The sequence below is a fragment of the Xanthomonas campestris pv. asclepiadis genome, assembly GCF_020784175.1.
Taxonomy (GTDB): Bacteria; Pseudomonadota; Gammaproteobacteria; order Xanthomonadales; family Xanthomonadaceae; genus Xanthomonas; species Xanthomonas campestris_D.
In genome coordinates, this window is sequence record NZ_JAJGQM010000005.1 from 1 (window position 1) to 113,763 (window position 113,763).

101 protein-coding genes, 1 tRNA gene, 1 other RNA gene and 3 pseudogenes are annotated in these 113,763 nt (G+C 65.3%); 47 read left to right on the forward strand and 59 right to left on the reverse strand.

From position 1 onward, the window contains the following. Positions 1-343: 343 nt before the first annotated feature. Together LL972_RS03770 and LL972_RS03775 are read left to right on the forward strand one after the other, a co-directional pair. Positions 344-673 (forward strand): hypothetical protein, encoded by a 330-nt coding sequence (locus LL972_RS03770; protein ID WP_228326461.1) that lies wholly within the window; start codon positions 344-346, stop codon positions 671-673. A 429-nt stretch (positions 674-1,102) separates the two neighbouring features. Further along, positions 1,103-3,310, forward strand: coding sequence for a hypothetical protein (locus LL972_RS03775; protein WP_228326462.1), 2,208 nt, complete (start codon positions 1,103-1,105; stop codon positions 3,308-3,310). A gap of 171 nt (positions 3,311-3,481) precedes the next feature. On the opposite strand, the gene LL972_RS03780 is transcribed toward LL972_RS03775, so the two are convergent. Together LL972_RS03780 and ssrA are read right to left on the reverse strand one after the other, a co-directional pair. Next, a complete protein-coding gene (locus LL972_RS03780) occupies positions 3,482-4,807 on the reverse strand; it encodes a site-specific integrase (RefSeq protein ID WP_228326463.1) in 1,326 nt (441 codons plus the stop codon). Between the two features lie 308 nt (positions 4,808-5,115). Further along, positions 5,116-5,512: a transfer-messenger RNA gene (ssrA, locus tag LL972_RS03785) on the reverse strand. A 133-nt stretch (positions 5,513-5,645) separates the two neighbouring features. Here ssrA and LL972_RS03790 point away from each other — a divergent pair. Continuing rightward, positions 5,646-8,102, forward strand: a complete 2,457-nt coding sequence (locus tag LL972_RS03790) for a S8 family serine peptidase (RefSeq protein WP_228326464.1) — start codon at positions 5,646-5,648, stop codon at positions 8,100-8,102. A 154-nt stretch (positions 8,103-8,256) separates the two neighbouring features. Here LL972_RS03790 and smpB read toward each other — a convergent pair whose 3' ends face one another. Further along, on the reverse strand, positions 8,257-8,760 hold the full coding sequence (gene smpB, locus LL972_RS03795; RefSeq protein ID WP_039520446.1) for an SsrA-binding protein SmpB: 504 nt from the start codon (positions 8,758-8,760) through the stop codon (positions 8,257-8,259). 60 nt (positions 8,761-8,820) lie between these two features. Here smpB and LL972_RS03800 point away from each other — a divergent pair, with 60 nt between their 5' ends. Together LL972_RS03800 and LL972_RS03805 are read left to right on the forward strand one after the other, a co-directional pair. Then, on the forward strand, positions 8,821-9,252 hold the full coding sequence (locus LL972_RS03800; protein ID WP_016901567.1) for a type II toxin-antitoxin system RatA family toxin: 432 nt from the start codon (positions 8,821-8,823) through the stop codon (positions 9,250-9,252). A 2-nt stretch (positions 9,253-9,254) separates the two neighbouring features. Beyond that, entirely contained in the window at positions 9,255-9,530 is a 276-nt protein-coding gene (locus tag LL972_RS03805; RefSeq protein WP_228326465.1) for an RnfH family protein, read from the forward strand. 267 nt (positions 9,531-9,797) lie between these two features. Here LL972_RS03805 and LL972_RS03810 read toward each other — a convergent pair whose 3' ends face one another. Continuing rightward, complete coding sequence (locus LL972_RS03810; RefSeq protein ID WP_039528130.1) at positions 9,798-10,193, reverse strand: outer membrane protein assembly factor BamE; 396 nt, start codon at positions 10,191-10,193, stop codon at positions 9,798-9,800. A 104-nt stretch (positions 10,194-10,297) separates the two neighbouring features. Here LL972_RS03810 and fur point away from each other — a divergent pair, with 104 nt between their 5' ends. Beyond that, the gene (fur, locus tag LL972_RS03815) at positions 10,298-10,708 is read left to right on the forward strand and encodes a ferric iron uptake transcriptional regulator (RefSeq protein ID WP_016901564.1); all 411 of its coding nucleotides are present in this window, start codon (positions 10,298-10,300) and stop codon (positions 10,706-10,708) included. Between the two features lie 131 nt (positions 10,709-10,839). Here the strand turns inward: fur and recN are convergent, their stop codons facing one another. Then, positions 10,840-12,504 carry a DNA repair protein RecN gene (gene recN / locus LL972_RS03820; RefSeq protein ID WP_228326466.1) on the reverse strand — a complete coding sequence of 555 codons (1,665 nt, stop codon included), beginning with the start codon at positions 12,502-12,504 and terminating at the stop codon, positions 10,840-10,842. 116 nt (positions 12,505-12,620) lie between these two features. Between recN and hrcA the strand changes: the two genes are divergently transcribed. The 6 genes from hrcA to LL972_RS03850 all read left to right on the forward strand — a co-directional run bounded on the left by hrcA (position 12,621) and on the right by LL972_RS03850 (position 20,014). After that, positions 12,621-13,673: a heat-inducible transcriptional repressor HrcA gene (gene hrcA, locus LL972_RS03825; RefSeq protein ID WP_184359121.1), complete on the forward strand. Its 1,053-nt coding sequence runs from the start codon at positions 12,621-12,623 to the stop codon at positions 13,671-13,673. Between the two features lie 99 nt (positions 13,674-13,772). After that, positions 13,773-14,291: a nucleotide exchange factor GrpE gene (gene grpE / locus LL972_RS03830; protein WP_010366360.1), complete on the forward strand. Its 519-nt coding sequence runs from the start codon at positions 13,773-13,775 to the stop codon at positions 14,289-14,291. A gap of 142 nt (positions 14,292-14,433) precedes the next feature. Next, a complete protein-coding gene (gene dnaK / locus LL972_RS03835; RefSeq protein WP_228326467.1) occupies positions 14,434-16,359 on the forward strand; it encodes a molecular chaperone DnaK in 1,926 nt (641 codons plus the stop codon). A gap of 159 nt (positions 16,360-16,518) precedes the next feature. After that, positions 16,519-17,649 (forward strand): molecular chaperone DnaJ, encoded by a 1,131-nt coding sequence (gene dnaJ / locus LL972_RS03840; RefSeq protein ID WP_039511676.1) that lies wholly within the window; start codon positions 16,519-16,521, stop codon positions 17,647-17,649. A gap of 332 nt (positions 17,650-17,981) precedes the next feature. Beyond that, the gene (pdxY, locus tag LL972_RS03845) at positions 17,982-18,890 is read left to right on the forward strand and encodes a pyridoxal kinase (RefSeq protein ID WP_228326468.1); all 909 of its coding nucleotides are present in this window, start codon (positions 17,982-17,984) and stop codon (positions 18,888-18,890) included. Continuing rightward, positions 18,887-20,014, forward strand: coding sequence for a prephenate dehydrogenase (locus LL972_RS03850; RefSeq protein ID WP_228326469.1), 1,128 nt, complete (start codon positions 18,887-18,889; stop codon positions 20,012-20,014). Before pdxY ends, LL972_RS03850 begins: the two co-directional genes overlap by 4 nt. Positions 20,015-20,286: 272 nt before the next feature. Here the strand turns inward: LL972_RS03850 and LL972_RS03855 are convergent, their stop codons facing one another. From LL972_RS03855 to LL972_RS03925, 15 genes are all read right to left on the reverse strand, one after another. Further along, positions 20,287-20,499: a hypothetical protein gene (locus LL972_RS03855; RefSeq protein ID WP_047128489.1), complete on the reverse strand. Its 213-nt coding sequence runs from the start codon at positions 20,497-20,499 to the stop codon at positions 20,287-20,289. Between the two features lie 148 nt (positions 20,500-20,647). Further along, on the reverse strand, positions 20,648-22,051 hold the full coding sequence (locus LL972_RS03860) for a TolC family protein (protein ID WP_228326470.1): 1,404 nt from the start codon (positions 22,049-22,051) through the stop codon (positions 20,648-20,650). Next, the gene (locus tag LL972_RS03865; protein ID WP_228326471.1) at positions 22,048-23,142 is read right to left on the reverse strand and encodes an efflux RND transporter periplasmic adaptor subunit; all 1,095 of its coding nucleotides are present in this window, start codon (positions 23,140-23,142) and stop codon (positions 22,048-22,050) included. Before LL972_RS03865 ends, LL972_RS03860 begins: the two co-directional genes overlap by 4 nt. Then, positions 23,126-24,814 carry an ABC transporter ATP-binding protein gene (locus tag LL972_RS03870; protein WP_228326472.1) on the reverse strand — a complete coding sequence of 563 codons (1,689 nt, stop codon included), beginning with the start codon at positions 24,812-24,814 and terminating at the stop codon, positions 23,126-23,128. The genes LL972_RS03865 and LL972_RS03870 overlap by 17 nt, the downstream gene beginning before the upstream one ends. A gap of 88 nt (positions 24,815-24,902) precedes the next feature. Continuing rightward, positions 24,903-25,802, reverse strand: a complete 900-nt coding sequence (locus tag LL972_RS03875; RefSeq protein ID WP_228326473.1) for a hydrogen peroxide-inducible genes activator — start codon at positions 25,800-25,802, stop codon at positions 24,903-24,905. Positions 25,803-25,903: 101 nt separating this feature from the next. Beyond that, complete coding sequence (locus LL972_RS03880; RefSeq protein WP_228326474.1) at positions 25,904-27,673, reverse strand: ABC transporter transmembrane domain-containing protein; 1,770 nt, start codon at positions 27,671-27,673, stop codon at positions 25,904-25,906. Continuing rightward, complete coding sequence (locus LL972_RS03885; RefSeq protein ID WP_228326475.1) at positions 27,670-28,272, reverse strand: IMPACT family protein; 603 nt, start codon at positions 28,270-28,272, stop codon at positions 27,670-27,672. Before LL972_RS03885 ends, LL972_RS03880 begins: the two co-directional genes overlap by 4 nt. Before the next feature lie 152 nt (positions 28,273-28,424). Next, a complete protein-coding gene (locus LL972_RS03890) occupies positions 28,425-29,018 on the reverse strand; it encodes a TIGR00730 family Rossman fold protein (RefSeq protein WP_228326476.1) in 594 nt (197 codons plus the stop codon). 160 nt (positions 29,019-29,178) lie between these two features. Then, on the reverse strand, positions 29,179-30,621 hold the full coding sequence (gene lpdA, locus LL972_RS03895; protein WP_228326477.1) for a dihydrolipoyl dehydrogenase: 1,443 nt from the start codon (positions 30,619-30,621) through the stop codon (positions 29,179-29,181). A 111-nt stretch (positions 30,622-30,732) separates the two neighbouring features. Continuing rightward, complete coding sequence (sucB, locus tag LL972_RS03900; protein ID WP_228326478.1) at positions 30,733-31,959, reverse strand: dihydrolipoyllysine-residue succinyltransferase; 1,227 nt, start codon at positions 31,957-31,959, stop codon at positions 30,733-30,735. A gap of 41 nt (positions 31,960-32,000) precedes the next feature. Then, entirely contained in the window at positions 32,001-34,829 is a 2,829-nt protein-coding gene (locus LL972_RS03905) for a 2-oxoglutarate dehydrogenase E1 component (RefSeq protein ID WP_429002109.1), read from the reverse strand. A 180-nt stretch (positions 34,830-35,009) separates the two neighbouring features. Continuing rightward, positions 35,010-35,933, reverse strand: coding sequence for a GNAT family N-acetyltransferase (locus tag LL972_RS03910; protein WP_228326480.1), 924 nt, complete (start codon positions 35,931-35,933; stop codon positions 35,010-35,012). Next, on the reverse strand, positions 35,930-37,408 hold the full coding sequence (locus LL972_RS03915) for a JmjC domain-containing protein (RefSeq protein WP_228326559.1): 1,479 nt from the start codon (positions 37,406-37,408) through the stop codon (positions 35,930-35,932). Before LL972_RS03915 ends, LL972_RS03910 begins: the two co-directional genes overlap by 4 nt. A gap of 416 nt (positions 37,409-37,824) precedes the next feature. Beyond that, positions 37,825-39,192, reverse strand: coding sequence for an adenylosuccinate lyase (purB, locus tag LL972_RS03920; RefSeq protein WP_228326481.1), 1,368 nt, complete (start codon positions 39,190-39,192; stop codon positions 37,825-37,827). A 36-nt stretch (positions 39,193-39,228) separates the two neighbouring features. Continuing rightward, positions 39,229-40,551, reverse strand: a complete 1,323-nt coding sequence (locus LL972_RS03925; RefSeq protein WP_104648400.1) for a hemolysin family protein — start codon at positions 40,549-40,551, stop codon at positions 39,229-39,231. A gap of 289 nt (positions 40,552-40,840) precedes the next feature. Here LL972_RS03925 and LL972_RS03930 point away from each other — a divergent pair, with 289 nt between their 5' ends. Next, complete coding sequence (locus tag LL972_RS03930; RefSeq protein ID WP_228326482.1) at positions 40,841-42,247, forward strand: class II fumarate hydratase; 1,407 nt, start codon at positions 40,841-40,843, stop codon at positions 42,245-42,247. A gap of 135 nt (positions 42,248-42,382) precedes the next feature. Here LL972_RS03930 and LL972_RS03935 read toward each other — a convergent pair whose 3' ends face one another. The 7 genes and pseudogenes from LL972_RS03935 to LL972_RS03965 all read right to left on the reverse strand — a co-directional run bounded on the left by LL972_RS03935 (position 42,383) and on the right by LL972_RS03965 (position 46,878). Then, positions 42,383-42,805, reverse strand: coding sequence for a hypothetical protein (locus tag LL972_RS03935; protein ID WP_228326483.1), 423 nt, complete (start codon positions 42,803-42,805; stop codon positions 42,383-42,385). A gap of 204 nt (positions 42,806-43,009) precedes the next feature. Further along, positions 43,010-43,540, reverse strand: a pseudogene (locus LL972_RS03940) (DUF2884 family protein). 34 nt (positions 43,541-43,574) lie between these two features. Further along, on the reverse strand, positions 43,575-44,399 hold the full coding sequence (locus LL972_RS03945; RefSeq protein ID WP_228326484.1) for a GIN domain-containing protein: 825 nt from the start codon (positions 44,397-44,399) through the stop codon (positions 43,575-43,577). Between the two features lie 10 nt (positions 44,400-44,409). Continuing rightward, positions 44,410-45,396, reverse strand: a complete 987-nt coding sequence (locus tag LL972_RS03950; RefSeq protein WP_228326485.1) for an ABC transporter permease — start codon at positions 45,394-45,396, stop codon at positions 44,410-44,412. Continuing rightward, positions 45,393-46,268: an ABC transporter ATP-binding protein gene (locus LL972_RS03955; protein ID WP_228326486.1), complete on the reverse strand. Its 876-nt coding sequence runs from the start codon at positions 46,266-46,268 to the stop codon at positions 45,393-45,395. Before LL972_RS03955 ends, LL972_RS03950 begins: the two co-directional genes overlap by 4 nt. Next, positions 46,265-46,627: a GntR family transcriptional regulator gene (locus LL972_RS03960; protein WP_003483692.1), complete on the reverse strand. Its 363-nt coding sequence runs from the start codon at positions 46,625-46,627 to the stop codon at positions 46,265-46,267. The genes LL972_RS03955 and LL972_RS03960 overlap by 4 nt, the downstream gene beginning before the upstream one ends. Positions 46,628-46,629: 2 nt before the next feature. After that, entirely contained in the window at positions 46,630-46,878 is a 249-nt protein-coding gene (locus tag LL972_RS03965; protein ID WP_205391858.1) for a hypothetical protein, read from the reverse strand. A gap of 135 nt (positions 46,879-47,013) precedes the next feature. Between LL972_RS03965 and LL972_RS03970 the strand changes: the two genes are divergently transcribed. From LL972_RS03970 to LL972_RS04000, 7 genes are all read left to right on the forward strand, one after another. Beyond that, positions 47,014-47,571 (forward strand): glutathione peroxidase, encoded by a 558-nt coding sequence (locus LL972_RS03970; RefSeq protein WP_016901532.1) that lies wholly within the window; start codon positions 47,014-47,016, stop codon positions 47,569-47,571. 90 nt (positions 47,572-47,661) lie between these two features. Beyond that, entirely contained in the window at positions 47,662-48,633 is a 972-nt protein-coding gene (locus LL972_RS03975) for an FKBP-type peptidyl-prolyl cis-trans isomerase (protein ID WP_016901531.1), read from the forward strand. Between the two features lie 24 nt (positions 48,634-48,657). Further along, positions 48,658-50,007, forward strand: coding sequence for a UDP-glucose dehydrogenase family protein (locus LL972_RS03980; RefSeq protein ID WP_024939343.1), 1,350 nt, complete (start codon positions 48,658-48,660; stop codon positions 50,005-50,007). Beyond that, positions 50,000-50,236 (forward strand): SlyX family protein, encoded by a 237-nt coding sequence (locus LL972_RS03985; RefSeq protein ID WP_024939344.1) that lies wholly within the window; start codon positions 50,000-50,002, stop codon positions 50,234-50,236. Before LL972_RS03980 ends, LL972_RS03985 begins: the two co-directional genes overlap by 8 nt. A gap of 18 nt (positions 50,237-50,254) precedes the next feature. Then, positions 50,255-50,992 carry a DUF2058 domain-containing protein gene (locus LL972_RS03990; protein WP_323134202.1) on the forward strand — a complete coding sequence of 246 codons (738 nt, stop codon included), beginning with the start codon at positions 50,255-50,257 and terminating at the stop codon, positions 50,990-50,992. Positions 50,993-51,351: 359 nt separating this feature from the next. Continuing rightward, complete coding sequence (locus LL972_RS03995; RefSeq protein ID WP_228326488.1) at positions 51,352-52,074, forward strand: transporter; 723 nt, start codon at positions 51,352-51,354, stop codon at positions 52,072-52,074. Between the two features lie 105 nt (positions 52,075-52,179). Continuing rightward, positions 52,180-53,364, forward strand: coding sequence for a LacI family DNA-binding transcriptional regulator (locus LL972_RS04000; RefSeq protein WP_228326489.1), 1,185 nt, complete (start codon positions 52,180-52,182; stop codon positions 53,362-53,364). Here the strand turns inward: LL972_RS04000 and LL972_RS21605 are convergent. Next, on the reverse strand, positions 53,353-53,475 hold the full coding sequence (locus tag LL972_RS21605; protein WP_255438075.1) for a hypothetical protein: 123 nt from the start codon (positions 53,473-53,475) through the stop codon (positions 53,353-53,355). The genes LL972_RS04000 and LL972_RS21605 overlap by 12 nt on opposite strands. On the opposite strand from LL972_RS21605, the gene fucP reads away from it, so the two are divergent. The 3 genes from fucP to LL972_RS04015 are packed head-to-tail and all read left to right on the forward strand — an operon-like array spanning position 53,465 to position 56,924. Further along, the gene (gene fucP, locus LL972_RS04005; RefSeq protein WP_429002111.1) at positions 53,465-54,688 is read left to right on the forward strand and encodes an L-fucose:H+ symporter permease; all 1,224 of its coding nucleotides are present in this window, start codon (positions 53,465-53,467) and stop codon (positions 54,686-54,688) included. The two genes, LL972_RS21605 and fucP, sit on opposite strands and share 11 nt — an antisense overlap. Further along, positions 54,685-55,671, forward strand: coding sequence for a carbohydrate kinase family protein (locus LL972_RS04010; RefSeq protein WP_228326490.1), 987 nt, complete (start codon positions 54,685-54,687; stop codon positions 55,669-55,671). The genes fucP and LL972_RS04010 overlap by 4 nt, the downstream gene beginning before the upstream one ends. Continuing rightward, on the forward strand, positions 55,668-56,924 hold the full coding sequence (locus tag LL972_RS04015) for an AGE family epimerase/isomerase (RefSeq protein WP_228326491.1): 1,257 nt from the start codon (positions 55,668-55,670) through the stop codon (positions 56,922-56,924). Before LL972_RS04010 ends, LL972_RS04015 begins: the two co-directional genes overlap by 4 nt. Here the strand turns inward: LL972_RS04015 and metH are convergent. The 3 genes from metH to LL972_RS04030 form a co-directional block, all read right to left on the reverse strand. Continuing rightward, the gene (metH, locus tag LL972_RS04020; RefSeq protein ID WP_228326492.1) at positions 56,866-59,619 is read right to left on the reverse strand and encodes a methionine synthase; all 2,754 of its coding nucleotides are present in this window, start codon (positions 59,617-59,619) and stop codon (positions 56,866-56,868) included. The genes LL972_RS04015 and metH overlap by 59 nt on opposite strands. 169 nt (positions 59,620-59,788) lie before the next feature. Next, positions 59,789-60,934: a homocysteine S-methyltransferase family protein gene (locus tag LL972_RS04025; RefSeq protein WP_228326493.1), complete on the reverse strand. Its 1,146-nt coding sequence runs from the start codon at positions 60,932-60,934 to the stop codon at positions 59,789-59,791. Further along, positions 60,931-61,926 carry an ArsR/SmtB family transcription factor gene (locus LL972_RS04030; RefSeq protein ID WP_228326494.1) on the reverse strand — a complete coding sequence of 332 codons (996 nt, stop codon included), beginning with the start codon at positions 61,924-61,926 and terminating at the stop codon, positions 60,931-60,933. The genes LL972_RS04025 and LL972_RS04030 overlap by 4 nt, the downstream gene beginning before the upstream one ends. A 122-nt stretch (positions 61,927-62,048) precedes the next feature. On the opposite strand from LL972_RS04030, the gene LL972_RS04035 reads away from it, so the two are divergent. The 3 genes and pseudogenes from LL972_RS04035 to LL972_RS04045 all read left to right on the forward strand — a co-directional run bounded on the left by LL972_RS04035 (position 62,049) and on the right by LL972_RS04045 (position 65,203). Beyond that, positions 62,049-63,197: an acyl-CoA dehydrogenase family protein gene (locus tag LL972_RS04035; RefSeq protein ID WP_115049039.1), complete on the forward strand. Its 1,149-nt coding sequence runs from the start codon at positions 62,049-62,051 to the stop codon at positions 63,195-63,197. Between the two features lie 53 nt (positions 63,198-63,250). Next, positions 63,251-63,335, forward strand: a pseudogene (locus LL972_RS21745) (acyl-CoA dehydrogenase family protein); the annotation flags it as partial. 344 nt (positions 63,336-63,679) lie between these two features. Further along, on the forward strand, positions 63,680-65,203 hold the full coding sequence (locus LL972_RS04045) for a platelet-activating factor acetylhydrolase IB subunit (RefSeq protein ID WP_228326496.1): 1,524 nt from the start codon (positions 63,680-63,682) through the stop codon (positions 65,201-65,203). A gap of 226 nt (positions 65,204-65,429) precedes the next feature. Here LL972_RS04045 and LL972_RS04050 read toward each other — a convergent pair. Then, positions 65,430-65,516, reverse strand: a tRNA-Leu gene (locus LL972_RS04050). A gap of 121 nt (positions 65,517-65,637) precedes the next feature. On the opposite strand from LL972_RS04050, the gene rnr reads away from it, so the two are divergent. The 4 genes and pseudogenes from rnr to LL972_RS04070 all read left to right on the forward strand — a co-directional run bounded on the left by rnr (position 65,638) and on the right by LL972_RS04070 (position 73,271). Beyond that, entirely contained in the window at positions 65,638-68,202 is a 2,565-nt protein-coding gene (gene rnr / locus LL972_RS04055; protein ID WP_228326497.1) for a ribonuclease R, read from the forward strand. A gap of 137 nt (positions 68,203-68,339) precedes the next feature. Continuing rightward, positions 68,340-68,813, forward strand: a complete 474-nt coding sequence (locus LL972_RS04060; RefSeq protein WP_228326498.1) for a GFA family protein — start codon at positions 68,340-68,342, stop codon at positions 68,811-68,813. A 248-nt stretch (positions 68,814-69,061) separates the two neighbouring features. Beyond that, positions 69,062-69,814, forward strand: a complete 753-nt coding sequence (gene rlmB / locus LL972_RS04065) for a 23S rRNA (guanosine(2251)-2'-O)-methyltransferase RlmB (protein WP_024940443.1) — start codon at positions 69,062-69,064, stop codon at positions 69,812-69,814. Positions 69,815-70,230: 416 nt separating this feature from the next. Continuing rightward, a pseudogene (locus LL972_RS04070) lies at positions 70,231-73,271 on the forward strand (diguanylate cyclase domain-containing protein). Between the two features lie 187 nt (positions 73,272-73,458). Here the strand turns inward: LL972_RS04070 and rnt are convergent. From rnt to LL972_RS21675, 10 genes are all read right to left on the reverse strand, one after another. Further along, the gene (gene rnt / locus LL972_RS04075; protein WP_228326499.1) at positions 73,459-74,106 is read right to left on the reverse strand and encodes a ribonuclease T; all 648 of its coding nucleotides are present in this window, start codon (positions 74,104-74,106) and stop codon (positions 73,459-73,461) included. Positions 74,107-74,246: 140 nt separating this feature from the next. Next, positions 74,247-74,645 (reverse strand): RcnB family protein, encoded by a 399-nt coding sequence (locus LL972_RS04080; protein WP_228326500.1) that lies wholly within the window; start codon positions 74,643-74,645, stop codon positions 74,247-74,249. A 130-nt stretch (positions 74,646-74,775) separates the two neighbouring features. Further along, the gene (gene phoU, locus LL972_RS04085) at positions 74,776-75,486 is read right to left on the reverse strand and encodes a phosphate signaling complex protein PhoU (protein WP_102596861.1); all 711 of its coding nucleotides are present in this window, start codon (positions 75,484-75,486) and stop codon (positions 74,776-74,778) included. Positions 75,487-75,616: 130 nt separating this feature from the next. Continuing rightward, a complete protein-coding gene (pstB, locus tag LL972_RS04090) occupies positions 75,617-76,447 on the reverse strand; it encodes a phosphate ABC transporter ATP-binding protein PstB (RefSeq protein WP_104582775.1) in 831 nt (276 codons plus the stop codon). A 22-nt stretch (positions 76,448-76,469) separates the two neighbouring features. After that, positions 76,470-77,333 carry a phosphate ABC transporter permease PstA gene (pstA, locus tag LL972_RS04095; RefSeq protein WP_039511726.1) on the reverse strand — a complete coding sequence of 288 codons (864 nt, stop codon included), beginning with the start codon at positions 77,331-77,333 and terminating at the stop codon, positions 76,470-76,472. Next, entirely contained in the window at positions 77,333-78,307 is a 975-nt protein-coding gene (gene pstC / locus LL972_RS04100; RefSeq protein WP_228326501.1) for a phosphate ABC transporter permease subunit PstC, read from the reverse strand. The genes pstA and pstC overlap by 1 nt, the downstream gene beginning before the upstream one ends. Positions 78,308-78,419: 112 nt before the next feature. Continuing rightward, complete coding sequence (gene pstS, locus LL972_RS04105) at positions 78,420-79,511, reverse strand: phosphate ABC transporter substrate-binding protein PstS (protein WP_104552763.1); 1,092 nt, start codon at positions 79,509-79,511, stop codon at positions 78,420-78,422. Between the two features lie 186 nt (positions 79,512-79,697). Then, positions 79,698-80,717 (reverse strand): phosphate ABC transporter substrate-binding protein PstS, encoded by a 1,020-nt coding sequence (pstS, locus tag LL972_RS04110; RefSeq protein ID WP_228326502.1) that lies wholly within the window; start codon positions 80,715-80,717, stop codon positions 79,698-79,700. Between the two features lie 195 nt (positions 80,718-80,912). Continuing rightward, the gene (locus LL972_RS04115) at positions 80,913-82,163 is read right to left on the reverse strand and encodes an OprO/OprP family phosphate-selective porin (RefSeq protein WP_228326503.1); all 1,251 of its coding nucleotides are present in this window, start codon (positions 82,161-82,163) and stop codon (positions 80,913-80,915) included. 93 nt (positions 82,164-82,256) lie between these two features. Next, positions 82,257-82,676, reverse strand: coding sequence for a hypothetical protein (locus LL972_RS21675; RefSeq protein ID WP_228326563.1), 420 nt, complete (start codon positions 82,674-82,676; stop codon positions 82,257-82,259). Between LL972_RS21675 and LL972_RS04125 the strand changes: the two genes are divergently transcribed. From LL972_RS04125 to LL972_RS04135, 3 genes are all read left to right on the forward strand, one after another. Then, on the forward strand, positions 82,575-82,820 hold the full coding sequence (locus LL972_RS04125; protein WP_228326561.1) for a hypothetical protein: 246 nt from the start codon (positions 82,575-82,577) through the stop codon (positions 82,818-82,820). The two genes, LL972_RS21675 and LL972_RS04125, sit on opposite strands and share 102 nt — an antisense overlap. A gap of 113 nt (positions 82,821-82,933) precedes the next feature. Continuing rightward, positions 82,934-83,614: a carbonic anhydrase gene (locus LL972_RS04130; protein ID WP_228326504.1), complete on the forward strand. Its 681-nt coding sequence runs from the start codon at positions 82,934-82,936 to the stop codon at positions 83,612-83,614. 11 nt (positions 83,615-83,625) lie between these two features. Beyond that, on the forward strand, positions 83,626-85,194 hold the full coding sequence (locus tag LL972_RS04135; protein WP_228326505.1) for a SulP family inorganic anion transporter: 1,569 nt from the start codon (positions 83,626-83,628) through the stop codon (positions 85,192-85,194). Between the two features lie 203 nt (positions 85,195-85,397). Here the strand turns inward: LL972_RS04135 and nth are convergent, their stop codons facing one another. The 3 genes from nth to LL972_RS04150 are packed head-to-tail and all read right to left on the reverse strand — an operon-like array spanning position 85,398 to position 87,278. Further along, positions 85,398-86,108, reverse strand: coding sequence for an endonuclease III (nth, locus tag LL972_RS04140; RefSeq protein WP_228326506.1), 711 nt, complete (start codon positions 86,106-86,108; stop codon positions 85,398-85,400). Beyond that, the gene (locus LL972_RS04145) at positions 86,105-86,485 is read right to left on the reverse strand and encodes a hypothetical protein (protein WP_228326507.1); all 381 of its coding nucleotides are present in this window, start codon (positions 86,483-86,485) and stop codon (positions 86,105-86,107) included. The genes nth and LL972_RS04145 overlap by 4 nt, the downstream gene beginning before the upstream one ends. A gap of 10 nt (positions 86,486-86,495) precedes the next feature. After that, positions 86,496-87,278, reverse strand: coding sequence for an enoyl-CoA hydratase/isomerase family protein (locus LL972_RS04150; RefSeq protein ID WP_228326508.1), 783 nt, complete (start codon positions 87,276-87,278; stop codon positions 86,496-86,498). 163 nt (positions 87,279-87,441) lie between these two features. Here LL972_RS04150 and LL972_RS04155 point away from each other — a divergent pair, with 163 nt between their 5' ends. From LL972_RS04155 to LL972_RS04170, 4 genes are all read left to right on the forward strand, one after another. Beyond that, entirely contained in the window at positions 87,442-88,140 is a 699-nt protein-coding gene (locus LL972_RS04155; RefSeq protein WP_016902469.1) for an FKBP-type peptidyl-prolyl cis-trans isomerase N-terminal domain-containing protein, read from the forward strand. Positions 88,141-88,260: 120 nt separating this feature from the next. After that, positions 88,261-89,058, forward strand: coding sequence for a CoA pyrophosphatase (locus LL972_RS04160; RefSeq protein WP_228326509.1), 798 nt, complete (start codon positions 88,261-88,263; stop codon positions 89,056-89,058). Beyond that, complete coding sequence (locus tag LL972_RS04165) at positions 89,055-89,927, forward strand: sulfurtransferase (RefSeq protein ID WP_228326510.1); 873 nt, start codon at positions 89,055-89,057, stop codon at positions 89,925-89,927. Before LL972_RS04160 ends, LL972_RS04165 begins: the two co-directional genes overlap by 4 nt. A gap of 88 nt (positions 89,928-90,015) precedes the next feature. Beyond that, positions 90,016-90,969 carry a DUF1684 domain-containing protein gene (locus tag LL972_RS04170; RefSeq protein WP_228326511.1) on the forward strand — a complete coding sequence of 318 codons (954 nt, stop codon included), beginning with the start codon at positions 90,016-90,018 and terminating at the stop codon, positions 90,967-90,969. A 54-nt stretch (positions 90,970-91,023) separates the two neighbouring features. Here the strand turns inward: LL972_RS04170 and LL972_RS04175 are convergent, their stop codons facing one another. Next, entirely contained in the window at positions 91,024-91,599 is a 576-nt protein-coding gene (locus tag LL972_RS04175; protein WP_228326512.1) for an N-acetylmuramoyl-L-alanine amidase, read from the reverse strand. 23 nt (positions 91,600-91,622) lie between these two features. On the opposite strand from LL972_RS04175, the gene LL972_RS04180 reads away from it, so the two are divergent. The 10 genes from LL972_RS04180 to LL972_RS04225 all read left to right on the forward strand — a co-directional run bounded on the left by LL972_RS04180 (position 91,623) and on the right by LL972_RS04225 (position 101,263). Continuing rightward, on the forward strand, positions 91,623-92,114 hold the full coding sequence (locus tag LL972_RS04180; RefSeq protein WP_228326513.1) for an MOSC domain-containing protein: 492 nt from the start codon (positions 91,623-91,625) through the stop codon (positions 92,112-92,114). Beyond that, complete coding sequence (locus LL972_RS04185; protein WP_104582788.1) at positions 92,111-92,638, forward strand: YqiA/YcfP family alpha/beta fold hydrolase; 528 nt, start codon at positions 92,111-92,113, stop codon at positions 92,636-92,638. Before LL972_RS04180 ends, LL972_RS04185 begins: the two co-directional genes overlap by 4 nt. Positions 92,639-92,678: 40 nt before the next feature. Further along, positions 92,679-93,185, forward strand: coding sequence for a GNAT family N-acetyltransferase (locus tag LL972_RS04190; protein WP_228326514.1), 507 nt, complete (start codon positions 92,679-92,681; stop codon positions 93,183-93,185). 156 nt (positions 93,186-93,341) lie between these two features. Beyond that, positions 93,342-94,298, forward strand: coding sequence for an SAM-dependent methyltransferase (locus LL972_RS04195; RefSeq protein WP_228326515.1), 957 nt, complete (start codon positions 93,342-93,344; stop codon positions 94,296-94,298). 176 nt (positions 94,299-94,474) lie between these two features. Next, positions 94,475-96,088: an ABC-F family ATP-binding cassette domain-containing protein gene (locus tag LL972_RS04200; RefSeq protein ID WP_228326516.1), complete on the forward strand. Its 1,614-nt coding sequence runs from the start codon at positions 94,475-94,477 to the stop codon at positions 96,086-96,088. Further along, the gene (locus tag LL972_RS21680) at positions 96,067-96,258 is read left to right on the forward strand and encodes a hypothetical protein (protein WP_228326517.1); all 192 of its coding nucleotides are present in this window, start codon (positions 96,067-96,069) and stop codon (positions 96,256-96,258) included. The genes LL972_RS04200 and LL972_RS21680 overlap by 22 nt, the downstream gene beginning before the upstream one ends. Beyond that, on the forward strand, positions 96,255-98,390 hold the full coding sequence (rlmKL, locus tag LL972_RS04210; protein WP_228326518.1) for a bifunctional 23S rRNA (guanine(2069)-N(7))-methyltransferase RlmK/23S rRNA (guanine(2445)-N(2))-methyltransferase RlmL: 2,136 nt from the start codon (positions 96,255-96,257) through the stop codon (positions 98,388-98,390). Before LL972_RS21680 ends, rlmKL begins: the two co-directional genes overlap by 4 nt. Before the next feature lie 215 nt (positions 98,391-98,605). Then, the gene (locus LL972_RS04215; RefSeq protein ID WP_228326519.1) at positions 98,606-99,382 is read left to right on the forward strand and encodes an NAD kinase; all 777 of its coding nucleotides are present in this window, start codon (positions 98,606-98,608) and stop codon (positions 99,380-99,382) included. A gap of 175 nt (positions 99,383-99,557) precedes the next feature. Further along, the gene (locus tag LL972_RS04220; RefSeq protein WP_228326520.1) at positions 99,558-100,523 is read left to right on the forward strand and encodes a 5'-nucleotidase; all 966 of its coding nucleotides are present in this window, start codon (positions 99,558-99,560) and stop codon (positions 100,521-100,523) included. Next, positions 100,520-101,263 (forward strand): transferase, encoded by a 744-nt coding sequence (locus LL972_RS04225; protein ID WP_228326521.1) that lies wholly within the window; start codon positions 100,520-100,522, stop codon positions 101,261-101,263. Before LL972_RS04220 ends, LL972_RS04225 begins: the two co-directional genes overlap by 4 nt. Before the next feature lie 67 nt (positions 101,264-101,330). Here LL972_RS04225 and LL972_RS04230 read toward each other — a convergent pair whose 3' ends face one another. The 13 genes from LL972_RS04230 to asnS all read right to left on the reverse strand — a co-directional run bounded on the left by LL972_RS04230 (position 101,331) and on the right by asnS (position 113,749). Further along, positions 101,331-101,903, reverse strand: a complete 573-nt coding sequence (locus LL972_RS04230) for a DUF2939 domain-containing protein (protein ID WP_228326522.1) — start codon at positions 101,901-101,903, stop codon at positions 101,331-101,333. Between the two features lie 124 nt (positions 101,904-102,027). Continuing rightward, positions 102,028-102,714: a DUF2461 domain-containing protein gene (locus tag LL972_RS04235; protein ID WP_228326523.1), complete on the reverse strand. Its 687-nt coding sequence runs from the start codon at positions 102,712-102,714 to the stop codon at positions 102,028-102,030. Next, positions 102,711-104,156 carry an exodeoxyribonuclease I gene (sbcB, locus tag LL972_RS04240; RefSeq protein WP_228326524.1) on the reverse strand — a complete coding sequence of 482 codons (1,446 nt, stop codon included), beginning with the start codon at positions 104,154-104,156 and terminating at the stop codon, positions 102,711-102,713. The genes LL972_RS04235 and sbcB overlap by 4 nt, the downstream gene beginning before the upstream one ends. 106 nt (positions 104,157-104,262) lie before the next feature. Beyond that, entirely contained in the window at positions 104,263-105,630 is a 1,368-nt protein-coding gene (locus LL972_RS04245; protein ID WP_228326525.1) for an FAD-dependent oxidoreductase, read from the reverse strand. Between the two features lie 173 nt (positions 105,631-105,803). Next, positions 105,804-107,075: a kynureninase gene (kynU, locus tag LL972_RS04250; RefSeq protein ID WP_228326526.1), complete on the reverse strand. Its 1,272-nt coding sequence runs from the start codon at positions 107,073-107,075 to the stop codon at positions 105,804-105,806. 34 nt (positions 107,076-107,109) lie between these two features. Continuing rightward, complete coding sequence (locus LL972_RS04255; protein ID WP_228326527.1) at positions 107,110-109,263, reverse strand: FUSC family protein; 2,154 nt, start codon at positions 109,261-109,263, stop codon at positions 107,110-107,112. A 201-nt stretch (positions 109,264-109,464) separates the two neighbouring features. Continuing rightward, complete coding sequence (locus LL972_RS04260; RefSeq protein WP_228326528.1) at positions 109,465-109,995, reverse strand: 3-hydroxyanthranilate 3,4-dioxygenase; 531 nt, start codon at positions 109,993-109,995, stop codon at positions 109,465-109,467. An 85-nt stretch (positions 109,996-110,080) separates the two neighbouring features. After that, positions 110,081-110,743, reverse strand: coding sequence for a carbonate dehydratase (gene can / locus LL972_RS04265; RefSeq protein ID WP_228326529.1), 663 nt, complete (start codon positions 110,741-110,743; stop codon positions 110,081-110,083). A 90-nt stretch (positions 110,744-110,833) separates the two neighbouring features. Then, the gene (locus LL972_RS04270; protein WP_228326530.1) at positions 110,834-111,472 is read right to left on the reverse strand and encodes an FMN-binding negative transcriptional regulator; all 639 of its coding nucleotides are present in this window, start codon (positions 111,470-111,472) and stop codon (positions 110,834-110,836) included. A gap of 1 nt (position 111,473) precedes the next feature. Beyond that, positions 111,474-111,800, reverse strand: a complete 327-nt coding sequence (locus tag LL972_RS04275) for a hypothetical protein (protein WP_228326531.1) — start codon at positions 111,798-111,800, stop codon at positions 111,474-111,476. Then, complete coding sequence (locus LL972_RS04280; protein WP_228326532.1) at positions 111,797-112,102, reverse strand: hypothetical protein; 306 nt, start codon at positions 112,100-112,102, stop codon at positions 111,797-111,799. The genes LL972_RS04275 and LL972_RS04280 overlap by 4 nt, the downstream gene beginning before the upstream one ends. Then, entirely contained in the window at positions 112,099-112,353 is a 255-nt protein-coding gene (locus tag LL972_RS04285) for a hypothetical protein (protein ID WP_228326533.1), read from the reverse strand. The genes LL972_RS04280 and LL972_RS04285 overlap by 4 nt, the downstream gene beginning before the upstream one ends. Before the next feature lies 1 nt (position 112,354). Beyond that, positions 112,355-113,749 carry an asparagine--tRNA ligase gene (gene asnS, locus LL972_RS04290; protein WP_228326534.1) on the reverse strand — a complete coding sequence of 465 codons (1,395 nt, stop codon included), beginning with the start codon at positions 113,747-113,749 and terminating at the stop codon, positions 112,355-112,357. Positions 113,750-113,763: the final 14 nt, after the last annotated feature.

A 113,763-nucleotide genomic window follows, 5' to 3' on the forward strand; every position in this document is an offset into this window, starting at 1 on the left:
CTTCATGGAACCTCCTCGGGAAAGGGGACGAGAAAATTCCACTTCTGGCGTCAGCTAATGGGCGGGGGGATTACCCTACTACTACCAAGTCGTTAGGCCTCATACCGAAAAAGACGCTTACGAACGAGAATTCCGAAAGAACCGTCTCGATCCAGAGGTTGCACTACGGAGCGGACTGGCCTGGTGGAAGTTAGGTAAATATGAGCATGAGCATGAGGAATATACTATTTATACGTCGGCGCCCTTGCTACACGAGCTTCTTGCGCGAGGCAGGATCACTGCACTGACAGAAAATGAATGGGTCAATGCCCTTACCCGGGTATACGCTTTTGGCGATCACGCAATGAAGATCAGTAACCCATATTTGGGCTTGGGCACCGATCCCGGTAGCCAAGCGAAGAGTGAAGCCTTGGCGCGGATACTTTGGAAGCACCAGTCTGGGAACGGCATGACTGCGCCCGAGGTGCTTGATTTCGTAATTTGGGGGGATGGTGATGTGGCCGAGCGGATCTGGCTAGCGAGCCATGATCATGACTACAAGCTTTCACATATCGGCACTAGCATCCTGGGTGAGGTGGTGGGTTGGGCACGTCCGACTGACTACCCACCACGTAACTCACGCACGAGCAAAGCGCTTCGAGCGCTTGGGAACGACGTCGATGTTCTCGTCTAGCAGCCAAAACTCACCACTGGGCAGGGCTCATTGGACACAATTGTGCGTTGACACGCTAAGTCACGATTGGCTAGAGCACCAACGCAAGACAATCAGACCAAGACAATAAGCGCGATCCAAGCTCCTGCACCCATGCGTTTGGGTGAGCTGGTTCTTCGAGGCCCTGGTTACACCTGATGAGAGCTGGGGCAGGGCATGCGTAAAAAAGCATGTTGCGCTGTTTTTTTGAAGGGCTTTAGCGACAGGAATATTGGGTTAGGCGAGAAGAAGTTTAATGCCGAGGGGCGAATTCGGCCGATGTGAGAGACTTCCAAAAGGGGTGCTGCAGACCCTGGTCGGGTGCAGTAGCTTTTTTGCCTGCGGTTCAGCTTGCTAAAGAGTGGAAAAAAATCCAAATTTCCTGAAAAAATCACTTAACGGGGGGCAGAAATGGCAAAGGTCCGTAAGAAGAAAGCGCCTATGGGAAAGGTTCTGAGCAAAGAGGCGGTTGTTGCGAATTGGCTCATTGACCTAATAAATAGTGGCAAGCTCGTAAATGAAATTATTGGGCAGGATGAAATCGAGTCCGTTATCGAGGCCGCCGACCAAGCCAGCCACCTCCCCAGATTTTCGATTGACAAGATGAGTCGGCTGGCCAGTGCGAGGGCTTCAAAATTCGTCCTTGGCCAATTGGGTCTTCTAGAAATCGTTGCTGTTGACAAGAGCATTTCGCTGGCATCTGGCGAGGTGCTCAGACCCGATATTATCGCTTACAATCCGGAATCAAGAGTGGTGCTGATTTTTGAAGTGAAAAGGGAGAAGGGGCCAGAGCGGCAGGCAGTTTCAGAGTTGGCAGGTTATGAGCATGAAATTCAAAACCTGTTTCCATTCCTTTCGAACATGGACATTTGCTTTGTCATCGTTGCTCGTGATTGGAGTGACCTTTTAGACCATGGTGTCGCGAGCTTGACTACATGGTCAGGCAAGCAGTGTTTGGCCTTGAGCCTGGATTACGACGCTGAACCACGGCGATTACAATGTCGTATCGTCGAGGCCTGGTATCCAACCGCAACTGTTGATATTCCCGAAGAGGCGATGCAATGTTTTGATGTTGCCCTCTACGAGAAAACCGATGACTCTCTAAATCGAGACAGTGAGTTTCCGCCTCCGCTTGTTCAAACGGCCATCAGCATGATTGCTCGTGAAGGGGACCGAATGCGGTCTCATGGTTTTTTGATGCTTTGGCGAAACCTTGCTGATTCAAGTAGGGCCCATTGGGTGTTCACGTTATGCACGCTTGACTCTGGCGTCTTTCACGCAGCAATGCAGAAGAACGCTGATGGTCGGCAATCCACATTGACCACCTATTTTGCTAAAGTAGGCGGCCTTTCAAGTGGCTCTATGCCGGAGAGCGGATACCGGATTATAGATCATGCGAAGAGTCTTCTTTCGGAAGATTACGATGTCCAGATTGAAAATCATAACACTTGGAAAGAGAAACAGCGGCAGCATCGCGGCCGCTCTGAACCTTTTTTATTTGAATTTTGGGGAGAGCCAGGCGACTTCTCGCGATCCTTTGTGATAAGCCAAACGGTGCGATCCTCTCTACTCCCATTTCTTTCGACTTCAAAGCTTGACTGGACACATCCCCTTGTGGCACTTCCCGCTATCGGCTACATGTCTGGCAGGATTCCCTTTGTCGAGGGTCAGGTCTTCTGCAGGGATCTATTCGAAGCTGGCATAACCTTGGGCTCGCTGCAAATATGCTTGCTACACATTCGATCATTACTGGACCAAGGCGGAAATGATCCAAGTGTCGAGAAAGAAAGCGCACTGCGCATCGCCGTCGCCTTGTCTAAATGGTGTTTCCCGGAGGCTGTCGCGTTGATGGCTGAGCTGGCTCAGCTTTTTAAAAGCTACTCATCTATTCAGGAACCACCGCCACCACTCTCTAACAGAGAGGAAAATTCGGTCGAGAGCGTGGATGCCATCATCGAGTGGGTAACGAATCATCTTATTAACGAGAGTGGTTATCACAAGGGGGCATTCTTGCTGGGATTGCAACTAAGTGGGTGCTACGAGCTCCTTAATGCTGGAAAGCCGTTAAATAAAACGCCAGATGGCTTCGAGGAGATTCGGGAAAAAGTGATCCTCTTCTGCCGAAACGTAACTGAGGAGATGATTGAGTGGCGTAAAAATAAGCACATTTCGCACGGAAATGGATTGTATGTAAGAGACTACATTCAGGGGCTGACTTCCATTACAAATACTGGGGGTGAAACTAATATAGTGTTCGGCCTCAAAGATTTGGATTTTGATAGGCTTTTAGATGTGCTTCGTCTTTGCGTAGATGCGGTCGATAAAATTCGTTTTCCTGTTCATCACACGTTGGTGCCTACGGGGCCGTTGAAGCCAGACATGTCTTTATTGAAGAGTCGTGTTCAACACATCTTTGAGAAAGGTGATAAGAGGCCTGCTGTTATAGTAAGTGCCTCGGGCGCATATGGTGTGGGACACCTTCCAGAAGAGTGTAAGATTCTGCCGCCCCTGGAGAGTACGGAGGACGCTATCTATTTTCTAGACCAAAGAATTGGATTTGCAATGGCTAATAAGTTGAGTTGGGAAGAAGTGGGTGTAAGATTTGCCAAAGGACTATAAGTTACGTTGCATGGCTAACCTCCGGTCTGACTAGGCGCTAGCTTCTAGCGCTAGCAAGTTGATCGCCTAGCTTACAAGTTCCGTGTGTCCGCTTAGGTGCAGGCATTAATTCCGGGACGATAGAATCCACTCAGCCACCACACGGTATTCGGGGCGAGATCCCTTGTGATTTTAATTCTTCCACACTGTTGTTCTTGTTTTGTTTGTCCTCTTTTTGGCCGCTTGCTCGCGCCGTCGTTCCATGTGGCGAACCTGCTTGAACGCACGGTCAAATTGCCCTGGCGTGTAAGCGGGCAATGGAAGCGGAGGGCCAAACCGTTCAATGGCCGCAAAGCGAGCGGGGACAGAAGGTGGATCGACGTAGTGCTTCAAGCCTGGTGGAAGCGTCAACTCGTGGCCGGTGATTTGCTGCGAAATCGGAAGCGACACGCCGTGCTCATTGACCAACGAATTGGACAAGGTGTGTCGGAAGCAATGAAAGCTTTTGAGCCGTTGGGTCAGCCCTTGCTTGATCGCATAGGCCCGGAACTGATCCCCCAGCGCGTCGCCATACCCGTTTTCGGCGTTGTAGGGCAGATGCGGGAACAGCCGCTCAAAGCCTGCGCGCTTGACCTCATCCACATAGACCAAGAACCCAGCCTCAATCAGGGATGTGGGCAGGGGCACGAAGCGGGAGGAGTGGGGGTTCTTCAAGCGCTGATCCGGCTTTGCTCCTCGGAAATGCACGCCCCAGAAGTCACCGACCTTGCCGATGTCTTCGACATAGAGCTGCGCGACTTCGTTGACCCGAGCACCGGTCGCAAAGCCCAACAGCGTGCCAAACCATCGGTGCGGATACTTTTTGGCCCAAGACGTGAACGCATTCAGTTCAAGCAGCGCTTCGAGCTCAGCCTGGCTAAACGGATCACGGCTCGGCTCGTCGGTGAGCGACTTGGCACGATTGAGGATGGCTTTGTGAGGCGCCTTGCTAATCAGGTCTTCGTTCGCCAAGGCGTTGAAGAAGGATGCAATACGATCCCGATGCTTTTCCTTGGTGCGCATGCTCAGCAGTTCATGACCACCTTGCCGCGCGTTGCTCAGGATTTCGACAGGGGTGAGACCGGCGAACACCGCCTTCTTGGTGGCGTTGCTCGGGTAGTGCTCAAGCGCATCCAGGAACTGGCGGACATCAGCGGTCTTGTAGTCCTCGACCGGCTTGTCGCCGACAAGCGCCACAAACAGCCCCAGGCTGTGTTCGGTATCGAGCACGTTTTTCGCGCTTCGCCCCACACGCCGCATTTCACTGATGTGGATGGTGGCGCGCTCTGACAGCAGCGGTCCGGCGCTCTTCACAGAAGCCAGTTGCTGAAGAGGGAGGTGTTTCAGTGCGTCAAGCAGCCGAGCATGATCCTCAGCGCCGTTGGCAGAGAGCTCCACGCCACCGACCTTGATGGTGTAGGGGCGGGCTTCGTTCCCTTGCAACGCGGCCAGCGCCTGGCTCAGCAAATCGTCCCGCATGCCCGCTCCTTGCCGCATCTGATCGAATGCTTCCGAGAGTGCCACAGCCGTTCGAGCTACGGCCAGACGTGCAGCATCACCAAGGGTCAAGCGAACGGGACGGACAAGGTAGCGTGAGCCGATGAGGGCTTGCAGGTCAGTCGGGACGAAAAAGCGCACATAGAGCCCAGCTGGGCGGCGCAAAAAATAAGGTGTTGGCACGGGGTTTGATACCTCGTTTGATACCTAACGCAGGCTCAAACTGAACATCAAACCCCGGGCCTAACCTTCGCAGAATCAAGCACTTACTGCTCTCTTCCGCGTTCAGATGGTGGAGGTGGGCGGAATCGAACCGCCGTCCGGAAGCACTCCATCCCCAGCACTACATGCTTAGCCCTCCGTTAGATCTCATTCCCAGGCAGCACGGTTGGCAAAGCGCACCTGGAAACCAGCCTGCTTTATCTAACCGGTAGCTGACAGGCAGCCACTACCGATGGTTCCGTGATAATGACCCTACACCTACGAGCACGGGCACAAGTAGGTTCGGGGGTTCGCCTTAGGCGGCTGTAGAACTACAACTAAAGCCAATTAAGCGGCGATAGCGAAGTCCGAACCGTAGTTGTCATCGTTGGCAACTAAAAGTTTGCTGCTGGATTAACGAGGAAAGCTGCCCCCTCGGCATGCGCCAAGCGACTTCGCGACCCCCGTCGAAACCAGTGCACCCCCGGGGAAAGCATCAAAACGCTGACCTCGCCAGTATAGGGATCGGGGCGCCCTGTCACAAGTGGTGAGACGTGCGGCGCTTACAGTGGCTTCAGTCCTATCGGACGGAATAGTCTGGTACTCAAGGAGAGAAGCGATGGCGACAGGCAAGCCCCCACGCCCACGGCAGGCACGTAGCGCCCCCCGCACGCGCGCACCGGGTGTCGACGCAGCCAAGCCTCGGCGCGCAGCCAGGGCCGCGCAGCAGCAGTCGCAGGACACCACGCTGACACGCGTGCAGGGCAAGGCGCGCACGGTGATCTATATCCATGGCATCGGCAACAAGCCGCCGGCCGAGGTGTTGCGCTGTCAGTGGGACAAGGCCCTGTTCGGGCGGCCGATGGGCGAGCGCACGCGCCTGGCGTATTGGGTCAATCGCGAGCGCTATCCGGTTGCCGAACCCGGCAATTGCGATGCGCGCGATGTCGGCCCGGCACTCAATCAAAGCGTGCAGCGCGCCTTGAGCACGCTTGGGCTGGTGCCAGGCGAGCAGGACCTGCATCTGCTCGCCGATGCGTTGGCGCAGAGCGAGCAGGAACGCAGCGATCTGCATCGGTTGCTGGACGAGTTGGATGCCGCGCCCGCCATGCCGGCAGCCGGCGAGGTGCAGGCCAAAGGTCCGATCGATGCGATCAACCGCGTGCTGCTGCGGCTGATCTCCGCCGCGCTGCTGCAGGACGTGCACGATTTGTTCTTCGTGCCCGAGCGTGCAGCGTTGATGCGCGACAGTCTGGTGCAGCGCCTGCGCTCGGGGGGCGGGCCGTTCGTGGTGGTCGCGCACAGCCAGGGGTCGATGATCGCATTCGACGTGCTGCGTCAGCTCCAGGCTGCCGAGTGCGAGGTCAGCCTGTTCCTGACGTTGGGCTCGCCCCTGGGCCTGCCGCAGGTGCGCAGCATGTTCAAGCGCTGGACCGGCACGCGCAAGCTGCCGTTTCCTCCGTGCGTGCGGCGCTGGATCAACGTCGCCGATACGCGCGATCCGATCGCGCTGGATCCGGATCTCAGCGACGACATCGCCAATGCCAAGGGACGGTTCGAAAACCTCGCGGGCGCGCGCTTCAATCCGGACTGGCAGCACAACGCGCATTCGGGCTCGGGCTATCTGTCGATTCCGCAGGTGCGTGCGGCGGTGCGCGAGGCGGTGGGCGTTGGCTTCGATCAACCGGTCTCCAACGCCGTATTGATCAAGGATCTCAGCGAGCAACTGGAAGCGCATGGCGCCGAGTACCGGCACGAAGTGCTGATCGAACTGGATCGGCGGGTGTCCGGCGACGATCCGGCCGGCACGCGTGCGCTGCTGTTGGCGCAACTGCGCCAGGCCGCTGCAGGCACCACCGGTTTGAGCGGCGATGCGCTGGACGAGGCGATCGCGCTGGAGGATGGCTTGCAGCGGTTTGTGTCGGCGCGGCTGACGCGGTTCGAGATCGAATCGCTGCAGGACCGCTACCGCGCGCTGGGATTTCGGCGCGTGTGGCGCGATGCCGGCAAGCGCGCGTTGATCAACGTGTCCGGCAACGTCTTGCATGCCGATGCGGCGCGCACCGCATATCGCGCACGCGGGCAACAGGTCGGCTGGGCGGTGCTGGACACCGGTATCGCGGCCAGTCACCCGCATTTCTTCGCAAAGGGCGAGCGCGACACGGTGGTGGCGCAATGGGATTGCACGCGGCGGGGTGCAGCCAAGCGATTGACGCGCGCCGACGGCGATGCCTTCGCCCGGCTGGATCGGCACGGGCATGGCACGCATATCGCCGGGATCATCGCCGGCCATAGCCGCGCGGTGATTCCCGACGCGCAGGGCAATCCAGGCAAGCCGCTAGAGTTCGCCGGCATGGCGCCCGATACCCAGCTCTACGGTTTCAAGGTACTGGACGATGCCGGCAACGGCCGCGATTCGTGGATGATCAAGGCGGTGCAGCAGGTGGCGGCAATCAACGAGCGCGCCGGCGAGCTGGTCATCCACGGCGTCAATCTGAGCCTTGGCGGTTATTTCGATCCGGAGAGCTATGGCTGCGGTTTTACGCCGCTGTGCAACGAGCTGCGGCGGCTATGGCGGCAAGGCGTGCTGGTGGTGGTGGCCGCCGGCAACGAGGGCCTGGCGTGGTTGATGGGCAACGACGGCGATGCGTATCCGGCCAACATGGATCTGTCGATCAGCGACCCGGGCAATCTGGAAGACGCCATCGTGGTCGGCTCGGTGCACAAGAGCAGTCCGCACAACTACGGCGTGTCGTATTTTTCCTCGCGCGGACCGACCGCCGATGGTCGCGGCAAGCCGGACGTCGTGGCGCCGGGCGAAAAGATCCTGTCGGCCTATTACGACTTCGACCCGAACGACCCGGCGAGCCTGATGGTGGAGATGAGCGGCACCAGCATGGCCGCACCGCACGTCTCCGGCGTGCTGGCCGGATTCCTCTCCGCACGCCGCGAGTTCATCGGCTTCCCGGATCGGGTCAAACAGCTGATGCTGGACACCAGTACCGACCTGCAACGCGATCGCTATGTGCAGGGCAGGGGGGTGCCGAATTTGATGCGGATGCTTGGGGCGACGTGAGGAATCGGGAGTGGGGAATCGGGAATCGTAAAAGCGCGATGCTTCTCACGGATCCAGCAATGCCCGCGTCTTTAACTAACGTGAGGTCAACGCAGCTGAGATCAACGCAGCGAGCCTACCCAGCTCTTGCGATTCCCCATTCCCGATTCCTTACTCACGCGTCGCGGTTATGCCGCCGCATCACGCGCTGCTTGTCGCGCTGCCAGTCGCGGTCCTTGGCGGCGTCGCGCTTGTCGTGGTTCTGCTTGCCCTTGGCCAGTGCGATTTCCAGCTTGACCTTGTTGTTGCTCCAGTACAGCGCGGTGGGCACCAGGGTATAGCCGTCGCGTTCGACGCTGCTCAGCACCTTGTCGATTTCCCGGCGGTGCAGCAACAGCTTGCGGTCGCGGCGTTCCACCGGCACGGTGTGGCTGGAGGCCTGGATCAACGGGGTGATCTGCGCGCCGATCAGGAAGATCTCGCCGGAGCGCACGTAGGCGTAGCCGTCGATGATGTTGGCGCGACCGGCGCGGATCGCCTTGACTTCCCAGCCCTGCAGCGCCAAGCCGGCTTCGTAGCGCTCTTCCAGGTGGTATTCGTAGCGCGCACGCTTGTTCAGCGCGATGGTTTTCGTGGCCGTCGCGCCGTTTGCTTTATCCTTGGCTGGTTTCTTGCTCATGCCGCTATTGTCGCCGATTCGGCGTCATCAAACGATCTTCTGTCTTTCACAAGTTAGCGAATGCCTACCATCCGTCGCAGCGCCCTGGTCGAACACAGCGCAACCCGCATGTTCGATCTGGTCAATGATGTTGCCGCCTATCCGCGCCGTTTCGGCTGGTGCGATGCTGCGCAGGTGCTTGAACAGGACCAGGCGCACATCGTGGCGAGGCTGGATCTGGGGCTGGGGTCGTTCCGCACCTGGTTCACCACCGAAAACGTGCTCGAACGTCCGCAGCGCATCGTCATGCATCTGCGCGACGGGCCGTTCAAGCGGCTGGAAGGCCTGTGGGAATTCCAGTCGCTGGGCGAGAACGCCTGCAAGGTCAGCCTGACCCTGGAAGTGGAAACCAGCTCGCGGCTGTTGGGGCCGGCACTGGCGCTGGGCTTCCAGGGCCTGGCCGATCGCATGGTCAACGATTTCGTGCGGGTTGCCGACCGCGGCGACGTCTGAGCATGCGGGTCGACGTCGTGCTGGCCTGGCCGGACCGTTGCAGTTCGGTGTCGCTGGATCTGGCCGAGGGCGCCACTGTGGCCGAGGCGATTGCCGCGTCCGGTCTGGCACCGGATCGACTACCCGCGGCGCAGGCGGTCCATGGGCTGATTGCGCGCCCGGATCAGGTGCTGCGCGACGGCGACCGGGTCGAATTGCTCAGACCGCTGCTGCTGGATCCGAAGGAAGCGCGGCGTCGCCGTGCCGGGCCGAGCAAAAAAGCCGGTCCCAACGGGTAGCGGTTTGCCACTGCTGCGATGCGCATGTGCGTCATAGCGAACTCTGCCGGCGACGGCTCTGAAGCGCGAACGCAGTGGCGTGGACATGCGTAGTTGACGCGAGACGACTAGTAAGGGCGTTGGGTATCAGTGTCCAGGCTCGCGCTGCAGTCCTCGAGCAAACCCGTCGTTTCGACCAGGCAAATAAAAAAACGCATCCGTTCAAAGGGATGCGTTTTTCTCAGTTGACCGACATCAGGCGATCGCAAGATCGCCGAGTCAAGTGCATCAACGGCCGCGCTGCTTCTTCTTGTCGCGGGCCAGATTGCGACCGAACTGCTTGGGTGCCGACTTGGCCAGCTGCTCGTCCTGAGACGGGAAATAATCGCCTTCCCAGCGCACGACCTGCTCGTTTTCGAAGAACACGGTGAAGTTCTTGATCTCGGTGCGCGCCAGACGGTCCACGCGCTGGGTGGAGGTGTAGTCCCAGCGCTGCGAATGGAACGGGTCGGGGATCGAGGGGGTACCCAGCAACGCGCTGACCTGCTGCTTGCTCTGGCCTACCTGCAGTTGCTCCACGGCATTCTGTTTGATCAGATTGCCCTGGTAGATCGGCTGCTTGTAGATGATGCCGCAGCCAGCGGTGGAAAGAGCAACGGCGGCGACCAGCAGGAGATTACGCATCGGGGATTAAGTGCTGAGGAAATCACGCCGATGATACACTCCCGCCGGTCGCCGCGACCCGTTTGATGGCAGCTGGCGCTAAATCGCCAATGAACGGAGAACATATGGAAACCCACGACCTGCGCAAAGTCGGGCTCAAGGTGACCCATCCGCGGATGCGGATCCTGGAATTGCTCGAGCAGAAGAGCAACCAGCACCACCTCAGCGCAGAAGACATCTATCGGCAGTTGCTCGATCACGGTGACGAAATCGGTCTGGCCACTGTGTACCGGGTGCTGACCCAGTTCGAGGCTGCCGGCCTGGTGCTGAAGCACAATTTTGAAGGCGGTCAGGCGGTCTATGAGCTGGATCGCGGCGGCCATCACGACCATATGGTGGACGTGGATACCGGCCACGTGATCGAGTTCGAGAGCGAAGAGATCGAGGCCTTGCAGCGTCAGATCGCCGCCCAGCATGGCTACGAGCTGGAAGAGCACTCGCTGGTGCTGTACGTGCGCAAGAAGCGCCCGCGCTGACAGCAAGCCAGGGGCATTGACAGCAAGCCAGGGGCATTGCGGCAACGACAAGGCGGCTTCGGCCGCCTTGTGCGTTTGCAGCCATCGGCTGCCCGGCAATCCTGAGCTGTGCCGGCACTGCGCCCGTCGGCTCAGGCGCTCTGCAGCAGCTTGCGTGCCGCCGCGCGGGCTTCCTTGCTGACTTCCACCCCGCCCAGCATGCGCGCCAGTTCTTCCTGGCGGGCCTGCGGGCCGAGCAGTTCGACCGCGCTCTGGGTCATGCCGTCTACCGGTGCCTTGCTGACGCGGTAATGCGCATGGCCCTTGGCGGCCACCTGCGGCAAGTGGGTCACGCACAGCACCTGGCGCTCTTCGCCGAGGGCGCGCAGCTTCTGCCCGACGATATCGGCCACCGCGCCGCCGATGCCGGAATCGACTTCGTCGAAGACCATGGTCGGCACGCTGTCCAGCCCGAGGGCGGCGACCTCGATGGCCAGTGAAATTCGCGACAGCTCGCCGCCGGAGGCGACCTTGCGCAATGCGCGCGGCGGCTGCCCGGCATTGGCGGCGACCAGGAATTCCACCCGCTCGGCACCATTGGGATCCGGGCGCAGGGCGTCCTGCGGCTGCAGCTGGATCAGGAACTGCCCGCCGCCCATGCCCAGCTCGCCGATCAGCGTGGTGGTGGCGGCCGACAAGGCCTCGGCAGCGGTGGTGCGGCTGGCGCTGAGGGTACTGGCTACACTGCGCCACACGCCAATCGCTGCCTCGATGTGCTTGTCCAGCTGCTGCAGGCGCTCGTCGGCGCCGCGCAGGCTTTCCACCTCCAGGCTCATGCGGTCGCGCTGGGCGGCCAGCTCGTCCGGGGTGACGCGGTGCTTACGGGCCAGATCGTGCAGGCGGCCGAGCCGGCGCTCCATCGCCTCGAACTGGGCCGGGTCGGCCTCCAGGTCGTCGCGCACGCGGTCGAGCAGGGCCAGCGCCTCTTCGATCTGGATGACCGCGCTGTCCAGCAGCGCATCGACCTCGCCCAGGCGCGGCTCGTGCTCGGCCACGCGCGCCAGGTCGTGGCGGCTGTTCTGCAGCAGGCCCAGCGCGCAGGCGCCATCGTCGCCATTGAGCTGCAAGGCCACGCTGTCGCAGGCGCCGATCAAGGCGGTGGCATGCGCCTGGCGGCGGTGATTGACGTCCAGCGCGGCGATCGCGGCCGGGTCCAGGTCTTCGCGTTCCAGTTCGCCGAGCTGGTGTTCCAGGAAACCGATGCGGTCGGAGACATCGCCTTGCGCGGACAGCGCATCGCGCTCGTCCAGCAAGGTCTGCCAGCGGGCGCTGGCCTGGCGCACCTGTTCGCGCTGGGCGCCGTTGCGGGCGTAGGCGTCGAGCAGGGCAAGCTGGCTGTGGCGGGCCATCAGGGCCTGGTGTTCGTGCTGGCCGTGGATATCCACCAGCTTTGATGCCAGTTCCGCCAGTTGCGAGGAAGTCACCGGGCGGCCGTTGATCCAGGCGCGCGAGCCGCCATCGGCACGGATGATCCGGCGCAGCTGGCATTGCGCATCGTCGTCGAGTTCGTTGTCCGACAGCCAGGTCAGGCCCGGGTGCTGGGCCGGAAGCTGGAATTCGGCGGACAGTTCGGCGCGGTCGGCACCGTGGCGGACCACGCCGCTGTCGGCGCGCAGCCCGGACAGAAAGCCCAGTGCGTCCACCATCAGCGACTTGCCGGCGCCGGTTTCGCCGGAAACCACGGTCATGCCTGGCCCGAATTCCAGTTCGGTGGCGCGGACGACGGCGAAATCCTTGATGGAGAGGTGTCTGAGCATGGGATCGAGTGTGAACGCTTTGGGCAAGCTTAGGGTGAGAGTGGCGGGCAGGGAATAAGAGGCTTGCCAACCGCAGGGCCAGACATTATCTATGCCCAGTCTCACCGGATGATCCCATGCGCGCGTCACAGTCCCCAACGCTCGACCCCCGCGCACGCCAGCTGCTGCGGACGCTGATTGCCCGCTATATCCGCGATGGCGAGCCGGTGGGCTCCAAGACGCTGGCCCAGCACGCGGGGCTGGACGTCAGCCCGGCCACCATCCGCAACATCCTGGCCGACCTGGAGGACGTGGGGCTGCTCAGCTCTCCGCACACCTCGGCCGGGCGGGTGCCCACCGCGCACGGTTACCGGGTGTTCGTCGACAGCCTGGTGCAGATGCAGCCGCCCGGCGAGGAAGAGGTGCGGCGCCTGCGCGCGGAGCTGTCCAGCGGCAACGGCACCCAGTCGCTGCTGGGCAGCGCCTCGCAGATGCTGTCGGCGATGAGCCATTTCGTCGGCGTGGTCAGCGCGCCGCGGCGCGAGCAATTCGCGTTCCGGCACATCGATTTCGTGGCGCTGGACGCGCGGCGGGTGCTGGCGATCCTGGTGTTTGCCGACAACGAGGTGCAGAACCGGGTGATCGAGCCGCGCCGGGCCTACGAGCCGGCCGAGCTGGAGCGGGTGGCCAATTACCTCAATGCGCAATTTGCCGGGCGCGCGTTGGCGGACATCCGCGCCAGCCTGTTGCGCGAGCTGCGCCTGGCCAAGAACGAGATGGAGCAGCTGCTGGCGCACAGCGTGGACCTGGCCAGCGAGGCGCTGGTACCGGCCGATGCCGACGACATGGTGATGGCCGGGCAGACCCGCCTGATGGGCGTGCAGGACCTGTCGGACCTGGACCGGCTGCGCGAGCTGTTCGAGGCCTTCGCCAGCAAGCGCGAGATCCTGCAACTGCTCGAACGCACCATCCAGGCGCCGGGCGTGCGCATCTTCATCGGCGAGGAGACCGGCATGGTGTCGCTGGACGATGTCTCGCTGGTCACCGCGCCGTATGCCGCCAATGGCCAGGTGCTGGGCGTGCTGGGCGTGATCGGGCCCAAACGCATGGCCTACGACCGGGTGATTCCGCTGGTGCAGACCGCCGCCCAGGTGCTGGGTGCGGCCATGGAACCGCCCGGCACGCGATAAGCGGCAACGATCGATACGATCATTTTGCTTGAAACGCGCGTGCGCGCCCACATACGGGGTGACGTTGGGGCGGGCGTTCCGCTTGCCCGGGAACTGCATATGAACCAAGACCACCCCGAATTCGACTCCGAAGACCTGTCCCAGAACCCACCCGAGACCGATCCGCTCAAGGCCGAGATCGAGTCGCTGCGCAGCGAGATCGCGCTGGTCAAGGCCGATGCCCTGCGCGAGCGTGCCGATCTGGAAAACCAGCGCAAGCGCATTGCCCGCGATGTCGAGAACGCGCGCAAGTTCGCCAACGAGAAGCTGCTGGGCGAGCTGTTGCCGGTGTTCGACAGCCTGGACGCCGGTCTGACCGCGGCCGGTACCGAGCCCAGTCCGCTGCGCGATGGCCTGGACATGACCTACAAGCAGCTGCTCAAGGTCGCGGCCGACAACGGCCTGACCCTGCTCGACCCGGTCGGCCAGCCGTTTAATCCGGATCAGCACCAGGCAATCAGCCAGGGCGAGGCCGAGGGCATCGCCCCGGGCCACGTGGTGCAGGTGTTCCAGAAGGGCTATCTGCTCAACGAGCGTCTGCTGCGCCCGGCCCTGGTGGTCGTGGCCAAGCACGACTGATTGCCGGCGCCCGGCTGAACTGCCGGGCGCGCGGTTAGAACACAGATGCGCACAGATGGCTTGAACACCTGCGCGCCACCCCCACATCTCAGCCAGACCCGGCGTCGCCGGACACAGCTAAAGAATCATCAGGAGCGTATCCATGGGCAAGATCATTGGTATTGACCTCGGCACCACGAACTCGTGCGTGTCGATCATGGACGGCGGCAAGGCCCGCGTCATCGAAAATTCCGAGGGCGATCGCACCACGCCTTCGATCGTCGCCTACACCAAGGACGGCGAAGTCCTGGTCGGTGCCTCGGCCAAGCGCCAGGCCGTGACCAACCCGAAGAACACCTTCTACGCGGTGAAGCGCCTGATCGGCCGCAAGTTCACCGACGCCGAAGTGCAGAAGGACATCTCGCACGTGCCGTACGGCATCCTCGCCCACGACAACGGCGATGCCTGGGTGCAGACCAGCGATGGCAAGCGCATGGCGCCGCAGGAAATCTCTGCCCGCGTGCTGGAAAAGATGAAGAAGACCGCCGAGGACTTCCTGGGCGAGAAGGTCACCGAGGCCGTGATCACGGTGCCGGCGTACTTCAACGACAGCCAGCGTCAGGCCACCAAGGACGCCGGCCGCATCGCCGGTCTGGACGTCAAGCGCATCATCAACGAGCCGACCGCTGCAGCCCTGGCCTATGGCCTGGACAAGAACGGCGGCGACCGCAAGATCGCCGTGTACGACCTGGGCGGCGGTACCTTCGACGTGTCGATCATCGAAATCGCTGAAGTCGATGGCGAGAAGCAGTTCGAAGTGCTGGCCACCAACGGCGACACCTTCCTCGGCGGCGAAGACTTCGACAACCGCGTCATCGAGTACCTGGTCGACGAATTCAACAAGGATCAGGGCATCGATCTGCGCAAGGATCCGTTGGCGCTGCAGCGCCTGAAGGACGCCGCAGAGCGCGCCAAGATCGAGCTGTCGACCAGCCAGCAGACCGAAGTGAACCTGCCGTACGTCACCGCCGATGCCTCGGGCCCGAAGCACCTCAACATCAAGCTGACCCGTGCCAAGCTCGAAGCGCTGGTGGAGGACCTGGTCAAGAAGTCGATCGACCCGTGCCGCACCGCGTTGAACGATGCCGGCCTGCGCGCCAGCGACATCAACGAAGTGATCCTGGTCGGCGGTCAGACCCGCATGCCGAAGGTGCAGCAGGCGGTTGCCGATTTCTTCGGCAAGGAACCGCGCAAGGACGTCAACCCGGACGAAGCCGTGGCCGTGGGCGCTGCGATCCAGGGCGGCGTGCTGGCCGGCGACGTCAAGGACGTGCTGCTGCTGGACGTGACCCCGCTGTCGCTGGGTATCGAAACCATGGGCGGCGTGTTCACCAAGATCATCGAAAAGAACACCACCATCCCGACCAAGGCCTCGCAGACCTTCTCCACCGCCGAGGACAACCAGTCGGCCGTGACCGTGCATGTGTTGCAGGGTGAACGCGAGCAGGCCCGCTTCAACAAGTCGCTGGCCAAGTTCGACCTGTCCGGCATCGAGCCGGCGCCGCGCGGCATGCCGCAGGTGGAAGTGTCCTTCGACATCGACGCCAACGGCATCCTGCACGTGTCGGCCAAGGACAAGAAGACCAACAAGGAGCAGAAGGTCGAGATCAAGGCCGGTTCGGGCCTGTCGGACGAAGAGATCCAGCGCATGGTCGCCGACGCGGAAGCCAACCGCGAGGAAGACAAGAAGTTCCAGGAACTGGTGCAGGCCCGCAACCAGGCCGATGGCCTGATCCACGCCACCCGCACCGCGATCACCGAGCATGGCAGCAAGGTCGGTGGCGATGTGATCGGCAAGGTGGAAGCGGCGCTGTCGGATCTGGAAACCGCCATGAAGAGTGACGACAAGGCGCAGATCGAAGCCCGCAGCAAAACCCTGGAAGAAGCCGGCCAGTCGCTGTACGCCGCCGCCGCCGCGGCAGAACAGGGCGGCAACGCCGATGCGGCCAGCGGCAACGCGCAGGCCTCCAAGGCCGCCGACGACGTGGTGGACGCCGAGTTCACCGAGGTCAAGGACGACAAGAAGTAAGCCGTGATTTGGGAGTTGGGAGTGGGGATTGGCGGCCGCTAAAGGTGCCGATCCCCATCCCGATATCCTTTACGCGTCGCGTCGCCAAGGCGGACCAGCGCATGCTGTCCGCTTTTGCGTTTCAACGAATCTCAAATCACGAATCCCCAATACCGGCTTATGAGCAAACGCGATTACTACGAAGTGCTGGGCGTTGCCCGTGGCGCCAGCGACGAGGAGCTGAAGAAGGCGTATCGGCGCTGTGCGATGAAGCACCACCCGGACCGCAATCCCGGCGACGCTGCTGCCGAGGCGATGTTCAAGGAGTGCAAGGAAGCCTATGAGGTGTTGTCGGACGGCAACAAGCGCCGCGCCTACGATGCGCATGGCCACGCTGCGTTCGAGCACGGCATGGGCGGTGGTGGCGGTGGGCCGGGTGGCCCGGACATGGGAGATATCTTTGGCGATATCTTCGGCAATATTTTCGGCGGTGGCGCCGCCGGTCCGCGCGCTGCGCGACGTGGTGCCGACGTCGGTTACGTGTTGGAACTGGATCTGGAAGAAGCCGTTGCCGGCATCGAACGCCGCATCGAGATCCCGACCCTGATCGAGTGCGAGCCCTGCCATGGCAGTGGTTCGGAAGACGGCAAGGTGGAAGTGTGCGGGACCTGCCACGGACGCGGCCAGGTCCGCATCCAGCGCGGCATCTTCGCCATGCAGCAGAGTTGCCCGCATTGCGATGGGCGCGGCACGCTGATCCAGAATCCGTGCAAGACCTGCCACGGCGCCGGTCGCGTGGAAGAAGACAAGGTGCTGTCGATCAAGGTGCCTGCCGGCGTGGATACCGGCGACCGCATCCGCCTGGCCGGCGAGGGCGAAGCCGGCCCGGCCGGCACGCCGCCGGGCGATCTATATGTGGAAGTGCGCGTGCGCGAGCATGCGATCTTCCAACGCGATGGCGACGATCTGCATTGCGAAGTGCCGATCCGCATCTCGCAGGCCGCGCTGGGCGACACCGTGCGTGTGGCGACCCTGGGCGGGGAGGCGGAAATCCGCATTCCCGCCGAAACCCAGACCGGCAAGCTGTTCCGGTTGCGCGGCAAGGGTGTGCGCTCGGTGCGTAGCCGCACCGAAGGCGATCTGTATTGCCGCGTGGTGGTCGAAACGCCGGTGAATCTGACCGCCGACCAGCGCGAGTTGCTGCAGCAGTTCGAAGCCACGTTCACCGGTGAGGATGCACGCAAGCATTCGCCCAAGTCGGCCACCTTCATCGATGGCGTCAAGGGTTTCTGGGATCGCATGACGTCCTGAGGCTGGGAATCGGGAGTCGGGATTGGGGAATCGTAAGGGCGGTGTGGCCCGCCCTGCCGGGGTAGTGCGCCAGTGTGGCGATTCGGGATTCGTGGGAGCGGATGCCGGCTCCCCAATGTCCGGAAAGTTGCACGATTGAGCAGAGGTTCTCCAGACGAATGCCGGCCCCGAGGCCGGCATTTGCGTCTTGCGGCAGGGCCCCCGCAGATCGGAGGCGCTATCGACTGCTGCCAGCACACGGACCGACCTGGCGCGGTGTGCGCAGCGGCGAGCGGACGACGGTCGCATCGATCGACGGTGGGCGCGCGGTGGCGCTGACGTAAAATGCTGCGATGAACAATGCCCCCGACAGTCATCTGGTCCACGGTCGCCGCCAGCGTCCGGATGGTCCTTCGCCGATCGATGTGATCTCGGTCCAGTCGCAACTGGTCTACGGCCATGCTGGCAACAGCGCGGCGGTGCCACCGTTGCGTGCGCTGGGCCTGCGGGTGGCGGAAGTGCCCACCACGCTGCTGAGCAATGCGCCGTTCTACGCCACCTTGCGCGGCCGCATCCTGCCGGCCGACTGGTTGGCCGATCTGTTGCTGGGTGCGAGCGAGCGCGGCCTGCCGCAGCGTGCGCGCATGCTGGTCTCCGGCTACTTCGGCAGCCTGGCCAATGGCGAGGCATTCGCCGACTGGCTCGAGCAGACCTTGCCGCAGGCGCCGCAGCTACGGTATTGCCTGGACCCGGTGATCGGGGACACCCACACCGGCCCGTATGTCGAGCCTGGACTGGAGCGCGTGTTCGCCGAGCGGCTGTTGCCGCATGCCTGGCTGGTGACGCCGAATGCGTTCGAGCTTGGGCGACTGACCGGTTTGCCGAGTCTGGAGCAGGACGATGCCGTCGTTGCCGCGCGCGCATTGCTGGCGCGCGGTCCGCAGTGGGTGCTTGCGCACAGCGTGGCCGGTGCGGCAGGTGAGCTGGTGACTCTGGCGGTCAGCAACACGGCGGTGTATCGCTGGGCCACGCCGCATCTGCCGGTGGATGTGGCCGGCACCGGCGATGTGCTGATGGCCTTGCTGATCGGGTTCCTGCTGCGCGATATGCCGTTCGAGCAGGCGGTGGGGCATGCGCTCAGCGGCGTGCATAGCGCGCTGGAAGCCACGTTGGCGGCAGGCTTCGAAGAGTTCGATGTGCTGGCCGCCGCACCGGCCGCACTCGCTGACGCACCGCGCTTTGCCGTCGAGCGATTGGCATGATGGCGCAGCCGGTGGTCGGCATCGTCGGCATCGCCGGCGCTTACGGACGCTGGCTGGCGCAGTTTTTGCGCGCGCGCATGGGGCTGGAGGTGATCGGCTTCGATCCGGCCGGGGACGGCGACATCGACGAAGCCACCTTGGCGCAGCGTGCGGACGTGCTGATTTTTTCTGCGCCGATCCGCCACACCGCCGCATTGATCGAACGCTATGTGGACCTCGCCGGCCCGCGAGCGGCGTCGCAGTTGTGGATGGATGTCACCTCGATCAAGCAGGCGCCGGTGGCCGCGATGCTGGCCTCGCAGGCCGAGGTCGTCGGCCTGCACCCGATGACCGCACCGCCCAAAGCGCCGACCTTGAAAGGGCGGGTGATGGTGGTCTGCCAGGCGCGTCTGCAGCAGTGGTCCGCATGGGTGCAGACGCTGTGCACCGCGTTGCAGGCCGAATGCGTGTACGCCACGCCCGAGCACCACGACCGCGTGATGGCGCTGGTGCAAGCAATGGTGCACGCCACCCATCTGGCGCAGGCCGGTACCTTGCGCGACTACGCGCCGCTGCTCGGCGAGCTGCGCGCGTTGATGCCGTATCGCTCGGCCTCGTTCGAGCTGGATAGCGCGGTGATCGCGCGCATCCTCTCGCTCAATCCCGCAATCTATGAAGACATCCAGTTCGGCAACCCGTACGTGGGCGAGATGCTTGATCGGCTATTGCTGCAACTGCAGGAACTGCGCGCCTTGGTCGCGCAAGGCGACGATGCGGCGCGCGCGCAGTTTCGCGCCCGCTTTCTGGACGACAACGCACAGGCGCTACGCGGCGAGTCGCTCGCTGCCGGCAATTACACCTACGAGCGCGTGGGCTACCTGCTGGCCGACCTCACCGAGCCGCTCACCTTGAGCGTCTATCTGCCGGAAGACCAGCCCGGTTCGCTACGTGCGTTGCTGCATGTGTTCGAGCAGCATGGGGTGAATCTGTCGTCGATCCACTCTTCGCGCACGCCGGTGGGCGAGCTGCATTTTCGCATCGGGTTCGAGCCGGGCAGCGATCGCTCGGCGCTGGCGCAGGCCGCCAGCGACATCGACCGCAGCGGCATCGGACGGGTGCTGGAGCGTTACGATCGCAATGGTTAGCAGCAATGCAGGGGGGCCGTGGGCTTGCCCGCTGTCGATGGCGACAGCAGGGTGCAGATGCCAGTCACTGATCATGTGCCGGCCGAGTGACACCGCATGCGATGCCCGCCAAGGGCGAGGGTGATTGTCGCTTGGCATAATGCCGAACAACACGCACCGGTTTCATCCACACAGGGTGTGGATGAAACCTGCACAAGCATGTGGATAACTGTGCGCAGCCATTGCTCTGTAACGGCTGCGGACGGGTTGGTCAAAAAATGACCAGTGCTATTTCAAGGCGTCGACAGGCGCAGCTCGCCACCATCGGTGATGAAGCGCTGGCCCTGCCGTTGCAGGCGACGGCCATCGGGCAGTTCGTAGCGTGGCGCCGTATGCGCTTGCGTGCGTGCCTGCTGCCCGTTGCGGGATTCGAGCTCGTCGCGGAATTCGATGATGACGTAGGACTCGCCATCTGCACCGATTGCGGGAAATTGCCGGAAAGACATACGCACCTCCGAAGAATCAGGGTCGTCGTGCGAGCCGCCAGGGACCGCACCACCGGCGCCGGGCCGGCCGAAGCGAGCATGCGCAGGTAGGTGTTACCCGGGCGTCATTGCGCGATGCGGCAAGGTTGGCGAGCCAACCGGCGCCCGTTCATCGACTCAGTTGCAACGCGTCCCGATCGGCCGTTGCCGCCGCCAGCTCCGCACGCGCCGAGGCAATGCGCGCCTGTGCATCGATCAGGCGCACGCGGGCATCGTTGGCGGTTTCTTCGCGCTGGTTGACCAGGAAGAAATCGCCCGACCCCAGTTCGAAGCGGCGGCGCTCGGCGGCTGCCAGACGGTCGGCCAGGCTGCGTTCTTCGTCGGCGATCCTGGCCAGCCGCTCGGCGGCGTTGAGCGAGATGACGATCGATTCGACCTCCACCGTGATCTGGTCGCGCAGGTAGCGGCTGCGCTGATCCAGCGCCTCGATCTCGGCGCGTGCTTCGGCGACCCGGCCCTTGGCGGCGCGGTTTTCCAGCGGCACGCTGAAGCGGAAGCCGATGATCGCGTCGGTCGGGGAGCGGTTCGGGCCGCCGACACCGGGCGATCCCAGGTCCTTGCTGACCTCGAAACTCAGATCCAGGCGCGGCTTGAGATCGTTCTGCGCCAGCATCAGCCGCGCGGTGGCCTGATCGATGCGGGTCAGCACCGCGCGGTAATCGGGGCGCTCCACCGGTGCGGTGATCTTGCTGGCGCCGGCCAGGCCTTCCAGCGCCGACGTGTCGGCCGGCAGACGTTCGGTGGAGACGATCAACGGCATGCCGGCATCGTCGCGCAGGTACAGCGACAAGGCATTGGCAGCATTGGCGAAGTCCTGCTCCGAGCGCACCACCAGGGCGCGTCGGCGGACCAGGTTCTGGTCGTTTTCGGTCAGCAGGATGGTGGGCCGCGCGCCCAGCGTCACCTGCCGGGAAATCGCATTGCGGCGCTGCTCGGCCAGCTGCAGCAGGTCGTTGTACGCGCGCAGCTTCAGGCCGGCCGCGACCCAGCTCTGGTAGGCGTCCACCGCGCGGCGTTGCACACCGATGGCGACCATTTCCGCCTCGTACTGCGCGACATCGATATCGGCACCGGCAACACTGCGGCGGGTGCGGCGCTCATCGACCACCCGGTCGCGCAGCAGCGCATACAGTGCGCCGACCTTCACTTCGCCACCGCGGTCGGTGTAGGACTTGTCTTCGTAGACCGGGAAGGAACCACGCGAGGAGCGGTAGCCGCCGTAGTAATAGCCGCCGTTGTCATCGAACGGGCGCTTGACGGTGCTTTCGATCGCGCTGCCATCGTAATAGCCGGCCTCGCGCGAGCGGCCGTCGATATCGAACACGGTATCGAACGCGCCATCGGCCGAGATGCCCTTGCCTTCGGCCTGGCGGACCTTGGCCAGCGACTCGACGATCTGCGGAGAAGCGCGGGCAGAGGAGCGCAGCACTTCATCCAGCGTCAGCGGGGCGGTCTGGGCGGCAACCACGCCCGGTGCGAGCGCGATCAGCAGGACGACAAGACGGCGGATCATTTCTTGCCGGTCTCGTCGTCTTCGGACTTGCCGGCCGACGCCGGCTTGGCCTTGCCCTCATCCTGCGTCGTCGTCGTCGCCGACGGGCGGCGGCCGAACTCCAGCGGGAAGTTGTTGAGCTGGCGCCACAGTTCGTAGCCCACCTTCACCGTCTCGCCCTGCACCCAGCCGCGCACCTTGCCGCCCTGACGGGCGAATTCCTGCGCCGGCCAGGCCGGCTTGCCCGGCTGCGGTTCGACCAGGATGCGGAACAAGCCATCGGGCGCGGCATTGGGGTCGATGGCGCGTACGCGACCATCGAACATGCCGTGTGCCACCGACGGCCAACCGCTGAACTGGATCGCCGGCCAGCCTTCGAACTCCAGCCGCACCGGGCGACCGGGGCGGATCAGCGGCACGTCGCGGCCGTCGATGTACAGCTCGACCGCACGCTCCACCCGCTCCGGCGCGATCACCGCCAGCACCGTGCCGGGCGAGACCATCGCGCTGCCGCTGGCGGCGTTGAGCTGCTGCACGCGCCCATCGCGCGGTGCGCGCACCAGCTGCGCCGACTGACGGTTCAACTGGATGTCGATGCGGGTCAGCTTGGCACGCGATTCGGCCAGCTTGGCGTCGGCTTCGGCCACCTTGATCTGGGTCAGCTCGTAATCGCGGCGGCCGGCCAGGCCTTCGGCGAGCAGCTGGCGGCTGCGTTCCACATCGATACTGGCGACCGCGCGCGATTGCTGGATGGCGCTGATTTCCGCCGCCACCTGGGCCCGCTCGCTGGCGAGACGGGCCAGCAGGTCCGGGTCCAGGTCGCCGACGCGGGCGATCGGATCGCCCTTGGCGACGTGCTGACCATCGTGTACATACCAGCGCTCTACCCGGCCCGGCACGAAGGCGGTGACCTGTTGCTGGCGGTCACCCGGGTCCAGCGAAACCACCTGACCCTTGCCGCTGGCGGTCTGCACCCAGGGCGCGAACGCCAGGATGGAACCGGCGATGGCCACGCCGATCAGCAGCATCCACGCCAATACCTTGGCGATGCTGGGCGGGCGCATGGATGCCAGGGTGGGGAAGTGCGCGATCCGGTCAGAGGCGTGCTGCATCGTCGGCCTCCTGCGTGGATGCGATCAGGTCGGCGCGGGTGGCGTAGCGCTGCTGGCGCTCCGGTTCCAGGCGGAACCAGCCATCCAGGGTGATGTCCTCCGGCCGGCCGGTGCACAGCAGGACCGTGGTGCCGGCCTCCTTCAGCTGCCGCAGCACCCGGGTCAGGCGTTCGGGCGGCAGCAGGTCGTACAGCTGCGACAGCATCAGCACGCGCGGACGCACCAGCAATGCATTGGCCAGTTTCAGCGCCATCACTTCGCCGATCCACAGCGGGTAGCCGGAGGCGGCAAGCCGGGTGTCCAGGCCTTGCGGCAGCGCGGCGATGCGCGCACGCAGCCCCACCGTATCGATGGCTTCGAGCATCGTCTCGGAGGTCACCTCGGCCGAGGCCATCGACAGGTATTCACGGATGGTGACCTCGACGATGGTCGGTCGATCGAGCACGGTCACTTCAGAGCGCAGCAGGTACATGTCGAAGGTGGCCATGTCGGCGCCGCCGACCATCACCAGCCCGCGTTCCGGGACGACGTGGCGCTTCAGCACCATCGCCAGCAGACGTTCGGCGCCGCCGTCGGCCAGCGTCACCAGTTGTTCGCCGGCCTCCAACGCGAAATCGAAGCGCGCCCCCTCGATCACCACCCCGTCCAGGCGCACGGCACTGTTGCCGGGGATCTTGCCCGCGGCGGCCACCGGGCGCTCCTGCGGAATGGCATACAGCACCGACAATTCCTCGGCGCTGGCCACCAGGTCGTAGAACACGTCCAGGTAGGTGCCCAACTGCGCGATGCCGTAGAACACCGCGCTGAGGATCAGCTCGGCGGCCACCAGCTGGCCGATCGACAGTTCGCCACGCAGGATCAGGCTGCCGCCCAGTGCCAGCAGCGCCGCGCTGGCGACCGCGTAGGTGAGCAGGAACGCCACGGTCTGGGTGAAGGTGTAGCGGAAATGGCGCCGATGCCGGGCGACATAGGTGGCGGTCACCGCTTCGGAGCGCTCCATCGCGAAGTTGAGATGGCGGCTGGATTTGTAGAAGCCGTTGGAGCCACCCACGCTTTCCAGCCAGTGCGCCGCGTTGTGCTTGGCGTGGCTCAGTTCCACCGCCGAGCGGATCGAGCCGCGCGACCAGATCATCCAGATTGCGAAGATGATCAGCAGCAGCAGGGCGTTGAAGCCGAGGAAGAACGGGTGATAGAAGCTGGTGACGATCAGGCCCACCGCCGATTGCAACACGATCGTGAAGGCACCGACCGCCAGGCTGGGCACCGCTTTTTGCACCACCACCAGATCGAAGTAGCGGTTGAACACGTCGCCACGGTTCTGATCGGCGAAGAACGGGTTCTGCGCATGCACCGCGCGCACCGTGATTTCCGCCACCACCCGCGCAAACAGACGGCGCTCGAACAGCGCCATCATCCACACCCGCATCGCGCTGAGCGCAGCCACCAGCAGCAGCAGGCCCAGCAACAGGCTGGACAGGGTCCACAGCGGGGTGGGCAGCGCGGTGTTGGCGACACTGTTGATCAGCAACTGCACCGAGATCGGCGTGGCCAACGACAGCAGGCTGATTGCGACCCCATACACCATGGCCAGGCGCACATAGGGCATGTCCGGCCCGACGATTTCCGCCAGCCAGGCTCCCGCTTCCCGCCATCCGATCTGCTTGCCCGCCATTCGATTTCCGTTGATGAGTTCAATGAAGCATTGACGAGTTGCAGTTGGCGGACAAGGCCGCAGCGCTTATTCGTCGCATAGGATTTTCCTATGCGGCCACCGCACGCAGAAGATCGGCGATCAGGCCGAAGGCCGGCGCGCGTCCTGCGCCTTGCCGCCACAACAGCCCGATCTCCCTATAGTAGCGTCCGCCTTTGATCGGCCGGACGACGACATCGTCGCCCTCGCGGATTTCCTGGCGCACATACAGGTCTGGCAGTAGTGCAAGACCCATGCCCATCCCGGCCATCTGGCGGATCGCATCCAGGCTGGTGCCTTCGTAATCGCGCAGGACATTGGCGCCGACGTCCAAGGCGATCGCCGCGACCTGTTCGGCCAGGCGGTATTCGGGCATCAGGGTGAGCAGGTTGGCGCCGCGCAGATCGGCCGGCGTGATGCAGGTCTTGGCACGCAAGGGGTGATCGGCGGCCATGGTCACGTGCAGCGGTTCGCGGAACAGGCGCTCGCTATGCAGGCCGCGCCCGGCCACCGGCAATTGCGCCAGGATCAGATCGTGCACGCCGCTGGCCAGGCCACTGGCCAACGCGGTCGGCAGGCCTTCGCGCACATGCACGCGCAGTGCCGGGTGTTCGCGATGCAGGCGCGCGACCAGGCTCGGCATCAGGTAGGCGCCCAGCGTGGGCGACACGCCCAGCCGGATGGTGCCGATCAAGGTGTCGGCCGAGGTGGCGCGAACGTCTTCCAGGTCGGCCACGTCCAGCAGGATGCTGCGCGCACGATCGAGCAGGTCGCGCCCCAGCGGCGTCAGGATGGCCGGCACGCCGCGTTCGAACAGCGCGGCGCCGACGATGGTTTCCAGCGCACGGATCTGCTGCGACAACGAGGGTTGCGACACGCCCATCTGCTCGGCGGCGCGGGTGAAGCTGCCGGTGTCGGCAAGCGCGACGAAATAACTGAGTTGGCGAATGGTGGTTCTGGGGCGGGGCATGCGTGACGTCGTCAGGTTGGGGCGCGTGGGGTCTCAGGATCGGCCTGGGCCGCTGCGGCGGACACGCTGGCATGACAGCACACGCCGGTGTCACCCAGGCGTCACTGATCGATGAACTGCAGCCGCGCCAGCTCCGCGTACAGGCCGCCTTCGGCGATCAATTGCGCATGCGTGCCCTGCGCGACGATGCGGCCGGCATCCATCACCACGATGCGGTCGGCTTTGAGCACGGTGGCCAGGCGATGGGCGATGACCAGCGTGGTGCGGCCTTCCATCAGCCGGTCCAGCGCCTGCTGCACCGCGCGTTCGCTCTGCGCATCCAGCGCGCTGGTCGCCTCGTCCAGCAGCAGGATCGGCGCGTCCTTGAGCAAGGCGCGCGCGATCGCCACGCGTTGCTGCTGGCCGCCCGACAGGCGCGTGCCGCGTTCGCCCAGTTCGCTGGCGTAGCCCTGCGGCAGGGCGCGGATGAAACCATCGGCCTCGGCCGCCGCCGCGGCGGCTTCCATCTCCGCGTCGCTGGCGTCCAGGCGCCCATAGCGGATGTTGTCGGCGGCGCTGGCGGCAAACAGCGTGGGTTGCTGCGGCACCAATGCAATGCGTTCGCGCAGCAGCACCGGGTCGGTGTCACGCAAATCCACATTGTCGATCCGCAGCTTGCCGCTGACCGGGTCGTGGAAGCGCAGCAACATCGCCAGCACCGTGCTCTTGCCGGCGCCGGAGGGACCGACCAGCGCCACGGTTTCGCCCGGATGGACATGCAGGTCGAAGCCATCCAGCGCCGGCGCATCGGGGCGCTGCGGATAATGAAACACCACCTGGTCGAAATGGATCGCGCCACGCAGCGGCTGTGGCAAGGGCTGCGGCGTCGCTGGCGCGACGATCGCTGGCTGCTCGTCGAGCAATTCGCCGACCCGGCCCATGCCGCCGGCCGCGCGCTGCAACTCGTTCCAGACCTCGGCCAAGGCACCGACCGAGCCGCCGCCGATCAGCGCGTACAACACGAACTGACCCAGCGTGCCGGGGGTCATGCGTCCGGCGATCACATCGTGCGCGCCCAGCCACAGCACACCGACGATGGCGCCGAAGATCAGCATGATCGCCACCGCCGTCACGGTGGCCTGGGTACGGATGCGCAGCCGTGCGGTATCGATCGCGGCGAACAGGGCCTGGCTGAACCGCTGGCTCTCGTAGCGCTCGCGCGCATGCGCCTGCACGGTGCGCACTGCGCCTAGCGTTTCGGCCGCCAGCGTGTTGGCATCGGCCACACGGTCCTGGCTGACGCGTGAGATCTTCTGCAGGCGGCGTGCGCCCAGCACGATCGGCAGCACCGCCAGCGGAATGCCGATCAGGGTGAAGCCGGCCAGCCGCGGGCTGGTGACGAACAGCATCACCATGCTGCCGATCACCGTGACCGAGCTGCGCAAGGCCACCGACATGGTGGTGCCGATCACCCCGCGTAGCAGCTCGCTGTCGGCCGACAGCCGCGACACCAGCTCGCCACTGCGGCTGCGATCATGGAAGCCGGCGTCCAGCCCGATCAGATGCGCATACAGGCGGCCGCGCAGATCGGCGACCACTTTTTCGCCCAGCAGCGCGACGAAATAAAAACGCGCGGCCGTTGCCACCGCCAGCACCACCGCCACCGCAAACAACAGCGCGAAGGCGTGGTTGATCTGCGAATCGCCGGAGAAACCATGGTCGATCATCTGCTTGACCGCCGCCGGCAAGCTCAACGTGGCGGCCGAGGAAATGGCCAGTGCGATCAGCCAGGCGGCGAACAGGCCACGCTGGCGCTGCACGAACGGCCACAAAGTGCGCAGGCTGCCAAGCTTCCGCAACGGGTTGGGCCTGGCGGCGGCTGGCTGGTTCATGCGGCTTCCGGTGATGAGAGATGGACACGGTTGCGAGTGGCGTCGCACAGGCGCGTTTTCAAGCCGGCCAGCTGATCGGCAGGCAGTTGCACGCGCAGTGCCGCGCCCTGCGCATCGAAGCGCTCGTCCAGCTTGTCGGCGTGGAAAGCGCTCAGTGCAGCATGCACCAGACCCAAGTCGTCGAACTGACATTGCAGCTCGAGCAGCGACAACGCAATCAACGGCCGTCGCGTCGCCAGCCGCAGGCATTCGGCCGCCGCGCCGCCGTAGGCACGCACCAGTCCGCCGGCACCGAGCTTGATGCCGCCATACCAACGCGTGACCACCACGACCACGCGGTCGTAGCCCTGGCCATCGATGGCCGCGAGAATCGGCCGCCCGGCGGTGCCGCTGGGCTCGCCATCGTCGCTGGAGCGATAGTCCTGCCCGAATCGATAGGCCCAGCAATTGTGGGGGGCATCGGCAACGGACACGCTCTGCACAATCTCCAGCGCCTGCGCGGGAGAGTCCAGTGCCGCAGCGTTGGCCAGAAAGCGACTGTGCTTGATGTCCAGGCTGTGGTGCGCGTCAGCGGCGAGGGTATCGAGCATCGTCGCCATTCTATGCGAGCCGGTCGCGCCGGACGCCGCAGCCATCGTGACTGCCGTTGCAAGCTTGCAGATCGGCAGGGTGTTCGATGGCGCGTTGCGACGGGCCGGGTGCGCGATGGGCACGCGCAGGCCCCGGGGCGGTTAGCGCAGGCGCTATCGTTTTACACCAGGGTGGAGCGGCGCTTCTCGTCGATCCACTTGGAAGCCTGCGCCGGCGTGTAGTGCTGCATCCACTCCAGCATCTGTTCGATATCGGCGCCGTACCACAGGTCGCTGCGCTGGTCCGGATGCAGGAAGCGCTCTTCCACCATGCGATCGATCATGCCGATCAGCGGTGCGTAAAACCCTTCGATATCCAGGAATGCGCAAGGCTTGTTGCCGATGCCGAGCTGGCGCCAGGTCAGCATCTCGAAGATCTCTTCCATGGTGCCGAAGCCCCCGGGCAGGGCGACGAAGGCATCGGACAGCTCAAACATGCGCATCTTGCGCTCATGCATGGAGCCGACGATTTCCAGCGTGGTCAGCCCACGGTGCGCCACTTCCCAATCGGCCAGCTGCTGCGGAATCACCCCGGTGACTTCGCCACCGGCCGCCAGCACCGCATTGGCCACGGTGCCCATCAGGCCCACATTGCCGCCGCCATACACCAGCCGCAGGCCCTGCTCGGCGATGCGCTGCCCCAACGCAGTGGCGCGCTCGGCGTAGGCGGGTTTGTTGCCGGCATTGGAACCGCAGTAAATGCAGATGCTTTTCATGGGAGCGGGAATCGGGAGTTGGGAATAGGGAATAGGGAATGGGTCGAAGCAAAGCGGAAGCCAGAACGCATGACGCCGGACCTAAGTCCGGCGTCAGCGTGAGGAGTGAGGTAATGGGAACGCTTCTACGATTCCCGATTCCCCACTCCCGATTCCCGGCTTAATTGGCCTTATGAATCGCGCGCTTGCTCACTGCCATCGCGGCATCGTGGATCGCTTCGGACAGCGTCGGGTGCGCGTGGCAGATGCGCGCCAGATCATCGGCCGAGCCGTTGAACTCCATCGTCAGCACGCCCTCGTGCACCAGCTCGGACACGCCCACGCCTACCAGGTGCATACCCAGCACGCGGTCGGTTTCGGCATCGGCGATGACCTTGACGAAGCCGGCCGGCTCGCCCATGGCCACCGCACGGCCGATTGCCGCGAACGGGAAACTGCCGGCCTTGTAGGCAACGCCTTCGGCCTTCAACTGCTGCTCGGTCTTGCCGACCCAGGCAATCTCCGGCTCGGTATAGATCACCCACGGAATGGTGTCGAAGTTGACATGACCGGGCAGGCCGGCAATCAATTCGGCCACCGCGATGCCTTCCTCGAAGCCCTTGTGCGCCAGCATCGGGCCACGCACGCAGTCACCGACTGCCCACACGCCATCAACGCCGGTGTGGCAATGCCCGTCCACTTCGATCTGGCCACGCTCGTTGAGCTTGACGCCGGTGCCCTCGGCCAGCAGGTTCTTGGTCGCGGCCTTGCGGCCCACGGCCACCAGCAATTTGTCCACGGTCAGGGTCTGCTCGCCGGCGGCGTCGGTGTAGCTGACCACCACCTGCTTGGCATCGCCGCTGCCGGTGATCTCGGTCTTGCTGACCTTGGCGCCGAGCTTGATGTCCAGGCCCTGCTTCTTGAATTCCTTCAGCGCGGTCTTGGCCACTTCGGCGTCGGCCAGCGCCAGGAAGTCCGGCAGCGCTTCGAGGATGGTGACCTCGGCGCCCAGGCGCTTCCACACGCTGCCCAGCTCCAGGCCGATCACGCCGGCACCGATCACTGCCAGACGCTTGGGAACGGCGGTGAAATCCAGGCCGCCGACGTTGTCGACGATGGTGTCGCCTTCAAACTTGGCAAACGGCAGCTCGATCGACTCCGAACCCGGCGCCAGGATCACGTTGGTGCCCTTGAGCTCGATCTCGCCGCCTTCGTGCTGGGCGACCTTGACGATGTTGCCCGGCAGCAGCTGGCCGAAGCCGTAGTACGGGGTGATCTTGTTCGCCTTGAACAGCATCGCGATGCCGCCGGTGAACTGCTTCACGATCTTGTCCTTGCGGCCGATCATGGTGGGCACGTCCATCTTGGCGTCGTTGAAGCTGATGCCGTGGTCGCCGAACAGGTGACCCATGTTCCAGAACTGACGCGAGGAATCCAGCAGCGCCTTGGACGGAATGCAGCCCACGCGCAGGCAGGTGCCGCCCAGCGCCGGCTTGCCATCCTTACCGAGTGCCGCGTCGATGCAGGCGACCTTCATGCCCAGCTGGGCCGCGCGAATCGCAGCGTGATAACCGGCCGGACCGGCACCGATGACGACGACGTCGAATTGTTCTTGTTCGCTCATTCTTCGCTCACGAGATTGGGAATTGGGGATTGGGGATTCGTAAAAGCGGGATGCTCGGGAAAGGGCGGCTCTCGCCAATCCCTAATCCCGAATCCCCAATCCCGGCTTTCATCACAGACCGAACAACATCCGGCCCGGGTTTTCCAGCTGATTCTTGATGTCGACCAGGAACTGCACCGAGTCCTTGCCGTCGATGATGCGGTGGTCATAGGACAGCGCCAGATACATCATCGGCGCGATCACGACCTGGCCGTTCTCGGCGATCGGGCGTTCCTTGATCGCGTGCATGCCCAGGATGGCGCTCTGCGGCGGGTTGATGATCGGGGTGGACAGCAGCGAGCCGAAGGTGCCGCCGTTGGTGATGGTGAAGGTGCCACCCTGCAGATCGTCCAAGCCCAGCTTGCCGGCGCGCGCCTTGGCGGCGTAGTCGGCAATGCCCTGTTCGACGTCGGCGAACGACTGGCGCTCGACGTTACGCAGCACCGGCGTGACCAGGCCCTTGTCGGTCGACACCGCGATCGAGATGTCGCTGTAGCCGTGATAGATGATGTCGTCGCCGTCGATCGAGGCGTTGACCAGCGGGAAGCGCTGCAATGCGTTGGCGGCCGCCTTGACGAAGAAGCTCATGAAACCGAGCTTGATGCCGTGCGCCTTCTGGAACTCGTCCTGCAGTTCCTTGCGCGCGGCCGACACCTTGGCCAGGTTCACTTCGTTGAAGGTGGTCAGCATCGCGGTGGAGTTCTTGGACTCCATCAGGCGCTTGGCGATGGTCTTGCGCACGCGGGTCATCGGCACGCGCTCTTCCGGACGGGCGCCGGAGGCCTTGCCCACGCCGCCGGCCTTGGCGAAGTTGACGATGTCTTCCTTGGTCACCGCGCCACGACGGCCGGTGCCCTCGACCTGCGCCGGATTCACGCCCTGGGTGATCGCGGAAAAACGCGCACCCGGGGGCAGCGCATCGGCAGCCGATTTGGAGGCAGCGGCAGGCGCAGCGGCAGGCGCAGCGGCAGCAGCCGGGGCCGGCGCGGCTGCCGGGGCAGCCGCCGCAGGTGCCGGTGCGTCGGCCTTCTTCTCGTCGGCCGGTGCGGCCGCAGCCACGGCGCCTTCTTCGATGATCGCCAGTATCTGGTTGCTGGTGACGGTGCTGCCGGCTTCGAACTTGATTTCCTTCAGCACGCCATCGACCGGCGAAGGAACTTCCAACACGACCTTGTCGGTTTCCAGGTCGACCAGATTCTCGTCGCGCTTGACCGCTTCACCGGCCTTCTTGTGCCAGCTGGCGATGGTGGCGTCGGAAACGGATTCGGGCAGTACCGGAACTTTGACTTCGGTGGCCATTCGGGAGCGTCCTAGGGTTTTCGTTCTTTGGGGAAGAGGAGTTATTCAGCGACTTGGTCGTTGAACGGATTGAGGAGCGCATCGGCGACCAGCTTCTGCTGTTCGACGATGTGGTCGGCCATGTGGCCGGCGGCAGGCGAGGGCGAGCGGGCGCGGCCGGCGTAATGCAGGCTCTGGCCGCTGGCCAGGCAGAAGTTCAGATGGTGGCGGATCTGGTACCACGCACCCTGGTTCTGCGGTTCTTCCTGGCACCACACCACATCGGTGGCGTTGGCATAGGCCTTCAGCTCGGCAGCCAGCTGCGCACGCGGGAACGGATACAGCTGCTCCACGCGCAGGATGGCGACATCGTCCTGGCCACGCTTGGTCTGGTCTTCGAGCAGGTCGTAATAAACCTTGCCCGAGCACAGCACCACGCGCTTGACCTTGCCGGCATCGGCCTTGGCGTCGGGAATCAGATGCTGGAACTGCCCATCGGCGAGTTCTTCCAGGCTCGACACCGCCAGCTTGTGGCGCAGCAGCGACTTGGGCGTCATCACCACCAGCGGCTTGCGGGTGGTCATGCGCATCTGCCGGCGGATCATGTGGAAGCACTGCGCCGGGGTGGTCGGCACGCAGACCAGCATGTTCTCCAGCGCGCACAGCTGCAGGAAGCGCTCCAGGCGCGCGGAGCTGTGCTCCGGACCCTGGCCTTCGTAGCCGTGCGGCAGGAACAGCGACAGGCCCGCGATGCGGCCCCACTTGGCTTCGCCGGCGGCGATGAACTGGTCGATCACCACCTGCGCGCCATTGGCGAAATCGCCGAACTGCGCTTCCCAGATGCACAGCGCATTCGGGTCGGTGGTGGAGTAGCCGTATTCGAAGCCCATCACCGCTTCTTCGCTGAGCAGCGAGTCGATGATGGTGGCGTCCTCGGGGTTCTGCACCAGCTGGCGCAGCGGCAGGTGGTAGCTGTCGGTCTTCTGGTCGTGCAGGATCGCGTGACGGTGGAAGAACGTGCCGCGACCGGCGTCCTGGCCGACCAGGCGCAGCTTGTGGCCTTCGGCCAGCAACGTGGCGTAGGCCAGGTTCTCGGCAAAGCCCCAGTCGCCGGCCTGCTCGCCGGCGGCCATCTTGACGCGGTCGTCGTAGATCTTGGCCACGCGCGCATGCAGCTCGACGCCTTCCGGAATCGTGGTGATCAGCTTGGCCAGACGGTCCAGCTGCTCGCGCTTGACGCGGGTATCGACCGGATCGGCAGCGGTGCCGACCAGGTACTTGGACCAGTCGATGGCGAATTCGTCCGGCTTGCGTGTCGCCAGCTCGGTGGTGTATTCGCCCGAATCGAGCTTGTTGCGGTAACCGTCGACCAACGCCTTGACTTCGTCGGCGCTCAGCACGCCGTCACTTTCCAGCTTGGCGGCGTACAGCTCGCGGGTGGTCTTGTGCTTGCGGATGGTCTGGTACATCACCGGCTGGGTCGCTGCCGGTTCGTCGGCCTCGTTATGGCCCCAACGGCGGTAGCAGACCAGGTCGATGACCACGTCCTTCTTGAACTGCTGGCGGAATTCGTAGGCCAGCTTGGACACGAACATCACCGCGTCCGGATCGTCGCCGTTCACGTGGAAGACCGGCGCGCCGATCATCTTGGCCACGTCCGTGCAATACAGCGTGGAACGGGCGTCGTCGCGGGCGCTGGTGGTGAAGCCGATCTGGTTGTTGATGACGATGTGCACGGTGCCGCCGACGGCGAAACCGCGCGCCTGCGACATCTGGAACAGTTCCATCACCACGCCCTGGCCGGCGAATGCGGCATCGCCGTGGATCAGGATCGGCAGCACGGTCTTGCGCTCGGCATCGCCGAAGCGTTCCTGACGCGAACGCACGCTGCCGACCACGACCGGGTCGACGATTTCCAGGTGCGAGGGGTTGAATGCCAGCGCCAGATGCACCTGCTTGTCGCCACCGACCGCGATGTCGGCCGAGAAGCCCATGTGGTACTTGACGTCGCCGGTATGCGCGCGGTCGTCGTGGGCGTGCTCGAACTTGCCTTCGAACTCGTCGAACAGCTTGCGCGGGTTCTTGCCCAGCGTATTGACGAGCACGTTGAGGCGGCCGCGATGGGCCATGCCGATCACGATGTCCTTGACCTGATCATTGCCGGACTGGCGAATGATCTCGTCCATCATCGGAATCAGCGCATCGCCGCCTTCCAGCGAGAAGCGCTTCTGGCCGACGTATTTGGTGTGCAGGTAGCGCTCCAGGCCTTCGGCGGCGGTGAGCCGCTCCAGCGTGCGCTTGCGGCTGGCCGCGTCGCCGGCGATCTTGCCGCCGGCATCTTCCAGGCGCTTGTAGATCCACTGGCGCTGGTCGAATTCCTGGATGTGCATGAATTCTGCGCCGATGGTGCTGGCGTAGGTCGCCTTCAGGCGGGTCAGCAGATCCTTCAGCTTCATGCGCGGCTGGCCGCCGACGCCGCCGGTGCTGAATTCGCTGTCCAGATCTGCCTGCGACAGGCTGTGGAACGGCAGGTCCAGATCGGGCGGGTTGACCGGCGGGGTCAGGCCCAGCGGGTCGAGCTGCGCACCGAGATGACCACGCGCACGATAGGCGGTGATCAGGCGGCCGACGTTGCGCTCGCGCTCGTCACTGGCGCCTGCGCCGGTTCCGGCATTGGCAGCCTGCTTGGAGGCGCTGAGGATGTGGGCAATGGCCGCCGAGTGCGGCACATCACCGGCATCGCGACCCTTGAAGCCATCGAAATAGCTCTTCCACTTCGGGTCAACACTGTCCGGGGCGACGAGGTACTGCTCGTACAGATCCTCGATATAGGCGGCGTTGCCGCCGGCGAGCTGCGATGACTGTGCGAACTGCTTTAGGAGATTATCCACGATGGTAAGTCGGGTCTGCTGTGGGGATGATTGTGCGGAAGCGGCGGGGCGAGATGCCCTGTCGGTCGGTCTCAAATCTCGAAAAATTATACCCCCTTGCGCCAGTGAGGGGGCGTCTGCCAGCTGACCGGACGGGTAGGTGCAACCGCCTGGCGCCTACCTGCGAAGGGCGCTGCGGTCTCAGATGCCGAGTGCGCGCGGTTCGTTCCAAAGCGCGCTGCGCTCCCATATCTGCGCGAATTCGCGCTCCAGCTGGCGGCTGCGCGCCGCGCCCGACAGCCAGGTTTCGCCATCGTCGAAGCGATGGCCTGTTGGACGAAAGTAGTAGGCGTCATCGCCCACCACATAGGCCGACGCATAGCTGGCATCGACCGGATCGCTGACCGCGCGGAAGCGGAACACGCTGGGCAGGCGCTGGGCCAGCCGCAGCAGCGCGCTGCTGTTGGCGCCGGCGACGGCGGTGTCCTGCACCAGCACCTGCACGCGCTTGTCGTGGCGGGCGGTGGCGAAGCGGCGCAGCGCATCGAGCACGGCGGCGTTGTCGAACAGCGGCGGATCCAGTGCCCGCGTATAGATCAGGACCTGGCGGCGTGCAGCGCACAGCAGGCCGGTGGTGGCGGCCAGGGCCGCACGCAGGTCGTCCACCGCCATCGGACCGTCGAGACGGCGGTGCAGCGGCTTGTCAGGCCGATCGCCCACCACTGCGGCGCGATCGGGGTGCGTGTCGGAAGAAGTGTCCGGCAGGAAGCCCAGGCGTGCGAACACGGCCTCGGCGTCTGCGTTGACGCGGGTCCGTACGCCGGGCCAGCCATGCTGTTGCGCGGTGGCGACGGCGGCTGCGAGCAGCTGGTCAGCCAGGCCGCGGCGGCGCCAGCCCGGCAGGATGCCGAGCCTGTCGATGCGCCGATCCGCAGTCAGCCGCACCGAGCCGATCAGCTGGCCGTCTTCGCTGCGCAGCGCCAGTTGCAGGCTGAGCGGGTCCAGTGCGTCCCATTCGGCAGCGCCGCTGTCGCCGCTGCCGCAGGCCAGGCGCAGCGCACGCAGGGCCGCGGCGTCGGACGCCGGGTCCAGCGAGACGATCTGCGGCCCGGCCTGGGGGCTCATGCGCGTCTGTCGGACCCGTCGTCGCCAGCGTCCGAAGCCGGATCGTCGGCCAGCTCGCTGTCGTCGTCCTGGTCGGCGTCGGCAGCTGGTTCGTCCTCATCGGCCTGGGCCGGGCCGTCGGCGGTATCGGCGACCTGCTCGACGTCGGCCTCCGCATCGATCTCGTCGTCTGCGTCCGGCGCGTCGGCCTCGGCGTCGTCCTGGTCGCCTGACACGCTCAGGACATGGGCCTGGTCGTCGTCGATGTCCTCGATGTCGTCCTCCGCGTCCTCGTGGGCGCGCTGGTAATGGCCCTGCGCCAGCAGCTCCAGCACCACCTCGCGGCCACGGTTGGACAGCTGCGCATACAGTGCGCCGTCGATCTCTTCGGCTGCGGCCAGACGTGCGGCGTCCTTGGCCGACAGCGCGAATTCCAGGCCGCTGCAGAACAGGGTGGCGCCACGCTTGGCGCGCCGCCAGGCCAGCCGCGACCAGGGATGACGGTGCAGCAGCACGCCTTCTTCCAGCGCCTGCTCGACCGCCTCGCGGGGGATCGGTTCGGGTGCCGGCACCACGTCGCCGGAGGCGCGGTAGGTGGTCATGAAGCGGCCGAACCAGTCGCCCAGCCGATCCGGGTCGTTCATGCGCAGCGCGTTGAGCGCTTCGACCACGCGGTTCATCGCGGTGACGTCGATCTCGTACGGATCGGCCGGCACCTTGAGATCTTCGTCGTGATAGCGCACGGCCTCGTCGGCATCGGCGATCAAGGTGTCCAGATAGTCGCCGATCAGCTCGGCCGAGGACGGCGCGCGGGTGCCGATGGAGAAGGTCAGGCAGGCGTCTTCGGCCACGCCGTGGTGCGGCACCAGCGGCGGCAGGTACAGCATGTCGCCCGGGCCCAGCACCCAGTCGTGGGTGGGCTTGAAGCTGCTGAGCAGCTTGAGCTCGACATCGTCGCGGAATGCCAGCGGCGCGGCCTTGCGACCCTGCTGCGCGCGTGCGTCGATCTGCCAGCGGCGGTGGCCCTGGCCCTGCAGCAGGAACACGTCGTAATGGTCGACATGCGCGCCGACCGAGCCGCCGGTGGCGGCGAAGCTGATCATGATGTCGTCGATGCGCCAGCGCGGCAGGAAGCGGAACTGTTCCAGCAGCGCGCGCACGTCGGCGTCCCACTTGTCCACGTCCTGTACCAGCAGGGTCCAGTCGTGATCGGGCAGGCCGGGGAAGTCTGTTTCCTGGAACGGGCCGGTGCGCACGTCCCAGCCGTCGGTGGCGCGGTCGTGGCTGATCAGGCGTGCCAGCACGCCGTCTTCGCAGGCCAGGCCGGCCAGGTCTTCGGGCTGCAGCGGGGACTGGAAGTCCGCAAACGCGTTGCGGATCAGCAGCGGGTGCTTGTGCCAGTAGTTGCGCAGGAAGCGCTCGACCGGCATGCCCAGTGGCTGGTCGCCGGTGGCGTGGACCTCGAAGGGCAGCGGCGCGCCTTTCCTGGCGGCGATCTTTTTTGCGGGGGTCTTTTTCATGGTGTCACGGGTCCGACTGGAGGGCCGGCGCTGTGCGGCCGGCGAAGTGGCTTATTGTCGCCCAGCCCGCCATGCGATGCCTTGCTGGCGGGTGTGGCGGAGATTTCAGTGCACATGTGCCTGCCACGCGTGGCAGGCATGCACAGTGTTTGCCGGCATCGGCGGGTCAGTGGATGGAGAGCTGGCTGTCGCTGGGCGAAGGCACCGATGCAACCGTGTGGTCGACACGCCCGGCAGCGCTTGCGGCGCGGCAGCGGTGGAAGCGGCAGCGGCCTGCCTCCCGCAGGCGACCGATGCCAGCAGGGACACGGACAGCAGTGAGCGCAATGCCATGGCAATCCTCCTGACGGCTGGATGGAACGTCGCGATGCCGATCATTGACTGCCGCTGGTTCAGATCGCGCGCGCCAGCTGCTCGGCCAGGCCGGTGTAGGTGCCCGGGGTCAGCGCACGCAGACGCTGCTTGTCCTGTTCCGGCAACTGCAGGCTCTCGACAAACGCCTGCATGGACGCGGCGGTGATGCCCTGGCCGCGGGTCAATGCCTTGAGCTGTTCGTACGGGTTGGGCAGGCCGTGGCGACGCATCACCGTCTGCACGGCTTCGGCCAGCACTTCCCAGGCCGCGTCCAGGTCCGCATCCAGGCGCTGCGGATTGACGGTCAGCTTGCCCAGGCCCTTGGCCAGCGAATCCAGCGCCACCTGGGTGTGGCCGAACGCGGTGCCGAGCGCACGCAGCACAGTGGAGTCGGTGAGATCGCGCTGCCAGCGGCTGATCGGTAGCTTGGCCGAGAAATGCTCGAACAAGGCGTTGGCGATGCCGAAATTGCCTTCGGCATTTTCGAAGTCGATCGGGTTGACCTTGTGCGGCATGGTCGAGGAGCCGACTTCGCCCTCCTTGAGCTTCTGCTTGAAGTAGCCCAGCGAGATGTAGCCCCAGATGTCGCGCGACAGGTCGATCAGGATGGTGTTGGCGCGGCGGCTGGCGTCGCCGATTTCGGCCACGTTGTCGTGCGGCTCGATCTGGGTGGTATAGGGGTTGAACACCAGGCCCAGGCTTTCGACGAAGCGCTGCGCGAACGCGGCCCAGTCCAGCTCCGGGTACGACACCAGGTGCGCGTTGTAGTTGCCGACCGCGCCGTTGATCTTGCCGGTCAGTTCGACCGCGGCGATCTGCTTGCGCTGCCGCTCCAGGCGCGCGACCACATTGGCGATTTCCTTGCCCAGTGTGGTGGGCGAGGCGGTCTGGCCATGCGTGCGCGAGAGCATCGGCTGGCCGGCCTGGGCATTGGCGAGGGCGCGCAGGCTGGTGGTGATGCCGTCCAGCGTCGGCAGCAGCACCTCGCGGCGCGCCTGTTCCAGCATCAGGCCATAGCTGAGGTTGTTGATGTCCTCGCTGGTGCAGGCGAAATGCACGAATTCCAGCGCCGGGCCCAGCTCGGCATCGTCCTTGAGCTGTTCCTTGATGAAGTACTCCACCGCCTTGACGTCGTGGTTGGTGGTGCGCTCGATCTGCTTGACGCGTGCGGCATCGCCGACGCTGAAGTCGTCGGCCAGGCGGCGCAGGGTCTGGGTGGCGGCGGCCGAGAACGGCGCCAGCTCGGCGATGCCCGGCTCGGCCGCCAGTGCCAGCAGCCATTCGATCTCGACCTTGACCCGCGCCTTGATCAGGCCGTATTCGGAGAAGATCGGACGCAGCGCATCCACTTTGGAAGCGTAGCGGCCGTCGAGTGGGGACAGGGCGAGCAGGGCGGAATCCGACATGGGCAGGGCACTGGGAGGCTGGCGGGGGTGCGTATTCTACGCCGCCCCGGCGCCGGCTTCGCCGATCGGCCGCACCGTGATCGCCTGGATCCGGTGCCCGGCCATGCGCCGTACCGTCAGTGCGTGGCCGTCCAGCTCCAGGGTTTCGCCTTCTTCGGGCAGCCGCTGCAACCGGTGCACGATCAGCCCGCCGACCGAATTGACGTGGTCCGGCGCGCTCAGGTCCCGGCCGAGCAGGCGCTCCAGGCGGAAGATCGAGGTGCTGCCGGCCACCAGCAGCGAGCCGTCCTGGCTGCGGATCGGGGCGTCGCGCACCACGTGGCGGTGCTCGTCCTCGATCTCGCCGACCACCACCTCCAGCAGGTCTTCCAGGGTGAAAAAGCCCAGGATGCGGCCCTGGTCCTCCACGCACAGCGCCAGATGGGTGGTGCCGGTGCGGAACTGCTCCAGCGCACTGGGGATCGGGGTTTCCAGGGTCAGCAGGGTGGGCGGACGCAGCAACGGGCGCAGATCGTCCAGGTCCTGGCTGCGCGCCATTGCCACCAGCAGGTCCTTGGTATGCAGGATGCCCAGCACCTGCTCGCCATCGGCATCGAACCACGGGTAGCGGCTGTAGCGCGACTCGCTGAACTCGGCCAGCACCGATTCCAGCGTCATGCCTTCGCGCAGGCTGCGCATGTGCTCGCGCGGGCGCATCAGGTCGCCGGCGACCAGGTCGGGCAGTTCCAGCGCATGGCTCATCAAGGCCAGCCCGTGGTCGGGCGTGGCCGCGTTCGGATCCTGGCGGCCGACGATCAGCATCAGCTCCTCGCGCGAATAGCGATGCGATTGATGTTCCACATCGCCCCAGCCCAGCACCCGCAGCAGGCGGTTGGCGCTGGTATTGAGTACCCAGATCGCCGGATACATCAGCCAATAGAACACGTAGAGCGGCGCGGCGGTCCACAGCGACATCCGCTCCGGGCGGCGGATCGCCATGGTCTTGGGTGCCAGTTCGCCCAGCACGATGTGCAGGAACGAAATCAGGCTGAAGGCGATCGCCAGCGCGGTGAACTGCGCCGCTTCCGGCGACAGGCCGGCGCTGTCGAACAGCGGCTGCAGCAGATGTGCGAACGCCGGCTCGCCGACCCAGCCCAGGCCGAGCGAAGCCAGGGTGATGCCGAGCTGACACGCGGACAGATAGGCATCCAGATGCGCATGCACGCCGAGCAATAACCGCCCGCGCCAACCGTTGGTTTGCGCCAGGCCCACCGCCTGCGTATGCCGCAGCTTGACCAGCGCGAACTCGGCAGCAACGAAGAAGCCGTTCAACAGCACCAGCAGCAGCGCGACGAACAACAGCAGCACATTACCCAACATGGCGTCCGCCTCCGTGCCGTGCAACGGCGGTAGCGCTGCGTGTCAGCCGCTGCGTGTCAATGATGGGGCGGTGTGTGCGCAGCAAGGACGCAATCGATGCGTTGCTACAGTCAGGGTCGTCGCCCATGGCGGCGTGGTACCTCGTATGGATCAATGGGCAGTCTAGCCCACGGTTTGCGACGACACGGTCGCAACGCCGTGAGCGAGTATCGTAGGCAGTCTCGCCAGCGTGGGTGCGCCCGCTGCCAGCCATCCATCACCACAAACCAACCATGTGCGGAGAGTGCAGATGAGCGAACGTTTCAGGACCGAACACGACAGCATGGGGCAATTGCAGGTGCCCGCCGATGCCTTGTGGGGCGCGCAGACCCAGCGTGCCGTGCAGAATTTTCCGGTCTCCGGCCAGCCGATGCCGCGCGGCTTCATCCGCGCGCTGGGCCTGATCAAGGCCGCCGCGGCCGGCGTCAACGCCGAGCTCGGGTTGCTGCCCAAGTCGATCGGCAAGGCCGTGCAGGACGCGGCGCTGCAGGTCGCCGACGGCACCTATGACGCGCAGTTTCCGATCGACGTCTATCAGACCGGCTCGGGTACCTCGTCCAACATGAATGCCAACGAGGTGATCGCCACGCTGGCCACGCGCGCCGGCAAGGATGCGGTGCATCCCAACGATCACGTCAATCTCGGGCAGAGTTCCAACGACGTGGTGCCCACCGCGATCCGGGTGTCGGCGTTGCTTGCGGTGCAGGAACACCTGCAGCCGGCGCTCAAGCATCTGCGCAAGACCATCGACAAGCGCGCCAAGGGGCTGGAGAAGGTCGTCAAGACCGGGCGCACGCATCTGATGGATGCGATGCCGCTGACCTTCGGCCAGGAATTCGGTGCATGGTCGGCGCAGCTGAGTTCGGCGCAGGAGCGTATCGACGATGCCCTCAAGCGCCTGCGGCGGCTGCCGCTGGGCGGCACCGCGATCGGCACTGGCATCAATGCCGATCCGCGTTTCGGCGGCAAGGTGGCCAAGGCCTTGTCGGGCTTGAGCAAGTTCAAGTTCGAGAGTGCTGACAACAAGTTCGAAGGCCTGGCCGCGCAGGACGATGCGGTGGAGTTGTCCGGCCAGCTCAATGCGCTGGCGGTGGCATTGATCAAGATTGCCAATGATCTGCGCTGGATGAATGCCGGCCCCCTGGCCGGGCTGGGCGAGATCGAGTTGCCGGCGCTGCAGCCGGGCAGTTCGATCATGCCGGGCAAGGTCAACCCGGTGATTCCCGAAGCCACCGTGATGGCCTGCGCGCAGGTCATCGGCCACCACACCGCGATCACCGTGGCCGGGCAGACCGGCAACTTTCAGTTGAACGTGACGCTGCCGTTGATCGCCTACAACCTGCTGGATTCGATCAATTTGCTGGGCAATGTGGCGCGGCTGCTGGCCGATAGCGCGATTGCCGGGTTGAAGGTGCGCCAGGAGCGCGTGCGCGAGGCGCTGGACCGCAATCCGATCTTGGTCACCGCGCTCAACCCGATCATCGGCTACGAGAAGGCCGCGGCGATCGCCAAACGTGCCTACAAGGAACAACGCCCGGTGCTGGACGTGGCGCTGGAAGACAGCGGGCTCAGCGAAGCGGATCTGCGCCGTTTGCTGGATCCGGCAGCGCTGACCCGCGGTGGCATCCAGGCTGGCAGCAGCGGCGGCGGTGGCTGACCACTGAAAGCGTGTGTGTATGTAGGAGCGCACCTGGGCGCGATGAAGCCTTCCCGATAAAGCCCCATCGCGCACCAGTGCGCTCCTACACGGTCTCGCGCCAATCTACGGTTTTGCGCGGCCTTGGCCGGTTACTCAGTGCCGCTCGGCCTGCACGTTGCCGAAGCTCTCGCGATACGGTTGCAGCGACGGGATTTCATCCAACAATTCGCCGCTGAGCTGCTGGATCTCCGGCGTGGCGGTCAGCTTGATCGACTTGTATTCCGGGTCCGCGCCAGGCTCGTTGACGGCCTGCTGGCGCAGCATCTGCAGGTGCCCGAACAGCAGCTGCAACTTGACGCGCGTCGGCTCCTTCTGCGGCAGCGCGATATCGTCGATCTTCAGCGTGCCGTCCGGGGTGATTTCCGCATTGGCGGCCGGTGGGCGGCGGATCATCACCGACTGGGTGGTGATGGCAACACGCGGTTTGCCGCGTTCGGCGCGCCGCGACGACTGGTCGCCGCAGGCGGTCAGGGCGCATAGCAGGAGCGCCATGCAGAGCATCACGAACTTGTTCATGGGGTCGCTGGGGTCAGGGGAGCGCATTAGTGTAATCCCGCTCCGGCCAGCAGACTGGAGCCATTGGCACTTAGCGCGGCTGACAAAATGTCGCAGGCCGGTGTCAGCTGCCTGGCATGCGTGCAGGAATCGGCGTGACGATCCATCTGCACCGGTGAGCCGTTGCGCCCGTCGATGAGCGCGCAGCGGCGGTCAGGGCCGCGCTTACTTGCGGCAATCGTCGACATCGTGCTGGGTGAGGGTCGAGTACGGCGCGAATGCCGGCACCAGTTGCGCGGCGGCGTCCTGCGCGTTGCGCAGCGTGGCCAGCTGGTCGCAGATCTGCATCGTATTGTGTTTGAAGGTTTCCGCCTGCGCCTGGATCTTGTCGCCGATCTGGTCGGTGTTGCCGCTGAGCACGCCCTTGAGCGCTTCGCCGGCGGCGTGCGCACCGAAGGCCGCGCCCTGCGTGCCGATGTCGATGCCTTTATCGGCGACACCTTAGATCTGCACGTAGAAACCGCGCATCGCCTGCCGCTGCGCATCGTTCAGGCTCACCGGCTTGCCGGCGATGCTGAGCGCGCCATCCGCGCCGATGGTGGCCGCAGGTAGGCCGTCGCGGTGGAGCGTCAGGCTCTTGCCGTTGAAGGTCACTCCGCCCTCGTTGTTCTCGCCCGACACAATGACCTTGGGTTCGGACTTGCCGCAACCGACCAGCAGCGCGCCCGCCAATACCGCAGAAATCAACAGTTTCATCAGCCGTTCCCCTCTTGAATGGTCAATGCAGCGGTCAGTTGTCGGTCGGCACGCGGGTGGTGCCGGCCACATTGCTGACGTCGATATCGCCGCTGCCCTTGCGCGCGACGCTGACGTCGCCGCGCACCTTGTGCACGCTCAGGGCGCCGGAGTTGACCGCTTCCACGCCGACATCGCCTTGCACATCGTCGATGTCGACATCGCCGGAGCCGATCGTGCCGAACTTGACGTTGCCTGCCACGCCGCGCAGCTTGACGTCGCCCGAACCGACCTTGCCGACCTCCGCCGCGCCATGCACCTGCCTGGCCTTGAGATCGCCCGAGCCGATCGCCAGCACGCGCAGCGACCCCATCTCCTCCAGTTCGATATCGCCGGAACCGACCTTGGCGGTGACCCGGCCCTTGGTGCGGCGGATCGCCATGTCGCCGGAACCGACATCGGCACTCACGGCGGCAGCGCCGCTGATCTCGGCGTCACCGGAGCCCACGTCGAACTGCACCAGCAGCGTGTCGGGCACGTTGCCACGCAGGTCCAGGTACGCGTAGCTGTCGCCGATGGAGATGCGCGACGGGCGGTCATCGGCCAGCGTCACCACCAGCTTGTCGCCGACGCGCTTCTGGGTGACGGTCATGCCCTCGAGCAGATCGGCCCTGGCGGCACAGGCGCGGCCGCTCAGACGGCCGCCGTTGCCTGGCGCGGCGTCCAGATGCAGGTCGTTGGAGGCGACCTCGAACAGCACCGACTTCACTCCGCTCAGTTTCAACTCCAGGCTGCGCGGTTCGGAGAATGTGCATTGCTCCTCGGCAAACGCAGCGCCGGGCACGGCGAACAGGATGGCCAGACTCAGCAGACGACGCATGGGATGTCCTTCAGGCTTCGGAGCGCCGACGGCGCAGGTAGATGGAGGCAGCGATCAGCACCACGCCGATGGCGGCGCCGATCCAGATGTCCGGATTGCCGTAGACCAGTGCGCTGTCGGTGTGCTGCAGCGCCCACTGCACCAGATCGCTGGGGTTCTGCATCGCGCTGCTGTCGAGGTTGCCGCTGACCGCACGTGGCGACCAGGTGCCGGGCAGGGCGCTGAGCAGGCCGCGGTAGCCGACGATGTACCAGATCCAGCCGATCGGCAGCGAGACACCCGGCATCGCCGAGAGGATGCTCAACATCACGCAGGCCAGCAGCGGGAACAGCACCGCCCACAGGAACGGCTTGCTGGTGGCCCAGGCCGAGCAGAACATCAGCCAGCCCACGGTCGGCAACGCCCACAGCAGGCTCATCGGCACGGTCTTCAGCAACAGCCACAGCAGCGAGAAGGGGTGCGAATGGGTTGCCAGTGCCCAGGGGCTGGGGACGCCGGCGATCGAGGCGCCCACGATGGCGATCAGCCACAGCGCCAGGCCGACCAGCACGCCGATCGCGATGGCGATCAGCGGCGCCAGCAACAGCGCCCAGGCCGCCTTGGACAGCACCGTCTGCACATCGGACACCGGCAGCGACTTCCAGAACAGCACGCTGCGGTCGCGGCGGTCGTCGTACAGGCTGCCCAGCGAATAGAAGAACACCACGAACGCCAGCACCACCGAGGCGATCCCGATGCCGCCCAGCAGCAGGCCGTCGCCGACCTGGCCCAGCGTGCGCGTGTACTCGGCCAGATCGTCCATCGTGATGCTGTCGCCGATCATGTTGCGACGCGCGCTGATCGCGCCGATCACCGCGCCCAGCAGCGCGAAGAACACCGCGATGCCACCGGTGATGATCTGTGCCCAGACGAAACCGCCGCGGTGTTCCCAATACTCGCGCTTGAGCAGCCAGCCGAACGTGCGTGCGGGAGAAGCTTGGTGGGTGAGTGCATTCATGCGTAGGTCCCCTTCATGACCGCAACGAACAGGTCGGCAAGGCCGGGATTGCGGGTTTCGCCAAAACGGGCGAGCTGCGCCTTCGGCACGCCATCGAACAGCATCACGGTCTTGCCGAACGGCAGGCTGCGCTCGTCGATCGGCGTCAGGCCTCTGGCGGCGTCGAGATGCTCGGCACCCACCAATACTTCGGTGTAACGCTCGGCCACGTTTTCCATGTCGGCGGTCAGCACGATGCGGCCGTCGCGGATGAACATCACATCGGTGAGGATGTGTTCGATCTCTTCGACCTGGTGGGTGGTGACGATGATGGTCTTCTGCTCGTCGAAGTAATCCTCCAGCAGGCGCTGGTAGAACTGCTTGCGATACAGGATGTCCAGGCCCAGGGTGGGCTCGTCCAGCACCAGGATGCGCGCGTCGATGGCCATTACCAGCGCCAGATGCAGCTGCACGATCATGCCCTTGGACAATTCGCGCACCCGCGACTTGCGGTTGAGCTGCGTATTGGCCAGGAAACGCTCGCACTTGGCGCGATCGAAGCGCGGATGCACGCCGGCGACAAAGTCGATTGCCTCGCCAACCCGCAGCCAGCGTGGCAGCACCGCCACGTCGGCGATGAAGCAGACCTCGTTCATCAGTGCGTTGCGCTGGGTGCGCGGATCCATGCCGAGCACACTCAGTTCACCGCCGAAATCGGTCAGCCCCAGCACCGCCTTGAGCGCAGTGGTCTTGCCGGCGCCATTGGGGCCGATCAGGCCGACGATGCGCCCGGAGGCGATGGTGAAGCTGGTGTTGTCCAGCGCGAGCCGATGCTTGTAGGCCTTGCGCAGGCCACGTGCGTCGACCACATGGTCGGAGGAGACGGCGGTCATGGTGTTTTTCCCTGTGGCAACAGATCGTCGATGGACAGTCCCAGGCGCTGGATGCGTTCCAGCACCGCGGGCCATTCTTCATTCAGGAAACGCTCGCGTTCGCTGCCACGCAATTTCTGCGCGGCTTCCGGGGTCATGAACATGCCTAGGCCGCGGCGTTTCTCCACCAGGTTCTCGTCGGCCAGTTCCTGATATGCGCGCGAGACGGTGATGGGGTTGAGTTGGTAGTCGGCCGCCACCTGCCGTACCGAGGGCAGGGCGTCGCCAGGCTTGAGGATTCCATCGAGCATCATGGCAATCACCCGTTCCTTGAGTTGGCGGTAGATGGGAGCGCCGTCGCTCCATTGGATGTCGTTCATGGTCAGCTCCGTGGACGCAGGACCTGCGCGAAGGAGAAATAGGGCATCGACAGCGAAGCGCGCAGATGCCGGCTGGGCCGGGTGCGCGCCTCGGGGGGAGTTGTCGCGTTTTCCGTAACCGCCTCCGACACGCCATAATCGGCGCCGGACTCCGTAACCTGACTGGAAGCGGCTCCCAGGCAACCAATGACGAACAGGGCGCTGCCGAACAGCAGCAATGGAGCTGGTCGCGTGAAGCGTGTGCTGTTCATGCTTTCCCCCTGCGTTGGATGACTGGTGTTGTATTCAACTATAACACCGACACGCAGGCAGTCAACTGCCTGTCATACCCAACTGATGGCACCCCGCCTCGGCGAGTGGCCGGAACCTATCGAAAGGGATCGCTCATGTTGCTCAAGCGTCTGCTGGTCGTTGTATTCGCTGGCTTTTTTTCCGCCTCGGCGCTGGCCGCCGGTGCGCCGGTGCTGGATCTGGACTACCGGCCGCTGGCCGGCAAGGCGCCAATCAACCTGAACCGTACCTACGGCGGCAAGGTGCTGATGGTGGTCAACACCGCCAGCAAGTGCGGCTACACGCCGCAATACGAAGGGCTGGAGGCTCTGAACCAGCGCTTCGGCAGTCGCGGCTTTTCGGTGCTGGGCTTTCCGTCCAACGATTTCCAGGGGCAGGAACCCGGATCTGAGAAGCAGATTCAGGAATTCTGCACGCTGACCTATGGCGTCAAGTTCCCGATGTTTGAGAAGGTGCATGTGCTGGGTGCGCAGGCCACGCCGCTGTATCAGCGCCTGACACAGGCCACTGGTGTGGCGCCGGGCTGGAACTTCCACAAGTATCTGATCGGTCGCAATGGACGGGTGGTGGCGCAGTTCCCCAGCAAGATCAAACCAGACGATCCGAGCGTGTTGGCGGCAATCGAACGCGAGCTCAACGCGCCGTCGCGCTGAGCGCGGCGCTCGCAACGCCACGCGCACATGCGACAATGCGCATTCAGCGCCGGCGTCGGCGTGTCTTTTCACTTTCGGGAAGTGCATCGAATGAAGATGGGAAAGCGCGGCGCGGCGGCGTCGCTACTGATGGTGGCACTGTCGGCATCGATGCCGGCGATGTCGCAGCAACCGGCCGCAGCGGCCACCAAGGAGAAGCCAGTTTTGAATGCATCGTCTGAGAAGAGCACGCGCGACAACGTCAGCTACGCCATCGGTATGGATGTGGCACGTTCGTTCGAGCCGATTGCCCAGGACATCGATGTGAGCGCACTGCAACGCGCCATCGAGAATGCATTCAAGGGCGGCAAGCCGCTGTTGTCCGACGAGCAGACCCAGGCCACCGACACCGCACTGCGCACCGCGCTGGCGGCACGTAACGGTCAGCAGGTTCCGGGCATGGCGCCGGGTAGCGCGCCGGCTGCGCCGTCCAAGGAAAATGTCGGTCTGATGCTTGGCGATCGCGCGGTCGGTCCCTCGCTGGCCGGCATCAAGGACGAGATCGACCTGTCGATCCTGATGGAAGCGGTGCGGACCGTGTTCGCCAAGGGCACCACGCGTCTGACCCAGCAGGAAGCCGCTGCCACCATGCAGGCGTTCGCCTCTGCCAAGCAGGGCGCTGCCGGTGCCAAGAATCGCGAGGAAGGCAATGCCTTCCTGGCCAAGAACAAGACCGAAAAGGGCGTGATCACCACCGCGTCGGGCCTGCAATACATGGTGCTGCGCCAGGGCAGCGGCGAGCGCCCGATGCCCACCAACACGGTGCGCGTGAATTACGAAGGCAAGCTGCTCAACGGGCAGGTCTTCGACAGCTCCTACCAGCGCGGCCAGCCGGCCGAGTTCGGTCTGAATCAAGTCATTGCAGGTTGGACCGAGGGCGTCGCGTTGATGCCGGTCGGTTCGAAATATCGTTTCTGGATTCCATCCAACTTGGCCTATGGCCCGAACGGCACGCAGGGGGGGCCGATCGGACCAGACGCAACGTTGACGTTCGATGTCGAACTGATGGGTATCCTTCCCTGATCCCCCACAGGAGTACCCCCACCCATGCGAGTTGCGATCTTTGGTACCGGCTATGTTGGTCTTGTCACCGGTACCTGTCTGGCGGAAGTAGGTCATCACGTTATCTGCGTGGATATCGACCAGGCGAAAGTTGATGGTCTCAATCGTGGGGTGATTCCCATCTATGAACCCGGCCTGGAGCCGATGGTGAAAGCCAACCACGCCTCTGGCCGGTTGCGCTTCACCACCGATGCGGCCGAGGCGATTGCGCACGGCGAAATCACCTTCATTGCCGTGGGCACGCCCCCGGACGAGGATGGCAGTGCCGACCTGCAGTACGTGCTGGCGGTTGCGCGGACCGTCGGCCGGCATATCGACGGCCCGTCGGTGGTCGTCAACAAGTCCACCGTGCCGGTCGGCACCGCCGACAAGGTGCGGGTCGCGATCCAGGAAGAGCTGGACGCACGCGGCGTGGACCATGAATTCGACGTGGTCTCCAACCCCGAGTTCCTCAAGGAAGGCGACGCCGTGGCCGACTGCATGCGTCCGGATCGCATCGTCATCGGTGCCAAGAAGCCGGCGGCCATTGCACGCATGCGCCGTCTGTATGCGCCGTTCAACCGCAACCGCGATCGCATCGTGGAGATGGACGTGCGTTCGGCCGAGCTGACCAAGTACGCGGCCAACGCGATGCTGGCGACCAAGATCAGTTTCATGAACGAGATCGCCAATATTGCCGAGCGTGTTGGTGCCGACGTCGAGCACGTGCGTAACGGCATTGGTTCGGATCCGCGCATCGGCTGGCACTTCATCTATCCCGGCGCCGGCTACGGCGGCTCGTGCTTCCCGAAGGATGTGCAGGCATTGGCCAAGACCGCCGAGCAGTACGGCATGGAGCCGACCCTGCTCAACGCGGTGGAAAGCGTCAACAACGCGCAGAAGGGTCACCTGTTCGAACTGGTGCAGCGTCACTACGGCGCCGAAGGCACCGGCAGCATTGCCGGCAAGACCTTCGCGGTCTGGGGCCTGGCATTCAAGCCCAATACCGACGACATGCGTGCCGCGTCCAGCCGGCGTTTGATGGAGCAGTTGTGGGAAGCCGGTGCCACCGTGCGTGCCTACGACCCGGAAGCGACCCATGAAGCCAAGCGCATCTTCGGCGAGCGCGACGACCTGACCTTCTGCGACGAGGCATTTGCCGCACTGGAAGGCGCCGACGCCCTGGTCGTGGTCACCGAGTGGAAGCAGTTCCGCAGCCCGGATTTCGGCAAGATCAAGCAGGCCTTGAAGGACGACGTCGTGTTCGACGGTCGCAACCTTTACGACCCGCAGGAAATCGAAGCCGCAGGTCTGGCCTACTACGCCATCGGACGAGGCCGTTCGTTGCATGCATGAGCAACTCTCGCCGCGCGACCAGGAACTGGACGCGCGGTTGGTTGAACTGGAAACGCGCCTGTCCTTTCAGGAGCAGGCGCTCAATGAACTGAGTGAAGCACTTGCGGACGCCCGTTTGACGGGCGCCCGCAATGCCGAGCTGATCCGCCACCTGCTTGAGGATCTGGGCAAGGTGCGCTCCACGTTGTTTGCCGACGCTGCGGATGAACCGCCGCCTCCGCATTATTGATTGCAGATTGCCACCGCCATGAGCGATACCTTACGTGACCAGTTGCTTGGGTTGGGCTTCAAGTCCGCACCCAAGCCCGAACGCAAACCCGACGCACGGCCCGCCGCGCGTCAACATGGCAATGGTGGAAGGCCTGCGCCCGGCGGCAACAAGCCGGGTGGCCAGGGCAGGGGACCGCAGCGGCCGCATGCCGCTGCGGCGACCGACGGCAAGGGCGAGCGCAAGAATGACGGCAGGCCGGAGCGTCGCAACGATGGCAAGCCGGCAGGACCGCAACGTCCGCCGCAGTCCACGGCCGACCGCCGCGGACCCAGGCCGGCACGCACGCGCGAAGACATCGATCTGGCCAAGGCCTATGCGATCCGCGCGCAACGCGAGAAGGACGAGCGCATCGAAGCCGAGCGGCTGAAGCAGGAAGAAGCACGCCTGCGTCGCGAAGCCAAGGCCAAGCTCGAAGAGCTGCTCAAGGACAAGGGGCTGAATCATGCCGAGGCGGACATCGCCCGGCATTTCCCGTATGGCGGCAAGATCAAGCGTATCTACGTGACTGCCGATCAGCTCAAGGCGCTCAACGCCGGCGAGCTTGGCGTGCTGCAGCTCAACGGCCGCTATCTGTTGGTCACCGCCGAGGTACTGGCAGAAGCCGAAGCGGTGTTTGCGCCATCGGTGGCATTGAAGGTGGACCCGAATGCGCCGGCAGGCGAAGACCCGTATGCCGACCCCCAGTATCAGGTGCCCGACGACCTGGTCTGGTAACCCTGCGTGAGCTAGGTGTTGTTGGTCATGGGCACCTGATGGGTGCCCATGTTGTTTGGTGCGTTGCCTTGCGTGGTGCGCACCTGGATCGTTGCTGCGCGCCGTCCGGCTGCTCCATGCAGCAATGCAGCGTTGGCGATACACGGGCCGGTCACGGCGCGCGCGGCACCATCGCGGCCTTATCGGTCAACGCCTCCGGGCATGGTGCCTGTTGTGTTGCCGCTCATTCCCTGCCGATGGTGTCGCGTATGTCCATGTTGTCGAACGTATTGAAGTCCTGCGTTGTTGCTCCAGTTGCATCCACCGCGCGCCGCGCTTCGGGTTTGCAGGCGACGCGCGCCATGGAGCCGGCCGCGGTTATGCTTGGGTTGTGCGTGGTGAGTCAGCAGGCCGCTGCACAGGCGGAGGACGCACCGGCGTTCGACCGTCCCGGTATTCCGTTTGCTGCCGAAGTGCTGCAGCCCGGCGCGTTCGCCTGGGAGCAGGGCCTGCCGGACGCGAGTACCGATCGCAGCGACGGGCAGCGCACCACGCAGTACACCGCCGATACGCTACTGCGCCTGGGGCTGTCCCAGAATGTGGAGCTGCAGGTGGGTAGCGACAGCTACAACTGGCAGCACGGTGGCGGTGAGCGTGTGCGTGGCGGGGGCGATAGCCATATCGGCCTGAAGGTGGCATTGCCGTCGCAGTCGGACAGCTTTCATTGGGCCGCGCTCGGCAGCTACAGCGTGCCGACCGGCAGCCCGGCCTTCAGCGACGGCTATGCGCGCGAACTGGGCGTAACTGCGTCCTGGGATCTGGCGCAGCAGCGCGCCCTGGCGCTGTACGTGAACTACGCACGCGACAGCGACGGACATACCTGGACCTTCTCGCCGAACTACACGTTCTTCTCAGGCGAGCATTTCAGCAGCTATGTGGAAGCGGGTTTCGACACCGGCAGCGATCACTCGCGCGTGGCCGGCGCCGGTGGTGCCTGGCAGTTGCCGCATGCGATGCAACTGGATGTCTCGGTGCTGCGCGGGCTGACCTCCGAGAGCCCGGACTGGCAGGGCGGGATCGGCCTGTCGATCGCATTTCAGTAAGGAGGCGACTGCAGTCAGGATCGGCGCGACTGCTGGCTATGTTGCACTGCCGCATGCATTGGGTGCGCGGAAAAGGCCTAATTGGATCGATCCAATCGACGCCAGATGCATGCGCACTTCTTCCATTGCAAGGTCGGCAGCGTGACGCGTGCCAAACCGACGCCCTCCGCTGCGGAGGACGGCGATGCCCGGCGCGGCGGACGCGGTGCGGTGACCTTGCGCGATATCGCCGGCGCCATCGGCGTGTCGCGTGCGACGGTGTCGTTGGTGCTGCGCGGCAGCCCGCTGGTGCACGCGACCACGCGCGCGCGCGTGGAGGCCGAGCTGGATCGGCAGCACTACGTCTACAACCGTGCTGCGGCCAATCTGCGCCGCCGCACGTCATCCAGCATCGCGCTGGTCATCAACGATCTGTCCAACCCGTTCTTTGCCGAATTCGCCGCAGGCGTTGATGAAGCTCTTGGCGCAGCCGGTTATGTGACCCTGCTCGGCAGCACCGGCGAATCGACGCAGCGCCAGCAGGCGGTGTTGACCTCGCTGATGGAGCACACGCCTGCCGGCATCATCCTGTCGCCGGCCGAAGGCAGCCAGGCGCAGGCCTTGACCCAGGTGCTGGGGCGTCAACACAACGTGGTGTTGTTCAACCGCGAAGTGGAGGGCGCGGGCTGGGATCTGCTGGCGCTGGACAACGAGCAGGGTGCGTTGCTTGCCTGCGCGCATCTGATCGCGCAAGGCCACCGGCGCATCGTGTTCTTCGGTGGCCATGCCGAATCCAGTTCCTGCCGGCAACGCCGCGCCGGTTACGCGCGTGCGATGGCCGATGCCGGCCTGGCCGCGCATTACGTCGAATCCGCACCGAACCGACAGGATGCTGCGCTGTGCGCGGGTCGCATGCTGGATCGTGCCGAGCACGATCGTGCAACTGCGGCGGTCTGTTACAACGACAGTGTCGCGTTGGGCCTGATGGCGGCGCTGGCGATGCATGGCATCGTGCCGGGGCGCGACTTCGCTGTGACCGGTTTCGACGATATCGCCGAAGCTGCATTGTTTACCCCCGCGCTGACCACCCTGGCCGCCGATCCGCGTGCGCGCGGCCGCCAGGCCGCGCAACTGGTGTTGCAGCGTATCGGCAGTCCCGACCTTGCATCGCAACGCCTGACCGCCGCAGTCGAACTGAAGATCCGCGCCAGCAGCGCCAGCAGCGCCAGTGCGTCAAGCTCCGTCGTTGCGCTTCACTCCCCCAACGATTCTTCCCCCGTGCATTCCCCCACCAAGGCCTCAGGCCGCTGACCAGGCAATTCCTATGGTTTCCCTTTCCACGCAATCCACAGTGCCAAGCGGCAACAAGGCGCCCGTCAACAATGGCGTTGCGTTGTCGGTCGTCACCACGATCTTTTTCATGTGGGGCTTTCTCACCTGCCTCAACGACATCCTGATTCCGCATCTGAAGGCGGTGTTCGAACTCAACTTCGCGCAGGCGATGCTGGTGCAGTTCACCTTCTTCGGCGCGTATTTCCTGATGTCGCTGCCAGCCGGTTGGTTGGTGGCCAGGCTTGGCTACAAGCAAGGCATCGTGGCTGGGCTGGCGGTTGCCGCGGTCGGTGCGTTGGGCTTCTGGCCTGCGGCGGAACTGCGCGTCTATGGCGCATTTCTCGGCGCGCTGTTCGTGTTGGCGACCGGCATCACCATCCTGCAGGTGGCCGCCAACCCCTATGTCGCGTTGCTGGGCCCGGAGCGCAGTGCGTCCAGCCGGTTGACGCTGGCGCAGGCGCTCAATTCGCTGGGCACCGCAATCGCGCCGCTGTTCGGTGGCTGGCTGATCCTGTCCAACACCGTGATGAGCGGCGATCAGCTCAAGGTGCTGCCCGAAGCCGAGCAGCTGGCCTATCGCGTGCAGGAAGCGCAAGCCGTGCAGGGGCCGTACATCGGTCTGGGCATCGTGCTGTTTCTGCTGGCGATCTTCGTGTTCCTGTTCCGTCTGCCGGCACTCACCGATGCGGGCGCGCAGAAGGATGAAAGCAGGCATTCGCTGCTGGATGCCCTGGCGCATCCGCATGTGCGCTTCGGTGTGCTGGCTATCTTTTTCTATGTCGGCGCGGAAGTGGCGATCGGCAGCCTGATGGTCAACTATTTCTCGTTGCCGCAGATCGGCGGGTTCACCGAGCGCGAGGCGACCCACTACGTGTCGGCGTACTGGACGCTGGCGATGATCGGCCGCTTCATCGGTTCGGCCTTGCTGGCCAAGTTGTCGCCGCGCGTGCTGTTGTCGGTGTTCGCCGGGATCAACGCACTGCTGCTGGTGCTGACCATGGCCAGTGGCGGCATGCTGGCGGTGTATGCGCTGGTGGCGATCGGCCTGTTCAATTCGATCATGTTCCCGACCATCTTTACGCTCGGCATCGAGCGGCTTGGCCCGCTGACCGGCCGCGCCTCGAGCCTGTTGATCATGGCCATCGTCGGCGGCGCAATCGTGCCGTATCTGCAAGGCCTGCTGGCCGACAGCATCGGTCTGCACGAGTCGTTCGTGTTGCCGCTGGTGTGCTACCTGTACATCGTGTTCTACGGCATCTGGGGCTCGCGTCTGCGCGGCGCACTGGCGGAGGCGCAGGCATGAGTGCTGCAAAGAACCAGGTGGTCTGCTTTGGCGAGGCTTTGATCGACATGCTGGCACTGCCGCAGGCCGGTCCGGATGAGGCACGTACGTTTGCGCAATACGCCGGCGGTGCGCCGGCCAATGTCGCGGTCGCGGTGGCGCGGCTGGGTGGTGCGGCGCATTTCGTCGGCATGCTGGGGCGCGACATGTTCGGCGACTTTCTGCTGCACAGTCTGCAGCAGGCCGGCGTCGCTACCAATGGCATCGTGCGCACTGATCAAGCCAAGACCGCGCTGGCTTTTGTGGCTCTGGATGAAGCCGGCGAGCGCAGTTTCAGTTTCTATCGTCCGCCTGCGGCGGATCTGTTGTTCCGTCCCGAGCATTTTGCCGCGGATGGCTTCACGCAGGCCGCCGTGCTGCATGTCTGCTCCAACAGCATGACCGAGCCTGCGATCGCGCAATGCACGCTGGACGGCATGCGCCGCGCACGCGCCGATGGCGCCATTGTCAGCCTGGATCTCAACCTGCGCCCGATGTTGTGGCCGCAGGATGTGGACCCGGCCGCGTTGCTGTGGGAGGCGTTGGCGCTGGCCGATGTGGTCAAGCTCTCACGCGAAGAACTCGATTACCTGGCCGGCACGCTCGATGGCGATGCCAGCATGGTCACCCAGAAGCTCTGGCAGGGACGGGCCAGCTGGTTGCTGGTCACCGATGGCGGCGGACCGGTGCATTGGCAGACACGCACTGATTCCGGCCAGGTGCCGGCCTTCGACGTGCAGGTGCGTGACAGCACCGCAGCGGGCGATGCATTCGTCGGCGGCCTGCTGTTTCAGTTGGCTGCGCGTGCGTCCACGCTGGAGCAGTTGTGTGGCGATGCCGCTGCGATCACCGAGGTGATCCGCTTTGCCGCAGCGGTCGGTGCGCTGGCGGTGACGCGCAAGGGCGCGTTTGCGGCGATGCCGAGCGTCGATGAAGTCCATTCTTTGATCCAGGAACAACCATGAGCCGTTTGCCTGCGAGCCCCGCACCCGATTTCCGTTCGGCCGATGTGCTGCGTCAGCATATCGCCGACACCATGGCGTTCTACCACCCACGCGCGATCGATCCGGCGGGCGGATTTTTCCAGTACTTCCGCGACGATGGTGCGATCTACGATGCCGGGCATCGGCATCTGGTCAGCAGTACGCGCTTCGTCTTCAACTATGCAATGGCGTATCGCGAATTCGGCGATGCGCAATACCTGCAGGCAGTGCATCACGGCCTGGATTACCTGCGCAACGTGCACCGCAATCCAGCCACCGGCGGCTACGCGTGGACCCTGCGCGATGGCGTGGTCGAAGACGACATGAATCACTGCTACGGCGTGGCGTTCGTGCTGCTGGCGTATTCGTGCGGCCTGAAGGTGGGCATCGACGAGGCGCGCACATGGATGGACGAGACCTGGCAGCTGCTGGAAAAACATTTCTGGGAGCCGGAATTCGGCCTGTACCGCGACGAAGCCGATGCGCAGTTCAACTTCACCAGCTACCGCGGCCAGAACGCCAACATGCACATGTGCGAGGCGATGATCGCCGCGTACGAAGCCAGTGGTGAGCAGCGTTATCTGGACCGCGCGTTGTCGCTGGCCGACACCATGACCCGGCGCCAGGCGGCCAAGGCCGACGGCCTGGTGTGGGAACACTACGATCTGCAGTGGAACATCGACTGGGACTACAACCGCGACAATCCCAAGCACCTGTTCCGCCCGTGGGGTTTCCAGCCGGGCCACCAGACCGAGTGGGCCAAGCTGCTGATGCTGCTGGATCGCTACGCGCCGACCGATTGGCTGCTGCCGACCGCGCAACATCTGTTCGATGTGGCAGTGGAGCGCTCCTGGGATGCGCAGCGTGGCGGGCTGTATTACGGCTTCGACCCGGACGGCAAGGTCTGCGACGACGACAAGTACTTTTGGGTGCAGGCCGAGTCGTTGGCGGCGGCGGCGTTGCTGGCCCAGCGCAGCGGCCAGGAGCGCTACTGGCAGTGGTACGACAAGCTCTGGGCGTATTCCTGGAAGTACATGATCGACCACCGCTATGGCGCGTGGTATCGCATCCTGGATGCGGACAACCGCAAGTACAGCGATGAAAAAAGCCCCGCCGGCAAGACCGATTACCACACCATGGGTGCGCTCCTACGATGTCTGCAGTCTGCGGCTGCCCTTACTCCGGGTCGTAATCCAGGTTCGATGCGAGCCAGCGTTCGGCCAATGCCAAGGTGATGCCCTTGCGCTTGGCGTAGTCGGCCACCTGTTCCTTGCCCAAGCGCCCGACCACGAAGTACTGGCTCCTGGGATGGCTGAAGTAATAGCCGGAAACCGCGGCGGTGGGCAGCATCGCGAAACTTTCGGTCAGCGTCATTGAGGCGTGGCGCTCGGCATCGAGCAGGTCGAACAGGGTGCGCTTCTCGCTGTGCTCGGGGCAGGCGGGATACCCCGGTGCCGGGCGAATGCCGCGATAGCGCTCGGCGATCAGTGCCTCGTTATCCAGCGTCTCATCCTCCACATAGCCCCAGAATTCGGTACGCACGCGTTGATGCAGGCGCTCGGCCAGCGCCTCGGCCAGACGGTCGGCCAGGGCCTTGAGCAGAATCGCGTTGTAGTCGTCGTGTGCGGCTTCAAACCGCGCCACATGCGGGTCGATCCCGATGCCGGCAGTCACCGCAAACGCACCGATCCAGTCCTGCTTGCCGCTGCTTTTAGGTGCGATGAAATCGGCCAGGCAGAAGTCGGGGCGGTCGATGGGTTTGTCGACCTGCTGGCGTAGGAAATGCAGGGAATGGGGAATGGAGAATCGGGAATGGTCCGGCGCCGAAGGATCGCCTTGCGATTCCCGATTTCCGATTCCCGATTCCGCAGGCTCGGTCAGCACCACAACATCATCGCCCACACTATTGGCCGGCCATAGCCCAAACACCGCCTTGGCGGTCAGCCATTTTTCCGCAACGATGGTGCGCAGCATCTTGCGTGCGTCGCGGTACAACTCGCTGGCCTGGGGGCCGACCACCTCGTCGCTGAGGATCGCCGGAAACTTGCCCGCCAGTTCCCAGGCCTGGAAGAACGGGGTCCAGTCGATCAGCTCGATCAACTCCTGCAGCGGGTAATCGTCAAACACGTGCAGGCCGGGCTGGCGCGGCGCGGGCGGTGTGTAGGATGCCCAATCGCCATCGAAACGCTGTGCGCGTGCCTTTTCCAGCGGCACTAGGCGCTTGGCGTCGCCGCGATTGCGATGGCGCGCGCGGATCTCCGCGTAGTCGGCATCGTTGGCGGCGACAAAGGCCTGGCGCAGGTCGCGCGAGATCAGCGATTGCGCAACGCCCACCGCACGCGAGGCGTCCTTCACCCACACGGTGGGGGCGGTGTAATGCGGGTCGATCTTCAAGGCGGTGTGCGCGCGCGAGGTGGTGGCGCCGCCGATCAAAAGCGGAATCTCGAAGCCTTGCCGCTGCATCTCGCGTGCGACATGCGACATCTCTTCCAGCGACGGCGTGATCAGGCCGGACAAGCCGATCAGGTCTGCATTCTCCGCGCGCGCCCGGTCCAGGATCACTTGCGCCGACACCATCACGCCCAGATCCACCACGTCAAAGTTGTTGCAGGCCAACACCACGCCGACGATGTTCTTGCCGATGTCGTGCACATCGCCCTTGACGGTGGCCATGATGATCTTGCCGTTGGACTTGCCGACATCGCCGGTACGCAGCTTTTCCGCTTCGATAAACGGCAGCAGATACGCCACCGCCTTCTTCATCACGCGTGCGGACTTGACCACCTGCGGCAGGAACATCTTGCCGGCGCCGAACAGGTCGCCGACCACGTTCATGCCGTCCATCAGCGGGCCTTCGATCACATCCAGCGGGCGGGTGGATTGTTGCCGCGCTTCCTCGGTATCGGTTTCCACGAATGCGTCGATGCCGTGCACCAGCGCATGCGCCAGCCGTGCGCGCACCGGCTTCTCGCGCCAGGCCAGGTCCTCGACTTTCACCGCGCCCTTGCTGCCCTTGTAGCGTTCGGCGATTTCCAGCAGCCGCTCGGTGCCGTCCTTGCGCCGGTTGAGGATCACATCCTCCACGCGCTCGCGCAGTTCCGGGTCCAGCTCGTCGTAGATCGGCATGCCGCCGGCGTTGACGATGCCCATGTCCATGCCGGCCTTGATCGCATGAAACAGGAACACCGAGTGGATCGCCTGGCGTACCATCTCGTTGCCGCGGAACGAGAACGACACGTTGGAAACGCCGCCGGAAATATGGCAATGCGGCAATGTGCGCTTGATCTGGCGGGTGGCTTCGATGAAGTCCACCGCGTAGTTGTCGTGCTCCTCGATGCCGGTGGCCACGGCAAAGATGTTCGGGTCGAAGATGATGTCTTCCGGCGGGAAGCCCACCTGCTCGGTCAGCACCTTGTAAGCGCGTGTGCAGATCTCGACCTTGCGCGCACAGGTATCGGCCTGGCCCACTTCATCGAAGGCCATCACCACCGCGGCGGCGCCATAGCGCAGCACCTTGCGCGCCTGTTCGATGAACAGCGCCTCGCCTTCCTTGAGCGAGATCGAATTGACCACGCTCTTGCCTTGCAGGCACTTCAGGCCGGCTTCGATCACGCTCCACTTGGACGAATCCACCATCACCGGAATGCGCGCGATGTCCGGCTCGGACATGATCAGGTTGAGAAAGCGCGTCATCGCCTTTTCCGAATCGATCAGGCCCTCGTCCATGTTGACGTCGAGGATCTGCGCGCCGTTGGCGACCTGCTGACGCGCCACTTCCACCGCCTCTTCGTAGCGCTCCTCCTTGATCAGCTTGCGGAACTGCGCGCTGCCGGTGACGTTGGTGCGCTCGCCCACGTTGACGAACAACAGGTCCGGCGTGATGACCAGCGGTTCCAGGCCGGACAGGCGGGTGTGGCGGGGAGTGCTCATGCGAGGCTCTGCTGGACGTTGACGGCGCGATCGGTCTTGGTGCGTGGGTGATCTTCACGGCCTGACCATGGGGCGCGACGCACTGCGGCCCTCATCCGGCGCTGCGCGCCATCTTCTCCCGCTTGCGGGAGAAGGTGCCCGAAGGGCGGATGAGGGCGTGACTGCCGCATCACGCGGCCAGCTCCTGCGCGCCAGGCAACTGCCGCGGTGGCAGGTCGGCCACCGCTTCGGCGATGGCGCGGATGTGATCCGGCGAGGTGCCGCAGCAGCCGCCGACCAGGTTGAGCAGGCCGGCCTGCGCGAATTCGCGCAGGGTTTCGGCCATTTCTTCCGGAGTTTCGTCGTACTCGCCGAAGGCGTTCGGCAGGCCGGCGTTGGGATGCGCGCTGACATAGGCGTCGGCGATCTGCGACAAGGTCTCCACATGCGGGCGCAGGTCCTTTGCGCCGAGCGCGCAGTTCAGGCCCACCGACAGCGGCCGCCCGTGCGCGACCGAGGCATAGAACGCCTCGGCCGTCTGGCCGGACAGGGTGCGTCCGGAGGCATCGGTGATGGTGCCGGAGATCATCACCGGCAGGCGTCCGCCGCGCGCTTCGAACACTTCCTCGATCGCATACAGCGCGGCCTTGGCGTTGAGCGTGTCGAAGATGGTTTCCACCATCAGCGTGTCGGCACCGCCGTCGATCAGGCCGTCGATGGCCTCGCGATAGGTCTCGCGCAATGCGTCGAAGCTGGTGTTGCGATAGCCGGGGTCGTTGACGTCCGGGCTGATCGAGGCGGTGCGGCTGGTGGGGCCGAGCACGCCGATCACGAAGCGCGGCTTGTGTGGGGTCAGCGCCTCGACTTCATCGCAGCACGCACGCGCGACCTGCGCGCCGGCCTTGTTCAATTCGTAGACCAGATGTTCCAGGTGATAGTCGGCCTGGCTCACCGAGGTGGCGTTGAAGGTGTTGGTTTCCAGCAGGTCGGCCCCGGCGTCCAGATAGGCGCGGTGGATGCCGGCGATGATCTCCGGGCGCGACAGCAACAGCAGGTCGTTGTTGCCTTTCAGGTCGTGGCCTTGCGGTGCGTGCGCGTGATCGCAGCCCGGGCCATGCACATGTACCTGCGCGCTGTCGTACCCGTCGGCAAAGCGGGTACCGCGATAATCGGGTTCCTGCAGATCGTGGCGCTGGATCATGGTGCCCATCGCGCCATCGATGATGAGGATGCGTTCGGCGAGCGCGGCAGTGAGTCTGGCGGCGCGCTCCGGATGCAGCCACGGCAGTGCAAACGGGAGTGGGGATTGGGAATTGGAGATTGCTGCGGGCGTCATGATCCGGTTCTCCGCAAAGCAGCGCCTTTGCTTTCAACGATTCCCGATTCCCGATTCCCAATTCCCGGCTTCACCGCAATCAACGAAATCACCTCGAAATGCGGCGGGCGCTTCTCGCGCGTCACCGTCTCCAGGCTGGACACGTCCAGCCCGGCTTTCTCGGCGAACTTGCGCAATTCCTTGGACGCAAAACCGAGATTGACGTGGCCATAGGCATGCACCGCGGCGCGATGTTCGTGCTTGGCCAGGCTGCACAACAGCAAGCGGCCACCGGGGCGCAGCACGCGCGCGGATTCGGCCACCGCCTGCGCCGGCTTGGCCGCGTAGGTGAGCGCATGCATCAGCACCACCAGGTCGAAACTGGCATCGGGAAACGGCAGCGCATGCATGTCGCCTTCGCGCACTTCCACATTGCGCAGCTTGCGCAGGCGCTCGCTGGCGGCGGCGACCACGCGCGCGCTGGTGTCGATGCAGATGTAGCGGGTGGCATGCGGTGCCACCAGCTCGGCCAGCACGCCGTCGCCGGAGGCGATGTCGAGCACGTCGCCGGTTTCCAGCAAGGGCAGGGCGGTGCGCGCCAGTGCTTCCCAGGTGCGACCGGGGGAATAATGCCGCTCCATGTCGCCGGCCACCGAATCGGCCCAGTTCTGGTCGGCGGCGCGGTTGGCCAGCACTGCTGCCACGCGCTCGGCGTCCTGGCGCAGCAGCGGATCGTCGCTGCCGGTGCTCAGCGCCAGCCACAGGGCGCGCTGCGCCGGGTCCAGCGACACCTCGTCGAAACGGTAATAGGCCGACACGCCTGCGCGGCGGTCGCGCACCAGCCCGGCTTCCTTGAGCTTGGCCAGGTGCGTGGACACGCGCGGCTGGGCCAGGCGGGTGATCGCCGACAGCTCGGCCACGGTGAGTTCTTCCTGCTCCAGCAAGGTCAGCAGGCGGACGCGGGTGGCGTCGGCAAATACCTTCAGGCGCGCCGACCAGTCTTCCAGATCCATGAATATCTCTATATCGCGATATGGAGATATTTTCGGCCGGGCAGGGTGTGGGGTCAACTACATACGCATGCGAATGGTTGGGGCTACAATGGGTGCTCAGCCTAGGCCTGGAGGGGTGCGACGTGGATTTCAGCTTTACCGAAGAACAATTGATGATCCAGGATGTGGCGCGCCGCATCGCCCAGGAAAAGATCGCCCCCAGCGCGGAGCAGTTCGATCGCAGCGGCGAGTTCCCGCTGGAGAACATCCGCCTGCTGGGCGAGAACGGCCTGATGGGCATCGAGGTGCCGGCCGAGTACGGTGGCGCCGGCATGGACCCGATCAGCTATGCGCTGGCGATGATCGAGATCGCCGCTGCCGACGGCGCGCATTCCACCATTGTCTCGGTCAACAACTCGCTGTTCTGCACCGGCATCCTGAAGAACGGCAGTGAGGCGCAGAAACAGCTGTACGTGCGCGCGATCGCCGAAGGCGCGCAGATCGGCGCATTCGCACTGACCGAGCCGCAGTCCGGTTCGGATGCGTCGGCGATGCGCTGCCGTGCGGTCAAGCAGGCCGATGGCAGCTTCGTGATCAACGGCAAGAAGAGCTGGATCACCTCCGGCCCGGTCGCCAAGTACATCGTGTTGTTTGCGGTGACTGAGCCGGACAAGGGCGCGCGCGGCATCACCGCCTTCATGGTCGACGCCGATCGCGCCGGCTTCCACCGCGGCAAGACCGAGCCCAAGCTCGGCATTCGCGCCTCGGCCACCTGCGAGATCGAGTTTGCCGATTACATCGCCCAGCCCGAGGAAGTGCTGGGCGTGGAAGGCGAGGGCTTCAAGACCGCGATGAGCGTGCTCGACGCCGGGCGCATCGGCATCGCTTCGCAGGCGGTCGGCATCGCGCGTGCGGCCTATGAAGCGACCCTGGCCTACGTCAAGGAGCGCAAGGCCTTCGGTGCGGCCATCGGCACTTTCCAGATGACCCAGGCCAAGATCGCTGACATGAAGTGCAAGCTGGATGCAGCGCTGCTGCTGACGCTGCGCGCGGCCTGGTTGAAGGGGCAAGGCCAGAAGTTCGGCACCGAAGCGGCCGTGGCCAAGCTCACCGCCTCGGAGGCGGCGATGTGGATCACCCATCAGGCGGTGCAGATCCACGGCGGCATGGGCTATTCCAAGGAAATGCCGCTGGAGCGTTACTTCCGCGACGCCAAGATCACCGAGATCTACGAGGGCACCTCGGAAATCCAGCGCCTGGTGATCGCGCGCGGCGAGACCGGCCTGCGCTGAAGTCGGCCGCGCTCCAGCGCTGCCGCATGGCGCGGCAACGCTGGAGCGTTCTCCGTGACGCCAAGATCACCGAGATCTACGAGGGCACCTCGGAAATCCAGCGCCTGGTGATTGCGCGGCGAGACCGGCCTGCGCTGAGCGGCCTGTTCGGCAGCGCGCCGCCGGGTGCCGATTCCATTGGCCCAAGGTGTGCAGCGCTCGATCCATTGCCTTGATGTAGGTGATCGCTTCGATGTGGGCGATTGCTTCCCACTGCCAGGTAGGAGCGCGCTTGCGCGCGATGAAGCGTTATCGATAACGCCTCATCGCGCGCAAGCGCGCTCCTACGCAAACGTGTGCGATCCAGCATCACAGATGCGCCGCGTCAGTGACCTGGCGCTGGCACACCGCAAGCACTTCAAAGCATCACATGGCGGGGTGGCTGCGTCCGCGCTTGTCGCGCGCGGATCACAATCGCGGCTTCTCCAGCCTCTGGTGCGCGCATGCTCCGGTCTTTGCACGCTGTGTTTCCCCGCCTTTCATTGTCTGTCATTGCGCCCGTGTTGATGTGCTGGGGGCTGTTGCTGGTCTGCGCTGTGGCAAGCGCACAAACGCCGCCCCCCTCGATCGTGCCGACCGACCGCCTGCAGGAGGCCTGGTGGGCGCAGCGGCACGCGCAGGTGCTGGAGCAGGTGAAGCAGCACCCCGACACGCCGCTGTTGTTGATCGGCGATTCGATCACCCAGAACTACGAAAAGGCCAAGGCGCCTGACGAAGATTTCCAGCCGACCTGGCAGACCTTCTACGGCAGCCGTGGCGCGCTCAACCTGGGCTTCAGTGGCGACGGTACCGAGAACGTGCTGTGGCGGCTGGCCAATGGCGAGGTCGATGGCCTGCAGCCCAAGGTCGCGCTGGTGTTGATCGGTACCAACAACACCGGCCATCTCGGCCAGACCGCAGAGCAGGCCCAGCTCGGCATCGATGCGGTGGTCGCGGCGATCGAACAGAAATTGCCGCGCACGCAGATCCTGCTGGTGGGTGTGCTGCCCAGCGACATCTCCAGCGAGAAGTCGCGCCGCGATGCGCAGATCAACCAGGGCCTGGCCGTGCGCTACGGCGACAATCCACGCGTGACCTATCTGGATGTGGGGTCGATCTTCCGGCGCGATGGCAGGCTGCGCAGCGAGCTGTTCTACGACACCCGCTTCCGTCCGCCAGCCGGCGCCCTGCATCCGGACACGCAAGGTCAACGCATGCTGGCCGAGGCGATCGAACCGACCCTGGCGCGCCTGCTCGGCGAGCCGCCGGTCAAGCCGGTCGCCGAGCTTGGCCGTGATTTTGCGACCTCGCTGATTCCGGTCGACCGGCTGGAGCAGGATTCCTACGATTGGTATGCACGTCACCATGCGGCGCTGGCTGAAGCGCGCGCGCTAAAGCCCGAGGTGGTGATGATCGGCGATTCGATCACGCATTTCTGGGCCGGCCCACCGCTGGCCACGCGTGTCAGCGGGCCCGAGTCCTGGCGCTGGTTGTACGGCAGGCGTCCGGTGCTGAATCTGGGCTTCGGTTGGGATCGCACCCAGAATGTGCTGTGGCGGATCCGCCAGGGCGAGCTCGACGGCCTGGATCCGCGCTGGGTGGTGCTGCATATCGGCACCAACAACCTCACCGGCACCGCGCAATCGCGCGCGGCCACGCCGGCCGAGACCGTACAGGGCGTGGAGGCGGTGGTGAGCGAGGTGCGTCGTCGTTTGCCCGGGAGCCAGCTGATTCTGATGGCGATCATGCCGCGCGGTCGCCATGCCGCGGATGCGCAGCGCGCTCCCATTGCCGAGACCAATCGGCTGCTGGCCGCGCGTTATGGCAAGGATCCGTCCGTGCGTCTGCTCGATATCGGCCCTCGGATGCTGCAACCGGACGGGACCTTGCCTGAGGCGCTGATGCCCGACGGTACCCATCCCAGTGAGACTGGATATGCGATCTGGGCGACGGCACTGCGCGAGGCGGGCATCACGGCGGCGCCATAACCGGCCTCGCCGCGGATGCAGGGCAGTGGCGTCGAAAGGGCGCTGCTGTCGCGCAGAAGGCTTGCCGGTTGCGCCGTTGCCGCGCTACGGCGTGAGCGGATCAAGCTTTGGCAGCCGATCAACAGCGTGCTCGCGTCGGCAGGCAACGCAAACGTGCGGCCCCAATCAGAATTTTCCAGACCCCGGAAACCAGAAGACCCCCGATTGCTCGGAGGTCTTTTTAAACTGGTGCCCAGAAGAGGACTCGAACCTCCACGAAGTTGCCCCCGCTAGCACCTGAAGCTAGTGCGTCTACCAATTCCGCCACCTGGGCAGGTGAGCCGCGAATTTTGCAGACTCCCGGCGGGCTTGTCAATGCCTGGCAAGCGGCAATTGCGACCGCTTGGGCGAGCCTTGCTGCCCATGTCGCGGCCGCAAGGGGTACCATGTAAGCAATGACAAAGAAAAACACCCCAGATTCCGATCGGCCCAGTCGCCGCAAATCCACCAGCCCGGGCGAGTCCACCACCGCCGAAAAACAGAAGTTGCCGGGCTGGATGCCGGACTTCCTGGTCCGCGCCGCCGCCGGCGCGTCGACCAAGTCCGCGAACAAGCGCGCTGCCGACAAGGCCGCCAATGCTTCGCCCGAACTGCCGGTAGCGCCCGCGCTGCCCGCGCTGCCCGCGCTGCCCACGCCGCCGGCACCACGCGCACCGCATCCGCGCAAGAGTGGCCCGCCTGCGCCGCCGCCGGAACGCCTCCAGCAGGCGCCGATCGAAGCGTCCGCGCCGGCGGCGGAGTTCAAGGATCCGCATGCCGATCGCGAAGCACTGCGCTACGCCGAGCCGATCGCCAGCCGCGAAGCCATCCTGCAGCTGCTCGATGCCTGCGACGGTCCGCAGACCGCCGAGGAAATCGCCGAACAACTCAATCTCAGCGACCGCATCGACGCGCTGGGCAAGCGCCTGGCGGCGATGGTGCGCGAAGCGCAGCTGGTGCAGAACCGCCGCGGCGGCTATGCGCCGGTGCAGCAGACCAGCCTGATTGCGGGTGTGGTGATCGCCAACCCGGAAGGCTTTGGCTTCCTCAAGCCGGACGAAGGTGGCGATGACCTGTTCCTGCCGCCTTATGAAATGCGCAATGTCATGCACGGCGATCGTGCGCTGGCCAATGTCACCGGCATCGACCGCCGTGGCCGCCGCGAAGGTGCGATCGCCCGCGTGCTCGAGCGCCGCATGTCGCGCATGCTCGGGCGCTTCTTCTACGAGCATGGCGTGGCCTATGTCGACCCGGACGACAAGCGCGTGCAACGCAATGTGCAGATCGCACCGGATGGCATCGGCGACGCACGCGAAGGGCAGTTGGTGGTGTGCGAACTGATCGCGCCGCCGGACGCGCGGCGCCCGGCGATCGGCAAGATCATCGCGGTGCTCGGCGACAAGCTCACCCCGTCGCTGGTGGTGGAGATGGCCATCCATGGCCATGAGCTGCCGCACGAATTCCCGCAGGAAGTGCTGGACGAAGCCGCGGCAGTGCCGTTGGTGGTCGAGCCGCAGATGATCGGCGGGCGCGTGGATCTGCGGCAGATGCCGCTGGTCACCATCGACGGCGAAGACGCCAAGGATTTCGACGACGCGGTGTATTGCGAGCCCAACGCCGACGGCTTCCGTCTGGTGGTGGCGATCGCCGACGTGTCCAACTATGTGCGTCCGGGCACGCCGCTGGACGACGAAGCACAAAAGCGTGCCACCTCGGTGTATTTCCCGGGTTTCGTGGTGCCGATGCTGCCGGAAACCCTGTCCAACGGCATCTGCTCGCTGATGCCCAAGGTCGACCGCATGTGCTTCGTCTGCGACATGCAGGTGGGGCGCGACGGCGAAGTCACCGGTTCGCGTTTCTACGAGGCGGTGATGAACTCGCATGCGCGCCTGACCTATAACCAGGTCTGGAAGGCGGTCGGCGAAGACGATGCCGATACCAAGGCCTTCATCGGCCCGTTGCTGCCGCAGGTGCAGCGCCTGCATCAGCTGTACAACGTGCTGTCCAAGGCGCGCACGCAGCGTGGCGCGATCGAGTTCGAAACCTCCGAAGTGCGCTTCGTGCTCGACAACACCGGCGAAGTCACCCAGGCCGGCATGCTGGTGCGCAACGATGCGCACAAGCTGATCGAAGAATGCATGATCGCCGCCAACGTCGAGGCCGCGCGTTACCTGCTGAGCATGCATGTGCCGGCACCGTACCGCGTGCACGAGCGGCCGCCGGAGAGCAAATACGAAGACCTGCTGGAGTTCCTCAAGGAATTCCAGCTGAGCCTGCCGGCATGGAGCAAGGTGCGCCCTGGTGACTACACCAAGTTGCTGAAGAAGGTGCGTGCGCGTCCCGATGCGGCGCTGCTGGAATCGGTGCTGCTGCGCAGCCAGAGCCTGGCGGTGTATTCGCCGGACAACAACGGTCACTTCGGTCTGGCGCTGGAAGCGTATGCGCACTTCACCTCGCCGATCCGACGGTATCCGGACCTGCTGGTGCATCGCGCGATCAAACACGCGCTGACCGGTGCCAGCCCGGAAAAATACATCTACACCCCGCGCCAGATGGCGGCGTTGTCGTTGCAGTGTTCCGAGCGTGGTCGGCGTGCCGACGAAGCCGAGCGCGAAGTGGACGAGCGGTATCGCGCCGCGTGGATGGAAAAGCATGTCGGCGGCCAGTTCGACGGCGTGATCAGCGGCGTGACCGGGTTCGGCCTGTTCGTGGAGTTGACCCAGTCCAAGGTCAACGGCCTGGTGCATGTCACCCAGCTGCCGCAGGACTATTACCAGTTCGATCCGATCCGCAAGACGCTCAGTGGCGAGCGCCGTGGCCGCACGTTCCGTCTGGGCGATCCGGTGCGGGTGCTGGTGCTCAAGGCCAGCATGGAGGAACGCAAGATCGACTTCCGCCTGGCAGAGGATCGCGGCGATGCGCCCGAACCGCCGCCGCCGCCGAGTGCTCAGCCGGCCAAGCGCAAGAAGAAGCAGTACTAAGCGTGTCTGCAGTACCGCGAGCCGCCGTCCGACGGCGGCTCGCGATGCGTACGGACCGACGGATATGAGCTGCAGCTCGTTGCTGGCAGACGCTCGCAACGCGCGTTGGGTGCCCACTTTCAAGGCTTGAGGCGACGATGGACGCAGCAATCGAGTACAGCGGTGGCTGCCAATGCGGCGCCGTGCGTTTCCACGTGCGCGGCAGGCTGACGGACGCCTCGATTTGCCATTGCCGCATGTGTCAAAAAGCCTTCGGTGCCTACTACGCGCCGCTGGTTTCGGTGCGCGGCGCCGAATTCGTCTGGACACGCGGCGAGCCCAGGCGCTTCGCGTCTTCGTCGCTGGTGCAGCGTGGATTCTGTGCCGACTGCGGAACGCCGCTGACCTATGAGGCGCCGGACGGCGTGGCGATTGCGGCCGGCGCGTTCGATACGCCTGAGCGGCTGCCGCCAATGATCCAGTATGGAGTGGAGCGCAAGCTGCCGTTTGTCGATGGGTTGAGTGATCTGCCGGCGCGTACCACCGAGGATGATGTCGCTGCATTGGCGTTTCTGGCCGATGTGGTGTCAAGGCAGCATCCGGATCACGATACCGCGCAGTGGCCAGTGTGAGTTCGCGCCCGCAGGCGTGAGCTCCTATCGCAGGGGTTCGCGACAGCGGGTGCGTGCAGGTGCCGGCACCATCACAACGGTGCGAGCGCCATCTTCGATCCCCGCAATAGGCCGTACAGCGTGCTGAAGTTCTGGCCGTGGTCCAGGAACAACGCGATCTCCTTGCTGGCAGCGCCGTCTGCGCTCCGGCCGTGACGTGGCAGGCCGCAGCCCCTACCATTCCCCTTTATCTCTTCGTATCCGGCGCAATGAGCAGCAAGCAGAATCAGTGGATCGTAGGCGTCAACGCCGTCGCCTCGTCCGTCGAGAACGACGCCGACAACGTGCGCGAGGTCTTGATCGAGGCCGGCAGCAAGAATCCGCGCCTGATCGAAATCGAAGAGCAGGCCCGCCGCAAGGGCATCGACGTGCGCCGGGTCAACACCCAGGCACTCGATGGCGTCGGTGGGCAGGTGCGCCACCAGGGCGTGGTCGCCCGCTATGCCGCAGCGCGGCTGTGGGCCGAAAACGAGCTCGAAGCGCTGGTGACCGCAGCCGAGGGACGCGCCTTGCTGCTGATTCTCGACGGCGTGCAGGACCCGCACAATCTCGGTGCATGCCTGCGCAGCGCGGCGGCGGCCGGCGTCACTGCGGTGGTCATTCCCAAGGACAAGTCGGCCACGGTCAACGCGACCGTGCGCAAGACCTCGGCCGGTGCGGCCGACCGTATTCCGGTGGTCGCGGTGACCAATCTGGCGCGTTGCCTGCGCGATCTGCAGAAGCAGGGCGTGTGGCTGTATGGCCTGGCCGGCGAAGCCGAGGCGTCGCTATACAGCGTGGACCTGCGCGGCAACGTCGGGCTGGTGCTCGGTGGCGAAGCCGACGGCCTGCGTCGTCTCACCCGCGAGCACTGCGATGGCCTGGTCAAGATTCCGATGCCGGGCGATATCGAAAGCCTGAACGTCTCGGTGGCTGCCGGCGTGACCCTGTTCGAAGCGGTACGCCAGCGCCTGGGCGCTTAAAGCGGCCATCGAAACGACTACGCTCACCGCCAGGCGGGCGCGGGCGCGGCCGCTGCCCGGATCGGCATGCACCACCCGTGCACTGGGCTTGCTCCGCGCTGGTCCGCAACTAGTTGGTCTGCTCGCGACGTTTTGCTAGCCACTCTTGTATTGCACTTACGCGCGGTTCGAGCGCGCGGGTGCGCGCAGTGCGGCTTGATCGGCACGGCGAGATCGCGCGTCTGGCGCCGGTCGATCCGCGCACTCACATAAACCAGCCGATCTGCGCAAACCACGGCGCCCATGTGCTTGCCGCTGCATTGCCGAGTGCGTACGTAGCGCGCTGCACATGACTTTCGCCCACTCATGCGGCGATCCACCGGCGCGCGTGCGCATTTTTGCCTACCATATCGCCAGCGAACGGCGTGTTATGTCTGATGAAAGATGGAGCGGGGGCCTGGTCGACGGGCGAGAACGGATGCGATGCCAAGGCGTCGGCACGGGGAGACACGCAGCCGCGGCGCTGGCTCGGTGCCGTTGTCTGCATGCTGCTGGCGCTGTGCTCGCTCGCGGCGCTGGCTGCACCGGCCGGCACGGCGCCACTGCGCGACTACGCGACTACGCGATCGACAGCTGGAGCTCGCGTAACGGCCTGCCGCACAACTCGCTGCGCGATATCGCCCAGACCCGCGACGGCTACCTGTGGTTCGCCACCTGGGAAGGCCTGGTGCGTTACAACGGCCTGGAATTCGGCATCATCGACCGCAGCACGCGTCCGGGCTTGCCCGACAACGGCGTCGGCGCCTTGTACGTCGATCACGACGGGGCGCTGTGGCTCAGCGATGCGCGCGGCAATCTGGTGCGTCACGGCAGCGACGGGCAGTGGCGGCACTGGCAGCGGCAAGGGCAGTGGCCGCAAGCGCTGATCCATGCAATGACCATGGATCAGCGCGGTCGCATGTGGCTGCTGTTCGAGGGGCACGGGCTGGGCTGCCTGTGGCCGGATGGGCGCTTCGAGTACTTTCCGCCGCGCGATGGCGTGCCGCTGCAGAGCAGCTTTCCGCGCATGGCGTTCGACGATCAGGGCCGGCTGCTGATCGGCACGCTGGACGGCTTGATCTATCGCGAACCGAACGGGCGCATGCATCGCGCCCCGGCCGCATTCGGCCTGCCGCCGGGGCTGGCGTGGCCATACCGCGCACCGGACGGCACGCTGTGGGTCGTCGCCGGCGAGCAGTTGTACCGGCTACAGGGCCGGACCGCCGAGCTGGTGCATCGTGTGCCCGGGCAGGGCCATTTCACCGCGATGCTGCAGGATCGCCACGGCGACCTGTGGCTGGGTAGCGAAAATCAGGGGCTGCTGCGCATCGGCAGTCATGGAGTGGAGCATCTGCCGGCTGGTCGCAGCCTGCCGACCGGGCGCATCGTCAGCTTGCGCGAGGATGCCGAAGGCAGCATCTGGGTCGGCGCCAATGGCGGGCTGTTTCGACTGCGCGAAACCCTGTTCAGCAGCTACAGCCAGCGCGATGGCCTGAGCGGCGACTACGCCCGGGCGGTGCTGGAAGACCGCGACGGCAGTCTGTGGATCGCCAGCACCGCCGGCCTGGATCGCATGCTGCCGGACGGACGCATCGTGCCGGTGGCGGTGGCCACGCCATCCGGGCGCAGGCTCTCGGTGCTCAGCCTGGCGCTGGATCGGCACGGCGATCTGTGGGTGGGCACGTATGCCGATGGCGTCTTCGTGCTGCGCGATGGACGCCTGCTGCGGCATTACGGCGACGCCGAGGGCATTCCCAGCGGGCATATCCGCGCCATCGTGATCGACGACTCCGGCGTGGTGTGGCTGGCCACGCAGCGCGGTGTGGTGAAGCTGGTGAACGGCAAGCGGGCGACCCTGGCCGTCGACGGCCTGCCCGATGGCGTGGTGACCGCGCTGGCCAGCATCGATGGTGCGCTGTGGATCGGCTCGGTCGACGGCGCGGCGGTACTGCGCGACGGAAAACTGCAGCAATTGAATCTGGAAGCGCTGGGCGGCGCGCGGAGCGTGTTCGGTTTTCAGAGCATCGGTGACGCTGTCTGGATCTCGACCGATCGCGGCCTGTACCGGGCGCGCAACGGCAGGCTCGCACGCGTGGGCCTGGAGCAGGGCATGCCGGTCGATACGGTGTTCCAGCTGGTCAACGACCGCTTCGGCAATGCCTGGATCAGCAGCAATCGCGGCGTGCTGCGCACACAACTCGCCTTGCTCAACGCGGTGGCCGATGGACGCGGCCGGCTGGTCATCGAACGCTATGGCGAGATCGACGGCATGGGCAACGCGCAGGCCAACGGCAGCTCCGGGCCGAGCATGATCGCGCGTGCCGATGGCTCGATCTGGGTGGTCACCGCTGGCGGCGTGAGCACGGTCGATCCGGCGCGTCTGCAGCGCTTTCGCCAGCGCCGTGCACCGCCCGCGGTGATCGAGAGCGTGCAGCAGGACGCACGTCCGCTGACATGGCGGCAGCAGGCACGGCTGCCGGGTGGGCATCGCCTGAACGTGTCCTACGTCGGCATGAGCTTCCTGCTGCCGGAGCGCATCGAGTACCGCACGCGCCTGGAAGGCCTGGACAATGACTGGACTGAGCGGGGCCGGCAACGCAGCGTGGAATTCATCGGCCTGCCGCCGGGGCGCTACCGTCTGCATGTGGCGGCCCGTCACCCCGGCGGTGCATGGAGCACGCACGAGGCGATGTGGGCGTTCGAGGTGCTGCCGCTGTGGTGGCAGCGCCAGGACGTGCGCTTTGCTGCGGTGCTGTGCGCGATGTTCGCACTCGCGTTGGTGTATCGCTTCCTGTTGCGCCGCTACAAGACCCATAACGCGCGCCTGGCCGAACTGGTGCGCAAACGCACCGAAGATATGCAACTGCAGGCGCAGCGATTGCTGCAGGCCAACCAGGAAAAGAGCGAGCTGCTGACGCGGCTGCGCATCAAGTCGGACGTGTTCGAGCGCCAGGCGCACGAGGACGCCTTGACCGGGCTGCCCAACCGCCGGCATTTCGACGAGGCGCTGGCGCGCGACATCAGCCGCGCACGCCGCAGCGCGCGCCCTTTGGTGCTGGCGATTCTGGATATCGATCACTTCAAACGCATCAACGACCACTATTCACACGCCAGTGGCGATGCGGTGCTGCACGACGTCGGCGTGCTGCTGACGGCCGCCGCGCGCGCATCGGACCTGCCGGCGCGTCTGGGTGGCGAAGAGTTCGCCCTGCTGCTGGCCGATACAACGTTGGCGGATGCGCAGGCACTGTGCCAGCGCATCCGCGAGCTGTTCCATGCGCGCCACGACTGGGGCGGCGTGGAAGGCCTGCAGGTGACCTTCAGTGCCGGCGTCGCCGAGTTGCACGATGACGACACCGGCTCATCGCTGATGCAGCGCGCCGATCACGCGCTGTATCAGGCCAAGAGTGCGGGGCGTGACCGGATCTGTGTGGGTTAGGGGGGAATCGGGAATCGGGATTGGGGAATCGTAAAAGCTAAGATGCTTGGCACTTTCCTTCTCCTGCGGGAGAAGGTGCCCGAAGGGCGGATGAGGGTACGGCCACACGCGGCGCCAATAACTGCTGATTTCTCAAGCAAGAAGCCTCGCTGCTTTTACGATTCCCCAATCCCGATTCCCGGCTCGATCAGCCCGCGCCAGGCCCCGGCCAGGCATTGGCGATCGTGCAGAACAGCCGCGCGGTCTGTTCGGTGTCGTAGACCGCGCTATGCGCGTCGGCGGCGTTCCACTCCAGGCCCGCGGCTTGTGCCGCGCGCGCCAGCACGGTCTGCCCGTACGCCACGCCGGCCAGGGTCACGGTGTCGAACACGCTGAACGGATGGAATGGATTGCGTTTGTGGCTGACGCGGGCAACCGCGGCGTTGAGGAAGTTCAGATCGAAATGCGCGTTGTGCCCGACCAGGATCGCGCGCTGGCAGCCGTACTTCTTCACTGCCGCGTGCACCGGTGCGAACACATGGTCCAGCGCGTCCTTTTCCTGCTTGGCGAAGCGGAACGGGTGGTCGAGCACGATGCGGGTGATCTCCAGCGACTTGGGGTCGATCTCCAGCCCCGGCGCCGGCACCAGATGCGCGCTGGCGGTCTCGCCGGGGAAGAACCGCCCGTCGGCATCCATTTCGATCGGCACGCAGGCAATTTCCAGCAAGGCGTGCTTGTTCCAGTCGAATCCCCCCGTCTCCACATCCACCACCACGGGCAGATAACCGCGAAAGCGCCGCGACATGGGCAGGAAGGAGGGGGCAGGTGGCAGGTCGACCGGTTCGTTCATCGGCATAGCCTAGCAGGTCGCACGACCGGCCCGATCGTGGCAGCTGGCGGTGTGCCTGCGGGTCCGGATCTTCGATCGGGCAAACAAAAGCCCGACCCGTGTCACCACGGATCGGGCCCGATAACCCTGCGTTTCAACCGCTGGCCTCAGCGGGCGGCGACCACACTTGCAATCAGCCCGGTGGCCACCGCAATCAGCACGTAGTTGTTGTCCACGCGACGCCACTCGTGCCCGCGCTGCGGCGCGTGCAAGTGATGTTTGCGGTAGTCGGCCACGCGCGTGCCGCGATGGTCCGGTGCCAGGCGCTCGCCACGCCGATAGGGCGGGCCGCGACGATCGTTGCGGTGGTCGTCGTTGTGCGCGCTGGGGCGGTCGTCACGCGTGTCATCGTGTCTGTCGTCGCGGTGCTCGTCGCGACGGTCCGGTCCACGCGCGTCGTGGTGCTGTGCGCGGCGATCGCGGTCGTCATGCTGTTGCGGCGCAGCGAACGCTGCACCGGACGTCAGCAGCGACACAACCATGAGGGATCCGATGATGCGTTTCATCTGCGTACTCCTGCGTCACAGGAACAGCCTGTGTGATTGCACCCTAGGTGCAATTTGCTGAATACGTAATGATCAAGGCCTTTGCGCTGTTCGCAGCGTGCTTGCGGGTATCGCCGGCACGTGTCCCGGATCAGATGACGCCAGTGGTGCTGGTGTCGTCGCGCTTCAGGCGCGGCGGCAGCGGTTGCTCGCCGTGCACCAGGAACCACACGTTCTCGGCGATGTTGGTGGCGTGGTCGCCGATGCGCTCCAGATTCTTGGCCATGAACAGCAGGTGCGTGCACGGGGTGATGTTGCGCGGGTCTTCCATCATGTAGGTCAGCAACTCGCGAAACAGCGCGGTGTATTGCGCATCCAGGCGTGCATCTTCGTCGCGTACGCGAATGGCCGCATCGGCATCCTTGTTGCGATACGCCTGCACCGCCTCGCGCACGGCGTCGGCCGCCATCTGGCCGAGCGCACGCAGGCCTACCGTCTGCGGCAGCGGCGGTGCGGAATTGAGCGCGATCGAGCGCTTGGCGACATTGGCCGCGTAATCGCCGATGCGTTCGATATCGGCCGGAATGCGCAGGCCGGCCAGGATCTCGCGCAGGTCGCGCGCCATCGGGCCACGCAACGCCAGCCGCATCACGTCGTGGCTGATCGCATGCTCCAGCGCATCGATCGCTTCGTCGTTGACCACGATGCGATGTGCGGCGTGGTCGTCGCGACGTTCCACCACATCCAGTGCGGCTTCCAGCTGCGCCACCGCCGTGTCGCCCATGCGCACGATCTCGGCGACAAGACGGTGCTGCTCCTCGTCGTAGCTTTTGACGATATGGTCGTTGAGGTGCTGGTTCATCGTGCTCTCGATTCGTGGCGGTGGTGGAGGTCCGCCTTCACCTTGGCGACATCGCACGTGAGGGGGATGTCGTGCCGGCAATGGTGCGGCGAAGTTGCTTCAATGCGGTGGTGCGGTCGCCCGCCTTACATCAACCGAAACGACCGGTGATGTAGTCCTCGGTCTGCTGCTTGGACGGCTGGGAGAAAATCGTTTCGGTGCGGTCGTGTTCGATCAGGTCACCCAGATACATGAAGGCGGTGTAGTCGGACACGCGTGCGGCCTGCTGCATGTTGTGGGTCACGATCACGATGGTGTATTCGCGCTTGAGCTCTTCCACCAGTTGCTCGATGCGGCTGGTGGAAATCGGATCCAGCGCCGAGGTCGGTTCGTCCAGCAGCAACACATCCGGCCGTAGCGCCACGGCGCGTGCAATGCACAGCCGCTGCTGCTGGCCGCCGGACAGGCCCAGAGCGCTTTGCCCCAGCTTGTCCTTGACCTCGTCCCAGAGCGCGCCCTGACGCAGCGCCTGTTCGACACGGTTCTGCATGTCGGCCTTGGACAGTTTTTCGTGGTGACGGATGCCGTAGGCGACGTTTTCGAAGATCGTCATCGGAAACGGCACCGGCTTCTGGAACACCATGCCGACCTTGCTGCGCAGCCGGTTCATCGGGTACTTCGGCGAGAGGATGTTTTCGTTGTCCAGCAACACTTCGCCGCGCGCCTCCATCTTCGGATACAGCGCATAGATGCGGTTGAAGATGCGCAGCAGGGTCGACTTGCCGCAACCCGACGGCCCGATCAGCGCGGTGACGCGCTTTTCCGGAATCTCGATGTTGATGCCCTTGAGCGCGTGGTACTTGTCGTAATAGAAATCCAGATTGCGTGCGGCCACTTTCACCGGCGCCTGCGCGGTCGGTGCCCCCTTGGCGGCCGGAACGGCGATGCGATGCATCGGCATGGCGTTTTGGAGATCGTTCATGTCGGGTGTCCGGAGGGAGAGGTCAGTCATTGGAGATCTTGTTGCGCAATAGCAGGGCGCGCGCGCCCAGGCTCACCAGCAGCACGAACACGGTCAGCACCAGCGCACCGGACCAGGCCAGGGTCTGCCAGGTCTCGTAGGGGCTGCCGGCGAACTGATTCATGATCACCGGCACGCTGGCCATCGGCTGGAACACGTTGCTGTTCCAGTACTGATTGCCGAAGGCGGTGAACAGCAACGGCGCGGTCTCGCCGCTGATGCGGGCCAGGGCCAGCAGGATGCCGGTGAGGATGCCGGCCGAGGCGGCGCGATACAGCACCTGCACGGTGACCTTCCACTGCGGGATGCCCAGCGACAACGCGGCTTCGCGCATCTGCGCCGGCACCAGGCGCAGCATTTCGTCGGTGGTGCGCACCACCACCGGCAGCACGATGAAGGCCAGCGACAGCGCGCCGGCAAACGCGGAGAAGCGCCCACCGGTCTGCATCACGTACAGCGTGTAGACGAACAACCCCAGCACGATCGACGGTGCCGACAACAGGATGTCGTTGACGAAGCGCACCACCAACCCGGCCTTGCGTGCATTGCCGTATTCGGCCAGCCAGGTGCCGGCGGCAATGCCCAGTGGCGTGCCGATCGCCAGCGCCAGGCCGCACATCACCGCACTGCCGAAGAAGGCATTGAGCAGGCCGCCTTCCTGCATCGGCGGCGGTGTCATCTTGGTAAACAGGTTGACGTCGATGCCCGGCACGCCCTTGGACAACAAGGTCCACAGGATCCAGGCCAGGAAGAACAGGCCGAACACCGCGGTGACGCAGGACAGCAACAGTGCGATCGCGTTGGTCACGCGGCGGCGGTTGTACAACGATTGCGAGACCGAGGACATCAGTTGCCCTCCCGACGCGACAGCTGCATCAGCATGAAGCGCGCAATCGCCAGCACGATGAAGGTCACGATGAACAAGACAAAGCCCAGCAGCAGCAATGCCGAACGATAGGTTTCGGTGGCCTCGCCGAAATCATTGGCGATCAGCGCGGCGATGGTGGTGCCGGGCTCCAGCAGCGACGGCGATAGCCGCACCGTATTGCCGACCACGAACGCCACCGCCATGGTTTCGCCCAGCGCACGGCCCAGGCCCAGGAACACGCCGCCGATCACCGCAGAGCGGGTATAGGGCAGCATGATGTCCCAGCTGACTTCCCACTTGGTCGACCCCAGCGCATACGCCGATTCCTTCAGGCGCGTCGGCACGGTCAGGAACACTTCGCGCATCACCGAGGAGATGAACGGAATCACCATGATCGCCAGCACGAAGCCTGCGGTCAGCAGACCGATCCCCAGCGGCGGGCCCTGGAACAACGGGCCGATCAGCGGCAGCGTGCCCAGGTGATCGTTGAGCCAGGGCGTCACGTGCTCGGTCATCACCGGCACCAGCACGAACAGGCCCCACATGCCGTAGATGATCGACGGGATGCCGGCCAGCAGTTCGATGGCGGTACCGACCGGGCCACGCAACCAGCGCGGTGCCACTTCGGTGAGGAAGAACGCGATGCCGAAACTCACCGGCACCGCAATCACCATTGCAATCAAGGCGGTGACCAGGGTGCCGTAGATCGGCGCCAGCGCACCGTATTTGTTTTCCACCGGATTCCAGTCGGCGGAATAGAAAAAACTCAGGCCCTGCATCTGCAAGGCATGGCGTCCGCCCCACAGCATCGACAGCGCGGCGCTGCCGAGCGCCAACAGGACGAAAACGACCGTGGCGGCCAGCGCAAGCTTGAACAGGCGATCGGCACGCGCATCGCGCAGGTCGCGGCCGCGTGGGGCGGTCATCGCTTCGGGAATGGCGGTGGCATTCATTCGATTGGACTCGTCACCCGCGCAATCGCGGGAGCGTGAGACAGCAGGAACGGCGAGGCGCCCGCAGGCACCTCGCCGCAGCGCAACCCGCCACGACGGCGGGTGCAGGGCATCACTTGAACTCGCTGGCCCAGTAGGCCTGGATCTGCTTCACCAGCTCCGGCGGCAGCGGCACGTAATGCAGTTCGCTGGCCTGGGCCTGGCCGTTGTCCAGCGCCCACTTGAAGAAGTCCAGCGTCGCCTTGCTGCGCGCCGCATCCTTGGGCTGCTTGTGCATCAGCATGAAGTTGGTCGCGGTGATCGGCCAGGCCTTCTCGCCCGGTGCGTTGGTGATCACCAGGTTGAAATCCTTGGCGTTGGCCCAGTCGGCGCTGGCGGCAGCGGCGGCGAAGCTTTCCGCGTTCGGCTCCACCCACTGGCCGGCCGCATTCTGCAGCGAGGCGTACGGCATCTTGTTCTGCAGTGCGTAGGCCAGTTCGACATAGCCGATCGAGCCCTTGATCTGCTGCACGTACGAGGCGACGCCTTCATTGCCCTTGCCGCCGACGCCACCCGGCCACTGCACCGAGGTGCCTTCGCCGACCTTGCTCTTCCACTCCGGGCTGACCTTGGACAGGTAGTTGGAGAAGTTGAAGGTGGTGCCTGAACCATCGGAGCGATGCACCAGGTTGATCTTGGTCGCCGGCAGCGTCACGCCCGGATTGGCCGCCACGATCGCCGCGTCGTTCCACATCGTGACCTTGCCCAGGAAGATGTCGCCCAGCAGCGCGCCGGTCAGGCGCAGCTTGCCCGGTGCGATGCCTTCCAGGTTCACCACCGGCACCACGCCGCCGATCGCCGACGGGAACTGGCCCAGGCCGGCCTGCTGCAGTTCGGCGCTGTCCAGCGGCTTGTCGGTCGAACCGAAGTCCACCGTGCCGGCCTTGATCTGCGCGATGCCGCCGCCGGAGCCGATCGACTGATAGTTCACCTTGTTGCCGGTGGCGGCGTTGTAGTCGGCCGACCACTTGGAGACCAGCGGATAGATGAAGGAGGCACCGGCGCCGGAGATCTCGGCGCTCTTGCTGTCACCGGCGGTGGCGCCCGCGCTGGGCGCGCCCTTGGCGGTATCGCCGGACTGCGCATCCTTGCCGGGCGAGCAGGCGGCCAGGGCGAGGGCGATGGTGAGGGACAGGGCGGTCAGGCTGGCCGACTGCAGTTTCATGGAAGCTCCGAGGCTGGGTTGGCCGGGGGACCCGGCAGACCACGCTATGAAATGATGTTTTTGTTACACGTGCATGACAGTGCCTTTTGGAGAAGGCATCACAAAAAAGACGCGACCCCGTGGGGCCGCGTCCCGGTTCCGACGCCGGGGAGAGAGACGGCGTCGTTCCTGTCGCTGTGGCTGGCGTTACTTGGGCAGGTTCTTGGCCCAGTAGCCTTCGATCTGGGTCACCAGGCTGTCCGGCAGCGGCACGTAATCCAACTGCTTGGCCTGCGCATCGCCCTTGCTGTAGACCCAGCGGAAGAACTCCAGCGTGTTCTTGAGGCCGGCCGCGTTCTTGGGCTTCTTCTGCACCAGGATGAAGTTGGTGGCGGTGATCGGCCAGGCGTTGTCGCCGGAGGCATTGGTCATCACCAGGTAGAAATCCTTGCTGTTGCCCCAGTCGGCGCTGTTGGCGGCGGCGGCGAAGGTCTCATCCGACGGCTGCACGAACTTGCCGGCGGCGTTCTTCATCGCGGTGTAGGCCATCTTGTTCTGCAGCGCATACGACAGCTCGACATAGCCGATGCCGCCCTTGATCTGCTTCACGTACGCGGCCACGCCCTCGTTGCCCTTGCCGCCGATGCCGGTCGGCCACTGCACCGCGGTGCCTTCGCCGACCTTGCTCTTCCAGTCCGGGTTGACCTTGGACAGGTAGTTGGTGAAGTTGAAGCTGGTGCCCGAACCGTCGGAGCGATGCACCACGGTGATCTTGCCCTCGGGCAACTTCACGCCCGGGTTGAGCGCGGCGATCGCCGGATCGTTCCAGGTGCTGACCTTGCCCAGGAAGATGTCGCCCAGGGTCTTGCCGTCCAGTTTCAGTGCGCCTGCCGCCACGCCGGGAACGTTGACCACCGGCACCACGCCGCCGATCACCGACGGGAATTGCGCCAGACCGGCAGCGGCCAGTTCTTCCGGCTTGAGCGGGGCATCGGACGAGCCGAAGTCCACGCTGGCCGCCTTGATCTGGGCAATGCCGCCGCCCGAACCGATCGATTGATAGTTGACCTGCTTCTTGGTGGCCGCGTTGTAGTCGGCCGACCACTTGGACATCACCGGGTAGATGAACGAGGCACCGGCGCCAGTGACATCGGCGGCCTCGGCGCACAAGGCCAGCGAGGCGGTGAGCACGCCGACGGCCAGACGGGTCTTCAAAGAGTGGATCACGGAACAGCTCCTGTAGCGAAGGGATGAGGACGTCCCGCGGTCGTGCCATTGCAGGGCAGGGGCATGACCGCGCGGTGTCCGGGAGATGACATGCAGATGACAGCGTTGCGGCCGGGCGCTTTGCCGGGTCGGGCCAGGGTGGTTGCCGCCGTGGCGCCAGGAAGAGCGCGCCACGACGGCCACACCGTCGCGCACTTACCAGTAGAACTGCGCACGTGCCTCGATGATCGACGGGTTGTCGTCGACCAGGCCACGCGTGGCGCTGTTGTAACGGGTGCTTTCCACCTTGGCGTAGTCGAGTGCGAACTTGAAGTTGGAGCGCCAGTACCAGTTGGCGCCGACCGTCCACACATCCATCTTGCCGCCCAGCACGCCGTCCACGAACGGGGTGGTGCCGTTGGAGACCAGGTGGCCGTCGTTGAGGTCCAGGGTGTCGTAGCGCACCGCCAGCTGCCACATCCCCGAGGCCGGTGCGTTCGGCAGCGGGGTGGTCGGCACGCCGGCCTTGTAGCCCCAGGTCTCGCCGGTGATGTTCCAGACGCCGCTGACGTACCAGCCGTCACTCTTGTAATCGTTGGCGTTGTTGCCGATGCGCTTGGCGTTTTCCTGGAAGAACTCGCCCTGCAGCTTGAACGGGCCGGTGATCCACATCGCCTCGGCTCCGGCCACACCCACGCTGTCCACGTTGGTGATGGCGCCGCTGTCGATCAGGCGCACCGTGGTCAGGTCGGCGTCCGGGCGTGCGCGCAGGCGCAGAGTGTCGTCGTCGGTGTCGTAACCCAGGTAGCTCAGGCCGACGTGCAGCACGTTGCCGCTCTCGTTGATCGGCGCCCAGGTGCCGCGCGCGCCGTAGCCGCTGCCGTGTGCCTGGTTGCGGGTCAGTTCGCGGCCGAACGCACTGGCGGTGATGCTCCAGTCGTTGTCGCCCATGCCGTAGGCCACGCCCAGCCGGCGCGAGATGCCGTAGGTGTTGGTCACTGCGGCCTTGGAGACGAAGTCGTTGTTCTTGGTGCTGGACAGCTCTTCCAGGCTGTTGGGCTGCTTGAACTGGCCGACCTGCAGATAGTTGTTGGCGTTGCCGGCGAACTTGTACTTGATGTTGTTGTCCAGGAAACGCCCGGTGCTGCGGATGGTGGTGCCGCGGATGGTGACGTCCTTCAGCACGCTGGGGTCGTAACCGGCCACCCATTCGAAATTGCCCGGGCCCTTGCCCTTGAGCACCAGCTCGGCACGGCGGATGCTGAATTCGGAATTGTCGCCATTGGCACCGATGGGGCCGTTGAGATCCTGCACATCGTTGTGGAACCAGTTGCCATCAGCCTGGACCAGGCCTTCCAGCGACATCTCCGAGCCGCCGATCACGTCGATGGCGATTTCGGCGTGCGCGGCAGGTGCGGCCAGCGCCAGCAGCAGGGCGGAGCCAAGCAGGGTGGGAGAAAGTTTCATATGTGCCTTGCGACCTGAGAAAGTGAGCGCAGGCTATGGCGTGAAAGTTGCGTTAATGTGACAACTTCGGATCGCGTTCCAATCCGGTTTTTGTCAACAAAGACAAAGATTTACGCGTGTTTGTTTTTTGTCAGTGTGTGTCATGAGTCTGAACGGGCTGCGTCGTATGACAGATGTGACAGTGGCGTGGTTCACCGTTTCAGCGAGCTCAAGCTTATTGCGACCTGAACCAACCAGGTGAAACGATGGCGTATCAGGCGCTTTGTGCGTCGCACCACTTGCGCAGGCGCGTTCTAAATTGTTAGTTTCGAGGCCATGTTTCCCCGATTCCTCCAATTGCTGTTGGTCTGCCTGCTCGCGCTCACTGCGTGGTCGGCGGCCGATGCGCACGACCGCATCCACGATGCGCTTGTGGGCGATGGCGTGGCGGTAATGGCGGATGCTGGCGAAGAACGTGACGCAGCCGATGATCTGCAGGGCGACGGGGATGCACAGACCCAGGTCGATACCCATTCTGCAGACGATATCCCCTTGCTCTCACAAGCATGGCCGGTGGTCGCACGTTATTTTCCCTCCTGGTATGCGCATTACGCGCCGGCAACTCAAAAACGCGACCTGATCCCGCAACTGCGTCCTCCCAACGCAGCGCGCGCCTGATCCTTCGTTAGTCGCGTCAACCGGTGCAGCGCACCGGCTTCCTTTGATTTGTTCGTCTTTGCACTTCGCGGTTTGCGCCGCGGATGGCCATTCGTTGCCTAGAGGTATCTCCCATGGAAAGTTTGCTAGAAGGTTTTCGTCATTTCCGTAAGGAAGTGTATCCGCGCCAGAGTGCGCGCTTTCAGGAACTGGCCGGCGGCCAGAGTCCGCACACGTTGTTCATTACCTGCGCCGACTCGCGCGTCATGCCGGAGCTGATCTTCTCCGCACAACCGGGCGAATTGTTCGTCTATCGCAATATCGGCAATGTGGTGCCGCCTTACTCCCAGCATGTCAGCGGCGTGGTTGCGGCGATCGAGTACGCCATCGCCGTACTGGGCGTGCGGCACATCGTGATCTGCGGCCATACCGACTGCGGCGCGATGAAGGCCGCGCTCAAGCCGGAATCGCTGGAGGACGTGCCGTCCGTGGCGGCCTGGCTCAAGCACACCGATGCGGCGCGGCACGTCACGGCCCATCACGGCCACGATCCGCACAGCCAGGAAGCGCTGAGCTGCATGACCGAAGAGAACGTGGTCTCGCAGCTGGACCATCTGCGCACGCAGCCGGTGGTCGCCGCACGTCTGGCGGCCGGTACCTTGCGCATCCACGGCTGGATCTACGACATCGCCCATGGCGAGATCCGTGCCTTCGATGCCGAGAAGGGTGGCTTCCGTCCGTTGTTGGCGGACAACACCCCCGAAGCCACCCCGCGTCCGCGACTGCAGCAAGTCGTGCGCGCTGAACTCGCCTGACGGAGCACATCATGAACACATCAGGTATCGGCGGATATTTTCGCCAGGGACTGTTCGGACGTGATTTGTTGTCGTCTGTCGTGGTCTTCCTCGTCGCGCTCCCGTTGTGCATGGGGATTGCGATCGCTTCCGGCATGCCGCCGGCCGCAGGCCTGATCACCGGCATCATCGGTGGGCTGGTCGTCGGCTTCCTGGCGGGCTCTCCTCTGCAGGTGAGCGGACCGGCCGCCGGCCTGGCTGTGTTGGTGTTCGAACTGGTCCGCGAGCACGGCATTGCCGCACTCGGTCCGGTGATCCTGCTGGCCGGTGCGATTCAGTTGATCGCCGGTCTGTGCCGCGCAGGCGTGTGGTTCCGGATGACATCGCCGGCCGTGGTGGCCGGCATGTTGTCGGGCATCGGCATCCTGATCGTGGCCTCGCAGGCGCATGTGCTGATGGATGCCGCTCCCAAGGCGCGCGGTCTGGAAAACTTCGCTGCATTGCCGGCCGTGGTGTGGCAGGCAGTCACCGAAGGCACCGGCCGCACCGCGTTGTTCGTGGGCCTGGCCACCATCGGCATCATCCTGGCATGGGACAAGCTGCGTCCGCAGCGTCTGCGCTTTCTGCCGGGTGCGTTGATCGCGGTGGTGGTGGTCACGGCGACGGTGCAGTTGCAGGGCCTGAACGTCAACAAGGTCGATGTGCCGACCAATCTGTTCTCGGCGATCAGCATCCCCAGCGTGGCGGACATCTTTGGCGTGTTCAACGCGACGTTGCTGGTGTCGGCGGTGACCTTTGCCTTCATCGCCAGCGCAGAGACCTTGCTGTCGGCGGCGGCGGTGGACCGCATGCATCAGGGCGCGCGTACGCAATACGACCGTGAACTGGCGGCGCAGGGCGTGGGCAATATGCTGTGCGGCTTCCTGGGCGCATTGCCGATGACCGGCGTGATCGTGCGTAGCGCGGCCAATGTGCAGGCCGGTGCGGCCACGCGCATGTCCACGGTGCTGCATGGCGGCTGGTTGCTGGTCTTTGCGATGCTGCTGCCGTGGCTGTTGCGGATGACGCCGGTGGCATGTCTGGCCGGTATCCTGGTCTACACGGGCGTGAAGATGATCAAGATCGGGCAGGTCAAGGAGCTGGCGACCTATGGTCGTGGCACTGCGGCGATCTATCTGGCGACCACCTTCGCGATCGTGGCGACCGACCTGTTGACCGGTGTGCTGATCGGCTTCGGCCTGTCGTTGTTCCGTCTTGCCCTGCATTCTTCGCGCCTGAAGGTGGACGTGCGTGAGCACGAGCACAAGAAGGACGAGATGCATCTGACCCTGCAAGGCTCGGCAACGTTCCTGAAGGTGCCGGCAATGGCGCGTACGCTGGAAAGCGTGCCGCCGAACACCGCCCTGCATCTGGATGTGGCCAAGCTGCATCACGTCGACCATGCCTGCATCGAGTTGTTGCGCGACTGGAGCCGGAATGCGGCCTCGCGTGGCTGCGAGCTGGTGGTGGACTGGAACGAGCTGGATCGACGTGTGGAAGGCCAGCCAGCGGTGGAAAGCGTGCTGGTCGAACAGCGCGTCGAACAAGCCAAGGCGGCGTAAACCTGCTACAACGCCCGGCGCTCGCGCCGGGTGACCTCTATCGTGACCGGGTGATGCATGGCGCCGCAAGACGCATCATCCGGTCGCGATTTTTTTTGGAGCCGGGAATCGGGAATCGGGATTGGGGAATCGCAAAAGCACGGGTTTGCGCTGCCGGCGTGATTGTCTAGCGTCGGCTGCAGGTTAGTTGTCGTGCCGCCTGGTTAGCCTTTTGGAATTGTTGTCCGTTCGGCGGGGGCGGGGGTCTTGTCGCGGTAGCGGCATAGGTCGTGGATCACGCAGCCTGGGCAATCGGGCTTGCGTGCCTTGCAGACGTAGCGGCCGTGCAGGATGAGCCAGTGATGTGCGTCGTGCAGAAATTCGGCCGGAATGACCTTGACCAGTGTGTCTTCGACCGCGCGCACGTCCTTGCCCGGGGCAAGACCGGTACGGTTGGCGACGCGGAAGATGTGCGTGTCCACCGCCATGGTGGGTTCGCCGAACGCGGTGTTGAGCACGACGTTTGCGGTCTTGCGGCCGACCCCGGGTAAGGCTTCCAGCGCAGCGCGATCGTGCGGTACTTCGCCGCCGTATTGCTCCAGCAGGATCCTGCAGGTGGCGATGACGTTCTTTGCCTTCGCATTGAACAGGCCGATGGTGGCGATGTAGCGCTTCAGGCCTTCTTCGCCGAGATCGAGAATGTCGCGCGGGGTATTGGCCACCGGATACAGCTTGCGGGTGGCCTTGTTGACGCCGACATCGGTGGCTTGTGCCGACAGCAGTACCGCGATCAGCAACTCGAAGGGCGTGGTGTATTCCAGCTCGGTGGTCGGGTGCGGATTGAGCTCGCGCAGCCGCGCGAACATCTCCTGTATCTCAGGCTTGCGCATGAGGTTGCCGCGCCTTACGGGCGGGCTCGGGCGGATCGCGTTCATGGTTGTGTTCCGCCAGCGGCCTTGGCCTTTGCGCGTGCCAGGATGGCCGCGGCCAGCGGCGGTAATGCGGCTCCGGCGGGTTGACTGGGCGCCGGCGCAGGCGTTCGGCGTGCATCGCGTTCGGCGGCACGACGTTGCAGGCGCGCGGCGCGTGCGCGGTAGCGTTCGCGTGCAGCCCAGGCATCGCGCAGCCGTCGTTGTGCGGCAAGCAGCACCGCGCTCAGCTGCGGGCAGGCCGGATCCAGCAGGTCATCGCGTGGATCGGGCCGGTACTCCATCAAACCCAGTGCCAACGCACGATCGAGATCGTCCGCGTGGACGCAGTCGAGCAGCTGAAGGGGCAGTGGACGTGGTGCCGGTGTGGGGTCGAACGTCATGGCAAGCCGATCAGCGATTGAGAAAGTGCGCGGGGCGTTTTTCGAGAAACGCGCCGGTACCTTCGCGCATGTCGTCGCTGGAAAACAGCAGCGCAAATTGCGCGGTTTCCAGCTGCAAGCCTTCTTCGATGGCGCATTCGCCACCGAACACCACCGCATCCAGAATGCCGCGCAGCGCGAGCGGCGCGGCGGTGGCCAGGCGCTGTGCCACAGCGAGGGTTTCTTCCTGCAGCGCTTCCGGCTCGACCACGCGATTGACCAAACCCAACTGCAATGCGCGCGGCGCATCGATCGGCAAGCCGAGCAGGCACAGTTCCAGCGCTGCAGCTCGCCCGGTCAGTCGTAGCAGCCGTTGCGTGCCGCCGAAACCGGGGATCAGGCCGAGGTTGATCTCCGGCTGCCCCAGGCGCGCGGTGGACGTGGCGATGCGCAGATGGCAGGCCATCGCCAGCTCCAGTCCTCCGCCCAGCGCATAGCCATTGACCATGGCGATCACCGGCTTGGGCATGCGCTCGATCCGGCGCATCAGCCGCTGACCGAGCAGCGAGAACTCGCGGCCCTGCATCGCCGACAGCTCGCGCATTTCGGCGATGTCCGCACCCGCGACAAATGCCTTGGGGCCGGCGCCGGTCAGGATCACCACGCGGATGTTGGTAGCGCTGGCTGCCTCGGCGAAGGCGTGATCCAGCGCCCGCAGCGTTTCCTGGTTCAAGGCGTTCAGTTTGTCCGGTCGGTTGACCGTGATCGTCCGTACACTGGCGTGGTCGGCGATCAGAATGACGTGATTGGACATGGAAATCCTTACGAACGTAAAAAATTAGTAAATGCGGAACTTCCGAAAGCCTTGCTGGTCTTAGCTTTCGTGATAAGTAGCGGTTCGGTATCGCGGCCGCTATCCTAGCGCGTCATCTCAGGCGGCAGACCCGTCCTGTGCCACCACCCTGGAGAATTGTTTGATGAAGTTGCGTTCTATCGCGGTCGCTGTGGCGGCCCTGGCCCTGACGGGCAATGCACTGGCCCAGGACACGACGTCCGAGAAGGGCAAGTTGAGCTACTACTTCGGCTATGACTACGGCAACAACCTTGCCGAGCTCACCGGTCGCGGCGAGCAACTCGACATCAACTCGGTGGTAAAGGGTCTGCAGGACGCCTATGCCAAGAAGCAGCCGGCGATCACTGCCGACCAGCTGAAGCCGGCTGTCGAAGCGTTCCAGAAGCGTGAGCAGGGTCGTGCCCAGCAGGCCAAGGCCGAGTACGACAAGGCCGCTGCTGCCAACAAGACCAAGAGCGACCAGTTCCTGGCCAAGAACAAGGGTACTGCTGGCGTGCAGACCCTGCCCAGCGGCGTGCAGTACCGTGTGATCGAAGCCGGCAAGGGTGCCAAGCCGACCCAGGCCAGCACCGTGCAGCTGGAAGTGGCCGGTCCGTTCCCGTTCGGTGACCGTGAGAAGGCGCGTCCGGCGCAGCAGATCCCGGCCATCAAGGTCAGCGAAGTCGAAATGCAGGCCATGCGCGACACGCTGCTGCAGATGCCGGCTGGCTCGAAGTGGGAAGTGACCCTGCCGCCGGAGAAGGCCTACGGTGCCGACCCGCGCACCCCGTTCCCGCCGAACGTGGCTGTGCAGTTCGAGATCAAGCTGGTCAGCGTCAAGTAATTGCATTCGATGTTGCTGTGACAACGCCGGCCACCAGGCCGGCGTTGTCGTTTGGGTCCGGCGGATATGTGCGAGAGGATGGACGAACGGCGTGACGACGCGGTGCGGCGGGAGCCAGCGATGAGCGACACGGATTCGAACCGCAATGGCCTGCCCAGCCCATGTATCGGTGTATGTTCGCTGGACGCGCAGGCGCACTGTGTCGGCTGCCTGCGCAGCCTGGATGAAATTGCACGCTGGATGAGCATGAGCGACGCCGAACGTCAGGAGTATCTGCACACGGTTCTGCCGGCGCGCGCATTGGCCGCGCGGCTGCCCGAATGGGCGCAGTTGCGGCGTGCGTTGTATGCGCTGGACACCGCGCCCGCCGGGCCGGGCTGGAATCATGCCGAATTGATCGATCTGACCGAGGGCGGCGCGTCCGCCGAGGCCGCGGTGCTGTGCGGTCTGGTGCCGCGCGCGCAGGGCACCATGGTGCTGCTGACCCGGCGCACCGACAGCCTGCGTCACCATGCCGGGCAGGTCAGTTTTCCCGGTGGACGGACCGAGCCGTCCGATGTGGATGCGGCCGCTGCAGCCTTGCGCGAGAGTTGCGAGGAAATCGCGCTTGGCGCTGGTCAGGTGCATGCGCTGGGCTATCTGGATCCGTTTTTGACCGTGAGCGGTTTTCGCGTCACGCCGGTGGTGGCGGTGATCAACCCGGCGTTCGTGGCGGTGCCGCAGCCGGACGAAGTGGCCGAGGTATTTGAAGTGCCGCTGGCCTATCTGATGGATCCGGACAACCTGCGCAGCGTAGAGCTGGAGTTTCGCGGCCGGCCGCGCCGTGTGCTGGAATACGACTGGCCGGGCCACCGCATCTGGGGTGCCACCGCGGCCATTCTCCTCAATCTTCGTCGTCGTCTGGAGCAGGTTGCATGAGTGCGGAACCCCACTGGACCACGCTGGTCGACAGCGCCACGCTGGCAGCGTCATTGCCGCATGCGCAGTTGCGATTGCTGGACGCGCGCGCGGCGCCACCGACAGCGCCGGACCCGGATGCCGCGCGCAAGGCCTATGCGCAAGGGCATCTGCCAGGCGCTTACTACGTCGATCTCAACGAAGACCTGGCCGATCTGTCGCTGCCTGCACAGGGGCGGCACCCGCTGCCGCACAGCGCGGCATTCGCCAGGCGACTGGGCGCGTGGGGGATCGACCCGGCCAGCCAGGTGGTGATCTACGACGCCGCCGACGGCAGCATGGCCGCGGCGCGGGCATGGTGGATGCTGCGGTTGATGGGACATCGCCGCGTGGCGGTGCTCGATGGCGGGTTGGCCGCCTGGCGCGCTGCCGGCTTGCCGGAAAGCACCGAGCCGCCTGCAGTGCGCGATGGTGCCGCGTATACAGGCAGCTTCGACAGCGATGCCGTGGTCGAGGCTGAGCAGATCCTGGCGCGACTGGATCAGGCGCCTGGCTGGTTGCTGGATGCACGTGCGGGCGAGCGCTTCCGCGGCGAGGTCGAGCCGGTCGATCCGGTTGCCGGGCATGTGCCCGGTGCGGTGAGTCGCCCCTTGGGCGTAAGCCTGCGCGACGGGCGTTTCAAGCCGGCAGACGAACTGCGCACCGAGTTGGCTGCGCTGCTGGGCGCCTATCGTCCTGAGCAGGCGGTGGTGATGTGCGGCTCCGGCGTCACTGCGTGCCATCTGCTGTTGGCACTGGAAGTGGCCGGCTTGTCGGGCGCGCGCGTTTACGCCGGGTCCTGGAGTGGTTGGTTGCAGGATTCCACACGTCCGGTCGCGACCAGCCCCTGATTGCAGGCACAATGGCGGCAGGAACGGTGACCTGTGGGGACGCAGGTTCGCTGCGCGGAGCGCAGTTTCTCGCAGTGCTGGGTGACTCATGCGGTTGCAGTTGCAGGTCGGCGCGCTATGCGTCGCGATGCTGTCGATGGCTGCCTGTTCGGCGGGGTCGACCGCCGACGCCAACGGTGCGCGCATCGCCGGTCGTGGACAGAGCGACCGCCACGCGATGTATCAGGTCGAACTCGAACGTGCACGCGCCGAGCGCGTGCAGCGCTTGCGCGCGCCCGACGGTTGGCTGAGCTACACCGGCTCCGGGCGTGTGCGTGCAGGCCGTTACCAGGTGGGCAGCGATCCGCGCAGCGATCTGGTATTGCCGGCCGGTCCTGCGCACCTGGGGCAGCTGACGCTGGATGGCGACGGCCGCGTGCACTTCGACGCCGCCGCACATGTACCGGTGTACTTGAACGGGCAGCGCGTCGATCGCGTACGCCTGGAGCCGGAGCGCGCAGGGCAGCGGGGCGATCGCCTGGATGTGGAGGGGCGGCAGTTCTATCTGGTGCAGACCGGCAGCTTGTTCGGCTGGCGTTTTCGCGACCCGGCAGCGCCGCTGCTGAGCCATTTCGCCGGGCTGGAATATTTTCCGACCGATCCGCAGTGGCGCATACATGCGCGCTGGCAGGCGTATCCCACCCCGCGCACGACCACATTGCTGACGTCGATCGGCACTCCGCTCACCGTCGAGGTGCCGGGCGAGGCGGTGTTTTCGCGCAATGGCCAGGATTACCGGTTGCAGCCGATCGTCAGTGACGACGGGCAGGGCCTGTTCTTCCTGTTCGCCGATCGCACCAGCGGCAAGGAAAGTTATGGCGGCGCGCGTTATCTCTACACCGCGCCGCCACACGATGGCCGGCTCGTGCTCGACTTCAATCTGGCAGAAAATCCGCCCTGCGCGTTGACACCGCACGTGGTCTGCCCGATCGCATCGCCAGAAAATCGCCTGGATCTGGCGGTGAATGCAGGCGAGAAGACCTACCGCGCGACCGAGCGCTGAGCACCGAACAACCCAGGACAGCACGCAGTGTCGATGGCCTTGTGTGCGCCGCTGCTAGCGCGGCGTATGCGACCAGCTGACCGCCGCTTCGATCTGCGGCCACGGAAACAGCGGGCCAGGGTCAAGCTTGCGTTGGATCTTGCGCGACGGATCGTCGCTTGCCGCTTCCTGGGTGGTATCCAGTGCCTGGTGGCCGGCGATGCGGCGTACTGATGGCAGCTGCTGTTGCAGCCACTGCAGCAGCGTGATCAGCGCATTGATCTGCGCCTGCGGATACGTCTCGCTCATGCACTGATGGCGCGAGTCCAGCCAGTGCGGGTAACGACCGCTGTTGACCAGTTCGATGCCCAGCGTATGCGGGTTGTGGCCGCGCACGTGATGGGCCACGCGCTCCAGCGCGACGTATTGCTGGATGCTGCCGTTGCGGTCGATGTAGTAATGCCCGCTGTTGCCGGTGCCGCTGTCGTAGAGCACGCGTTCGCCGTATTCGCGCGCCATCGCCATGTCGGGCAATTCGGTGCAATGGATGACCACCATGTCGATCTGCGTGAGCGGGCGTCGCGCCAGCCGCGATTCGTAGGACAACGGCGCGTAGGTGATCGGTGGCGACGGCAGGACGGCATCGGACATGGGGCGGATGCTAGCATTGCTCGATGGCTTTGAATCCCGACAGCCCTTTGGGCAAATTGATGGCAACCCTGCCGCAGGCCGGCCAGGTGACCTGGATCGGCGTGCGCCCGGCGCGCGACGTGGAGATGATCGAGGTGGACGCGGCGCAGGCTACCACCGGCATCGGTCTGGTCGGCGACCGCTACAAAGGCGGCAGCGGCAAGCGCGGGGTGACCTTGATCCAGGCCGAACATCTGCCGGTGATCGCGGCACTGGCCGGCCACACCGCGATTGCGCCCGCCACCTTGCGCCGCAACCTGGTGGTGTCCGGCATTCCGCTGATCGCCTTGAAAGGCCGGCGTTTCCGCATCGGTGATGTCGAGCTGGAAGGCACCGATCCCTGCGATCCGTGCTCGCGCATGGAAGACGCGCTGGGTGCGGGCGGCTATAACGCCATGCGCGGCCATGGCGGCCTGTGCGCGCGCGTTCTGCGTGGCGGGGTGCTGCGCATCGGCGATACGGTTCAGGCGCTATGAGCCGCGGTCATTGCATCCTGTCGCACGGCTTCGAAAGTGGCCCGGACGCGTTGAAGGTCACCGCTCTGGCCGATGTCGCCGCGCAGTTGGGCTGGACCCATGAGCGCCCGGACTACACCGATCTGGACGCACGCCGCGAGGTGAGTTCGCTCGGCGATGTGCAAGGCCGGCTGCAACGCCTGCTGGAGATCGCGCGTGCAGCGGCCGACAAGGGCCCGCTGGTGCTGGTCGGTTCCAGCCTGGGCTCGTATATCGCCGCGCAGGTGTCGTTGCAGGTGCCCACGCGCGGGCTGTTCCTGATGGTGCCGCCGACCCGGATGGGGCCGTTGCCGGCACTGGATGCGGCGCGCGTGCCGATTTCGATCGTGCATGCCTGGCGCGATGAATTGATTCCGGCCAGCGAGGTGATCGCCTGGGCGCAGGCGCGGCATGCGCGCTTGCTGCTGGTCGACGACGAACACCGGCTGGCGTCGCATGTGGATGCGTCGGCACGCGCCTTCGCCGAACTGTTGCAGAGCCTGTGATGCGCAACCGGTTGAAGGTGTGCGTGCTGCGGGGCCTGCGATGAACGTGCTGATTCGCGAAGCCAGCGATGGCGATACCGCGGCGATCGAACTGCTGACGATGGTCGCGTTCATGCGCGACGAACATAGCCGCCACGACGAGCAGCACGTGATCGCCGCCTTGCGCAATGACGGCGCGCTGGCGCTGTCGCTGGTGGCCGACCACGACGGGTATGTGGTCGGGCATCTGGCGGTATCGCCGGTGTGGCTGTCGGACGACTCGCCCGGCTGGTACGCGTTGGGGCCGCTGGCGATCGGGCCTGGGCATCAGCGCCAGGGGCTGGGCACACGCCTGGTGCAGGCAGCACTGGCCAGCTTGCGCGAGCGTGGCGCAGCCGGTTGTCTGGCATTGGGCGAGCCGGCGTTTTTCCGACGTCTGGGCTTTGTGGTGGAGCCGGGGCTGGTGTTGCCTGGTGTCCCGGCATCCGAGCTGCAGGCGCTGGCATTCGGCGACCGTCTGCTGCCGCTGGCCGATGTCGCCTATCACCCGGCGTTCGGGCTGGGTTGAGTCCGGTCTTCGCCCCGTCGCCGAGATCCGCAGCAGGCCTCTGTGCCGCTGCCGTTCGCTCGGCGGCATCTTCCATCGCGATCGAGACGCCAGCGCACCGGGACTGATCGCAGCATGGCGAGCGCTGCGATTGGCGCGCTCCCGTCGAGGTGGACGATGCAACGTGATGACGAAGACCTGGGCCAGGCCGCGCAGGCGGGCCGGCTGATTTCCCACGGCAGCGATGACCAGGACGATGCAGCGGTGCTGGCATCGCTCACATCGCGCCTGCGCCAGAGCGGTGACCGGCCCGATGCGGTGGTCCAGCGTCTGCTTGGTCTGGTCGATGCGCTCTGGTCGTTCGAATTCGGCCGGTTTCTGCTCAGGCATCGTGGGTTGAATGCCTACTGGACCCATCGGCTGGTGACGTATCGCGCCGATGCGCAGCCAAGTGATTCGATGTCGGCGATGGAACGGCATATCTTCGAAGAGGCGCCCGCGGTGCTGGCGACTCGCGAACGCTTCGGCATCTTCAGGCAGCAGCTGCAGGCGCTGCTGCGGCCAGGCATGACGCTGGCATCGGTGCCCTGTGGATGGATGGGCGAGCTGTTGCTGCTGGACTACCGGGAGTGTCCGGACGTGCGCCTGATCGGTATCGACCTGGACCCGCAGGCCCTGGAAGGGGCACTGCAACTCGCACGAGCGCATAGGCTGGAGGGGCAGCTTTCGCTGCGTCTCGAGGACGCATGGGCGCCGGGTCCTGGCGAACGCGTGGACGTGCTGAGCAGCAATGGCCTGAACATCTACGAGCCGGACGAGGTGCGCGTGATCGCACTGTATCGCGCATTTTTCGAAAGGCTGACGCCAGGCGGCGTGCTGGTCGCAAGTTTCCTGACGCCGCCGCCGACGCTGTCTGCCGAGTCGCCGTGGAAGTTGGAAAACATTGATCCAGAGGCCCTGATGCTGCAAAACCTGGTGTTCGCCGAGATCGTCCAGGCGCGTTGGGCCTCGTTCCGCACCCACGCGCAGACCCGTGCGCAGCTGGAAAGCGCCGGGTTCGTCGATATCCACTTCATCAATGATCGCGCCAGCATCTTTCCGACGGTGGTTGCGCACAGACCTGCGGCCCGCTGAGTGGGCCGCTGCGCCAGGGATTTGGCTTGCGTTGCGGGCTGACCTACACTTGCCGCGCTACCCATTGCCTGAGGATTGGTCCAATGCGCCATTGATGCCGCCGTCGTGATGACGGCCTGACCCCGCTGCTGGTCCGCTTGGATCGGCGCGTGTGCTGGCATGCAATGGAGACCCGTATGACCTATCCATCGCTGACGCTGGAAAGCGTTGCGTATGTGCTGCCCGATGGCAACCCGCTATTTTCCGATCTGACGATCCACATCGACCAACGCGCCACCGGACTGGTCGGGCGCAATGGCGTGGGCAAGAGCGTGCTTGCGCGCCTGCTAGCCGGCGAGTTGCTGCCCAGCGCCGGGCGTTGCGTGCGCAACGGCAGCGTGCACTACCTGCCGCAGCGCGTGCGCGTGGCGCCGGGGCAGAGCATTGCCGAACTGGCCGGTGTCGCGCCGCTGCTGGATGCGCTGGACCGTATCGCCGCCGGCAGCGTTGCGCCCGCCGATTTTGAACTGGTTGGCGAGCGCTGGACCGCCCATGCGCACTTTGCCGCAGAACTCGAACGGCAAGGCCTGGGTGGGCGCGATCCGCGTGCACCGGCCGCGCAGCTCAGCGGCGGCGAAGCGACGCGCGTGGCACTGGCCGGTGCGTTCCTGACCCGGCCGGACCTGTTGATTCTGGACGAGCCCAGCAATCACCTGGATGGCCCGCAACGCCAGCGGCTGATGGATCAGTTGCTGGCGTGGAGCGGTGGCTTGCTGGTGATCAGCCACGACCGCGGCCTGCTCGATGCGATGCAGCGCATTGTTGAATTGTCCGTGCAGGGGCTGCGCAGCTACGGCGGCAATTACACGTTCTATGCGCAGCAGCGCGCCATCGAACAGCAGGCGGCCAGCGCGTTGCTGGCGCAGCGCAAACAGGCGCGTGCGCGCGGTGAGCAGGCGCTGCGCGAACAGCAGCAGCGTCAACAGCAGCGCCAGGTACGCGGCGCGCGTGTTGCAGGGCAGGCCAACCAGGCCGCGATCCTGCTCGGTGCGCAGAAGCAACGCAGCGAGGTCAGCGCGGGGCGGCTGCAACAGCAACGCCAGGTCGAACAGGCGCGGTTGAGCGAGGCGGTGGTGCAGGCCGCAGCGCTGGTGCAGGACGACCCCACGATCGCGCTACTGGCGCCGACATCGCCCGCCGGCGCATCGCGGCAGCTGGCCACGCTGCAGCAGGTGGAGCTGGCCGACGGACGGCTGGGTGGGCGGCGGGTGGATCTGCTGCTGCATGGGCAGCCGCGGATCGGCCTGGTCGGCCCCAATGGCAGCGGCAAGTCGTCGTTGCTGCAGCTGCTGGCCGGGCGCCTGCAGCCCAGCGCGGGGCAGTGCCAGGTGCATGTGCCGGTGGCGTATCTGGATCAGGACCTGGGGCTGCTGGATCCGGCGCGCTCGGCCGCTGCGCAACTGCACGATGCAGACCCGGGCGCGCCCTCGCATGCGCAGCGTCTGCGCCTGGCGCTGCTGGGGCTGGACCAGAGGCGTGCCGACCTGCCCACCGGCCAGCTCAGCGGCGGCCAGCGGCTCAAGGCGGCGCTGGCCTGCGCGCTGTACCGGGCGCAGCCGGCGCAACTGCTGTTGCTGGACGAGCCGACCAACCACCTGGACCTGGCCGCGGTGGAAGCGATCGAGGCGCTGCTGCGCAGCTACCAGGGGGCGCTGATCGTCGCCTCGCACGATGCCGCCTTCCTGCAGCGGCTGGGCCTGCGACAGCGCCTGGAGACTGCGCAGCCGCAGTGGCGGCTGGCGCCGTGGTGAACCGCGTGGCGGGCGATCCGGCCGGCGGGCTGGTAAAGCCGGCGCCGATGGCCGACCATTTGCGCCCCGTCCGCGGCGGCCACGGCTTTGCCCTCCCGGGCGCCGGCCCAGCGTCCTGCTCCCACGCTCGCCCCCACGGCCAGCGTCTCCATCGATACCTGCCTACGTGAAATTCTTCGCATCCTGTGCCAAGGGCCTGGAATACCTGCTTGCCGACGAGCTGCTGTCGCTCGGTGCCAGCAAGGCCACCGCCACCATCTCCGGCGTCAACGTCGAAGGCGATCTGCGCGACGCGCAGCGCGCCGTGCTGTGGTCGCGTCTGGCCAGCCGCGTGCTGTGGCCGCTGAGCGAGTTCGATTGTCCGGACGAGGACGCGCTGTATGCCGGGGTGGCCGAGTTGCCGTGGCACGAGCACCTGTCCGTCGGCCACACGCTGTCGGTGGACGCGCATGTCTCCGGTACCGCGATCACGCACGCCCGTTACGCGGCGCAGCGGATCAAGGACGCGGTGGTTGACACCATGCGCCGGCAGGGCCTGGAACGTCCGTCGGTGGATGTGGACAGCCCGGATCTGCGTCTGAACCTGTCGCTGCGCAAGGGCCGCGCCACCATTTCGGTGGATCTGGGCGGCGGCCCGCTGCATCGGCGCGGTTGGCGCATGGCGCAGAACGATGCGCCGCTCAAGGAGAATCTGGCCGCAGCGGTGTTGCTGCGCGCCGGTTGGCCGCGCGCCTACGCCGATGGCGGCGGCCTGCTGGATCCGATGTGCGGCAGCGGCACCCTGCTGATCGAAGGCGCGCTGATGGCCGCCGACGTGGCGCCCGGCCTGCAGCGCTATGGCAGCGATCTCCCCAGCCGCTGGCGCGGCTTCGACCGCGAGGGCTGGCAGCAGCTGGTGGGCGAAGCGCGCGAGCGCGACAGTCTCGGCCGCGCCGCGCTCCGGCAGGTGATCCACGGCAGCGACATGGACCCGCATGCGATCCGCGCCGCGAAGGAGAATGCGCAGGTGGCCGGTGTGGCCGAGGCGATCTGGTTCGGCGTGCGCGAGGTGGGCGATCTGCAGACCCCGCCGCAGGCCACCGGCGTGGTGGTGTGCAATCCGCCTTACGATGAACGCCTGGCTGCCGATGCGGCGCTGTATCGCCGCCTGGGCGATACCCTGCAGCGTGCGGTGCCGCAATGGCGGGCCAGCCTGCTGTGCGGCAACGCCGAGCTGGCGTATGCCACCGGCTTGCGTGCGGGCAAGAAATACCAGCTGTTCAATGGCGCGATCGAGTGCGCGTTGATCGTCTGCGACCCGATTGCGGTGCCGCGGCGCACCCCGCTGGCGGCGCCGACCGCGCTCAGCGAAGGCGCACAGATGGTCGCCAACCGCCTACGCAAGAACCTGCAGAAGTTCAAGAAGTGGCGCGCACGCGAAGGCATCGAATGCTTCCGCGTCTACGACGCCGATCTGCCGGAGTATTCCGCCGCCATCGACGTGTACCAGCAGGCCGATGGCGATCGCCGCGTGTTTCTGCATGTGCAGGAATACGCCGCACCGGCGACGATTCCCGAAGCCGACGTGCGCCGCCGTCTGGGCGAGTTGCTGGCCGCCGCACGCGAGGTGTTCGAGGTGCCGGGCGAACGCGTGGCGCTCAAATCGCGCGAGCGCGGCAAGGGCGGCAGCAAGTACGGCCGCTTCGAGCAGCGCAACGAATTCATCAACGTGCGCGAGCATGGCGCCTTGCTGCGGGTGAATCTGTTCGACTACCTGGATACCGGCCTGTTCCTGGACCATCGCCCGTTGCGCGGCACCATGGCCATGCAATCGAAGGGGCGGCGTTTCCTCAACCTGTTCTGCTACACCGGCGTGGCCAGCGTGGAAGCGGCGGTGGCCGGGGCAAGCTCGACCACCAGCGTGGATCTGTCCGGCACCTATCTGCAGTGGTGCGCCGACAACCTGGCCCTGAACGGCCAGGCCGGCAGCAAGCACAAGTTGGTACAGGCCGACGCGCTGGCCTGGCTGGAAGCCGAGCGGGCGCATTTCGACGTGATCTTCTGCGACCCGCCGACCTTCTCCAACTCCGCACGCGCCGAGGACTTCGACATCCAGCGCGAGCACGTGCGGCTGTTGCGCGCGGCAGTGGCGCGCCTGGCGCCGGGTGGGGTGCTGTATTTCTCCAACAACTTCCGTCGCTTCAAGCTGGACGAGGAACTGGTGGCCGAGTTTGCGCAGTGCGAGGAAATCAGCCCGCGCACCATTGACCCGGATTTCGAACGGCATGCGCGCATCCATCGCGCCTGGCGATTGACCGCCTGAGGAAGTGGCCCGGTGGCGTCTGGCCGGGCAGTACGCGCATGGCGCGCATGGCGCGCAGGATCGCCCGCATTCGTGCGGCTGCCGCGCGCCGTGTCACCGGTGGCGCCCGCGATCGCGCAGGCGCAGGCGCGGCCGCACAGGCGAGGGCGGGGCGGGCAGCCAACAAGCCCACCACAGCGCTGCGGTATGCTGATTCGCATGCTTTGGAGTCAACGATGACCGCACCACCCCGGATTGCCTTTCTTGCCAGTCACGCCGAGCCTGCGGTGACCGCACGCGCGCGTCTTGTGCAGCGCTATGGCGATCATGCGCTGGACACCGCCGACATCGTCTGCGCCCTGGGCGGGGACGGCTTCATGCTGCAGACCCTGCACCGGCACGGCGCTGCCAGCAAGCCGGTGTTCGGCATGAAGCTGGGCTCGGTCGGGTTCTTGATGAACCAGTACCGCGACGACGAGGACGACCTGCTCGCACGTCTGCAACGCGCCGAACCGGCGCATCTGCGCCCGCTGGAAATGCAGGTGCAGACCGAGTCTGGGGCTAGCACGGTGTCGCTGGCCTACAACGAGGTCTCGCTGCTGCGGCAGACTCGCCAGGCCGCGCACCTGAGCGTGGATCTCAATGGCCAGACCCGCATCGCCGAGTTGATCGGCGACGGAGTCATGGTCGCCACACCGGCCGGCAGCACCGCCTACAACTATTCCGCCCACGGGCCGATCCTGCCGCTGGGCTCGCACACGCTGGCGCTGACGCCGATCGCGCCGTATCGGCCGCGCCGCTGGCGCGGCGCCATCCTCAAGGCCGATACCGAAGTGTGCTTCCGCGTGCTGGACCCGTACAAGCGCCCGGTCAGCGTCACCGCCGACTCGCACGAGATCCGCGACGTGGTGGAAGTGACCATCCGTGAATCCACCCGGCGCCAGGTGACGCTGCTGTTCGATCCCGAACACAATCTGGAAGAGCGCATCTTCAGCGAACAGTTTGCGGTCTGAGGCGCGGGGATTGGGCATTGGGGATTCGGGATTGGCAACGGCAGTAGCGCGACGTGCAGCCGAGCCTGCGCGTGCCCAAGGTACGATGCAGTGCAAGTAACGATCTCAAATCCCAGAAACTTCGTCGTTGCTCCAACCCATTCCCCAGTCCCGATTCCCCATTCCCGGCACCCCAATGGCTGATAATTCCCCCAGGCTCCTGACCGTCGCGGTGACCTCGCGCGCGCTGTTCGATCTCGAAGAAGGCCATGCGCTGTTCGAGGCCGATGGCGTGGAGGCGTATTCGGCGTTCCAGCGCGAGCACGAGGACGACATCCTGGAGCCGGGCGTCGCCTTTCCGGTAGTGCGCAAGCTGCTGGCGCTTAACCACGATGTGCCCGAAGAAACCCCGCGTGTCGAGGTGATTCTGCTGTCGCGCAATTCCGCCGATACCGGCTTGCGCATCTTCAATTCGATCCAGCACTACAACCTGGGCATCGTGCGGGCGACCTTCACCTCGGGCCAGCCGACCTGGCCATACGTGAAGCCGTTCGGCACCGACCTGTTCCTGTCGGCCAATCCGGAGTCGGTACGGCGTGCGCTCACCCATGGCATCGCGGCGGCAACCATCATGCCGCGCGCGCCGGGCGAACGCGCCGAGGCCGCCGCGGCGATCGTGCACAACGACGAAAGCCGCCTGTCGACCCAATTGCGTATCGCCTTCGACGGCGATGCGGTGATCTTCGGCGACGAGAGCGAACGCATCTCGCGCGAGCAGGGCGTGGAGGCGTTCGGGCGCCACGAGCGCGAGCGTGCGCGCGAGCCGTTGTCGGTCGGGCCGTTCCGCAATTTCCTGTCGGCGCTGCATGCGCTGCAGGCGGCATTCCCGCCCGGCGAGGCCTCGCCGATCCGCACCGCGCTGGTCACCGCGCGCTCGGCGCCGGCGCACGAGCGGGTGATCCGCACCCTGCGCGAATGGGGCGTGCGCCTGGACGAGGCGCTGTTCCTCGGCGGGCGCCACAAGGGGCCGTTCCTGGAGGCGTTTGGCGCGGATATCTTCTTCGACGATTCGCAGCACAACATCGACAGTGCGCGCCAACACCAGCATGTGGCGGCCGGTCACGTGCCGCATGGCGTGGCCAACGATCCGCCAGATAGGTGAGCGACGCACCGAAGCGGTCTGGACGCGCCACGCTGCGCTCCAGCTGGCGCCAACTGGAGCTGTATTTCGCCGACGACACCGTCCAGACCCGCATGTCGCGCTGGGCGCCGTATCGGCTGATGCTGCCGTACACGCGCGGCATGCTCGCGGCGCTGTGGTTGCAGCCGCGCCCCGAGCGCGTCGGCCTGATCGGCTTCGGCGGCGGCGCGCAGGCCAAGTTCTGTCACCGCTATCTGCGCAGCACGCGCATCGAAGCGGTGGACGCCGATGCGCAGGTGCTGGCCTTGCGCGATGCGTTCGGCGTGCCACGCGACGATGCGCGGCTGGAGGTCACGCACGGCGATGGTGCGCAGTGGATCGGCACGCGTGCCGGGCGCTACGACCTGCTGCTGCTGGATGCCTACGATGCCGATGGCATTCCGCCGGCCTTGTGCACGCCCGCGTTCTACGCCGATTGCCGCGCTGCGCTGACACCAAGCGGTGTGCTGGTGTTGAACCTGTTCCAGGTGCCGCTGGCCGGGCATCTGGCGGCGCTGCGCAAGGTGTTCGAGGGACGGGTGCTGCTGTTGCCCGAGCCGGACCCGCGCAACCAGCTGCTGTACGCCTGGAACGGCAAGCGCACGCCGGGCACTGCGGAGCAGGCGCTGGCGACGTTGCCGTGGTCGGCGCGTCGGCAGTTGCGGCCGTCGATGTTGCGGCTGCAGGCGGCGTGGATGGAGCGGGCCTGGCGGTTTTCCTGAGCCGCTGTCCGGCGCCCGTCGTCCGCTTGCAAATGCGACAAGCCCAACATCGCTCGCAGGCGCGCGGTTATGGGGTCAGCGGATGCTCCGCTTCCGCCTCTGCCAGCGGCAAGCGGATATCGGTCAAACGCCAGCGCAGGCCTTGCCGGGTCAGCACGAACACCACCGGCGCTCCGGCTGCGGTGCGGGTGGTGGCGGTGAAGCGGCGGGTGGACTCGAAGCGCTGCTGCGCGCCTTGCAGCGGACGCGCAGGTGCCGGCGCCGCATAGGTGTCCGGGCTGACGGTGGTGCCGGTAACGCGATTCCACACGCTATGGCCTTGCAGCAACGCGCCGATGCCCAGCGGCGTCACCAGCGTATCCACGCCGGCGCCGCTGATGCCGCTGGCAAGCTGCAGGGCGAATCCGCCCAGCAGGCTGGATTGCATGCTGCTGCCGGTCTGGCGGATCAGGTAATCGTCCAGCTGCGCCTTGAGGTTGACCCGCAGGCTGGGGAAGTCCACATGACGTTCCAACTGTGCGGCGTCGCGATTGGCGACTGCCTCGCTGATGCCGCGAATGGCCAGATACGGGCCCGCAACCACATAGCTGGCCAGCAGCAACGCGGCCAGCACAGGCAGCAGCAACCAGCGCTTCTTCATGGCATGCAGTCCATTGCTGTTGTCTGCACCAGGCGCGTCGAGGCATGGCGCCGCGCAGCAAGAAATCGCCGCGGTCCGCCGATTGCCTGCGCAGCGTCGATTGCTGCCGGAACCGCGCGACGCATCAAAATTCCAGATCCAGCGCGGCGCACAGATAATCGACAAACGGCGCCAATACAACGAGGTCCGCTTCGATGGTTTGACGCAGGCGCGGGCCGGTCATGATGGCATCGTCGAGTGGACGCAGGTACGCCCAGTTGCGATGCTTGAGGTCATCGATAAACTCGAAATCGTTGGGAAAGCCGCGCGGCGCACGCACCAGTTTCTCGCTGTCATCCAGCGCGAACTTGCGGCGCAGTCTGGGCTCGTAAGCGGCCGCTTTCCAGTTGCTGGGATTGTCGAAGATGAACTGGCGCAGCTTGCGCTGGGTGTCCGGCTCCGGATGCCACAGCCCCGCACCCACGAAGCTCTCGCCCGGCTGCAGATGGATATAAAACGACGGCGCCGGCACCTGGCGGCGGCGCTCATGGAACAGGCGCGCGCCCTGCCAGTTCTTGTACGGCGATTTGTCGTTGGAAAAACGCGCATCGCGGTAGATGCGAAACAGCGAGCCGCCCTGGGTCTTGGGATCGGCGCGATAGTGCTCGCTGACCTCGGCCAGAGCCGGCTGCAGGTCGGTGATGAGCTGCAGGAACGGCTGGCGCACATGCGCCTCGTACTGATACCGGTGGTCGTTGAACCAGGTCTTGTCGTTGTGGCGCGCCAGTGCGCGCAGGAACTTGAAACTGGCGTCGGAAAAATAGGTGGTCATAGCGTGCGTTGGAGGTCCAAACCCCAGGCGGCGAGCTGATCGAGCAGGGACTGCTTGGTAGCATCGTCCGGGTGAGCAAGCCGTAAATCCGCGATCTGCGCATGGAACTGGTCGAGCGTGACCTCGCCCAGGCCACGGTCTTCGAGCAGGCGTTGGCGGCGATAGACGTTCCAGCGTTCCTGCTCATCGAACGACAGCGTCTGCGGCCAGTTGCGCGCGCGGTAGCGGAACAGCAACTCGACCAGGCGCGGGTCGCGAAAGCGCGACTCCAGCGCGCCTAACTCGGCCGGCGCACTGGCGCGCACCTGCGCCAGCAGGCGCTTGTCGCCTTCGGCCAGGAAGCCGTCATAGAGCGAGGCATCGGCATCGTTGACGGCCGGCGCCGCAGCGCGCTCGTTGCCGTAGACCTGGCGCACTTTTTCGGCCAGTTCAGGACCGAGCGCGCGCAGGCGTGCAGCCTTGGCCAATACCGCGTCGTGTTCGATGCCCAGGCGCCGGAAATCCGCTTCCCGCAAGTGTTGCCAGGCCACCAACGCCGGCGATTTGTTCAAATGCACTTCCTTGAGCGGAATGCGCTGCTCGCCTTCGGGCAGGTCGGCGGCGCGGATATATAGCCGGTCGGCGATCTCATCCGGGCTCAGGCGCAACAGCACTTCAGGGTCGCCATCCAGATCGAACACGATCACGCGGCTGTCGATGCGCGGATGGCGCGTCAGCGGTAGTACCGCGGCGGCGCACATGCGCGAGGCGGGATAGCGCTGCGAGACATGCAGCACCGGCTGCATGGCGATGACATCCAGCAACGTCGCCGCAAAGCGCTTGTCGCGCAGACGCAGCGCGTACTCCCACAATTTCGGTTGATGTTGCTGGAATTTGCGCGCCATGCCGATGGTGGCGTACACGTCCGACAATGCCTCGTGCGCATCGCCTTCGCGCACGGCGTTGGCATCGGCCAGGTGTTCGAGCTTGAACGAGGTGGCGCCGTCTTCGCGCTGCGGCCAGACGATGCCGTCCGGGCGCAGGGCATGTACCAGCCGCAGCACGTCGAGCAGGTCCCAACGCGAATTGCCGCCGCGCCACTCGCGCTCGTACGGGTCGTAGAAATTGCGGAACAGCCCGCAGCGCACGAACTCGTCGTCGAAGCGGATCGAGTTGTAGCCCAATGTGCAGGTCTGCGGCCGGCTCATCTGTTCGGAAATGCGCGCAAACGCTTCGGCCTCGCTCACGCCTTCGCGCAGCGCGTGCTGCGGGGTGATGCCGGTGACCATGGTCGCGTACGGGGAGGGCAGCAGGTCATCGGCCGGCTGCACGTAGAAGCTGATCGGTTCTTCGATCACGCGCAGTTGCGCATCGGTCCGCACCGCGGCGAACTGTGCGATGCGCGTGCGGCGCGGATCCTGGCCGAAGGTTTCCAGGTCGTAGAAGAGAAAGCTGTCAGGCATGCCGTATCAAATCCAGATCCGCGGCGCGCTGCGGAGGGCGCCGCCAGTGCTGGCTAGTATCTCTTATCCGCGCGCCGGCCCGCTGACGCCGGCCTGTGCAGGTGGATCAGTGCGCGCCTTCCAGCGGTTGCAGGCGCGCATGCACGACCGCTTCCAGTGCCGCCCAGTCGATGCGCGACAGGTCGCTGAGCCCGCGCGTGGCCTCGACCAGGATCTCGCGCTGGATCTCGCTGCGCGCCAGGGCGATCGAATAGCGCGTGCGCAGGAAGGTCACCATCGTGTAATGCGGCACGAAACGGGTGGGCCAGCGCGCCTGCAATTGCTGTTCGAGCGCGCGTTGCAGCAGGAAGTCGCGATCGTCGACGCGGTCGCGCATCTCCAGATAGTTTTCCAGCGCCATCTGCTGGATCGCCGCGGCATCCTCACGGCGTGTGGCCTGGAACGCGGCAAACGCAGTTTCCAGATCGTGGTGCGCGTCCAGCTGCTCTGCCAGCGCCACGCAATCTTCGAACGCGCAATTCATGCCCTGGCCGTGGAACGGTACCATCGCGTGCGCGGCGTCGCCGATCAGCAGGGCGCGGCCGCCCAGATGCCAGCGGTCCAGCGTGAGGGTGCCGAGCAGGCCGGGCGGATGTTCTTCCCAATGTTCCTTGAGCTGCGGGATCAGCGGCAAGGCATCAGGGAAATCACGCGCGAACAAGGCCAGCGCCTCGTCGCCATTGCGGGTAGTGGCAAAGCTGGGCTCGCCGGCGTTGGGCAGAAACAGCGTGACGGTGAAGGTGCCGCCGTCGTTGGGCAGCGCGATGCACATGTAGCGCCCGCGCGGCCAGATATGCAGCGCGTTGCCTTCGATGCGAAACCCGCCGCCGGGCAGCGGCGGAATTTCCAGCTCCTTGTAGGAGTGATCGAGGAATTCGGTGCGCTCGCCCAGCGGCGATTTGCGCTGCATCGCCGCGCGCAATGCCGAGCCGGCGCCATCGCTGCCGATCAGGCTCTGGAAATGGATTTCGTGCGGCTGGTCGTCGCGGTCGTCGATGAAGCGCGCATAGCCGGCGTCGAAGTCCACCGTATGCAGGCGGCGGTAGAAGTGCACGCGTGCGCCGGCCTGTTCGGCCAGATCCAGCAGCGCGACATTCAACGCGGCGCGGTGGATCGACCAGATCACTTCGCTGTCGTCGCGCCCATAGCGCTGCAGCTGCGGCTGCCCGTGCAGCGGGTGCACCATGCGCCCGCGCATCATCACCGCCTTGGCCATCACCGCGTCGTCGGCGCCGGCCTGGCGCAGTGCATGGCGGCCGCGTTCGGCCAGCGCCAGGTTGATCGAGCGGCCGGACTCGTAGCCCTTGATGCGCGGGTCGCCGCGGCGCTCGTAGACGGTGACCTGCCAGCCGCGACGCGACAACAGGATGGCCAGCAGGCAACCGGCCAGGCCAGCGCCGATCAGGGTCAGGGAACGGGGAGAGACTGCGCTCAATGCGGTATCCGGCAGCGGCCGGACGCGAGTGCCGGCCAAGAGGAGGAAAGGAGAGTGGCTGGCAGCGGCACCTGCCGTGGTCGGCCAGGTGCGGGTTCGGAGTGTACGTGCGCGGGTGCCGATTCCGGCTCACGCGCAGTGCTGTTCGCTGGCACAGTCTGTGCCGTACGCGCTCAGGCGGCGGCCCAGGTTTCCACGTGCTCGACCAACTGGTGCAGGTCGCAGAAGCGGTTGTACAGCGGTACCGGTGCGATGCGGATCACGTCCGGTTCGCGCCAGTCGCCCAGCACGCCCACCGACTGCAGGGACTCGAACAGCGAGCGCCCCTGCGCGCGGCCACCGGCCACCCGCAACGACAGCTGGCAGCCGCGTTGCGCCGGCGCGGCCGGGGTGATGATCTGCAGCACCTGCGGCACGCGGGCATGGATCAGTTGTTCCAGGTGCCCGGTGAGTTGTTCGGACTTGGCACGTAGCGCCGGCATGCCGGCCTGGTCGAACAATTCCAGCGAGGCACGCAGCGGCGCCAGCGCCAGCACCGGCGGATTGCTCAGCTGCCAGCCTTCGGCGCCAGGCGAGGGCACGAACTGCGGATCCATGCGGAACCGGGTCTGCTGCTCGTGTCCCCACCAACCGGCCATACGCGGCAGGTCGCTGTTGGCATGGCGTGCGTGCACGAAACAGCCACCCACCGCGCCGGGGCCGGCGTTGAGATATTTGTAGTGGCACCAGACCGCGAAATCCACGCCGTCGTCGTGCAGCGTCAGCGCGATATTGCCGACCGCATGCGCCAGATCGAAACCCACCGCCGCGCCCTGTGCGCGTGCCAGCCGCACGATTTCGCCCAGGTCGAAGGCCTGACCGGTGCGGTACTGGATGCCGGGCCACAGCACCAGCGCCAAGCGCGGACCATGCTGCGCAATGGCCTCGGCAATCGCCGCCATCGACAGCGTGCCATTGGGTTGGTCGGCTTCCACTTCGATCAGCTGCGTGGCCGGATCCAGCCCGTGCAGGCGCAGTTGCGATTCCACCGCATGGCGGTCGGACGGAAACGCGCCGGCTTCGATCAGGATCGCGCCGCGCTCGGGCGTGGGGCGGTAGAAGCTGGCCATCATCAGGTGCAGGTTGACGCTCAGCGTGTTCATCGCCACCACTTCGCCGGGCAGCGCGCCGACCACCCGGGCCAGGCCATCGCGCACCAGCTGGTGATAGGTCAGCCACTGGGTAGGGCCGGTGAAGTGGCCTTCCACCGCGCGTGCGCCCCACTGGTCGAGCACCTCTGACACCATCGCGCGTGCGGCGCGTGGCTGCAGGCCCAGCGAGTTGCCGACGAAATAGGTCTGATCCTGGCCGGCATGCTGCGGGAAGATGAAGTCATCGCGCAGGTGCCGCAGCGGGTCGGCGGCGTCCAGTGCAACGGCATGGGCGCGGGACAGCAGGTCGGTCATGATCACGGCTCGCAACGCAGGTCAGTGGCGCAGTTTACCCGCCGGCACCGTGTGCGCCGTCATGCGCGGCCGGGGCCTCGGCCGAGGTATCGGTAGAGACTTTGGTCGAGGCGGGGCGGGCAGGGCGCAACAGGTGCGTCAAGGTGCCGATGCTGTCGGTGATGCGGTCGATGGTGTCGGCCAGTGCGGCGGTGGCGGGCGAGCCGTCGGGCAGGGCCGCCAACGCATCGGACAGCTGGCGCTCGGCGCTGCGCAAGGTGGCCGCGGCGGGAATGCCGCCGTCGAGCAGGCAGGCGATCAGCTCGGACAGCGCCTGGTCGGCCTGTTGCGCGAATGCCGGCAGCGCGTCCAGCGCAGGCAGGGGATGGCCGTCGCGCAGCACCGCCTCCAGCGACAAGGTGGCGCGGATCAGCCGGTTGCCGTTGGCCAGCAGCGACTCGGCGAGTTTGAGCTCGTGCAGATTGCGCCGGCTGCGCGGCTCGCCGCGCAGCCGTTCGATCGAGGCCTGCGCATTGGTGCGCGCCACGCGTGCGGCAGCGCGGGTGTCGCCCAGATCCTCCATCCTGCCGAGCAACAGATTGCGCAGATGATCGCGATACGCGCTGAGCAGCTGCGCCAGCGAGGCACGGATGTGCCGGCGTTCGCGCGTGGGCCACAGCGCATAGGCGATCAACGCCCAGGCGCTGCCGGCCACCGTCGCCTGCAGGCGCGCACCGATGGCCTCGCCCGGTGCCACGCCTTCGAAGGACAGCAGCAGCACCAGCATGCCGGTCAGAAACGCCACGCCGATGCCGTAATTCACCTGCGTCAGCAGGCGGAAGCCCAGGCAGAACAGCGCCAGCAACGCCAGGCGGACGCTCGCGCCATCCATCGCCAGATGCGCCAGCAAGGTCGCCACCAGCAGGCCGACGAAGGTGCCGGCCACGCGCAGGGCGCCGAAGCTGAAGGTGCCGCCAAAATCCGGCTTGAGCACGATGGCGGTGGTCATCGGAATCCAGAAGCCGTGCGGAATCTGCTGCCAGCGCTGGAAGGCGATGGCCAGCGCCAGGCATACGCCGCAGCGCAAGGCATGCCGGAAGGCCACCGAGGAAAGATCCAGGTTCGCACGCAGCGTGGCCCAGGTCGCGGCGGGCCTGAGTACCGCCGCCAGGCGCGCTTCGGCCAGCTGCGCCTGGATTTCGCCACGGCTGCTGGCCCAATGCGCATTGCGGATGAGCGCGCGCAGTTGGCCACCCAGGCCTTGCGCGCGCGCCACCGCCACCCGCACCAGCCGGCGTTCCCGGGTATCGGCGTTGTCGTGCTGGAACTGCGCCAGCGCGGCGACCAGATCGTCGAAGCCGGTCATCGAGGCATTGGCGGCGAGCGGGTCTTCGCCCACCGTCATCGCATGCGCGAGCTGTTCCAGCACGATGGCGCTGCGTTCGAGCACACGCTCGATCGCCGGGCGCGCCTGCGACTCGGTCAGGCGGGTATCGACATCGGCCAGCGACAGCAGCTCCAGCCGCACGCGCTCGCACAGCTCGGCAATGATGCGGAAGCTCTGCACGGCGATCGCGCGCGAGCGATGCTCGCCGTGCAGCATCACCATTGCATCAAGCACCTCCTGGGTGGCCGGTGGCGGGGCGCTGGCTTCCGGACGCTGGCGCGCGATGCCGGCCAGTTGACGCATCAGGTCGGCCAGCGCGAAGCGCTCCGGGCGATAGCGTTGCAGTGGCCAGGCGGCCAGTGCCAGCACCACCTGGAGCATGCCGCCGGCAAAGATCAATGCCGCCACGCCCGCAGCCTGCTGCACCGGCAGGCGCATGTCGGCGCTGACCACCAGCAGGATCATGCTGGTCAGCCCTACACGCGCCGCCACCGGGCCGAGCGCCACCAGCAAGCCGCCGCCAAGGCCGAGCAGCAGCCCGGCGATCACTAGGGCCGGCGTGTTGTGGCCGACCCAGATGCCGAGCAACGCGGCCAGGCCGGCTGCCAGCGCGGCCATCAGCATGCGTTGCAGACGCGCGCGGTATGGGCCGGGCTGGTCGGTGAACATCGTGTTGAGCGCGCCGGTACACACGGCCAGACCGGCGGCGACATGCCCGGTGGCCACGCCGACAGCCAACGGCAGCACCACCGCGGCGGTGTTACGCAGCGCAACGCGCAGCGGCACGTCGCGCGGTTTGAGGTCGATCAGCGTGCGCAGCATGGCATGCGGCTCAGCGCGGACACGCAGCGTGGCCGCCGCTCGTGCACGCGGTTGAAACGCAGCACGTTGCGGGCAGTTGCGCCTTCATTGCAATTGCGCGGCATTGGGATGTCTGCGTGACGCACACGCGTGGCCATCGAGCGAACGCGCGCTGGAGACCTGCGCAAGACGTACCCGCCCGTGCCATGCGCCATGGCCCGCTCATGCCTCGACAGCGGCATAGCGCTCCGGCGCAGGATGCAGGTGTCCGCACTGGGTGCAGGTGCGCAGCGCGAGCGAACGGTAGAAATGATCGAACACCGGCGGAAAATCGGTTTCGATGTCCTGCAGCGGAAACATCGCCTCGTACAGCTTGTGATTGCATTGCGGGCAATACCACTGCAGGCCGTCCTGCTCGTTGGGCAGGCGCTCGCGTTCGATCACCAGGCCGATCGAGCCGGCCGCGCGTTGCGGCGAATGCGGCACCTTCGGCGGCAGCAGGAAGATCTCGCCGGCGCGGATCGGGATGTCGCGTGCCACGCCGTCGTCCTGCACCTTCAGCACCATCTCGCCTTCGAGCTGGAAGAACCACTCCGGGCCTTCGTCGTAGTGATAGTCGGTGCGCGCATTCGGCCCGCCGACGATCATGATGATGAAGCCGTCCTGCTGGATGCATTTGTTGCCCACCGGCGGCTTGAGCAGGTGGCGGTGTTGCTCGATCCAGGCTTGCAGGTTGATCGGCGGGACCAGCATCGACGTTCCTCGGCAAAGAAGACGTCCAGCATAGCCAACCGACGGCACCGATGGGCGCCGCGGTGGGGTGGTGTGCGGGTGCGGCTCAGCGTTCGGCGTGATCGGCCTGGATGCGCGCCAGTGCGGTGTCGTAGCGTTCCTGCAGCAGCTCGGGGCGGTCGATCGACATGCCCAGGTCGTGCGCACGTCCGTCGCGCAGGCTGTAGACCCAACCATGCACCTGCAGTGCCTGGCCGCGCTCCCAGGCATCGCGCACGATGGTGGTGCGGCAGACATTGACCACCTGCTCAAGCACGTTCAGCTCGCACAGGCGCGCATGCTGGACCGGCAGGTCGCCCGCATCGTGCAGGCAGGCCTCGTGCTTGTCGGCCACATCGGTGACGTGGCGGATCCAGTTGTCGACCAGGCCCATGCGCTTCTGGGTCAGGCTGGCAAACACGCCGCCGCAGCCGTAATGGCCGACCACCAGGATGTGCTTGACCTTGAGCACGTCGACGGCGAACTGGATCACCGACAGGCAGTTCAGGTCGGTATGCACCACCACGTTGGCGATATTGCGATGGACGAACACCTCGCCCGGCGCCATGTCGATGATCTGGTTGGCCGGCACGCGCGAGTCCGAGCAGCCGATCCACAGGTACTCGGGCGTCTGCTGGGTGGAGAGCTTGGAGAAGAATTCCGGGTCCTCGCGACGGATGCGTTCGGACCAGGCGCGGTTGTTTTCAAGCAAATGGTTGAGCTCGTTCATGCGCGCAGTATTCCAGAGGACGAAGGGCAGTGTGTGATCGACAGATGAGCGAAAGGCAGTGATGCGCAAATCGACGCTGTATGGCCCCGCTCAGGCCGCGCCATCGCGTGCCTGCAGGGCATCGCGCATCAGCGACGCCAGCTCGCGGGAGTCGGTGGACGCCTGTTGCTGGAGTGCTTCGCTCACGGCAGCGACATTACTGGCTGGATGGTTCTGGCTGAGCTTGAAGGTCAGCTCGATGCGGCTGGGAACGAAGCGGAAGCCGACCAGACCACGCAGCTGTCGGCGGTGGCTGTCGCGCTCCATCTCGAACAGCCAGTCGCTGCCGACACGCTGTTCGAAGTGTGCGCTCATGCGGCCGAACAGATCGCCCAGCGCCGCCTCGTCGCTGACCTGCTCGCAGCGTCCATGCAGATGCGCCACGGCGTAATTCCAGGTCGGCACGCGTGCCGCCGCTTCCTTGTCCAGATACCAGCTCGGCGACACATAGGCGTGCGGGCCCTGCACCACGAGTACTGCATCGCCGGGGCTGCGTGCCTGCGGATTGGGGCGTGCCCAGTGGCCTTCGATGACCACTGCCTGCGCCTGGCGTCGGTACAGCACCGGCAGATGCGAGATCGCCGGCTGTCCATCGTCGCCCTGGCTGATCACGGTGACGAACGGGTCGCGCGCGATCAGCCAGTCCAGCAAGGCCAGATCGGTCTGCGCGAACGCGCGCGGGGCGTACATGTCAGGCGCGACCGCCCAGGGTCAGCACCATGCGTTCGCGCAGGTCCGCATCGTCGTCGCCACGCGGCGGCGACACTTCGTTGAGCGAGAAGCCACGCATCAGCGCGTCTTCCTCGTCCAGCCCGTCGAGCGCGACGAATTCGGCATCGAACAAGGCCGCGCGTGCGCTGTCTTCGCTGTCGTAGGGCAGGATCTTGCCGTCGCTGTCCAGGACTTCGGCGGTGCCGGCCTGCTTGACGCGCAGGCGCGCCCAGATCAGCGTGCGGCCGATCGTGGCCAGCCACCACGAATCGTGGTCGTCCTGTGCGGTGTCTTGCGGTGTATTCATGGCATTACCTTGGAAAGCAGGCCGAGCAGGGCCGCCATGCCCAGGCCGAAGAAGATGGTCAGCAGCGACAGCCAGGCCGGCGTGGCCAGGCCGGACAGCGCATTGTCGCGGTGGCGGCGGTAGCGCCGCGTCAGCAGCCAGCGCAGCGCCACAGGGCTGATGAAGGCCGGATCGCCGAAGCTGGCCAGCGCCTCGGGATGACGGTCGCGCAGGTGCACCAGCGTCAGCGGCCAGAAGATCAGCAAGGCGGTGAGCCCGGCAACCGCTACACCGACAAAACACAGTGCGAAGAACAGGGTCATGTGCCCGCCAGCAGCATTGCGAGTTGGGGAAGTGCTGCGCCGATCACCAGCGCAGTGATGGTCCACCATAACGGACGCACGGCGCGGATGATCGCCCTGCGTGCCGTGTCACCCTGCCACCACGCGCTGGCACCCGGATGTGCGGCTGCCAGCTGCGCCAGCCGGACGCCGCGCACCCCGGCGATGCCGGCGCCCAGCAACGCCGCCGCGAAGGCCAGCAACTGCAGCGTGGCGGCGGCCAGCAGGCTCACATCAGAACTCGGCGCTGCCAGGCGCGCGCGGGTAGGGGATGGCGTCGCGGATATTGCTCAGCCCGCACACGTAGACCACCAGGCGCTCGAAGCCCAGGCCGAAGCCGGCATGCGGCACCGAGCCGTAGCGACGGAAATCGCGGTACCAGCTGTAGTGCTCCTGGTCCAGGCCGAACTGCGCCATGCGTGCATCCAGCACATCCAGGCGCTCTTCGCGCTGGCTGCCGCCGATGATCTCGCCGATGCCCGGCGCCAGCACGTCCATCGCCGCGACGGTCTTGCCGTCCTCGTTCAGGCGCATGTAGAAGGCCTTGATGTGCTCGGGGTAGTTGGTCACCACCACCGGGCGGCCGATATGTTCCTCGGTCAGCCAGCGCTCGTGCTCGGTCTGCAGGTCCAGGCCCCACTCGACCGGGAAGTCGAACTTCTTGCCCGAGTTCTGCAGCAGCTTCACCGCCTCGGTGTAGTCGATCTGCTCGAACGGGGCATTGATGAAGGCTTCCAGTTTGGCGATCGCGTTTTTGTCCACGCGCTCGGCCAGGAATGCCAGATCGTCGCCACGCTCATCGAGCACCGCGCGGAACAGGTACTTGAGGAACTGCTCGGCCAGGCGCGCGTCTTCGGCCAGATCGGCGAAGGCGATTTCCGGCTCGATCATCCAGAATTCGGCCAGATGGCGCGTGGTATGGCTGTTCTCGGCGCGGAAGGTCGGGCCGAAGGTGTAGACCTTGCTCAGCGCCAGGCAGTAGGCCTCCACGTTGAGCTGGCCGGACACGGTCAGGAAGGTTTCCTTGCCGAAGAAGTCGCGGCTGAAATCCACCGCGCCGCTGGCATCGCGCGGCAGGTTGACCATGTCCAGCGTGGAGACGCGGAACATCTGCCCGGCGCCTTCGGCGTCGGAGGTGGTGATGATCGGGGTGCTGATCCAGTTGAAGCCGTTCTGGTGGAAGAAGCGGTGCACCGCCTGCGCCAGGCAGTTGCGGATGCGGGTGACCGCGCCGAACAGGTTGGTGCGCGGGCGCAGGTGCGCCACTTCGCGCAGGAACTCCGGCGACATCGGCTTGGGCTGGATCGGGTAGGTCAGCGGGTCTTCGACCCAGCCGACGATCTCCACGCCGCTGGCCTGGATCTCGAACGACTGACCCTTGCCCTGCGACTTCACCAGCACGCCCTTGGCGATCAGCGAGCAACCGCTGGTCAGGCGCTTGATCTCGTCGAAGTTGGGCAGGGTGTCGTTGGCCACTACCTGGATCGGAGCGAAGCAGGAGCCATCGGTCACGTTGATGAAGGCCAGTCCGGCAGATCCGCGCAGCGTGCGCACCCACCCCCGTACCGTGACTTCGCCGCCTTCCGGGAGTTTTCCCGTAAGCGCATGTTCAACGCTGACCACCGTCATGACTTGTCCTCGCC

Bases quoted from the DNA above. Each gene is read 5' to 3' on its own strand.
- LL972_RS03770 (WP_228326461.1), top strand. From the start codon at position 344: ATGAAGATCAGTAACCCATATTTGGGCTTGGGCACCGATCCCGGTAGC.
- LL972_RS03775 (WP_228326462.1), top strand. From the start codon at position 1,103: ATGGCAAAGGTCCGTAAGAAGAAAGCGCCTATGGGAAAGGTTCTGAGC.
- LL972_RS03780 (WP_228326463.1), bottom strand. From the start codon at position 4,807: ATGCGGGACGATTTGCTGAGCCAGGCGCTGGCCGCGTTGCAAGGGAAC.
- LL972_RS03790 (WP_228326464.1), top strand. From the start codon at position 5,646: ATGGCGACAGGCAAGCCCCCACGCCCACGGCAGGCACGTAGCGCCCCC.
- smpB (WP_039520446.1), bottom strand. From the start codon at position 8,760: ATGAGCAAGAAACCAGCCAAGGATAAAGCAAACGGCGCGACGGCCACG.
- LL972_RS03800 (WP_016901567.1), top strand. From the start codon at position 8,821: ATGCCTACCATCCGTCGCAGCGCCCTGGTCGAACACAGCGCAACCCGC.
- LL972_RS03805 (WP_228326465.1), top strand. From the start codon at position 9,255: ATGCGGGTCGACGTCGTGCTGGCCTGGCCGGACCGTTGCAGTTCGGTG.
- LL972_RS03810 (WP_039528130.1), bottom strand. From the start codon at position 10,193: ATGCGTAATCTCCTGCTGGTCGCCGCCGTTGCTCTTTCCACCGCTGGC.
- fur (WP_016901564.1), top strand. From the start codon at position 10,298: ATGGAAACCCACGACCTGCGCAAAGTCGGGCTCAAGGTGACCCATCCG.
- recN (WP_228326466.1), bottom strand. From the start codon at position 12,504: ATGCTCAGACACCTCTCCATCAAGGATTTCGCCGTCGTCCGCGCCACC.
- hrcA (WP_184359121.1), top strand. From the start codon at position 12,621: ATGCGCGCGTCACAGTCCCCAACGCTCGACCCCCGCGCACGCCAGCTG.
- grpE (WP_010366360.1), top strand. From the start codon at position 13,773: ATGAACCAAGACCACCCCGAATTCGACTCCGAAGACCTGTCCCAGAAC.
- dnaK (WP_228326467.1), top strand. From the start codon at position 14,434: ATGGGCAAGATCATTGGTATTGACCTCGGCACCACGAACTCGTGCGTG.
- dnaJ (WP_039511676.1), top strand. From the start codon at position 16,519: ATGAGCAAACGCGATTACTACGAAGTGCTGGGCGTTGCCCGTGGCGCC.
- pdxY (WP_228326468.1), top strand. From the start codon at position 17,982: ATGAACAATGCCCCCGACAGTCATCTGGTCCACGGTCGCCGCCAGCGT.
- LL972_RS03850 (WP_228326469.1), top strand. From the start codon at position 18,887: ATGATGGCGCAGCCGGTGGTCGGCATCGTCGGCATCGCCGGCGCTTAC.
- LL972_RS03855 (WP_047128489.1), bottom strand. From the start codon at position 20,499: ATGTCTTTCCGGCAATTTCCCGCAATCGGTGCAGATGGCGAGTCCTAC.
- LL972_RS03860 (WP_228326470.1), bottom strand. From the start codon at position 22,051: ATGATCCGCCGTCTTGTCGTCCTGCTGATCGCGCTCGCACCGGGCGTG.
- LL972_RS03865 (WP_228326471.1), bottom strand. From the start codon at position 23,142: ATGCAGCACGCCTCTGACCGGATCGCGCACTTCCCCACCCTGGCATCC.
- LL972_RS03870 (WP_228326472.1), bottom strand. From the start codon at position 24,814: ATGGCGGGCAAGCAGATCGGATGGCGGGAAGCGGGAGCCTGGCTGGCG.
- LL972_RS03875 (WP_228326473.1), bottom strand. From the start codon at position 25,802: ATGCCCCGCCCCAGAACCACCATTCGCCAACTCAGTTATTTCGTCGCG.
- LL972_RS03880 (WP_228326474.1), bottom strand. From the start codon at position 27,673: ATGAACCAGCCAGCCGCCGCCAGGCCCAACCCGTTGCGGAAGCTTGGC.
- LL972_RS03885 (WP_228326475.1), bottom strand. From the start codon at position 28,272: ATGGCGACGATGCTCGATACCCTCGCCGCTGACGCGCACCACAGCCTG.
- LL972_RS03890 (WP_228326476.1), bottom strand. From the start codon at position 29,018: ATGAAAAGCATCTGCATTTACTGCGGTTCCAATGCCGGCAACAAACCC.
- lpdA (WP_228326477.1), bottom strand. From the start codon at position 30,621: ATGAGCGAACAAGAACAATTCGACGTCGTCGTCATCGGTGCCGGTCCG.
- sucB (WP_228326478.1), bottom strand. From the start codon at position 31,959: ATGGCCACCGAAGTCAAAGTTCCGGTACTGCCCGAATCCGTTTCCGAC.
- LL972_RS03910 (WP_228326480.1), bottom strand. From the start codon at position 35,933: ATGAGCCCCCAGGCCGGGCCGCAGATCGTCTCGCTGGACCCGGCGTCC.
- purB (WP_228326481.1), bottom strand. From the start codon at position 39,192: ATGTCGGATTCCGCCCTGCTCGCCCTGTCCCCACTCGACGGCCGCTAC.
- LL972_RS03925 (WP_104648400.1), bottom strand. From the start codon at position 40,551: ATGTTGGGTAATGTGCTGCTGTTGTTCGTCGCGCTGCTGCTGGTGCTG.
- LL972_RS03930 (WP_228326482.1), top strand. From the start codon at position 40,841: ATGAGCGAACGTTTCAGGACCGAACACGACAGCATGGGGCAATTGCAG.
- LL972_RS03935 (WP_228326483.1), bottom strand. From the start codon at position 42,805: ATGAACAAGTTCGTGATGCTCTGCATGGCGCTCCTGCTATGCGCCCTG.
- LL972_RS03945 (WP_228326484.1), bottom strand. From the start codon at position 44,399: ATGCGTCGTCTGCTGAGTCTGGCCATCCTGTTCGCCGTGCCCGGCGCT.
- LL972_RS03950 (WP_228326485.1), bottom strand. From the start codon at position 45,396: ATGAATGCACTCACCCACCAAGCTTCTCCCGCACGCACGTTCGGCTGG.
- LL972_RS03955 (WP_228326486.1), bottom strand. From the start codon at position 46,268: ATGACCGCCGTCTCCTCCGACCATGTGGTCGACGCACGTGGCCTGCGC.
- LL972_RS03960 (WP_003483692.1), bottom strand. From the start codon at position 46,627: ATGAACGACATCCAATGGAGCGACGGCGCTCCCATCTACCGCCAACTC.
- LL972_RS03965 (WP_205391858.1), bottom strand. From the start codon at position 46,878: ATGAACAGCACACGCTTCACGCGACCAGCTCCATTGCTGCTGTTCGGC.
- LL972_RS03970 (WP_016901532.1), top strand. From the start codon at position 47,014: ATGTTGCTCAAGCGTCTGCTGGTCGTTGTATTCGCTGGCTTTTTTTCC.
- LL972_RS03975 (WP_016901531.1), top strand. From the start codon at position 47,662: ATGAAGATGGGAAAGCGCGGCGCGGCGGCGTCGCTACTGATGGTGGCA.
- LL972_RS03980 (WP_024939343.1), top strand. From the start codon at position 48,658: ATGCGAGTTGCGATCTTTGGTACCGGCTATGTTGGTCTTGTCACCGGT.
- LL972_RS03985 (WP_024939344.1), top strand. From the start codon at position 50,000: ATGCATGAGCAACTCTCGCCGCGCGACCAGGAACTGGACGCGCGGTTG.
- LL972_RS03990 (WP_323134202.1), top strand. From the start codon at position 50,255: ATGAGCGATACCTTACGTGACCAGTTGCTTGGGTTGGGCTTCAAGTCC.
- LL972_RS03995 (WP_228326488.1), top strand. From the start codon at position 51,352: ATGCTTGGGTTGTGCGTGGTGAGTCAGCAGGCCGCTGCACAGGCGGAG.
- LL972_RS04000 (WP_228326489.1), top strand. From the start codon at position 52,180: ATGCATGCGCACTTCTTCCATTGCAAGGTCGGCAGCGTGACGCGTGCC.
- LL972_RS21605 (WP_255438075.1), bottom strand. From the start codon at position 53,475: ATGAAAAAGATCGTGGTGACGACCGACAACGCAACGCCATTGTTGACG.
- LL972_RS04010 (WP_228326490.1), top strand. From the start codon at position 54,685: ATGAGTGCTGCAAAGAACCAGGTGGTCTGCTTTGGCGAGGCTTTGATC.
- LL972_RS04015 (WP_228326491.1), top strand. From the start codon at position 55,668: ATGAGCCGTTTGCCTGCGAGCCCCGCACCCGATTTCCGTTCGGCCGAT.
- metH (WP_228326492.1), bottom strand. From the start codon at position 59,619: ATGAGCACTCCCCGCCACACCCGCCTGTCCGGCCTGGAACCGCTGGTC.
- LL972_RS04025 (WP_228326493.1), bottom strand. From the start codon at position 60,934: ATGACGCCCGCAGCAATCTCCAATTCCCAATCCCCACTCCCGTTTGCA.
- LL972_RS04030 (WP_228326494.1), bottom strand. From the start codon at position 61,926: ATGGATCTGGAAGACTGGTCGGCGCGCCTGAAGGTATTTGCCGACGCC.
- LL972_RS04045 (WP_228326496.1), top strand. From the start codon at position 63,680: ATGCTCCGGTCTTTGCACGCTGTGTTTCCCCGCCTTTCATTGTCTGTC.
- rnr (WP_228326497.1), top strand. From the start codon at position 65,638: ATGACAAAGAAAAACACCCCAGATTCCGATCGGCCCAGTCGCCGCAAA.
- LL972_RS04060 (WP_228326498.1), top strand. From the start codon at position 68,340: ATGGACGCAGCAATCGAGTACAGCGGTGGCTGCCAATGCGGCGCCGTG.
- rlmB (WP_024940443.1), top strand. From the start codon at position 69,062: ATGAGCAGCAAGCAGAATCAGTGGATCGTAGGCGTCAACGCCGTCGCC.
- rnt (WP_228326499.1), bottom strand. From the start codon at position 74,106: ATGCCGATGAACGAACCGGTCGACCTGCCACCTGCCCCCTCCTTCCTG.
- LL972_RS04080 (WP_228326500.1), bottom strand. From the start codon at position 74,645: ATGAAACGCATCATCGGATCCCTCATGGTTGTGTCGCTGCTGACGTCC.
- phoU (WP_102596861.1), bottom strand. From the start codon at position 75,486: ATGAACCAGCACCTCAACGACCATATCGTCAAAAGCTACGACGAGGAG.
- pstB (WP_104582775.1), bottom strand. From the start codon at position 76,447: ATGAACGATCTCCAAAACGCCATGCCGATGCATCGCATCGCCGTTCCG.
- pstA (WP_039511726.1), bottom strand. From the start codon at position 77,333: ATGTCCTCGGTCTCGCAATCGTTGTACAACCGCCGCCGCGTGACCAAC.
- pstC (WP_228326501.1), bottom strand. From the start codon at position 78,307: ATGAATGCCACCGCCATTCCCGAAGCGATGACCGCCCCACGCGGCCGC.
- pstS (WP_104552763.1), bottom strand. From the start codon at position 79,511: ATGAAACTGCAGTCGGCCAGCCTGACCGCCCTGTCCCTCACCATCGCC.
- LL972_RS04115 (WP_228326503.1), bottom strand. From the start codon at position 82,163: ATGAAACTTTCTCCCACCCTGCTTGGCTCCGCCCTGCTGCTGGCGCTG.
- LL972_RS21675 (WP_228326563.1), bottom strand. From the start codon at position 82,676: ATGGGTATCGACCTGGGTCTGTGCATCCCCGTCGCCCTGCAGATCATC.
- LL972_RS04130 (WP_228326504.1), top strand. From the start codon at position 82,934: ATGGAAAGTTTGCTAGAAGGTTTTCGTCATTTCCGTAAGGAAGTGTAT.
- LL972_RS04135 (WP_228326505.1), top strand. From the start codon at position 83,626: ATGAACACATCAGGTATCGGCGGATATTTTCGCCAGGGACTGTTCGGA.
- nth (WP_228326506.1), bottom strand. From the start codon at position 86,108: ATGAACGCGATCCGCCCGAGCCCGCCCGTAAGGCGCGGCAACCTCATG.
- LL972_RS04145 (WP_228326507.1), bottom strand. From the start codon at position 86,485: ATGACGTTCGACCCCACACCGGCACCACGTCCACTGCCCCTTCAGCTG.
- LL972_RS04150 (WP_228326508.1), bottom strand. From the start codon at position 87,278: ATGTCCAATCACGTCATTCTGATCGCCGACCACGCCAGTGTACGGACG.
- LL972_RS04155 (WP_016902469.1), top strand. From the start codon at position 87,442: ATGAAGTTGCGTTCTATCGCGGTCGCTGTGGCGGCCCTGGCCCTGACG.
- LL972_RS04160 (WP_228326509.1), top strand. From the start codon at position 88,261: ATGAGCGACACGGATTCGAACCGCAATGGCCTGCCCAGCCCATGTATC.
- LL972_RS04165 (WP_228326510.1), top strand. From the start codon at position 89,055: ATGAGTGCGGAACCCCACTGGACCACGCTGGTCGACAGCGCCACGCTG.
- LL972_RS04170 (WP_228326511.1), top strand. From the start codon at position 90,016: ATGCGGTTGCAGTTGCAGGTCGGCGCGCTATGCGTCGCGATGCTGTCG.
- LL972_RS04175 (WP_228326512.1), bottom strand. From the start codon at position 91,599: ATGTCCGATGCCGTCCTGCCGTCGCCACCGATCACCTACGCGCCGTTG.
- LL972_RS04180 (WP_228326513.1), top strand. From the start codon at position 91,623: ATGGCTTTGAATCCCGACAGCCCTTTGGGCAAATTGATGGCAACCCTG.
- LL972_RS04185 (WP_104582788.1), top strand. From the start codon at position 92,111: ATGAGCCGCGGTCATTGCATCCTGTCGCACGGCTTCGAAAGTGGCCCG.
- LL972_RS04190 (WP_228326514.1), top strand. From the start codon at position 92,679: ATGAACGTGCTGATTCGCGAAGCCAGCGATGGCGATACCGCGGCGATC.
- LL972_RS04195 (WP_228326515.1), top strand. From the start codon at position 93,342: ATGCAACGTGATGACGAAGACCTGGGCCAGGCCGCGCAGGCGGGCCGG.
- LL972_RS04200 (WP_228326516.1), top strand. From the start codon at position 94,475: ATGACCTATCCATCGCTGACGCTGGAAAGCGTTGCGTATGTGCTGCCC.
- LL972_RS04215 (WP_228326519.1), top strand. From the start codon at position 98,606: ATGACCGCACCACCCCGGATTGCCTTTCTTGCCAGTCACGCCGAGCCT.
- LL972_RS04220 (WP_228326520.1), top strand. From the start codon at position 99,558: ATGGCTGATAATTCCCCCAGGCTCCTGACCGTCGCGGTGACCTCGCGC.
- LL972_RS04230 (WP_228326522.1), bottom strand. From the start codon at position 101,903: ATGAAGAAGCGCTGGTTGCTGCTGCCTGTGCTGGCCGCGTTGCTGCTG.
- LL972_RS04235 (WP_228326523.1), bottom strand. From the start codon at position 102,714: ATGACCACCTATTTTTCCGACGCCAGTTTCAAGTTCCTGCGCGCACTG.
- sbcB (WP_228326524.1), bottom strand. From the start codon at position 104,156: ATGCCTGACAGCTTTCTCTTCTACGACCTGGAAACCTTCGGCCAGGAT.
- kynU (WP_228326526.1), bottom strand. From the start codon at position 107,075: ATGACCGACCTGCTGTCCCGCGCCCATGCCGTTGCACTGGACGCCGCC.
- LL972_RS04255 (WP_228326527.1), bottom strand. From the start codon at position 109,263: ATGCTGCGCACGCTGATCGACCTCAAACCGCGCGACGTGCCGCTGCGC.
- LL972_RS04260 (WP_228326528.1), bottom strand. From the start codon at position 109,995: ATGCTGGTCCCGCCGATCAACCTGCAAGCCTGGATCGAGCAACACCGC.
- can (WP_228326529.1), bottom strand. From the start codon at position 110,743: ATGAACGAGCTCAACCATTTGCTTGAAAACAACCGCGCCTGGTCCGAA.
- LL972_RS04270 (WP_228326530.1), bottom strand. From the start codon at position 111,472: ATGTACGCCCCGCGCGCGTTCGCGCAGACCGATCTGGCCTTGCTGGAC.
- LL972_RS04275 (WP_228326531.1), bottom strand. From the start codon at position 111,800: ATGAATACACCGCAAGACACCGCACAGGACGACCACGATTCGTGGTGG.
- LL972_RS04280 (WP_228326532.1), bottom strand. From the start codon at position 112,102: ATGACCCTGTTCTTCGCACTGTGTTTTGTCGGTGTAGCGGTTGCCGGG.
- asnS (WP_228326534.1), bottom strand. From the start codon at position 113,749: ATGACGGTGGTCAGCGTTGAACATGCGCTTACGGGAAAACTCCCGGAA.